This is a genomic window from Vibrio sp. 811 (genome assembly GCF_033339195.1).
In genome coordinates, this window is record NZ_JAWOUB010000012.1 from 1 (window position 1) to 115,343 (window position 115,343).

The following is a 115,343-nucleotide window of genomic DNA, read 5'->3' on the forward strand; positions in this document are numbered from 1 at the left end:
AGTTCTTTTAGTTGTTGATTTCATAACACTCTCCAATTTTGGGGGTAGAAAGTGTCAACCTTATTTAGGACGGCACATACATATAGAAAGAGGCTCATTAAAATGAGCCTCTTTTTTATCTGTAAAATTCTATCTATTCAGGTTTGTAGAAAGCTTGATGACGAAAACGCCTAACGCTTCAATTGACAAGAGTTATAAACAAATTGGTTCGTAGTGGGCTGCCGTTAAGTTGGCTTTGATTTTTTCACGTAGAGCGATGTGGGCTGGGTTGTTTACCTCTCGCTTATGGTAGACGAACTTGTAAGGGATAGAGCGTATCGAAATGGGGCAGGGCAAAATTTGAAGTTTGAGCGCTTTGCTCCACTTGTTTGCAAAAGATTGAGACACGATCCCTAAACTGTCTCTTTGGGCGACATACAGCGCCATGCCCGCTAGCGAAGATGTGATCAAGTCGACTTTTCTTTCTTGAATTGTTTCCTTTGCTAGTTGCTCGAACCCCGACATGTTGTTCCATTTTCCTGAAAATAAACAGTGAGTTTCCTCATAAAATTGCTCTTTTGTGAGCGTGCCGTGTACACGGGGATGGTTCTCACGACAGATAACCACGGCTTCTTCCTCATAGGCATCTTCAATAATAAACGCTGCATCTTTCGTGATCACCGTATCGATTACTAGATCGACTTTTTGTTGTCTTAACAGCTCAAATAATAGGAATTTTTCGGGTGGTGATTCATAAAAAATAGTGTTCTTTATCGGGTCCATAATGTGCAACAAAATTTCCGAACAACACACTTCAAAATGATTTTTATCAGATATCGCATTGTCAATAATATTAACCGCTTGCTGGAATTGCGGCAGTAATTGATAAGCGGTGGAGGTTAGTGCGATCCCTCGTCCTTTTTTAACGAATAATTGCTTATCTACGACTTGCTCTAAACGCTTTATTGCAGCGCTCACAGCAGGTTGTGTAAGCCCTAATTGTTCCGCGGCTTTTGTATAAGATTGAAACTCCGCAACAACAAGAAAAGTTTGGATCAAATTTAAGTCCATAACGCCACTCATAAATTTAATTTATAGGTTAACTAATTTTGACTGCATTTATCGTCTGAAATTAGTGCTTTATCTTATATCAACAATGGTATTGAAAAGCGAATACCATTTTTACGCACTAGCGAACTCTTGGAGATAATATGAAAAATGCGACCAAAACGAGCAGTAAAAAACTCGTACTTAACGCATGTACGTTAGCTTTGGGCGCTGCATCTGCAGTTGCACATGCAGCGGACAAACCCAACATTCTTGTCATCTTTGGTGATGATGTTGGTTACTGGAACCTTAGTACCTATAACCAAGGCATGATGGCGTACAACACGCCAAACATCGATAGCATTGCTAAAGAAGGTGCGAAGTTCACTAACTTCTACGCACAGCAAAGCTCGACAGCAGGCCGTTCTGCATTCATCACTGGTCAAATGCCAAAACGTACAGGTCTATCAAAAGTGGGCTTACCAGGCGCTCCGGAAGGTATCTCGGAAAAAGATCCGACGATTGCAACCGTGCTTAAACAAATGGGTTACGCAACCGGACAATTTGGTAAGAACCATTTAGGTGACCGAGACGAGCATCTTCCTACCAACCACGGTTTTGATGAATTCTTCGGCAACCTATACCACTTGAACGCAGAAGAAGAGCCAGAGAACGTGGATTACCCTAAAGATCCGGAGTTCAAGAAGAAATTTGGTCCTCGTGGCGTTATCCATTCTTACGCTGACGGTAAAATCGAAGATACCGGTCCACTTACGCGTAAGCGTATGGAAAATGTTGATGGTGAGTTTCTTGATGCCGCAGAAAGCTTCATAGAAAAACAAGTAAAAGCGGACAAGCCGTTCTTTACTTGGTTTAACACCACTCGCATGCACAACTTCACACATGTTCCAGAAGAATACCAAGGTAAAACAGGTGCCGGTTTCTACGCGGATGGTGTTAAGCAGCACGATGACCAAATCGGTCAGCTACTTAACAAGATCAAAGAGTTAGGTGTGGATGACAATACAATCATTGTTTACACCACTGACAACGGCCCTATGGTTGATTTGTGGCCGGATGCTGGGATGACACCGTTCCGCTCAGAGAAAAACACTGGCTGGGAAGGGAGTTTCCGTGTGCCAATGTTGATTAAATGGCCTGGAAAAATTGAGGCAGGTAAAACATTCAACGGCATGATGTCATTAGAGGACTTTTTCCCGACACTAGTTGCTGCGGCAGGTGATACCAAAGTTAAAGACGAATTACTAAAAGGCAAAAAAGTTGGCGATGTGGACTACAAAGTTCACCTAGACGGTTACAACCAATTGCCATACTTAACGGGTAAGTCAGACAAATCCGCACGAAATGAGTTCGTTTACTGGAGCGACGACGGCGATCTTGTGGCATTGCGCCAAGGAAAGTACAAGTTCCACTTTATGATTCAAGAGAATGAAACGGGTATGGATGTATGGCGTAAGCCGTTCACTAAACTTCGTGTGCCACTGATCTTTGACTTGAGCATTGATCCATTTGAACGAGGCGATCAAGGCATGGGTTATTCTCGTTGGATGTACGAGCGTTCATTCTTAATGATGCCAGCAATGGATACAGTGAAAGAGGTGATGGGTACATTCAAAGAGTTCCCTCCTCGTATGGAAGCAGGTTCGTTCGTACCTAAGTCTTCTAAGTAAATTAAGATTATATAGCGCTTTTTGGAGCGCTATATACCCAAATAGCTTCACTTTTGCTGTACAGCGCTCAGGAGGTTATTTGGGTATATGTAATAGTGAGAAACGTATGAGTAAGATTTCCCCTCGCCATTCTACTACTATGCCTATTGTTCCTCTTAAAACGGCGTCTAAAGCGCCGGTTCTGGGCGCGTATGACCGTCGATTCCATGTGATGGCAAAGCCAGGCGGAGCAAAGTGCAACATCGATTGTCAGTACTGCTTTTATCTGCATAAAGAAAATCTACTGCACCAAGAAAAGCAGCCAAAAATGGACGACGCAACACTGGAAGCGTTCGTGAAAAGCTATATCGAAAGTCAGGATGGCGAAGAAATTGTATTCTCATGGCAGGGCGGGGAGCCGACGCTGCTTGGGTTGGACTATTTCCGCAATGTCGTAGCTTTGCAAAAGAAACATCAGCCGAAAGGCGTTCGCATTGCAAACGACCTTCAGACCAACGGCATTTTGCTAAACGATGAGTGGTGTGCGTTTTTAAAAGAGCACAACTTCCTAGTTGGCTTGTCGATTGATGGGCCACGAGAGCTGCACGACAAATATCGCAAAACCCGCAGCGGTAAGCCAACGTTTGATCTCGTGATGAAAGCGGTAGATAAGCTCAAAGCGCATGGCGTGAAATTCAACGCGTTGGTCACGGTGAATCGTCACAATGCGAAATACCCGCTCGAAGTATATCGATTTTTAACCCAAGAATTGGGTGTGACTTATATTCAGTTTGCGCCGGTGGTAGAAGCCAACAACTTCCAAACAACTGCGCCGCAGTTTTGGAACGTACAGATGATCCCAACCAAAGGCAGTGATCTGGCTAAACCGGGGCATCCAATGTCGATTGTAACGGATTGGTCAGTCGATCCTGAAGACTGGGGACGCTTTTTAATGGCGACCTTTGAAGAGTGGGTGAATAACGATCTTGGCCGTGTGCTGGTTAATCTGTTTGAAACCGCGGTGGCGCAAGTAATGGGGAAACCGTCTCAGCTTTGCGTGACGGCGGAGTTTTGTGGCAAAGGGTTGGCGATTGAGCACAATGGCGACGTGTTCAGTTGCGACCACTATGTGTATCCAGAATACAAACTTGCCAACATTCATGAACACTCACTGAATGAAATGGCCTTCTCTACAAGACAATATACTTTTGGCATGGCAAAACGCGATTCATTGCCGACGTATTGTAAGCAATGCCCTTACTTGCCTTATTGTTGGGGTGAGTGCCCAAAAAACCGTTTGATCAAAACGCCGAATGGTGAGAGTGGTCTAAACTATTTGTGTTCGGGAATCAAAATGTTCTTTGATTATGCGTTACCGATGTTGGTTGGTCTTGCACAACTTCTCCAATCTCAAGAACCGCAAAGATAACATAGTGAATATAACCTTAAGTTATTTCATTTGTTCTTATACTTAACTATCGAAAAGACGGCTTAAACCATTGAAAAGGTATCCTATGAACCACGCACAACAAGCGATAAAAGAACTCATCGAACAAACAGAAAAAAGCGTTATTGGACAAAGCCACGTGGTTCGAGCTTTAGTCATCGGGTTATTAACAAATGGGCATATTCTGCTAGAAGGTTTACCGGGAACGGCAAAAACACGTTCCGTAAAATCGTTGGCGAACTTGTTAAACACCAGTTTTGGTCGAATCCAGTTTACGCCGGATCTTTTACCATCTGACGTGACGGGTACTGAGGTTTATCAAGAGCTGGATGGTAAGCCGCAACTCCACTTTCAACCTGGGCCCATTTTTAACAGCATTGTACTTGCTGATGAGGTCAACCGTGCACCTGCCAAAGTACAAGCGGCACTGCTTGAAGCCATGGCCGAAGGCACAATCACAGTAGGCGATAAAACTCACGTATTGCCAGACTTATTTATGGTGCTTGCAACGCAAAACCCAGTAGAGCAAGAGGGCACGTACCCACTGCCAGAAGCGCAAATGGACCGCTTTATCATGAAGGTTACCGTCGATTATCCAGAAGATGACGCAGAACGTGACATCATTCGTTTGGTGCGCAGTGAAGAATTGGGTGCGGAAACCAGCAGCGAAATTATTACGCCAAAACACATCGAGCCAGACGTGGTGCTAGAAGCGCGTCGTCAGTTACCAAACATCGTGGTATCAGACCTAGTGGAAAACTACATCGTTGCGTTAGTGATGGCGACTCGTAAGCCAGAGCGTTATGCCGATTCAAACTTAGCAAAATGGATTGAGATTGGCTCTAGTCCTCGTGCTTCTATCGCACTTGACAAATGCGCTCGTGCGTATGCGTGGATGCAAGGACGTGACCATGTGACTCCTGACGATGTGCGTGCCATGGTTCCGTCTGTATTGGGCCATCGTTTTTCTTTGACCTACGATGCACTGGCAGATGGGATCGATCATCAACGAGTCGTACAAGAGCTGCTAGATTGTGTAGAAATTGGGTAAGTGGGAGGCATTATGGCTAAGCCAACTCTTGCGCCAAAATCACAGGGGATGGATCCCCGTTTGTACTGCGATTATGCTCGTTTAGTACGTCTGCAAGCACAAGCAGAATCATTCAGTTTACTTCCTCATCTAAAAGCGGGTAGCGTACTCTCTGGTCGACACAATTCGTTGTTTCGCGGTCGTGGATTGAACTTCGAAGAGCTGCGCCATTACCAATTGGGTGACGATATTCGTAACCTTGATTGGAAAGTTACGATGCGTACAGGTAAGCCGCACGTGCGCAGCTATACAGAAGAAAAAGATCGCAACGTAATCGTGTGTGTCGACCAGAGAAGCACAATGTTTTTTGCTTCGACGCAAGTAATGAAATCAGTTGTCGCGGCAGAGATCGCAGCGATGTGTGGGTGGCGAGTATTAAAAGATGGCGACCGAGTCGGTTTTGTCATCGCATCCCCGCAGGCGTTGTTTCACAGCAAGGCACAGCGTTCGCAAAACGATCTTCTGGCGCAACTTAAACGTCTCGCTAAAGCCAATCAATCGCTCAATGTGGACTCCTGCAATTCCGAAAAAGTAACGTTCAGTAAATGGATTGAGCTTATTAAACGCATGAAGCTCAAGCAATCCACTTTGATTTTTATCAGCGACTGGAGCGACTGCGAGGAGCACCACCTTGATCACCTTAAACAGCTACAACAGCACAACGATGTTCTTGCAGTGATGGTCAGTGACCCATTAGAACAAGCGCTACCAGACGATTTGGCAAAATCGAAATGGGTGGTTGGTGACGGGCAGTATCAACTCAATTTAGACAGCAAAGCAAAGGTAGAAGCTGCGAGCGCAAAGCTTGAGGCTCGAACTAGCTTACAGCGTCAATCACTCTCTCAACTTATGGCGATGAAACACCTTCCGCACATCGAACTCGATACGACAGGTGAGCACATTAAACAATTCCAAAAACTGGTAGGAGGGCGTTAAATGAGTGATCTTCCTACACCTCCAAGTACCTACATACTCAGAGAGCTGCATGATGTGGCTGTACCACCCAGCGTGAGTTGGTACCCGCAAACTATTGGCTGGAAAATTTTAGCGGCGGTTGTGCTCATTGCATTGGTGTATGTCGTATATCGATTGGCTCGGCAATGGTGGCATAATCGTTACCGAAAAGAAGCTCTACTGGCGATTTCGCAAATCAAATCGAGCGACAAAGACATGCCAAAAGTATTGTTCTCTGTGCTTAAAGTAGTGCTGATTCATATTGATAGCCGCAACGCGAAATTGTTTGATACCGCCTTTCTGCGCAAGCTCGATGCGCTGTATCCGCAAACCGAAGATTCTCAAGCAAACTCGCTTGTGGTCTTTAACGATGAGCTTTCAAAGCGCTGGCTACAAAGTATTGTCGACCCAAGCGTTATGCTAACCAACGAAGATCGTGTAACGCTAATTGCTCGTGCGAAAAACTGGGTGAGTGAACACCGTGGTGATGCTCAAAAAAGCGCGGCAAAGAAATCACCACGATTGAAACGCAAATCACATCAGGGAGGTCAACATGAATGATCTTCTTGCATCGATAACTGGTTTGTCTGGTTTTGAATTTGCTCACCCAATGTGGTTTCTGGTTTTGCCCTTGCCGTTGGTGGTGTACTACTTGGTGCCTGCATATCGCACTAAGCAAATGGCGATCAAAGTGCCGTTTTTTAGTCAGCTGGTGGAAGCGATTGGCGAGACGCCATCAGAAGGTGCAAGCCAGTTGACCCCGAGTTGGTGGCAACGAGCAACGTTAATTCTCTCATGGCTTTTGGTGGTGTGTGCGATGGCAAAACCCACCGTGTTAGGCGAGCCTCAAGTTCGCGAGAGTTTAGGTCGCGATGTGATGGTGGTGGTGGATCTTTCGGGCTCCATGGCCGAGCCAGATTTCACCTCACGTACAGGCGAAAAAATTTCTCGTCTTGATGCGGCAAAAGAAGTGCTGTCGGAGTTTGTTCAGTCTCGTAAAGGTGACCGATTAGGCTTGGTGCTTTTTGGTGATGCTGCTTTCGTGCAAACGCCATTTACCGCAGACCAAAAAGTGTGGCTCGAACTGCTTAACCAAACCGATGTGGCAATGGCAGGGCAGAGTACCCATCTTGGCGATGCGATTGGCTTAGCGATTAAAGTTTTTGAGCAAAGCGATAAGTCGCGTGGTGCTTTAGAACAAGACCAAAACCGTGAAAAAGTCGCGATTGTATTAACCGATGGTAACGACACGGGCAGTTTTGTTGAACCGATTGATGCGGCGAAAGTTGCGAAAGCCAAAGGCGTGAGAGTGCACGTGATTGCGATGGGTGATCCGGAAACGATAGGTGAAACCGCGTTGGATATGGACACAATTCATCGCATTGCGAAAGAATCCGGCGGTGAAGCGTTTGAAGCACTCAACCGTGATGAACTATCGGCTGCCTACGACGAAATTGGCAAACTGGAACCTCAACTTTACGAAAGCACTACATACCGCCCAAAACAAAGCCTTCATCATTACTTGATGGCGTTAGTGGTCATCATGCATTTGCTCGCGTTCAGCGTCGCAACACTCAAAAGAAGGGCTGTTACACGATCATCATTAGGAGAGAGCGATGTTTGATTCTCTTAGTTGGACGCAATTCTTTACGCAGTTTCATTTTATTCGACCACTGTGGTTACTGGCTTTGGTCCCCATGTTTTTCTTGGTGTGGTTACGCTGGCGAGAAGAAAGCGAGCCAAGCTGGAAGGATATTCTGCCCGAACATTTACGCAATGCTTTGACGATAGGTGAGCGAGGCTGGCGTAAGCAACTGCCGCTTAAGCTCTTGATGCTGATTGTGTTCATCGCCATTGTGATTTGTGCAGGCCCAACGTGGCAACGAGAACCTTCTCCCTTTGGCGAAGATAAAGCCTCTATGCTTGTGGTGCTTGATAACAGCGACTCGATGCTGCAAAAAGATCTCCCACCAAGCCGCCTTGAGCGTTCCAAACAGAAAGTACGCGATTTGCTAGCCGTGCGAAAAGGCGGAAAAACGGGTTTAGTCGTGTTCGCGGGCAGTGCTCATGTCGCAATGCCTATAACTCAAGACAGCAAAGTATTTGACCCATTTTTGGCGGCCATTACGCCAGAAATTATGCCCGTGCAAGGTAAGCTTGCCGAAAAAGCCTTGCCGTTAATTGATCAACAATTGCAAGGTCAACCAGGCTCCACCGTTCTGTTGGTGAGTGATGGCGTTAATCCAGCCACGATTGAGCAATACCAAGCGTATTTCTCGGGCAAACCTTATCAACTGTTAATTCTTGCGGCAGGGAATGCTGACATTGTGAGTAACAACCCAATGGATTTGGATTCTCTACAAAAACTGGCTAGTCAGACCAACGGTCGATTGGTGGAAGTGACTGTCGATAATAGTGATATCGAGCAACTGAACCGATACGTTGAGCGCAATATGCAGCTTAATGGCGAATCTTCAATGCCTTGGAAAGACATGGGTTATCAACTTCTGTTTCCAATCGCGTTGATCATGATGCTGTGGTTTAGAAAAGGGTGGTTAGTGCAGTGGTGCGTGATTGTAATGATGAGCGGTACACTGTTGATGCCGGCCAGTGCAATGGCGGAGAACATTTCTGTTAAAGCCGAGCAGCCACAAGTTGTGCAAAAAGTGACGGCTTTCGACAAGGTGGCGCAATGGTGGTGGGATTTGTGGCTGACGCCAGACCAACAAGGACAGCGTTTGTTCAACCAACAAGCGTATTTAGAAGCTGCAAAACACTTTGTCGATCCATTACGCAAAGGCACGGCGTACTACTACGCTAGCGAGTTTGAGCTCGCGCACAGCGCGTTTTTGGAAATGCAAAACGACCCGTCCGAAGAGGTTCGAGATTACGGTCTTTATAATGCGGCGAGTGCATTGGCGCGTCAGCGTGAATATTTGGCTGCACGTGACTTGTTAAAATCCCTAGCCAACAAGCCAACGTTGAGCGAGAGGCTAAGACCGGATGTTGAGCATAACTTGAAAGTGATTGGTGGTATTGTAGAGGACATCAACCGGATGAGTGAGAGTCAGGCAGGAACGGAGCAAGAAGCATCAACCGAGCTAGGCGATAACCCTCAAACCGCAGAAGGGGCGGATGAAAAAACGTCAGCGGAGTTGATGATTAAAGAGACGTTAAGTGCAGACGACATCTTAGGTAGCCAAGAATTAGCCGACAAATGGTTAAAGCGAGTCGAAGCGGATCCTAAATACTTCTTAAATGCGAAGTTTCAGATTCAATTGCGTTCAATAGAAACCGGAGAATCAACCTCTACTGCGAACGAAAATACAGAGGAGGCGGTGCAATGATGAAAAGCCACCGTTTTACGCACTTTGCTTTACCCTTGTGGTTAGTTATCTGTTTCGGTTTCCTCCTGAGCAGTAGTGTGTTGGCTCAAGATATTCGTGACGTTCAACGAAAGCATGGTGTTGAGTTACAAGCGTGGGTTGGTCAACAACCAACGGCTGGAGAGAAGCGTAAAACACCAAGTTTTAGCGTCAATGAGCAAGTTATTTTAACCATCGAAGTGGCAACGCCGCGTTGGTTTACGGGTGGTACGAGAATTGGCAATATTGAAATACCCAATGTTATCGCCAAACAACGTAATCAACTAGCAACCAACTTTACTGAGCAAAAAGAGGGACAAACTTGGTCGCGTCAACGCTGGGAAGTGACTTTGTATCCACAAGCATCTGGTGATTTTGTGATTCCACCTGTCGCTGTGGGCGTTCAGGTGTCTGCGCCGGACGGCGAGAAGGTGTCAGGCACACTTTACACGCAGCCGATTAAGTTCAAAACTGTCTTGCCATCGGGCCTGCTGAGTGGTGAGACACCTTGGTTTTCTGCAACAGATGTAGAGGTAAAGCAAGAGTGGGATACCTCCACTGAGTCACTCACAGTTGGGGATGCAATCACGCGTAAAATCACCATTTCGGCTCAAGATTCACTATCTGTATTGCTACCAGACTTGTTGAAAGGAGAATCAACAACCCGTTATCAAGCGTATCCTCAACCCCACCGTTTGACAGATACGCAAACACGTGGTGATTACCAGTCAACACGAACAGAAGAGAGCGTGTACGTGATTCAACAAGGTGGTGAATTAACCCTGCCTGATTATGAGTTTCGTTGGTGGAACAGTAAGACTCAGCAAGTGGAAACGGTGATGTTAGAGGGCAAAACTTTTGCCGCGAAGCACACGTTGAAGTCCTTCATCAGAACGTACTTTGCATGGATTGTTTCCACGCTTGTGTTGCTGGGTTTTGTGATTATTTCATTGGTAGCCATTAAACGTTACTACCGCAACAGACCGACACCAGCATGGTTGACGTTCCACCGTTTGTTAAAGGCTAAACGTTGGTCTGAAGCAAGGACCATATTGTACAAACAATTGCGTTTAAATACGGCCGAGCTAGAAATGACCAAAGCCGATACGAGTGAATCGTGGCAAAAAAGTGCGTCGCGAATGCAAAATGGTGAAAATAGCGCTCATTTACTGAAGTCGATGTGGCGCAAAATCCAGACCAAACAAAAACGCTTTAAATTCCGTATTCCGCGAGCGTTACCAGAACTGGACAAAGTCATTGGAAGAGATGGCAATGAATAAAACGGGGCGCTAATATAGCGCCTCGTTTTTATTAGAGAATAGAGTTCAAATGAGCCAAGAGTTTATGCGCCGCGCATTGGAAGTGTCCAAAAATGCGCTTCCTGAATGTCAACCCAACCCGCCGGTTGGCTGCGTGTTAGTGAAAGACAATCAAATCGTTTCTGAAGGTCATACTCAAGCGATTGGTGGCAATCACGCGGAAGTGGAAGCGCTGAATGCGTATCAAGGCTCGTTAGAATCGGTGACGGCATACGTTACGCTGGAACCGTGTTCGTTTGTTGGTCGCACGCCAGCTTGCGCGGTGACATTAGTCAAATCCGGCATAAGCAAAGTCGTCGTAGCCATATTGGACCCCGACCCACGCAACAGTGGTCGAGGTATCGAGATTCTAAAACAAGCAGGTATAGAGGTAGAAACTGGTTTATGCGGCGAGGAAGTCAGCGAGTTTCTTACCCCTTACCTAGGCAAAGCCTAAGTCAAGCTTTACGTTGCACTACGGTGCCAGTTTATGTAGTGAATGAAGTGCGTCAAAATTGAGTTAAAACTCATTAAAACAAGCGATACCGCCCATTTATTGCACTTCGCTACGTGAAGGATCATGCTGTTAGATTAAAATAGAGAAAGTGACTTTTGAAAAATTTAATAGCATGAAACCGACCGACCTTAATCTTATCCCCATTTTCACTGCCATCTATGAAGAGCGTAACTTGTCTCGGGCGGCGGCGCGTTTAAACATCACCCAGCCTGCGGTGAGTAAAGCGCTAGCAAGGCTACGTGATATCTACGATGATCCATTGTTTCATCGTTGCGTTAAAGGTGTCGAGCCTACCTCGTTTGCGATGGATATTTATCCTGCTCTTCTAGCTTCAGTACAAAATTTCACTTCGACATTATCGGCCTCTAGTGAGTTTGACCCTAAAGTGTCGAATAGAGTGTTTTCTATTGCCTGTGTGTCCGTTGCAAGCTTTGAGTTGCTATCTCAAGTCATGAAACAAATCCGTGTGTCGGCACCAAATGTTGCATTAGAAGTACATCCGCTTTTTACGGAAGATTTTGAAAGTGATCTGCGGTTACAACGATACGATTTGATCATTGATATCACACCAAGAGCAAGAACGGTGTTAAAACTGGAAACTGTACTTACGGAGCGTTTGGTGGTGGTATGTAGCGAAGCGCATCCCCGCCTCAATGACGAGATTACGGCTGAACAATTTTTTGAAGAAGAACACGTAGTAGTTTCGCAGTGGCAGAGTCGTAAGAGCCTGTTAAACGCCGATGACATTGTCGACTTGGACAAGAGAAAGATTAAGTATCGAGCCTCAGGCGTACTAGAAATGCTCCCAATTATTTGTGGTAGTGAATACATTGGTTTAATGCCAGAGTCGATGATCAACTTGTTCAATAACACCTATCATGTTAAATCTTTATCAATGCCATTTGATGAACAAATGTATGAGCTTTGCACAATCTGGCATCCTAGTCGCACAAACGACAGCGCCCATCAGTGGTTGCGTTCACAGATTAAGCAAGCAGGAAAAGTCATCAACCAATAGGAAGTGCAATGAAAAAGACAATACGTGCCATCCTTAACGGAAAAAAAGCTGGGAATCCAGAGTTAAGAGATGCAATCATGAAAATGAGAGACAAAGGCATCGACGTACAGGTGCGTGTGACGTGGGAATCTCAAGACATGCCACGGCTAGTAAAAGAAGCGGTTGCTGAAGGCATTGAACGTATTGTTGTCGCTGGTGGCGATGGGACCGTCAATGAGGCGGCTTCTGCGATTATTCAAATTGACAAAGAAAAACGCCCTGAGTTAGCCATTATTCCCCTTGGTACCGCCAATGACTTTGCTACCGCTATTCAAGTACCTAATTCCATTAAGGCGTCTTTATCTCTTGCTGTTGAGGGGCAGTCCGCTTTGGTCGATTGCGTCAAAGCGAACGATCGCTGCTTTATTAACGTGGCAACAGCAGGGTTTGGCGCAGAAGTTACAGCAGAAACGCCTGTTGAACTCAAAAACTTTCTTGGCGGCGGAGCTTACACGCTAACTGGTGTTGTAAAAGCACTTGGCTTTAAACCATATGACGGAACAATAACGATTGAAGGTGGTGCGTATCAGGGAGAAATGTTGCTCGGTGCGTTTTGTAATGGGCGCCTTGCTGGAGGTGGGCAAGAGTTAGCTCCAAAAGCGATGATTAATGATGGGCTGATGGATCTAACATTGGTGCGCCCATTTTTACCTCATGAGCTGCCTAAAGTAATCGACGAGATCAATAACCCGAGTGAGAAAGGAGAGTTTGTGAAGTACACAAGAGCAAGCTGGTTAGAGATAGACTTCCCGAATCCATTGCCTCTTAATTTAGATGGAGAACCTTTTCATTCGAGAACCATTAGATTTGATGTTCAGCCTAAGAGTATACGGTTAGTCGTACCGCAAGATTGCCCTTGCTTGACTAGCTAAACGAGCGTTTTCCATGATTATTGCGTAACACAGCCACTAAAATGTGGCTGTGTTATTTGTGTTGAGGTATCAGTCAGCTTCTTAACGTTTTTGAATTGTCTCAACGTCTATCTGCGTAGTTGTCCAATCTGCGTCAACCTCTCCTCGAATCATTACGGTATCTTTTGGTGTCACTTCTTGACCCATCCAATCTTCGTTATCGATCTCTACTTCGATCTCACCAGTGTTGTCTTTGAACAAGTAAGTCTCGTTACCAAATGATTGAACAATATGCCCGGTTAGCACTACAGCGCTGTCGTCGGTTGCGTTGCGCGCCTCTTTCACCGTATTGATTGCACTGACTTCTGGACCATTAAACGCGGCGAAAGCCGAGCTTGAAAGTAGGGCAAGCATGGATGTTAAAAATACTCTTTTCATTATCATCTCCTTATATTAGAAGTAATAAGTTGTGCCTACGTTAAAGGATGCAGTGTTTGCGTAGCTGTCTAGTTGGTATTTAGCGTTTGCGCCAATGGTGAGCTTTGGCAACACTTGGTATTCCGCGCCCACAGAGAACATTGCGCCTAACTCGTTGCTTTTCTCCGAGCTATGGAAAAGCGTGTTGCTTATTTCCACATCGTCATTCGCGACAAGCTCATATTCTTGATGTTGAGCAACCTTGGCATCGTATTGCGTGTAAGTTAAACCCGCTTTGAATTTTGTTGTCCATTTATCACTTAATGCATAGCTAAACACTGGTGCTAGCGAGACTTGTTTGGCTGTGATAGAGGAATCCCAATCCATTTCATGATTGTAATCTTTGCCATCAATTGTCTTGATACCAAGGTCCTTAGAACGGCCGTCATCAAGGTCAAACTGGCTGTAACCTAGCTCAATTGCCCAATTGTCATTAAATGCGTAACCGATAAATCCTGAGAAAATACCATCCTCAAGTTCTGGGTTAAGTGTTACATTTTCAGCTGAAAAGTGAGGTTCCAAGTCATGTTCAGTGGTGCCTAGTCCATATTCCAGACCTACATAAGGAGCCGCAGATACCGAAACTGAGCAGGTAACGAGTAATGCAAGAATGGTTTTGTTCATTTTATTTTGCCTCTTCAAATCAACTTAATGAGTAGAAGCGCATTGTGTGTGATGAAGCGTGAAGTGATCGTGAAGAAACAAAAATATTTCAGAAAAAGAGCAAGGTGCGGTAAAAAAGAAATTGTTTTAATGAATATGCGCCAAGCTCTTTATATAAAGAGAGTTAACTTGCGGCGACGTAACACACCGCAAATGGCACATTAAGGCGAGTAAACTCTTTAATCCAACGCCATTGGTTGTCTTGGAGTTTATCTCCTGGGCCTTTTACTTCAATCCATTCGAACTCGTTTCCTTTGAAAGCAATCAGATCAGGCATCCCATTGCGGTAAAGCTTTAGGTCACTCAATTGTATTTTAAATAGCGCCACCAACATGCTAGTTGGGATTGTATCGAGTGCCGTTTCGAGTAGCTCTTTACTTATTAAGCTCCAATGCACAAATGGATTGCTGATACCAAACTTCTCATCGTACCTAGTTAACAACGTATGAGTATTGCCCGTTTCCAACTCATCAAACGTCGCATCTATCAAAGCTTGGCGCTTGGTAACAAAATCAGAATGGTACAAATCCAGAGGACGATGTTGATAGGCATTGATGAATGCGCCTTCGATGGGAGCGAAAATCGCATCCCAAAAAGTGAGACCAAGTAATGCATTAAGCAGTGCATTTTCGGCGTAAAATACAGTCCAGCCTAAGGACTCAAAATACGCTTTGCTGGCGAGTTCGACTCTCTGTTGAGATAAATCCAGTTCAAGGCGGTATTCCGTACAGGTTGGCTTCGTCACTCTTGGCACTTTCTCGCCTTGTTGTCGTTTTAACCGTTGCTCAAGTTTTTGTGCAACTTCGAGCTCAGACACATCGATCGGTGAGTTAAGCATATCTGTGACAATGTCACCAAATAAATCATCATGGTTTAATTTGTCATAGATACGTGCGCGTCGTTCTCGGCTCGGTGTGAGTTGAGTTTGGCCAAATAGAGATAGGGCGGTCTCTAGATCATTAAGCCGTTCGTAATCACGTGCTATGTCATTCAACATGTGCTCGCGTTTACGATCTACGTAACGGTGTTTAACGGGCTGAGGCATTGCCTCAATTAATAAGTCGAGATTGGCTTTGTCTTTTCGGTCAAATTGCCAGTACAGGTTGGCCAACTGGCTCAGTTCAATTAAACGGTCTATTTGCTCACGTGAATCAAAGAAACGGCGCACTTTACTCAATTGATATTGCTCGAACTGATGCAAACCTAAGTCATCAAGCACAAACTGACTTAAGTCTTGATGGGTGTTGGCAAAAAACAGAGTGAGCAACACGTCGATCATATGAGCTGAATTGAGTTTGACGATCGTAAACTCAAGCTTCTCTGTACGATCAAATTCCGCATTACTCAAACGTTCGACAAGGGCGTCTTTCTTGAGTGATTTCGGCAGTTCGGGATAAAGCGCAGAGATTTCTGGTTTGGTCAGTAAATTGGCCGCTAACTCTTGATGAGAAAGGGGTGGGGAAAGGGCTACAAACTCATGTTGACTCAATTCTGCCAGTGCTTCATTGATAGAAGGTATTTCTTGATAACTCAGCTTATCACTTCGAAACCAACATCCCTTTCGGCTATATAAACGCACCAAAAGGCACTGGGCGTGTTTGCTCAAAGAATCAAACGAGCAAAGCCATGCGTGTTCTTCCTTGGTTAGTAAATCGCTGTACCAAGTTACTGCGTGATGAGTCAGCTTAAAGAAGTTCTCTAGATAGTAGTCTGGTGCTAGTTCGATAGGGCTTTCCATAAACGACCGATAACAAAAAAGGCTTAACCCATAGGTTAAGCCTTTTTGCTATCAAATCAATTCGCAATTATGCGTTTTTTAGTTGTGCTACTTTCGCTTCAGACAATGGCTTAGTGATGAACGCTAGTACGATACATACTGCCATCATTGCTGAAGAAATTGTGTAAGCCAAGGTGTAGCCGTCGCCATTTGTCATCGAGAAACCAACAACCGCTGCGCCGATTGCACCACCGATACCCCATGCTGTGTAAAGCACGCCGTAGTTAGTGCCGTAGTTTTTCAGACCGTAGAACTCAGCCGTTAGAGTAGGAAATACCGCTAGAAGCGTGCCGTAACCTACCGCTGCGATTGCTGTACCGATGATCAGTGTAAACTCAGAGTCGAACGTCGCGAACAGCACCATGTTTACGCCTTGTAGAACGAACGCGAGTAGAAGCGTACGAACACCGCCGATTTTATCTGCAAGCATACCCGCGGCAACACGACCGCCAGAGTTGAATACAGCAAGAATAGACGCTAGGTAAACCGCGTTTGGCAAGTTTGCTTGAACGCTTGCGATTGTCGTGATGTTACCGATGATCATTAGACCAACAGAAGCTGCAAACGCGTACATGATCCATAGAGAGTAGAACTGTGGCGTTTTCAACATTGCTTTCCAAGTTAAGTCATCTGACTTTTTCACCGCTTTAGGTGCTTGGCCTTCTTTTACTTTAGGCTCCGCAGGTGTGTAGTCTGCTGGTGGGTTGTTGATGGTTGCTGCAAGAGGAACCGCAATCGCTAGGATACCAACACCAAGAATCATAAAGCTAGTTTGAATGCCCATGCTGTCTATTAGCGCAGAAGTTACTGGCGCAAGGTAAATAGCCGCTAGACCAAAACCTGCCGCAATAATGCCGTTAACCATACCTTTCTTCGAAGCGTGGAACCACTTCATCGCAGAAGGTGATAGGCATGCGTAACCAAAGCCGATACCTGCACCTGTGATCACACCGAAGGTAATGTTCAACATTAGTGGAGAGTTCACAAAGCCAGACGCGATCATGCCCAGACCTGTAAGAACAGTACCTAGGATAAGGATCATTCGAGGGCCCATGCGGTCTTGAAGAATACCTGCAATAAGAAGACAGATAGAGAAAGTGATGGTTGCAGTTGCGTAAGGTGCAGAAGCTTCTGCAGCACTCCAGCCTGATTCAGTTACCAGTGCCTTGTTGAATACACTCCAAGCATACAGGATGCCAAGACAAAGGTTGATACAGAACCCTGCTAACAGGATGCGCATAGCTTTATCAATCTTGCTCATTTTTATTCTCAGTTTTTCCTCTTATTGGCAATGCCGCAAAGAAGGTTGGTTTAAAGATGTTTTTTCTCAAAATTAGTTTGCGTTTTTCAACGTTTAACGCAATGAGCGCGGATTATAACCAATAAATATGTGATTGGAATCTCTTTTTACGGTTACTGATAAAATAATTTGCAACATTAAAAGTGGATGTGAATTCATGGTTTTGTATGTAGTAAGAACGTTGTAAAAAAGTGATATTTTTTGTTTGCTAATAACGAATGATGAGTCAAGACAGAGAGGTTTTACGCTGTTGAGTGCACAGTTCACATTTCAAATAAAAAATTTCAAAATGTTTCCATGTTAACCATCTGTAACAAAAATGGCGAATTTATCATCTAACTGTCGTAAGTATCAGATGCAAAGGGTTTCTTAATTTTTAATTGTTAACCTTTTGTAATAATTGAAGCTGATTAGCTTTTATGTTCATTAAGTGAGCAAAAAAGTAACTTGTAATTGCTGATTTTAGGCGCAGAATATAGTGAAAAATGAGTTTTCATTTATGAAGGGATGCTTTTTAGATTTGTTGTGAGGTGACTTATGAAACTGTTCCTATTACTCATGGCTTCGGTATCCGCTGGTATCGCATCAGCAGACCACATCCATTCATTTATGTTGGGCTTATCTATTGCTTCTTTAGCGGTAGGTAGCTGTTATTTCTTCACATTTCGCAGCTCGCGCTTTCCACAGCTTGCTTTACTCCTACTCATTTGCGGTATGCTTTCTAAGTTGACGATAACCGTAGTCGGTGTGATGTGGGGAATGTCCGCGGAATTAATCACGTCTCCAATCGTATTCGCACTTTCATATTTATTCTTTTCGCTTGCCGTTACCTACTTATGGTTTAGCTACAGAGAGAGCATCACTAAGATTCCTGACCGATTTAAGTCAGCGTAAATCAACACATTAGAATAAAAAAAACGCCAGCACATTTGCTGGCGTTTTTAATTAAACGTAATTTTGTTCGGATATTGCTTTTAGTTTGATCGTGGCAATACCGTTAGGCACTTATTGGAACAAGCACCATAGTACCAATAATCACCGTGATAAGGCCTGCTAGAACTGGAACGGATGTGCGTTTTACAACCTCAAACGGGCTGATGTTTGCCATACCTGATGTCGCAACGATTACGCCAGATACTGGTGAGATAGTACGGCCTAGGTTTGATGCTTGAAGCATCGGGATAATTAGGAAAGCAGGGTTTAATCCCATTTTCGCAGCCAAAGATGGTGCTAACTCCACGAACGCATAAAAAGGCGCGTTACCCGAACCCGTTGCAATTGCTGCTGCAACTGTCAATGCAGTTAGAATAAGCATTAAAGCAACGCCGCCTGCACCAGCATTATCTGCTAGATGAAGTAGGTTATCGATAGCTCCGATAGACATCAGACCTTGTGCAAAAACCCCTGCGGCAACCAAAAGCATCACAACGCCTTTGAACGCGTCAGCCATGCCTGCGTAACAAGAATCTAAATCTTCTAGTGATTTCTTACCATCGAACTTATTTACAACATAATGGATCAGAGCTCCAAGGAAAATCGAACCAACCACAATAGTGTAGATGTCTAGACTAAGTCCTGGAATGGTACGACCGTTGAATAGGAAAACGCCGATGATAGGTAGAAAAGGAAGAGCTGCATAAAACGCTGGTGCGTCAGCTTTGATCTCTGATACATCAATTTTTTCCATTGGTGTATTTTCTTTCTTATCTAAGTATTTGTTCCAGAAGAACGCTGCCGCTGCCATGACGATGATTGCGCAAATAGAAACAGGCAACACAGTTTGTACCGCAAACACATCAAGCTCTAAACCAGACTTTTCTGCTGCGATAACAACATCACCAGAAGTAGGAGAAAGGATGATTGCCGCTGGAGAGGCACACACTGCAACGGCTGCTGGACGAGAAATGCCCATCGCGACCATCATAGGGAATAATGTCGCCATTAATAGTACGCCAAGGCCTGTTGCAGAACTTACCGCAAGAGACATTAAACACGCCACAATGTAAGCCGCTACCAAAAGGACGTAAGGAGACTTGATGACAGAAAGCGGTTTAGAGAACTGTTTCACTACCACGTTGTTCGCGCCGATATGAGTCATGTATGACGCAAAACCACAAAGCAGCATGATTTGCATACCAAGACCGCCACCGCGGTATTGAAGCATGTATTTCACGTATTCAAGCGCATCTGTCACCATGTTACCAGTTGAGGTGATTTTTGACGGCAGCACGTCGTGCCCCAAAACGCCAGTCATAAGAAGTAAAGCAATACCAGCGGTCAGTAACACGCCCGCAGCTTTATAGCCTTTGACAATAAAGTAACCCACCGCAATGGTAACCACTAAGCCAATTAAGAGCTCTAACATAGGGATCTCCGAATGTTATGTAAAAAAGAAAGAAACTGTTTCAGTTTATGACAAGGAATTTACAGAATTCTTAGCTGTGGCACGAGACAAATATGGGGCTTGCATGATCTGAGACAAATAATAATTTAATAAATAATTTCGTTAGATTGTATTGTTGGAATTTGGTTTTCTAAGTGTTATGTGCTGGTTTGAAGCTATTTATAGGAAGGAAAATATGACTAGGAAAGTGAATGAATAAAGAGTGAATTGATTCACAATAGGAAAAAGACTTTACTCAGTAAGCAATTATTGGAAAACACTCTTCACAACAAAAAAGCTTCGCCGAAGCGAAGCTAAGTAATCGTAAGAATGAGGATAAACTATGCGTATCGACGAACCATAAGGTTCCAACTACGCTGCTGCCGTTCGAACTCTGCTTTAATTTGCTGGTACTTCATTTTCGTTACAGAACATTCGTATTTTTTTACCACACTGGCAGTTTTGGCACCGAGTACTTCTTTGCGCATCTCGTAGTATTCCTGCATGTGATGAACTAGAGTATCAAACTCGTGCTGCAGCTGATCGAGGATTGTTTGCGTGTTCGGTTTCGATTCTAGCTTTTCTCTTGCTTTCTTCAAAAGTTGACTCGCACGGGCTTTTTCAATTCTAAATGTAGGCGTTGTGCGCAACTTAGATGTGAGTCCTAGCCAAGAACATGACTTTATCAACCACTTCGTTGGGTCGTAATGCCACCAATACACGCCATTGCGATAGTCATTCTCGAAAATATGATGGAAATTATGGTAACCCTCTCCAAATGTGAAAAAGGCGAGTACACCATTATCGCGAGCAGTGTTTTTGTCTGTGAAAGTTTGCTTACCCCAAATATGTGCGAGGGAGTTAATGAAAAAAGTCGTATGGTGACTCATAAAGAGTCGAGCCGCACCAACGACCAATAACATCCCCCAGATATCACCGTAGATCAGTCCGAGCATGACTGGGAAACCAATATTAGTCAGTAGGGCAAGTGGAACATAATACTTATGCTGCCACATGACGATTTTGTCGCGCTTTAGGTCACGGCAGTTTGTATATTCGTTTTCCTTTGATTTATTGTAATCACGTAACATCCACCCAATGTGAGAATACCAAAAACCCCGCTTGGCTGAGTACGGATCTTTATCGTTATTGTCGACATGTTTGTGATGCACACGATGATCAGAAGACCAATGTAATGCACTATTTTGCAAAGAAAATGCTCCTCCAATCGCAAAAATGGCGCGCAAAATAGGATGAGCTTCGTACGTTTTGTGGCTCCAGAGACGATGATAGCCTGCTGTAATAGAAAGGTTAGTAAAACTAAATGCAATCACTCCCCAAATTAGATGTTCCCAACCTAGTCCAAAATGATATGCATACCAAGGCATTACAATAAAAGTCAGAACAAAACTGGCAGAAAATATTAATGTATTCAACCAGATAACAGGTGGTTTGTTTTGAGTCACAGGTGTATCCCTAACTTTGAGCTAACAACTGTTCGCCAGAATATCAGCGTACACATGTAAGTCAAATTAAAGTTAGACAAATGTGACTATTCCTTTGGGTGTAGATTAAGGAACTTGATGGGATATTTTGCTTTTAATTGAATAATGAGTAGTATTAAAAAACGAGCTCTGGCTTAAGGTGTATAAAATCTGCCAAGAAACAAGTGTTATAAAGGTGGAATATACCGAGACTCTATAAAGAAGCAAAAATGTAAGAAAATAGGAATACGTAATGGATTTACGATTAGCGGAATATAAGGACTACGAGCGCATTGCGCATCTTCATGCGGATAGCTGGAAGCGTCATTACCGTGGCATTCTTAGTGATAACTATCTTGAGAAAGAAGCGATTGACGACAAACTACTGATTTGGCAAACCCGTTTGACCAACCCACCATTCAATCAGCACATTGTCTTGGCGGAGGAGGGAGGTTTGCTACTTGGCTTTGTTTGTGTGTTCGGCAACCATGATTTCGAGCGTGGAACCTTTATTGACGCATTGCATGTTGATGACAGTTACCGTGGTCGTGGTATTGGTAAGCAGCTATTACTTGCTGTCGCAGAATGGCAACAGCAGTACTTTAAAGACACAGGTCTTTATTTAGAAGTTGTGTCGCAAAACATTTCTGCGATTGAATTCTATCGCCACATTGGTGGACAAGAGGATCAAGAGCGAACTTGGCGCGCACCTGATGGCAAAGAGGTGTTAGAAAAAGTATTCCGTTGGAAGAACGCCCAGTCATTAGTTAGTGGGATTGAGGAAAACGTGATTTACTCCTAACCTAGCGTTCTCAAACATTAGATAAGAGCAGTCTCAACACTGCTCTTTTTTGTTTATGCACCCTAACGTTATGTTTTATTAAAAGCTTTCTAGAAGTTAACCCCCATGGCTTTTAGTTCGAGCTCACATTGCTGAGCATTTTCAAACTGAATAGCAGCCATGCCAACTGCTCGGGCACCTTCAACATTGTAAGGCATGTCATCAAGAAATACTGTCTCTTCGGGGTTAAGCTGATACTTTGAAAGTAGAGTTTGGTAGATCTCCGCTTGTGGTTTTAGTAATTGAACTTCAGAAGAGATGATTGCTCCATCAAACAGTGGCCAAAACTCATAGGTAGTACGAAGATGTTCCACAATTTCGTTGATGTTGTCTGTGAGCGCATATACGCCATATCCGGCTCTTTTTACTCGTTTTAACAGCTCTATACTGCCGTAAAGTAATATTTGAGTGTGTTTTACATAATAAAAGAAGCGGTCCATTTCTTCCGTCGTTACTTGGTGTTCATGTTGATAACGCTGTTTTGCTTCCCTTTCGGAGATCGTCCCTTTATTTAAATCTTTCCAGATTTGTGATGAAAATAGCATCTGAGCCATTTTCTCTGACTCTACGGACCCACCAAATGTTAAGCGAACGATTTCTACTGGAGACCAGCGTACCAATACATTACCTACATCAAAAATGACATTTTTTATCTGGAAAGAATTCATGACACACCCCGAGCCAATTGTTTGTCACCGCGCTATATGCGGTGAGTGCTATTTTTAAATCGTTGGAAAGCCGTGCCAAAGGCGCGACTTAAGTTTCTAGAACAAAATGAGATTAACATCCAATTGGATACAGAGCGATTATCGCAAAATTACACTAAACTATATGCAACTTTGTTTATTTGGTTGTAAATCAAGTGCAGCTGTCTTAAAAGATTGAAACTAAAGATAAGTATTGCGAGCTGTTTACGTCATTTCGCGCTGCTTATAAATGATGATTAATATATAATTAGTTAATAATAAAATGATAAAAGTGAATCAAAATCACATTGTTGTGCGTCAGGCGGAGTAAGCAAAACAGATTATATGGACTCGATACGTAAGGTTTATCAATATGCAGAACCAAACCTAACTCTCGTTGGCTGGATGGGGTTTCTTGGCTTTCCGCTGTACTACTTTGTCTGGGAGTTTGCCTTTCCACAGGCTTATGAAAATTTACCTCTTAGATTGTTTTGCTCGTTATTGTTTTTCGGCATCATTTTTAGAAACCGCTTATCATCGACTTGGAGAGATTATGTTCCTATTTACTACCAAGTGACGATAACGCTGTGCTTACCGTTTTTCTTTTTTTATATGTTACTGATGAATGACTGGTCCAATGTATGGGTTATGTCGTTTATGTCTGCAATTTTCTTACACATTTTACTGGTTCATGTTACTAGGGTCATGTTTGCTCAAACCTTTGCTGGGATAGGCTTGGCCACATTCTTCGCTTGGGTTGCAAAAGGGTTCCATCTGGACCTGACCATGGATTGGACTCATGTGCCAATCTTTCTGTTTATTTATGTCTTCGGTAATCTGTTCTATTTTCGTAACCAAGTTGAACATGAAGCGAAAGTCTCGCTGGCAAAATCATTCGGGGCAGGGATTGCACATGAAATGCGTAACCCGTTGAGTGGGCTTTGCACTTCAATAGATGTTATCCAGTCGATCTTGCCCAACATGAAAGAGGCAGGAAAAGAGCAGTACGTCATGAGTGTAGAGGATGTCACCTTATTACGTGAAGTGAGTCAGGATGCAATGAACATTATCCAATCGGGTAATGAAACCATCGATTTATTGCTAACTTCGATTGATGAAAATCGAGTTTCTCGTTCTAGCTTCAAAAAATATTCAGTTCACTCGGTCGTTGAACAGGCAATTGAAAGCTTCAGTTATAAACGTGCCACTGATCGATTTGCCATATCGCTGGATGCGAGAAGTGAGTTTGAGTTTCTAGGTAGTGATACGTTACTTAAATACGTTATGTATAACCTCTTCAAGAATGCCTTCCATCACCGTAAATCTGAAGATTTTCACATACATGTATCCATGATAAGTTCAGAACGCTTTAATCAAATTGTTGTAACCGATAATGGTGCTGGCATTGCTCCTGATGTTCTACGCAATATCTTTCAAGACTTTTACACCACTGGCAAATCAGGAAGTTATGGTTTGGGTCTACCGTTTTGTAAAAAAGTCATGCGTTCATTTGGGGGGAACATTGAGTGTCAATCTCAGTTAGGGGAGTGGTCTCAATTTACATTAACTTTCCCACTAACGACATCTGATACCGTTACTGAAATCAAAAACGATCTGACTAAACTCAAAACCATTCTAACGGTGACTAGCCAAGATATCTTGGTGTCTAAAGTAACAGATATTAGCCGTTTTATGGGCTTTGACTCGACGATTTTAGATGCCAACCAAGTACTCAAAAAGAAAGAGTACGAGTTCGAATTCGATCTGATTTTTATCGATCTTGAGAGCTTAGATCCAAGAGCAAACCAATTGGATAGATTAGAATCTCTCTTGTCTTTCACTGAAGCACGCATCGTTTATCTTTTTGAGCATCATCCGACTCAGAGAGCACGCAAGGCTGCATATGAACCTATTTGGATCGAAACGCAAGCCTGGTTATTGAATACTAAACCAACGGTTGAGCGCCTCTTATATGATTCAAGCTATGTATCGACACCAACGGCCTCGGTGACGTTAGATAATTCAAATAAGCGCACAATTATGGTCGTGGATGATAATGAATCTTTGCGTAAATTCACGGCAATGTTACTTGAAAAGCAAGGCTTTGAAGTGATTCAGAAAGAAGACGGGCAGCAGGCTCTGGATACACTAGAGCAAGAAGATGTTGATCTCATTCTGATGGATATCGAAATGCCAATTATGGATGGTGTAGAAGCGTCTAGGCGAATTCGAAGCTCGGATAAAAACTATGCGTCGGTACCTATTATTGCACATACAGGGGATAGTTCACCTGTCACGTTGGACAAAATTGGGTCTTCGGGTATGTCTGACTTCATCGTAAAACCGGCGGATAAAAATCGCTTGTTCGATAAAATCGCAAACTGGATCTAATCATTCGCGACTTGTTTTCTTGAGGCGAGTTGCTCACAACGAATAACACGAATAAAGAGCTCAGCAAAACTGTTGAGCTCTTTAGTTTTATCTACACACTAACTTACACAAACTCTAAGTCAGGGTGTGCGAATGCTTGTTGGCAGACAGTGAGTACATGATCAACTTCAGCAGCTGTCATGTCGGCATTGACTGAAAAACGGATGATGTTTTTGTTCCTTCCAGTTGCAGGGCGGCAAAACACTGCGCCGTAAACATTTCGCTCTTCGAGAAAATCGCGGACTCGCTCAGTGTTTCTCTCGTTGCCGCATTCTAATGAGATAATTTGTGATTCACTGCGAATAGTAAATCCAATGCGTTTTAAACCAACGGCTAAAGACTTGGCTCTTTCAAACAGAATATCTCGCTTATCATCTGATTTTCTTATGACGTCTAGTGTTTTCTCTAGCCGAATGATCTCTTGCGGTAATACGGTAGAACTAAATATTGCAGGGTACGCCACAAACGGAAGCGTCTTCGCCAGTTTTTCTGGGCCTAAAATCGCGCCAGCACGATAAGCAAATGTCTTGGCAAGACTAACGGTAATAAAATCGACCTTATGAGTTAAGCCAAGACCCTGCAGTATCCCCGCACCTTGTGGACCGTGTGTACCTAAAGAGTGTGATTCATCTACAACCAGGCCGCAGTCAAACTCCTGTGCTATTTCGTAGATATCACGTAGAGGAGCGATGGTCCCGATAGTGCTGTAAACCGAATCCACAACAATGATCCCTGAACCGTGACGTGAAATCTGCTTTCTTAGGTGACTGGTGTTGTTATGCATGAACGGATGAATTTGTGCTCCGGCAATACGTGCGCCTTCCCACAAAGACATATGTGCAAAGAAATCAATGTACACAGGTATGTTCGGTGCACAAATAGTCTGCAATAAACCGACATTCGCAGCCCAACCAGATTGAGAAAGTAGACAACTAGGCATACCAACGAAACTGGCTAGTTGCGTTTCAAATACAGGTTTCGATTCATCGTCTTGTAAGAAAATCGCGGACATCACGACGTTGTCATCGTGCTGGGAAATCGCATCACGATGCGCGTTTTGAATCTCCTTATTATGAGACAGTGCAAGGTAATCATTGCTTTGCAGGACAACGGCATTACACGGTGGGCGTTTACCAAGAACAAGGTGTTTTTTGTTCTCATTCGGTTCGATTAGATCTTGAATATAAAAATCTAGGCGTTCCTCGATAAAGGAGGGAAGTGGTTTGCTTTGTATAGTTTCACTCATAATAAATCTCTTCTTCATATGGAAAAACGCCAGCGCTGACACTTATTCATATTGCGGATTTTGGGGAGAGTGTCACTAACCAGGTTGCATAAGTTTGCAGACCCTTGCAAACTCGACATTTGAGGGTTGGATGGTGGCTGTAACTCTATAGGGGCCCGGGGTCTAAACTAGTTTGTGCTTAAAGTTTATACGGCGATTTTGCGGTGTTTTTTCGTGCTTCATATCTGGGATTTTGGATGAGGAATATAAAGTTTGAAAAGTGAAAAAAATGGGCGCATTAGATAACAAAAAAGGCGCGAAAATCGCGCCTTGAAACATGAGTAGATAAGAGACAAGCTTATCGCTTATTACGTAAATAGCGCTTACGACGCTCTTCTTTACGCTTCGCTTTTTCTTCTTCTTTACGGGCGGTCTCAATCTCGACTTCAATCAGCTCTTGAGTGATCATTTCTGGGCGTTCTAATGTAATTTGGCCCAAAGTGCCTTGACGAAGTTCGTGCAATAAGATCTCTGATACTTTGTGCAAATCAACACGTCCACCTGCACGTAGTGCACCGCGGCGACGACCAATTTCTTCCATGATCTCGATATCTGATTCTGGAAGCTCTTCAATTTGATAACGCTCTTTAAGCTTGTCTGCATAATGAGCTGCTAGGTATTCAATGGTATAGAATGCGACTTCGTCATATTCCATCGCTGTATCTTTTACCGCGCCGGTAGCCGCAAGGCGGAAGCCACTGTGTGGATTTTCCACTTTTGGCCATAAAATTCCTGGAGTATCAGATAATACGATGCCATTTTGCAGGTTGATACGTTGTTGACGACGTGTAACCGCGGGTTGGTTACCTGTTACAGCGATTGTTCGACCTGCGAGGGTGTTAATGATCGTCGACTTTCCAACGTTTGGGATGCCCATGATCATGGTGCGAATGTTTTTACCAATTTCTTCTCGGTGTGGGGCAAGTTTGCGGCAAAGCTCCATGATTCGATGCACTTCTTGTGGTTCAGAAGTCGTGATCGCCATTGCTTTTACATGTTGCTCTTGCTCCAAGTGCTCAATCCACAGTTGAGTTAATTCTGGATCGGCCAAATCACGTTTGTTCAAAACTTTAACGACAGGTTTGTCACCACGGATTTGAGAAATCAAAGGGTTTTCACTACTGAAAGGAATACGAGCATCCAGTACTTCGATGATCACATCCACTTGAGGGATTGCTTCTTCGATCTCTTTACGTGCTTTGTGCATGTGGCCAGGAAACCACTGGATTGAGTTATTAACCATTTGAATTTAATACCTTAATTTTTCTAATGCTCCAGCGGTTGTAAAAGTAGCAATGTGAGTCTTGAGTAATACAATACTAGAACGCATTTTCTAAAACTGTGTTTACTTCAAGCTGCTCGAAACCGCGGAGTTGAGCTTTCTTTCATGTTAATACGCCAGTTTATCATGGAATGATGATGAATCATTCAAGATGAAAGTAAAAAGCTATGGCGTGCAAACCTAAAAGCACACATCCCTTATGTATACCGACTCGCAGTGAATATCCGTCTGGGTGAGAGACCGAACGCAAACGCTGTGTAGTCAAAGGTGGATTGTGTTGTCAGATTGTTCTGACGGATTTTGGTTTTTTGATTTTATATCAAAGCTTTATTTTTATTTCGCTATTGAGCGAAGTTTGACTTTTATCTGACAAAAACTAGTCTGAGCTTCCATTCAGAGGAAGCAGTCATGCTCAGTATTCTTAGAAGTATTACGGTATCGTCCGTCGCCTTAATTTTTTTAGCGAGTTCTTTTTGCTCAACTGCCAAACAGAGTCCTAAACCGAAGGTCATCGTTGGTGTTATTGCGCAAGACGAAGCTAAAGACTCGTTTGACGGTAGCGTTGGTCCTTCGTACGGAATTAGTCTTGAGTATTTGTCTAACATTACTAAAGCTTTGGATTATGAGTTAGAACTTCGGACTTACAAGCATATTCCGTCTTTACTTGCGGATGTCGAAAGCAAGAAGATTGATGGTGCGGTTGGATTTAGTAAAACAGCAGCAAGAGAAAAGCATTTCTTGTTTTCGATGCCTTTCTTTTCGAGCACTATCGCTGTTTGGTATCGGAATGCCACTTACCGAGATAGTGATGCGCGTGATCTTAAATGGGTGTGTGTTGAGGGCAGTGTGTATTGTGACAACCTCACTGAACGCGGTATCGATAAGATACATTACGTTAAAACACGTTTAGAGGCGTTTAATGAAGTTAAGCGAGGTAAAGCGAACGCGCTGATTTACACTTATGTTGGTATTACCCAATATTTGGATTTGAATGACATTGTAAAAGGGGTTGTCGATATTCCCAGTTGGTTGAAAAACGAAGAGGTGAGTTTTATCGCTTCGTTGGACAAACAGAGTCTGATCGATGACATCAACAAAATCCTTCAGTGGGAGCAAAATGGAAAAAACATTCGCTCCGTCGCCTCGAAAAATCCTTACCATATCAGTGATAAGTTATTGGTAGATTACCGACGTAATCATCAAAACAAACTAGTGATAACTTACAGCAGCAGTGACGAAGCTTATCCGTTTCTCTACCGAGATTCGCAAACGGGCGAGTTAGATGGCTTCTTTCCAGATTTTGTCGACTTATTGCAGTCTCGTACTGGCTTGAGCTTTAAGTATGTGAAGCCGACGTCGAGCCTTTCTAACGGATTAACGGCATTTGATGCCGATATAGTCCCCATCTCTTATGTGGGTGAGCTACCTAAGTCAGATTGGTTGTTCACTAAACCATTCATGCACAGTAATTACGTGGCTATCCAAACGGAGCAGAGCAAGCGCGATAAATCTGCACTGAAAGAAGCGGGTATTCTGCTCACTTTGAAAAAGCAAGGGTTAGTTCATTTGGGCACTTGGCAACAAGGCCAAGTTGATCATTATGATGATTTGAAAAAGCTGCTTACCGATTTGAAATCGGGCGTTTTGGATGTGGCTTACATTCCTGACGACATCGTTCACAACATGATTGCACAAGATCAAGTCGATGGCTTGGTGATCAATGCGGAGGAGGTTTTGACGTTCTCTAATGCATTTGCGGTTGCAAACCACAATACACAACTTCAACACATGTTGAACAGCATCATCGAAACCATTGATTCTAACGAGATCGAAAAACTGCTGCGTTCTCACCGAAGCTTCAAACTGACTTATGGCTATGACGCGGAGCAGATCGCTACATTTGTTGTTGCTGGTTCATTCATATTCTGTCTCATGTTAATTGCGGCGTATTTCATCTTATCTCACATGCGACTTAAAGTGAGGTTAGCCGAATTTAATGCTGACAATGAGGAAGCGGAAAAGCAATGGCTGATGGACATCATCAAAGAGATCAATAGCTTGGTTTTTATCCATAGTGAAAATAACCATATGGAGATGAGCAATTGTGCCAACTACAACAGTAAACAGTGCCAACAATGTAAGTTGAAAAGTGATTCTGCGCACGCTCCTCTGGTGAATAATTTTGATGAACTAACCACTGTTATTGCTGGAAAGCGTATTTCAGAAGAGGTTGCCTCGTCGGGCTGTGAACTTGATATTAAACATGTATATCGAGAACGCAAAGTCATCGCTTCTCCTAGCGGTAAGAACAAGTTTGTACTGACTGTTATTCAAGATATTACCCAGCAAAAAGAACGTGAGCAGGCGTTAATCGATGCGCAAAAAGAAGCGCAAACCGCGGTACGTGCGCGCGAAAACTTTTTGGCAACCATGAGTCACGAATTAAGAACGCCATTGTCGGCAGCACACGGCATCCTCGATTTGCTAAATCGCCAAGTGACGGCAGATTCAAATCGCGAGTTAATTGCCCAAGCCATACGCTCGCTCAATCATTTGAATACGCTAGTAGACGAAGTACTGGATTATTCAAAGTTAGAGGCAGGGCACTTAACCGTCGCCCCAGTTAAGACCGACTTGCTTAAAACCTTGTGCGATGTGTTTCGAAGCTTTGAACCACGAGCGCTTGCGAAAGGTTTGGATTACAAAGTGACAATCAAACCATTTTCGAATGCTTTCATTGAAATCGACGCGCTGCGATTGGTGCAAATTACCACCAATCTGCTCTCCAATGCGGTGAAATTCACTGCCGAAGGAGAGGTTGGAATCAGTGTCATTCTTCATGAAAAGCAGCTTATTTTGAAAGTGGCGGATTCAGGTATCGGCATGACGGATGACCAACTCGAAGGCATTCTCAATCCTTTTGTTCAAGCGGATGACACTATTACGCGTAAATATGGCGGTACTGGATTGGGGCTGAGCATTGTTGACCGATTGATCGACTGCATGGGCGGCGTGCTCTACATCGATTCACAATTTGGCTTGGGCACGACGATTACTGTCAGACTGCCAATTGAGCATTGCGACTCTGAGCCAGACGTTTGTTTGAACTGGACGTATAGCGAGAGCTTACCACTTAATGTTCGCCAGTGGTGTGACGCGTGGAAAATGCGTCCAGCGACGTTAAAAACAATGGTGGCGAACCTTCACCCTATACACGACAGCGATGCCAGTTTTAATGGCCTAATGCTGCGTGACGAACAAAGGGTACTTGGCAGTCTTACGCTAAGAGAGCTTCAATATCCAGATACATTGTTCAATTTGCTCAGCCAAACGCAGCAAGAAACCAAGCTTAGTGACGCAAATCAAGAAGTGGTTTCTTGGGTTCTCGGCACGGTACTGGTCGCAGAAGATAATCCCATTAACCAAAGTGTGATAGCAATGCAGCTTCATGAACTTGGAATCGAACCTGTCATTGTGAATAACGGCCGCGAAGCATGGGAATACATCAACCAAGATGAAAACGTTGTGTTGCTGCTGACCGATTTTCATATGCCAGAAATGGATGGCTATGAGCTTGTTAGGCACGTGAAAAACTCCGAATTTAAAGCAATTCCAATCATCGGTGTGACAGCAGAAGATGCTCGTCTTGCCATTGAACGTACACAGGATATCGGCATTGATGATGTGCTCTACAAGCCCTATGACCTTAATCAATTAAAAACCGTTTTGATTCCATTTATTGGCGAAAAAGAGAGGGGTAGGCTGCCCGGCTGGATTAAACGGTTCAAAGCACAGGACGCAAAAGAGATTGCGCGCGTGTTTAGTCAATCAATGTCTACAGATATAAAAAACTTAAACGCCGCATCGACTGAGCGAGACAAAAAACGGGTCATTCATGGCATCAAAGGAGCGGTTGGGGCGATAGGGGTAAGCATGCTGACTGAGCTTTGTATTGAGGCAGAACGAGTTAGTGCTGCGGAGTTTGACAGGCGAACAGCGGAGCTAATTTTACGAATCGAGCAGGAGATCGAAAACATAAACTATTGGGTAGAGACAAATGAATACACAACTTAATGTGATGGTGATTGATGACCATCCGCTACAAACCACAATACTTTCGCAAATATTGGATCGCTATTGCGCGCAAGTCATCCCCTTTAACTGTGTGGATGCTGCTATTCAGAGTGTGCAGGAACAACATTTTGACGTAATTTTTTGTGATATCCAAATGCCCGGAAAAGACGGCATCGATATGATGGAAATGCTCGATAAAGTCCAGTACCAGGGGCAAGTTGTACTGGTCAGTGCAATGGAATTGACCATTATTTCTGCGGTAAGAGCCATGTGCGAGGGATTTAGTTTTGAAGTATTAGGGAAGCTGCCTAAGCCATACGATGAAAATGAAGTCGTTGATTTGTTAGATAAAATAAAAGATGAAAAAGCGAAACAAGTCAGCTTTGCGCAACCTATTGAAGTGGAAGATCAAGAATTCCTGTTTGCTCTGGCTGAAGGGCGCGTGAAAAATTATTACCAGCCTTTAGTCGATGTGCAAAGTGGGGAAGTGCTTGGGTATGAAGCGCTCGCGCGTTGGAATCATCCTATTTATGGTGTGTTACCCCCTCATTATTTTTTGCCAATTGTAGAGCGTTGCCGCCTTTCTGGAGAGTTGTTTCAAGCTGTATTGAGTAATGTTATCTATGACATGAAACACCGCGGATTGACGCAAAACGTATCCATCAATGTAGACCATGAAAACTTAGAAGATACGGCGTTCTCTCATTACTTTTTACAGCAATGTTTAGAGAGCGAGATTGACCCATCACAAATCACCATTGAAATTACAGAGCGAGATACATTTCAGACTAGCGCGTCCCTGTACAAGAATTTACTCAAGTTGAGGATGAACGGTGTCACTGTCTCAATAGATGATTTTGGCACGGGGTCATCGACGTTTGAAAAACTGGCTCAACTGCCATTCAACGAGTTAAAAATCGATCGTTCGTTTGTACAAGGTGTCGAATGCGACATCAAAAAACGCAACATCGTTGTTGCTATTTGCGCGTTAGCGAAAAGTTTAAATATACGACTGGTCGCGGAAGGTATTGAAGACGAAGTCACACTGCAAGCGATACGTGAGTATGGGATTGATCTTTGCCAAGGCTTCTACATTGATAAACCCATGCCACTAGAAGCCATAACCATACTAAATGAAAGATATGAATAAATTGAATTACTTGATCTTTGACGATCATCCTCTCGTTTGTGTTGCAATCAAGTCATTGTTGGAAGAGTTAGGGAAAACAAATGGGGTATTTACTGCAACATCAGCGAAGATGGCATTACAAATATTGAAAAAGGAAGAAATTCAACTGTTGATCTTAGATGTGAACTTGGCAGATTGCGATGGGTTTGATTTCTACAAACGTATCAAATCCCATGGTTATGAAGGCAAAGTCATTTTCTTCTCCGCTGAAACTAGCCAAATGTACAGCCAAATGGCTTTTCGTTCTGGCGCTGATGGCTATGTGTGTAAATCGGAAAATCACGACATTCTTAAAGACGCGATAGAAGCGGTAGAGAAGGGGTATACCTTCTTCAAATTTAAGCAAGTTGTTAATAGCGTTCGAGAAATGCCACAACTTTCAAGCAGAGAAAGCGCAGTAATGAAGTATTTATTACAAGGAAAGTCCAATAGAGAAATCGCTTCAGTGCTATCAATAAGTGATAAAACAGTCAGCACATACAAACGCCGTCTATTGGATAAATTTAACGTAAAGAACATTGTTGAGCTAACAAGAGTGGCGGGGGCGTAAGACCGCATCATGACACTTAAAAGTATCGCGTTGTCTCTTTTCATCGCAACATTACTATTCGTCACTTCTGTCACAATGATTGGTGCGGTGTTAATTTCTTATGAAGTAAAGCAGTTCAACACTTACGCGAATAATTTAGCCAAAATAAAACAAAAAGTAATTCTCATGGGGCTATTGACGGAAGCGCAGCTCGAGCAATACAAAGGCATGAGCGTGAGTGAAGTAGAAGCGCAAACAGAGCTGAGCTTTCAAGATGCGATTTACTCCCTGTCACGTTATGAAAAACTCAATTACGTTGAAGCTGTTGCACGGAAATCGCTTCATCAGGCTGAAGCGTATTTATCAAATGCGTTCAATCGACAAAATGCCGTTATGTATTTTCGTTCTTATACTGGAAACAAACTCATCTTAGAGAGACCGATTGAAGCGCTAGAGGGAGTGAAAGCCACGTTTGATGTTGATTGGTGTAAAAGTAACTATTCTTGTGTGTTAGCCGCGTGGAAAGAGCAACTAACGGACCGGGTATTGTTTTCCCTACCATTTAAAACGACATACTCCGATGACATGGCGATAAGCATCATGAGTCCGGTTTACTTTCAAGGTGAGTTAGTGGGAGAGTTCTCGGAACAATTATACCTCTCGCCGCTTTATAATGATGGGAAAGCGGTGGATGTTCAAATAGCGAATGGGAACAAACAAATGGTGATTTATTTCGCTGGCTACCCCTTTCCATCATTCGCGTACACCCAATCATATGTCGCAGACAACAACAATCTTATCGTTTACATGTACCCATTCAGTAAAATTGTATTGGATTACGTGTTCTTGTTTATCATCTTCTTTTTCGTAACCTTAGCGTATTACAACAAAGCTTATGAATCTAAAGAGAGCAAACTTCGCCTCGCGAAAGCACTGACGAACGTGACGAAAGATGATTTAACGGGATTGTTTAACCGCAGAGTTTTTCAAGATAGCGAGTTCAAACGTCGTTTGGAAACCGCGCCATATTCCGTCATTGCAATAGATGGCGATAGGATCAAGCGAATCAATGACCATTACGGTCACCATGTAGGGACGAAGTTATTGGAATTATTGCTGATGCCATGTCTAAAGTGTTTCGAAATAGTGATTATCTAGTTCGAACTGGTGGTGATGAGTTTGTTGCGATTCTGCCGGGTTGCAGTATCAGTCAATCTTCAATATTGGCGAAGAAGCTTCGTAGTGTCGTTAAAGATAACCGACTAAAGACCTTGGATATCGAAGTTAGTGTGAGTACTGGTATCGCGGCGAATGAATTACACGAAACGCTTCAGGACGTTATTGTACGTGCAGATGAAGATCTCTATGAGATGAAAAAACACAGACAAAAGTCCCATTAAGCAGCGCTAGTATTGACTCAATGTTAAGTTACGGAACATAACCATGACATAACTGTTTGATTAATTTGACCAAACAGAATGAGTGGTCTTTTATATTAGAGCAGTCAACAAATAGTGATTGCTCTATTTATTCTCGACCTTACATTTGGTGTCGCACGTGAACAAAGATCTCGACTTAAACTTACTTAAAATACTTGTCTTACTGGATAAGCACCGTCAGCTCAAGCCCGTTGCGAAAGCGATGGGGAAGAGCGAAGCGTCAATTAGCAAATACCTTGCCCGATTGCGACTCCAGCTAAACGATGAATTGTTTATTCGGCATCCTCACCACATGGAACCGACGGACTATTTAAAACGTCAATTACCTAAAATTTCCGACGCACTCGAGAAGCTTGAAACTTGTCTAATTAGAGATGAGTTTGAACCGGAAAATTACGAAAAAGACATCACCATTTGTTTGCCGCAAACCGCTCAATACTCATTTGGGCATTTACTTGCAATGGATTTAATGGCGCTGTTTCCCAAGGCGCACATTTCGATAGCAACGATTACAGAGTATACGATAGAAGAGATAATCCTAGGCAAAGTGGATGCGCAGTTACATTACTTCAACGAGGATGTTCCGAAATCTGTTTATCAGAAGTTCATCGGCTATGCGCCTGCTGTGTTAGTTGTCCCTGAAGAGCTGGGAATTACCACCCTAGAAGAAGCAGCCAAACTTCCCTTTATCATGTTAGAGATTATCGGTTGGAAAGAGAAAGAGCAGCTCGTTAAGCGTGCAATGGAAAGCCACGGTATGGTCATCAACCGTATTGCGGCTCTAGACAACGTAAGCAGCGTATTGAAGCTAATTAAGCAAAAAAGCGCCGCAACCGTGCTACTTGAATATCAGGCGCCAATTGATGGATATAAATTTATAAGAGTGCCAGAGCATTTTTACCCAGATGGCTGGCCAAAAGTGGTTGTACAGGTGAAGCAAAGCTTAAGACATGATGCAATGCACCAGCTGTTAATCGGTGCTATTGCAAAATACATGAGCGCTTAGCGGCAAAACTCAATGTTTTCTGACTGAGGAATAGTATGCAGAAGTTCAATCAACGTGTCCGCATGGTACTTTTTCAGAATACGCGTTTTGTAGGTGCTGATTGTTTTAGCGCTGAGTGAAAGTTGTTCAGAAATCTTCTTATTAGAGTAGCCTTGTACAAGATAATGGAACACCATGGCTTCGCGATTTGAAAGTGTTACGTTACCCGACGATGGTGTGTGAGTCGACTTAAACATTGAGTAACCGCGTGAAACACTCACAATTGCGTCAATAATGGTCTCTCTTGTTTCATGTTTGCTTAAGAAGCCATTTGCGCCCATTTCGTACGCTGCTTTAGAAAGACTCGAGTAGTCACGTGAAGAAACAAATAACAGTCGGCCACGATATCCCGTCGCTAAAATGTTTTTGGCTAAACGCATACCATCGCGGTCGCCAAGTACTACGTCTAAAATAATCAAATCAATCTTTTGGCCTCGGACAAGATCCATCACTTCCGCACTGTCAGTGGTTTGAATCACTTCAGCTGCGTTGATTACAGATTCAACTAGAGAAGCAAGTGCTTCGCTATACAATGGTTGAGCGTCGATAATAAGAACATTATTCAAAGTGAACCTCACCTAATACATCAACTAGTGTGCTGTCAGGCGACAGCGCAATTGGATGAATAGGATTGTAGGAAAAACCTTGCTAAGAGGAAGGAAAATGACTCTTTCCAAAAGTGAAAATCAGTGTCTTGATTATGGGAATAGCGATGTCAGGTATTGAAATACCTAGTGATAGGATGATTGCTTGAAACTTACGTTGACAGAAAACTAACAAACTGAAAGTGTTCTTTCAGTGTTCTATGCCTTCAGATTTTCTTGTAATGTTTCTAGCGCTTCGATTTAAACCCGTGTGTTAGCAAGCGCAGTTTTATACCAAGCCACTTGGAGAGAGCTTGTTCTACACTAGGCATGAGCACGCTAGCCAACTTTGTACTGATATCTGTTGGATAGGTTTGGCTATTGACGCTGAACATCACTTCAAATTATTTCTAAACTTTTCATTGACTCTGCCGCTAAAAGTGGAGGTGTTAATTCGCACTTTGGCCACTCATAATGTCGTGTTCAAAAATGAGACAATTTTACATGGTTTGGTATGGAAATGTGCGTTAGCCGTCCTTTTGATGGTTTACAAATTTTGTTGTAACGACTAAAAAGGACTTTTGGATTTTTAGCCAGAGAATGGCTTCTCATGGCGTTTGCATCAAACTTTTTCTGATGCGTATTTTTGGTTGGATAATTGGCTTTATGAGTAACGTAACCAGCACCATTTTGACAGAAAGTGGTACCAATGAGCTTGAAATCATCGAGTTTCATTTAGAAAAAACATTGCCAGATGGCAGCACAAAAACTTGTTATTACGGCATTAACGTTGCGAAAGTACGAGAAGTGATTCGCGTGCCAGAAACAACCGATTATCCAAACGCACAACCTCATATGATTGGTGTGTTCTCATCCAGAGATGTACTGACGCCTTTAGTGGATTTAGCTGGTTGGTTAGGTGTGCCAACACGACAAGATCTGGAGCGCAAGTTTGTAATCGTTACGGATTTCAACAAAATGACCAATGGCTTCTTAATTGACAGCATTTCGCGTATTCATCGTATCTCTTGGAATGATGTGGAATCACCAAGTCAGTTTTTGGAAGCGGGCGAACAAGATTGTGTAGTAGCCGTTGTCCGTAAAGAAGGCAACCTGATCATGATTCTCGACTTTGAAAAAATCATCGCAGACATCAACCCAGAACTGAGTATGGAAAAATACGATGTGAAAGGGGACAAGTCGGTGGATCTCAACCAGAGAATGGTTGGTAAGCGTAATGCTAAAACGATCATGGTGGTGGATGACTCAGCCTTTATTCGCTCTTTGATCCAAGATACATTAGCTTCTTCAGGTTACAATGTGATCACATGTAAAGACGGTGGTGAGGCGCATGAGAAGTTGATGAGCTTGATCGAGGTCGCGAAAGAAGAAAACTTGCCAGTTAAAGAGCTATTAGATGCGGTGGTTACGGACGTAGAAATGCCTCGAATGGATGGTATGCACTTAGTGAAGAGACTACGCGATACCGAAGCGTTTCATGAAATGCCGATCATTATGTTCTCGTCATTGATGAGTGAGGATAACCGAGCGAAAGCACTATCTCTTGGCGCAAATGATACGATTACCAAGCCAGAGATTGGCCGCATGGTGAATATGATGGATAAATACGTGTTTAACTTTGCGTAAAAAACCGATCAGATGAAACAAATAAGGCTGCCGATTGGCAGCCTTATTTTTATTGAGGGCAGGGAAGAATCTCTAAGGTGTAACTCTCGTTTGGAGTCTGCGGCGGCCCATATAAAATTCCGCATTGAGTTAGGCTACTATTTTTACCATCTCTTGCTGAAATGACGACTTTAATGTTGTTAGTCTGAACAATTTTCCAGTCACTATCACCGTGCTGATTCTCAAGTTCCGAGACTAATAGAGCTAAGCTTGTTTCATCTGCATCTGGGTAACCGTACCTAAATGTACAGCTAAGAGAGCCATTTAACTCACAGCTTGAGAAAGGCAGACTTTCTGGGCCCTTACCTGAACCTGCGTCAGTGTGTTTATTTGATATATATGGATAATGTTCCAACCCTGCAATCGCCATTTTCCCATAACCTACGCCTAATGCTGATGCAATAGCGCCTTTCATTCCTTCCAAACGAGCTTCACGTGCATCGCTTTGAAGGTTTAAAAAGCGTGGCGCGGCAGTGACAGCAAGAATACCGAGCACGACAATAACTACGACTAACTCTATTAGAGTAAATCCCGTTTGTTTTTTCATATTATTTTCACAGCAAGTTAAAGGTAGAAAAACACTGACCGTACACTTGTTTATTGTGTAAATAAGTACGGTAATGATAAATCGATCAGTAGTATAAAGAGGTGAGTTGTAAAGTGCTATACCGACGCCGCACTAATTGACTGAATCCATTAAATGCAATGGAGAATTCACGGGTCTAATTCTGCTAGATTTTAAGAGGTCATTAATTCCGCTGAAGAAATGCTGCGTGAACAGGCGAGCATGAATCCTCTTCGATGTAAGCAAACATGTACATCAGCGGAATGAAATACAAAATGCAAATGAGGGCGAACCGCACAAATGGATTGTCTTTTTATTCACTTTGATGAATGCTACGCGGAATTCATATCGCAGTATGCCTGAGGTATTCATCATGCGAATGTGCTTTGGTTTTGTGTTTGTTTTTCAAATATAAGAATAATCTAAATGGAATTCGATTCGATAAACTTCCTTGCAATAGGTTTGATATTTCTTGGCTCTTATGTCCAGACCGCAATCGGTTTTGGCTTGGCTATTGTTGCCGCACCTTTACTGATTCTTTGGGCGCCAGAATATGTTCCTGCGCCAATCTGTTTAGTCGCGTTATTTATTTCGTTGATGAATGCGATGAAGCACCGCAGTAGTGTTGAAATCGGCGGCTTAAAGATGGCGTTGATTGGGCGAGTGCCGGGATCAATTGCTGGTGGCTTGCTACTCTTTTTTGTATCTACACAAACTCTCACGCTTTGGATTGGTTTGTTGGTGCTGTTTGCAGTCTTGGTGAGTGTTTTACCGTTTCGGGTTGAGCCTACGCCTTCGCGTATGACATGTGCTGGTTTCTTTTCTGGGTTGTTTGGTACCAGTTCTGCGATTGGAGGCCCTCCGATGGCGTTATTGTTGCAGCATCAAGAAGCAAATCAGTTACGCGGCAACTTATCGGCTTTTTTTGTTTTCAGTTCGATTATTTCACTAATAGTACAAATCCCAGTGGGCTTCTTCACATTGCATCATTTGGTCATTACTATTCCTCTATTACCTGCTGCGGCGCTTGGTTACTGGCTAGCAATGAAAACTACCCAGTCGTTACCAAAAGAAAAGATTCGGTTTGGGGCACTTATGTTGTGTTTTGTGAGTGGCTTTACCGCCGTCGTACAAGCGTTGAGCCAATAATGCCATCTGCATCATAAAGTCACTGCGGGATTGCATTCCTTTTTATGTATGGCGGACTTGTTTACTTACGCCAAATTGGTCGTTTAGATGGGCGATAGTTTTATGAATAACACTCGTTATGGCACTTTTATGGCAGCATTCTCCTTTGTGATCTGGGGATTGCTACCAATTTATTATCGTTATTTACCAAATGCTTCTATGGATGAGTTGCTAGCATGGCGAATCATTGGGTCTGTACCTGTCGGGTTTCTAATTGTACTTGGGATAACCCGTCGAGGGCTGAATTGGAAAGAAATCTGGCTTGATAAAAAATCCTTGTGGTACACGTTTGTGGCGAGCAGTTTGATGTGTATTTCTTGGAGTGCGTTCACTTGGGCTTTGACCCATCATCGGGTCATCGATGCCAGCTTAGGCTTCTTTATTGGACCATTAGTATCTGTTGCGCTGGGCGTATTTATTCTTGGGGATAGGCTCTCAAAAGGCAAACTTATTGCAATAGTGTTGGCAACAATTGGTGTTATGTATCAAGTGATTCACTATGGTCAGCTACCCGTTATCGCACTAACGATGGGGTTGTTCTTTGCTTTGTATGGGCTGTACAAGAAGAAGATAAATTATGACTGGAGTACAACCTTGTTTGTTGAGGCGTTGTTACTGACTCCAGTTGCACTCGCATATTTGCTCTATAAACAATGGGCAACTGGTGAACTGGCTTCGGGCACAGATACCACAACATTGCTTTTGTATTTTGGCAGTGCACCTATCACACTTTTACCACTCGTATTTTATTCTATCGCAATACGTATAACTAATTTATCAACCGTCGGTCTAATGCAATACATCGAACCAAGCTTGCAGTTTGTGTTGGCAGTTATGTTTTTTGGCGAGTTGTTTGACGAAGTGAAAGCGGTGACCTTTGCATTTATTTGGGCAGGGCTGTTGTTCACAATTTTTGAAAGTATTATCAAAGGGCATCGGCGCAAAAAGCTGGTCAAACACCCCTTATAGTGGTTTCAATATTCTCACATATTAGCTTCTTTATTCTTATGCCCTCCATTCGAGGGCATTTTTAATGTCATGAAGCATTGGCTTTCGTTTTTTTCCGAGTAGAAATCATAACTTGAGATTATTTGACGCATTATCATAATGATACCGCTATAGTTATAGCCAAGTGACACGCTTATATAAGTGAAAACCAGATCAAGAAGGACGACATATGATCACAGCTCTGTATGCCAACATTCTCGCAATACTCATTATTTGGTTGGCTGTTCAAGTAATTAAGCAACGTCGCTTAAATCAAATTGCTTATGCCGATGGTGGGGTAGAGGCTCTACAAATTGCTCGTAGTGCCCAGAGCAATGCGACAGAATATATCCCCATCACCCTGATTTTAATGGCACTTTTAGAATTCAATAGTGCTTACCCAACATGGATACATCTCACCGGTATTATTTTTGTAATTGGTCGAGTTATTCATGCTAAAGGCATATTGAAAAAAGACTTGAAAAAGCGCATTAGAGGGATGCAGGTGACATTTCTGGTGATACTTTCATTGGTTGTGTTAAATATGATTTACCTGCCATACGATAAGTTATGGTAAGTCTGCGACGTTACATTCCACCACCTTGGGTACTCGTTCTGATTGGATTAGTACTGAATATTGGCGCGATCATCGTTACTAGCTTAGTCCTTGATAAGTTGGGTAAACAGCACTCGCAGCTCGCAGAGCAAACAGCAGAAAACTTGTATTCCATCCAACTCGCATGGAACAGTGTGGAAACCCTAGAAAGGAAAAGAGAAGCTTTACTGCTGCATGTGCACATAAGTCAGAGCGTAGCGATACCTTTAGAGCTAGAAGAGGTATTAGCAGGGCATTTATCTTCTTGGGTTCTCAACGAGTCGGATGAAATAAAAATTGATCAACTTCCTCAACTAATGTCAAAGATAAATCAGGCACAAGCTTCGTATAGAGACCGCATCGATAATTACTACATTGAGAATGTAGAGCTCAATGAGGTAATGGCAAAGCAGGATGAAAAGATCGCTTGGTACAAGAATATCGGACTCTTCTTGCAAGTATTCGGACTTGCGTTAATCCTTGCACGCGACTTAGCTAGGAAGCAATAAAAGCAAGAGCTAAAGATCAGGTTTATTGCGAAATGCCAATGGTAGTTTGCAAATTGCAATTTATTCTGTGAGCAAACAGTAGCTATTGGTTAAGTTTTAATGAAAGTGATTAAATAACAACCTGTTTTTGTGCGCTTAAAAGTTGGCACGCCTCATGCTTTAGTATGAGTGACCCTTTCTAAGCCGAGGGTCACCTAGCCAACTGACGTTGTTAGTGAACCATCTTGTTCACAAATATATACAGCCAATCACGACTCCTTGTGGTTGGCTTTTTTTTTATGCAGTCTAGAACTGTGCTTTAATCCAGATCATGCGATGGTCGGAAGATACATCCTTACCATCACCATACTTACCGATACGTGCATCGTTAAATAGTTTACGGCCTTCTTCATAAGACGCTGACCAGTACACACCAGAGTCTATTACATTCAAATTTGCTGAAGGCAAGGCATAGTCTACCCCTAAGCCAAACGTTGAAGTGATGCGATTCGGATATGGGTGAGTTGAACTGCGGTCAACAGCGTGTTCAGCTGCACCAAAGCTTGTTGGGTAAAGCTCACCATTCATCACGGTTTGGTTAACCAATGGATCGTTGTGCAGCTCTTGCATTACAGAGCTAATACCGTCACCAGCCATTGGATCAAGGTTTTGATCACCCATCATTACGAATTTAGCGCCGTTCGTTAAGCCACCTGTTTTACCCGCATCGTCGTAAAAATAGTCTTTGCCTTGAATGTAATGATGCCAAAACTCCACTTCTGCTGCGTTTTGCGCTTTGTTTTTACCGGTGTCGAATACTGGTGGAGTAGGATGAGACATCAACAAGTGTACAACTTCCTCGCCATTGCGAGTTGGAATGATGATTGGCGCGTCGACGTGATTTTTCGAAGATAGACGCACTTGATCCCATTCTTCCGCTGAGTACCATTCATCACCACACTTCATGCCGCCTGGAATCTTTTGCGAACCGTCACAGATAGTAATGGTTGGAATTTTCGCACCTTCCATATCTTTCCATTTAAATGCTTGGAATGTACGTGTGTTTGCCGTGTCAATTTTATACTTAGACATAAGGGCAAATGCATATTGACCATGGTACATGCCAAAGCCCCATGCATCACCTGGCATTTGACCTGCGGTTCCGTTGTTGTCGAGATCAAACTCACTCAACAACCCTGTATTGGTTGAATAAGATTCAGCATAAGGGTATTCAATAGGCTCAAGGTTTGCTTCACCGCCCGCGCCATCGATACTTTGCGCGACAGACAAGTAGTTCTTCTGGAATCCTTCAATGGCTGCTTTGTTTTCACCTGTTCCGTCGTTGTTGTATTCCGCCATCATAAGAACATCAGGACGATTCTTTTGAATGATTGCTGCAACGTTACGAATTTGAATGACTTTTTCCGCAGTGGTTTTGTCTTCTGCTGCGATTGAACCGTCTAAATAAGAGGTGACCAACGCAGTTTGCTGCGTTGGTTCAATTTGCATTTCATCTACCAAAGTTTCGAAGGTAGCGCGGTCAAAAGAGAGGTTGTAAGTCGCTATTTTTACTTCTTTAGGCTGAACATTGACGTATTCAGTATCGTCATTACATCCAGATAGTAGAGCGGCGCCAACAAGGACAGCGATAGAGGTTTTGATTGCTTTCATGGGTACGTCATACCTTATAATTAATTCGGCTGAATATTAAAGTCATCAGTCATTGTTTTAAGCGATATTAGTCACACAAACGTTTTCATATTTACATGTTCAATTAGTTTTTGTGTGATTTGTGCAATAAATGCAACACTTTCAACACCAGAAGGTTATATGTAAATTGTTAAAAAACGGTGTCGTTATTGATGCGAAATAGAGAGTCCGCCACCGTTAAAAAGAAAAGCGTAGAATTTAAGCGTGCATGAGATGTTTGAGTTGTATGCTTATCGCCGTGTTTTATTTTTTATGTTTAGATTTCCGTATATAATAAGCAGTCAATCAGAAGTGAGGACGACCTCACCGCTCTATCTTTTCTCGGGGACGACCCCATCTCGTTGGGAAATGTGACATGGCTTGGGGAATTCTCTTCATTGCGGGCTTGTGTGAAATCGCATGGGCTGTCGGTCTTAAATATTCACAAGGGTTTACCAAATTCGGTGCTTCGGCATTCACTATTGTCTTTATGTTATTGAGCTTTTGGTTGCTTGGCATTGCGTTAAGAACCTTGCCTTTAGGCATTGCTTATGGAGTATGGGTAGGGATTGGCGCAATAGGCACGGCAGTCGTGAGTATTTATCTGTTCAATGAGCCAGCAACACTTATCAAAGCCTTAAGCTTGCTAATGATTGTCGCTGGTATCGCAGGGTTAAAAATATCAGCTTAACGTTAGGCTAAACACAAAACAGCCAGAGTCACTCTGGCTGTTTTTCTAAATGTCGTGTTTACGGTTCTGGCGAGGTATATCAAGCGTTGCGCTTAATAAAAGGTAACCGTAAGTGATGACCAAACGCATTAATTAATGCGCCTGTAACAATCAGACCGCCACCGACGTACGTCCAAATGATCGGAACCTCGCCAAAGAAAATGATGCCCAACAACACAGAAAATACGATCTGGATATACGAATAAGCGGAGGCTTTACCCGCTTGTTGAGTTTGCATCGCTTTGGTTAACCCCAATTGCCCAATTTGGGTAAAGACACCAACTAGAACCAACATGAAAGTCAGATATAGATCGGGCATTACAAAATCGTCGCCAATCAGTAAGAGTGAAGCGGGGAGAGCAACCAACGGGAAATAGAAAATGATCACTGAGCTGTCTTCTGTCTGACTCAGTTTTCTGACAATGACGTAGGCAATTGAGCTACCAAATGCGCCTAAGATCGCAATCATGACGCTAAACATTGGTAAAGCGCTATCTGAGCCTTGCCCAGTTTCTGGGCTTACCATGATATAGATGCCGAGTAAGCACAACGCAATACAAAGGAAAGTTGACGGCTGGATGCGCTCTTTCAAGAAAAATACGGCGAGTAGTGCAGTAAATACCGGATGAATATATTGGAATATCGTCGCTTCTGCCAAAGGTAAGGTGGTCACTGAATAATATACACACATCAGAGCCATCGTACCCACAGCACCGCGTGCAAATAGTAATGGCTTATTATTGCCCCATACAGAAATTCGTTTTCGCTTTACATCGAAATAACTAATGATAAGTGAAACGAGCGCTCTTGCTGCAACGATTTCAAAAACGGGGATACCGTAGTTGCCGACGTGCTTTACTGTAGCCGACATCAGAGCAAAGCCGAACGCGGAAAGCACCATAAAGCGCACACCGATGGGAATCATAGTGTTGAATGAATTGGACATTTTACTGCTCATTTGTTGCGACAGATCTCACTTTAGCATACTTAGTTAGCGATTAAATCCTCTCAACTCAAACACTTCTGTCGACAAGATGAATAAACAGTAGAATACGTAGCAATTAATCTGCCTCTCTTCAGCGTAACAATAAAAACTCGATATTTAAGGAGCTTACATGATCCCGATAAAAGCAACGCATGTTTCAGGCGTTGTCATTTCAAAAATTGATGGCATAGAAAAAATGCTGTTACTCAAACGCGTAAAAGGTGGCTATTGGTGCCATGTTGCAGGTGGTATCGAAGCGGGTGAAGCCGGGTGGCAAACCATTTTAAGAGAGTTAAAAGAAGAGACACTAATTGACCAAGTTGAGTTACATACAGCAGACTTCCTAGAGCAGTTCTACGAAGCAAAAAATAACCGTATCATGGTTATCCCATGTTTTGTGCTATTTTGTCCGCCTAACCAATCAGTTGTTCTTAACGAAGAGCATACAGAGTATCGCTGGTGTACGCTTGAAGAAGCTAAGCAGCTGGCTCCGTTTGCCAATCAGCATCACCTATATGAACATGTATGGAAACATTATGTAGATGTGGCATCACTAACGCCATTTACGCTGATCGATCAAAAGGGCTAAATGAACGGCAACGGCTTTGATTAGTTTTTATAGAGAGGTTTGTTCTCATAAAATGAAGCGTTAGGATTTGCGCTGAGCGTTCACAATAAAAAGGAATAACATCTATGGATGAAGTCACATGCCAAGAGACGTATCAAGGAAATCACTTACAGAAGCGTTTTTCCGTCTCGCAAAGGGTCTCAATTGAGCCCCTCAACACGAAACACGCGTCCGCTTTACTAGAGGTTGTGAACACTCACCGAGAGAGCCTTGAGGGCTATCTACCTTGGACGGATTCTGTCACGAATCATAGAGAGGCCGTGAACTACATTTCCCAGCGAGTGAACAGTAACGCGCTGGATTCCCACTGGTGTGCAATTTATTTTGATGAGCAGCTTACGGGTGTTATTGGCATTAAAGGTGTGGATTCACATACGCGTGTTACTGAAATTGGCTACTGGCTTGCCAACAATGGGCGAGGCCATCGTGTGATTGATCAAGTGCTCGCAGTATTGATCCCTTTTTTGAAGCAGAAAGGGCACGCACAATTCATTCAGTTCCATTGTATGGAAGATAACATCGCTAGCATCAATATTGCTGAGCGTGCAGGCGCCACATTAAAAGAATACGTTGATCATGAGTTCGATATGCTTGACCGCTCTCAACGACTAGGCATTTATGAACTACGTTTGATGTAGTATCCACCCCAGAAATATTTTAATCAGAGTTCGAACTCTAACTTCACGAGCGCTACAATAGTAACATTGTTGCGCTCGTGTTAACTTGGGGCGTCATTGGCAGAAACTAGGCTAGGAGAAGCATCATGAACGCAATCACAGAGGTTGAAGTAGATAACTTGTTACAGCAAAGCCTCGAACGCTTAAAAGCGGCATATGCAGCCGAGCCTTATCCTAGTTTGGATGAACGTAAACAGCGCCTCGTTTTGTTAAAAAAATCGCTGCTTGAGAACAAACAAGCTTTGGTTGAAGCGTTAAGTGACGATTTTGGCTATCGCTCAGAATTTGATACCGCCATGACCGACGTTTTGCCAACGGTCTCGCATATTAATTATACCCTCAAACGACTAAAAAAATGGTGCAAACCCAGCAAGCGCGAATCCGGCTTATTGCTCGCACCTTCTAAAGTCACCGTTCAGTATCAACCGTTAGGTGTCGTCGGGATCATTTCACCGTGGAACTTTCCTGTGATTTTGAGCCTTGCGCCTTTAGTGACAGCATTGGCTGCTGGCAACCGCGTGATGATGAAGCTCAGCGAATTTACGCCAAAAACCAATAAAGTCATCGTCGATATTTGCCGTGGGTTGTCTGAGTATGTCGAAGTTTTTGAGGGTGAAGCAGACGTCGCACAAGCATTCAGCCAACTGCCATTCGATCACCTTTTGTTCACGGGTTCTACGAGTGTTGGTCGCGCAGTGGCAAAAGCGGCAGCGGAAAACCTTACCCCGGTGACGTTAGAGTTGGGTGGAAAGTCCCCGGTGATCATTGCAAAAGATGCAGACATGAAGAAAGCCGTTGATGCTGTCTTGTTTGGTAAATGCATTAATGCAGGCCAGATTTGTGTCGCGCCTGACTACGCGTTTGTACCGCAAGAACGTGTCGAAGAGTTCATTTCGCTATTCTTAAAACGTTTTGAAAAGCTCTATTTAAAATCCAACAAGAATCAAAAGCTGACCCATATTGTCAACCAACGACAATATGATCGTTTGACTGCGCTACTTGAGGATGCAAAAGCGCAAGGTGCTAACCTTCACACTGTTGAGGCGTCGCCCCAAGAGGAACGACTTCTGTATCCTCATTTGGTCACGGATGTGTCGCCGAATATGCGAATCATGCAAGAGGAGATCTTCGGGCCATTTCTACCTGTTAAGCCCTACAATGCCGTTGATGAAGCGATTGACTACATTAATCAGCACCAAAGACCACTTGCGCTGTATGTTATGTCGGACGACAAATCGACCATCAAACATATTGTACGCAACACCCACAGTGGTGGCGTCGGCGTTAATGATACGGTTTTACATGTTGGCGCTGAAGATGCGCCTTTTGGTGGCGTTGGTGAATCGGGTATTGGGCATTATCACGGAGAGGAAGGATTCAGAACTTTTAGTCATGCGAAAACCATTCTTTACACACCGAAATGGTTGCCAAGAACGAGCGTATTAATGCGCCGTAGGGCTATGGCGATAAAAGCGATCCAAAAGATCTTTGTTCGATAATAATTATGATTTGATTGATAAAAAAACCGCCCGAATAGGCGGTTTTTTGTTTCTATATGCTCTGAAACGCTGGGCAGCAAAGTTCGAGAAACTTCCTTCGCGTGCTACCAACACAATAAATAAAGGCTCTTGTTGAAAGAGCCTTGTTCAGGAAATGTCGAGAGATTTTGGCAAGTTTAATGCAGAACTTCACTGCTGAATCTTAGATATCTACAGTCGTTCATCAGTTCTTTAAACGCCTTTCTGTCCAGCTTAATCAGAGTTTCATGATCGCCAGCTTCAAGGTAGACATGTTCCAAGTTTGCCAGTCTTTCATCGCAAACTGTCGACATGTGGTAAGGGCTACCAATCGGTGGAATAGCGCCGTGTTCACAATCGGTGAAGAGTCGGTAAACCATACGCTCTTTCACCAAGTGGAAGGTGGCATTAAATTCGTCGTTTAATCGCGACAAACTGATTTTGTTGTTGGCAGGTAAGACCGCCATCATATGACGCCCTTCATGATCCTCTAGAATCACACCTTTTGCGATATTCATTAAAGGCACACCTGCTGCAACACCACTTTGTAGCGAGCTATGACTGTGGCTGTGATTCACGGTTTGAAAGTGAATGTTATGCTCAGTCAAATATTCATCTAATCGGGTTGCAATCGTCATATAGCCTCCACGTGTATGAGACCCATAAAAAGTATAGGTTAGTCGGGCGACAATCGCGCATTTTACTCGGCGACACTGACGCTCTTTACGCTCCTGTTCTACGCTTATTGCAAGCCAGCGAGAAAGCATGGTTAACAATAATAAATAGGGGGGCAACATGAGCAAGCCAATCATCGCTGATAACAAGCCGATCAAAGTAGAGTTGAAAGCTGGGCAAGAATATTACTTCTGCCGATGTGGGCGTTCTAAAAATCAACCTTACTGCGATGGGTCTCATTCGGGAACCGGCTTAAAGCCAATGAGCTTTAGTGCGGAAAAAGACGAAGATGCCTATCTCTGCCAATGTAAGCATACCGCCAATGCTCCTTTTTGTGATGGTACACACAAGCGATTTACCGCAGAGCAAGTCGGTAAAGAGGGACCGGAACAAAAGCGAGAGAAAAGAGACAAACCAACGGCGTCTGCTACTCAAGAAGAACCAACCCTCGAGTTTATCCACCAATTAGCGAGAGAGGGACTCTCTAAACTCGGTCATCATGGTCCGATGGCTGCAATGGGGGTTCCTAGGCATTTGCTACCACATTGGGATGCTATACAAATCATGGTGGCGCAAATGGCGACACAACCGTTGTTGGAAGACGTTCCTGTGTCTACCGAGTTGATTGTGGGACCAAACGCGCGTAAGCCGCTCAGACTCGCCATTCCTTTGTTGGTGTCGGACATGAGTTTTGGCGCACTTTCTGAAGAGGCGAAAATTGCACTAGCAAAAGGTGCAGAGTTGGCAGGGACTGGGATTTGCTCTGGTGAGGGTGGCATGTTACCGGAAGAGCAAGCCGCCAATTCACGGTATTTCTATGAGCTTGCTAGTGCTCAATTTGGCTACGACGAATCTAAGCTTCTTAATGTTCAGGCGTTTCACTTCAAAGGCGGGCAAGGAGCAAAAACGGGCACGGGTGGTCATCTGCCTGCAAATAAAAATGTAGGTAAGATCTCTCAGGTGAGAGGCATCCCCGAGGGACAACCAGCGATATCACCACCAACGTTCAAAGATCTTCACACTACTCACGATTTCAGAAAGTTTGCTGACAGAGTTCGTGGCATCACAGGCGGTATTCCAATTGGATTTAAACTCAGTGCCAACCATATTGAGCAAGACATTCAGTTTGCGCTTGATGCTGGGGCTGATTACATCATCTTAGACGGTCGCGGTGGTGGCACGGGTGCGGCGCCAACTATGTTCCGTGATCATATTAGTGTGCCCACCATCCCTGCATTAGCTCGTGCACGTAAGTACTTAGATGAAAAAGGTGTAAGTGACAGCGTCACATTAATCATCACTGGTGGGTTGCGAGTTCCTACGGATTTTGTCAAAGCGTTGGCACTTGGAGCAGACGGAGTAGCGATAGCAAACAGTGCGATGCAATCGATCGGTTGTGTCGCGGCTCGCATCTGCAACACCAATAATTGCCCGGCAGGCATTGCGACACAAAATGCCGATTTGAGGCAGCGTCTCGACGTTGAAAAGTCATCCCAGCAACTGAAAAATTTCTTCGAATCCTCGGTCGAGCTCATGAAAGTCATGGCGAGGGCGTGTGGTCATCACGCTCTGAATGAATTTAGTCATCATGATTTAGCGACCTGGGATCACAACATGGCGAGGCTGTCTGGGATTAAGTATTCAGGTATGGACTTAAACTGATCTCTATCCATATTTTCTGCATATAGGTACATGTTTGATAACAATTATTTATTCGCTGAAATGTTTGAAATTTTGACTTGGCGTTAACTAAAAAAACAGTGTATGAACTACGCTGTTTGAGGTGGATATTCGATTTATTGAATAACAAAGAGTGGTTACCACAACCACGACACGAAGGAGCATTATATGAGCAAAGCAAACGGCGGTTCGGTAGGTAAATGTCCAGTTATGCATGGTGGGCAAACATCTACAGATAAGTCGGTGATGGATTGGTGGCCGAATGCCTTGAACTTAGACATCCTGCATCAACACGACTCCAAAACCAACCCATTTGGTCAGGACTTTAATTACAAAGAAGAACTGAAAAAGCTAGATGTCGAAGCACTTAAAAAAGATTTAAAAGATTTAATGACTGATAGCCAAGACTGGTGGCCTGCCGACTGGGGACACTACGGTGGTTTAATGATCCGAATGGCATGGCATGCAGCGGGCAGTTATCGTATTGCGGATGGCCGTGGCGGTGCTGCTACAGGCAACCAACGCTTTGCTCCTCTCAACTCTTGGCCAGATAACGCTAACCTCGATAAGGCTCGACGCCTTTTATGGCCAATCAAGAAAAAATATGGCAACAAACTAAGTTGGGCAGACCTGATTGTCCTTGCCGGTAACATGGCGTACGAATCCATGGGCTTTAAGACCTTTGGCTTTGCGTTTGGACGAGAGGACATCTGGCACCCAGAAAAAGACACTTACTGGGGGTCTGAGCAAGAATGGTTAGCCACAAGTGACGCTGATAACAGCCGCTACTCTGGTGAGCGAGATTTAGAAAACCCGCTTGCTGCGGTAATGATGGGTCTTATCTATGTGAACCCTGAAGGGGTAGACGGTAACCCAGATCCTCTCAAAACAGCACATGACATGCGAGTGACCTTTGCGCGAATGGCAATGAACGATGAAGAAACCGTCGCGCTCACAGCTGGTGGTCACACGGTGGGTAAGTGTCATGGTAATGGTGATGCCGCAAACCTTGGCCCAGAGCCCGAAGCAGCAGACGTTCATGAGCAAGGTCTTGGCTGGATTAATCACAAAACACGTGGCATTGGCCGTGACGCGGTAACGAGTGGTATTGAAGGTGCTTGGACAACACACCCTACACAATGGGATTACGGATACTTCCACCTACTATTTAAGTATGACTGGGAACTGAAAAAGAGCCCAGCCGGCGCGTGGCAATGGGAGCCCATCGACATTGAAGAACAAGACAAGCCTGTCGATGTTGAAGACGGTTCTAAGCGCTACAATCCAATCATGACCGACGCCGATATGGCGCTCAAAATGGACCCTGAATATCGTAAGATTGCAGAAAAGTTCCAAAATGACCCTGCGTACTTTGATGACGTTTTTGCTCGTGCCTGGTTTAAGTTGACACACCGCGATCTAGGACCAAAATCATGTTATTTCGGCCCTGATGTGCCAAGCGAAGATCTTATTTGGCAAGACCCAACGCCCGCAGGTAAGACAGACTACGATGTTGATTTAGTAAAAACAAAAATCGAAGCAAGTGGCCTATCCATTAGTGAGTTAGTAAGTACGGCGTGGGATAGTGCGCGTACTTACCGTGGCTCTGACCGCCGAGGCGGTGCAAATGGCGCGAGAATTCGCTTGGCTCCGCAAAAAGATTGGCAAGGGAACGAACCTGAACGTCTAAGACGTGTTCTTGCGGTGTTAGAAAAAATAGCAGCAGAAGAGGGCTGTAGTGTTGCAGATGCTATCGTGCTTGCTGGTAACGTAGGTATTGAACTGGCTGCGCGTGCCGCAGGTCATGATGTTTCCGTACCATTCGCGCCAGGCCGAGGTGATGCCACCCAAGAGATGACGGATGTGGAATCGTTCGAAGTACTTGAGCCTGTTGCTGACGGTTTCCGAAATTGGTTGAAGAAAGACTACGCGGTTAAGCCAGAAGAGCTTTTATTAGATCGTGCTCAGCTTATGGGGCTAACGGCGCCAGAAATGACGGTACTTATCGGTGGTATGCGCGTTCTAGGCAGTAACTACGGCGGTGGAAAAGAGGGCGTATTTACTGACCGAGTAGGCACTTTGTCGAATGATTTCTTCGTGAACCTTACTGACATGGCATATACGTGGAAACCAGTGAGTGCTAATCAATATGAAATCCGTGATCGTAAAACCGACGCTGTGAAGTGGACGGCTACTCGAGTGGATCTTGTCTTTGGTTCAAACTCGATCCTGCGTTCGTATGCGGAAGTGTATGCGCAAGATGATAATCAGGAAAAATTCATCCATGACTTCATCGCCGCATGGACGAAAGTCATGAACGCGGATCGTTTTGACTTGCAATAAGTGAAACGATGCCCGTCGGTAAATGGGTTGATGAATAAGTAAGAGAGGCGGGCGAAAAGCTCGCCTTTTTCTTTACCTATCTTTTTACTTTGATTGAAAGTTAAGCTCATTTGAACCATAATAACTGGACCATATGAACCATAGGAGCTTGATATGGCAACTGCAGCATTAAAAAGCTTCAAACCGAAACAACCTCATAAAGCCAATTTCTGGTTTATGTTGGGTATTGAAGACGCTGAAACAGGTCGCACTGATGCGGTTCACAAAGGCTTTGAGCCAAAGGTGTATCGCAATATTGTTGAGCGTGTGAAGCTTTCTCAGAGTGAGTTTCAAAACGTCACATTGATACCTGTTAGCACGATCAAGCGTCGTCTAAAAAACGATGAGCGCTTCAATACGCAAGAAAGTGATGCAATCTATCGATTAGCGATGTTATTGAAACTCGCGACAGAACTGTTTGACGACGAAGAGCGCGCGTTAAAATGGATGAGAGAGAATGTGTACGGCTTAGGTGGAAAACGTCCACTTGATATGGTCTCGACCACGGTGGATTTTGAAATCGTAAAAGATTTGATCGGCCGTTTAGAGCACGGGGTATTCTCGTAATATGAAGCTCTATCGTCTCACACAAAAGAAATTTGCTGACACGCCATTCAGCCCCGTTGGCGCAAAGTTGTTTGGAGGGCGATGGAACTCAAAAGGAACCGAAGCCCTCTACTTCTCTGAATCGGAATCCCTTTGCTCGTTGGAAGTATTTGTTCACGTAAACAACGATCCTGCTATCACCAAACTTTACGATTTATATCGTATTGAAATGCCAGAATACCTCATCGCCACCTTAGATGAAGAAGATCTCCCTGTGACGTGGCGGGCAATACCGGCGAGCGAGTCTACGCAGTACATTGGTGATCAGTTTCTCAATGATCCTCATCCAGAGTTTGCCGCGCTGCAAGTGCCTTCAACGATTTCACCTCGTGATAAAAACTACGTGGTGAATCCAAATCATCCCAAAATGAAAGAGATCATCAAGAAAGCCGAAAAGCTCGATTTCGCGTTTGATCCGCGCATTTTCAAATAGACGCCTAGCTTTGTCTTGCTTTAAAGCATTCAGCGCTTACCTGAGATAAGCGCTGAAGCATAAAAGTTTATTTCCTTGGTTATTGTCGGTCGTAAGTGAACTGTTGCGCTTCATTTGTAGTGTTGAGGTAATGCCCAAGCACCAACTCAGCACCTTTGTAAGATAAATGGCTGTCATCCGTATACATCGCATTGTTTGCTCCAACTCTCATTCGACATACGCCATTTCTGCAAATGGCATCGGTCAAGTCGACAAACTCAACGTGCTCAAATTGCTCAAAGTAGTTCACTAACTTCGCCACGTTTTGAGGGTGATGTTGTTTGGGAGAAAAGTCGCAGGCAGACTCTTCTGTCTCGCCAAACAAACGCGCTTTCCAAAGGCATTCTCCTACCGCAAACGGTGCAGAAGGGGTTGGACCGAAAACGACCACTTCCTTTCCTTTCAGTTCATTCAATAATTTGGTTAATGATGCTTCATAATCGGCTTGTGAAAGCTCTTTATTGAAATTAGAAGAGATAACAACGCGACGAATGGAAGGGGTACTTAGAATGGTATCGACAGCCTCATTGAAGAACTGTCGGCAAGAAATTGAGCCAGCAGCTTCTAGGATGTCGACATAACCGACCGCACAGGAATCTTGAGTAAGTTGCACCACGCCAGTTGGTGTTACTTCAGATAGACGCTTCACGTAAACCATGCTGTGACTATTGCCTAACACAGCGATGGCGGGCTGCGGCGCAGACGAGCACACATCGTTAACGCTGGTGTTGCCGTTGCAATCTAAACCATAACCGTTGTTAACGCGCATGGCCTCGAAAAATGCGCTTCTTTCTGGAAAACCACCGTTTTGATGACCGATAACGCCGAGTGTTAGCAAGGGCAACGTCAACAACACAATAACCGCGGACACAGTGCGCATGCTCATGGCTTTTCGGCTACGGAACGGCTTTTCAATAAAGCGCCAAGTGAAGTAAGACAGTACAAAAAGAGCGATCACGTAAAGCGGGATATTGATGTCTTGTGTTGTGTCCAACACGTAGCGGTAAAAGACAAATAATGGAATGTGCCACAAGTATAAGCTGTAGCTGATTAAGCCGACGAACACGACCCACTTTAGGCTCAGTAATCTACCGCAGACATTGCCTTTAGAGGCAAACAAAATCACCAACGCGCTACCGATGACCGGCACCAGCAGCGTAATGCCCGCGCCATCTTGCGATTTTTCAAATAAAAGCGCGGAAGCCAATATCAAAACGATGCCAATGGTTGCTAGAGTATCGTTAGATTGAACTTGGACTTTTCTCATCACTAATGCGAGTAATGAACCGGTTGCTAGCTCCCAAGCGCGAGAGAAGATCATGTAAAAAGCGAAATCAGGATCGTTGCTCGCGTAGACAATAGTCATCAAACTCAGCACAAATACCGTGATAAAAAAAGTCAGGTAAAACGCGTTTTTACCACGAGCGAGTAGCATGAGTAGCAAAGGAATGACAATGTAGTATTGTTCTTCAACGCCCAAGCTCCATGTGTGGAACAGCGGGTTGGCTTGATCTTCTAAACCGAAGTAATTGTGGCCTTTCAAATACAGAAGAATGTTGGATGAAGAGAGAATGGAAGACACTGCAAATTGACCAACGTCTTTGTGTGCTTGCGGCAAAAATAGCCACCAAGACATCAAATAGCTGACGGCGATCACCACCAGTAAGAGGGGGAGTATGCGACGAATGCGTCGCTCATAAAAATCACCAAGGCTGAACTTCTGGTTTTCTAAGTCGTTAATCACGATGGTGGTGATCAAATAGCCGCTGATCACAAAAAACACGTCGACGCCAATAAAGCCACCAGCGAATTGCTCAACTCCTGCATGAAACAAAATCACCAACGTGACAGCAATCGCCCTTAATCCGTCTACTTCTGCTCTGTAAGTCATATCGTGTTGCTCCAACATTCCGTTTAATGAAGTAGAGCAAAATATGAACCAGAAATAATGTTTATTTAAATCAGTGTCTTAAAGTGGTTGTCAAAATGAAAATGCTAGGTGGGTTAACGAATTCCCAAATTGAATTTCAATATGGAAAACCCATAAAGAATGATCTTAAGAAGCGCTAAATCAAAGAACGTAAAGCGCGAGGCACTTAGACTTCATTGAAAATGATTACGCTAAAGAAACGATGACAGAGAATACGATTCAGGAAAAAATTGCCAGCTTTACTTGTATCGAAGAGGCTTTGAATTACTTCGACATCGAGTTTGATAGCCGATTTATCGAAAACAATCGAACCGAGTTGGTTAAGAGGTTTCACGGCTACTTAATCCTCACTAAACCGGATGATTGGTTTTCAGGTCGTCGTGCTTTAAAGAATGCTTACTGTAAAGTACAACGCAGTTTGCTCAGTAAAAAGACGCGCTCTGCGTGTCGAGGTTGTACATCTTGTCAAAGACGTTAATTCTGATGGCTTGCCTAAAAAGAACCCTGCATCTTGGCGTTACAGGGGGAAGAGCAAGGTTCTTTTGGTTTCGCTATTGGTTTGTCGCGAGTTGCGAATCAGCTTTACGTAGATGAATTAACCCGCGTGGTACGCAGGGTAGTCCACTAAGCCTTTTTCACCGCCGCCGAACAATGTGGCAGGGTCATGTTCTGCCAGTGGATAGCCATGCTTGATGCGGCTTGGTAAGTCGGGGTTTGCAACAAACGGACGGCCAAAGCCAATCATGTCAGCTAAACCACTTTCGATCGCGTGTTGTGCCTTTTCATCGTTGTAACGACCGGCATAAATCAGTGTACCTTTGTACGCCTCACGAACTGCGGTTTTAAAGTTGTGCGGAGTGTCTGGCGCGTCGTCCCAATCCACTTCTGCAATGTGAATGTAAACCACATTGAGTTTATCAAGCAGCGCTGCAGCGGCGGTGTAGGTTTCGACTGGCGTACTATCAACGGTGCCATTTAACGAAGTGAATGGTGCAAGACGAACACCAACACGCTCAGCGCCAATAGCTTGCGTCATCGCTTCTATCACTTCACCAAGAAAACGCAGACGGTTTTCACTAGAGCCACCGTATTCATCGGTGCGGTTATTCGCTTCAGAATCGATAAACTGGTTAACCAAGTAGCCATTCGCTGCATGAAGTTCGATACCATCGAATCCGGCTTCTATCGCGTTTAGTGCGGCTTGGCGGTACTCTTCAATAACGTTCTTGATGTCTCGTTTGGTCATTTCACGTGGCTCAACCACGTCGACAAAGCCCGGTTCGTCTGTGCCGTTATCGACAAATACTTTCACGTTTTCTGCTTTTAGCGCAGAAGAAGAAATAGGCTGCTCACCGCCAATGTTATCAGGGTGAGTCACGCGACCAACGTGCCACAATTGCGCGAAGATAGTGCCGCCATTCTCGTGCACCGCATTAGTTACCTTTTTCCAGCCAGCAATTTGCTCTGGGCTGTAAATGCCTGGTGTCCATGCATAGCCTTGACCCATTGGCGAAATTTGTGTGCCTTCAGCAACGATTAGGCCCGCTTCAGCACGTTGAGCATAGTAGGTCGCCATCATATCGTTAGCGATATTACCTGGTTGAGAAGCACGAGAGCGCGTCATCGGAGGCATAACGATACGGTTTTTTAATGAGAGAGAGCCAAGTTGAATGGGTTGAAATAATGCGTCTGTCATAGGAAACCTCGTTATTTTTGAGTTTGGATGAGTTCGATTTGGTAACCATCGGGATCTTTAATGAAGGCGATGTGAGTTTCTCCGCCTTTCATTGGACCTGGCTCGCGAGTAACGTTGCCACCAAGCGCTTTGATTTTTTCGCAAGCGGCGTAAATATCTTCAGACCCCAGTGCCATGTGTCCGAATGCGTTACCCAAGTCGTAACTGTCGGTATCCCAGTTATAAGTTAGCTCGATGGTCGCGCCATCTGGTTGATCAGGGTTACCAACAAACACCAGTGAGTAACGGTATTCTTGGTTTTCAAAACGATCCAAAACACTCATTCCCAGAACCTTTGTATAAAATTCGATCGATTTGTCTAGGTCAGCAACACGGATCATCGTGTGGAGAAACTTCATAAGTCGCCTTTTTATAACGTTGCGTAATCACTATGCAAACCATATCGCCACTCTAAATAAACTGGAAATTATCGTTAATTATTAAAATGATTATTTAGTGTTATGAAAAGCGAGGTTGCTGGCCCTGCAACATGCAAACAAAGATTACTCGCCGTTTCTTTTTAATTGTTGGCATATGCTAATTACTCTTTTGAGAAACCGAGTAACTATCATGTCTACAAACAGCTATTGTCATTACACTCACGAATCTCATCATCAATGTGCGGTTTGTTCTTCAATTAATGTGAATCCGAACTCTTTGGCCGTGAACTACCAATACCTAGCCGATGGTTCTGTTGTCGGAGAGTTTCACGTTTTACCGCGTCATCAAGGTTACACAGACCTGTTGCATGGTGGTATTGCCAGTTCGCTTCTCGATGGTGCAATGACGCATTGTTTGTTATCTAGAGACATTCAAGCCCTTACGGCGCAGTTGGATGTGCGCTACCATGCACCTATTCAGTTAGATGATCGAGTCACGATTACTGCACACTGTGAAGGTGAACGACGCGGTATATATCAACTGGTGGCTCAATTGCGGGTCAATAGCGAAGTTAGAGTGACGGCTAAAGGGAAGTTTATTCGTCCTAAAAAGGCATAAATAAAAACGTGTTCTACGGAGAGACAATGAAGAAATTTGATGAGCTGTATGCAATTGCGACGAGAAAATCTCAATATGACCAAACCAATACTTGGTTTAAAGGCGTAGAGACTTATCTGGAGGCCATTGGCAAAGAAGTTGATGAAGTCCGCGAAGAGATTCGTGAGGATCGCCTTTGTCATTTGGAAGACGAGTTAGGCGATGTGTTGTGGAACTATCTTAACGTATTAAAAGCGTTGGAAAGAGAAAAGGGGATAGATCCTGAGAAAGTACTCGAAAGAGCCTGCAACAAATACGATCAGCGTGTATCTGCGATTGAGTCGGGACGCAGTTGGGATGAAATAAAACAGCAGCAGAAACAAGCCTTGAACGCAGAGCATGAAGTCGCGCAGTTAGAAGATGTAAAGAGCCAATAACTGCGCTTGGTATTGAAAGGATAGATTAATAGGGAATACCTAGTCAGCCCTTGGAGCTGTTGACCAACAGTAGGTCACAAGGTGGTTGGTCAAGTAACGTGTCTACAGTGCTGCCAGACCAAAATTGGGATGACATGCTTCGTTTACATGCCCCCATAATCAAAATCGCCGCTTGTGATTGCTTAACTGCTTTTGGTAACGCCGTTTCAGGGTTTCCTTCCGGTAATAGTAATGGAACTCGCGTTAACTTTTGCGCACTAATAAAATCTGTAATGCCTGCTTTTTGATTGCTTAATATCTCTGCACGATAGCGAGAGAGGTATGGCGCGACGTATCGGCAGTAAACGAGCGTCATTTTCCCGCTTAAGGTTTGTTCTAATTTTGAGCCTCGCGAGACGATGGCTTTATCTACTATCGACTTTTCATCCCCTCGATGAAGTGGGTCGATTGCACAAAGCATGTTGGCGTGAGAAGGCCATGACCGCTCACTCAGTAGCAACAAGTCGCAATCTTGTTGTGCTAGTTCTGTTAGCATCGTTTGAATCTCGTGTTTGTTAAAGTGTCCCACGAGCAGTAAGTCAGTGTGGTCAACAAGTCGTTTCGCAACTTGCTCAACCCAATGGCTCCCTTTGAAATGTTCGTAAGAGAGCGTTGGTGTTTCAAGCTCTTCTTCTTCACAAAGTTCGACAATTAATGCGTTGAACTTTAAGGTCCAAGCTTCAAACTCAGCTTGTCTTTTTTCTATATGGTCAGAGTTGAAACTGAGAAAATGAGCGAATGCGTGATCTTCACTTCGGCGATGGTCTTCCACTAAAACTACAATAGGCTGAGCCAGCGCTGTCGAAAATTGAATCACTTTACGAAGCACCTTACGACTTGGTAAGGCGGCCTGCTGAGTCAGAAAAAATACAGGTGCCATTGATTACTCCATTATCAAACAAGGCGAATGAGCCTGACACACATTCAAGTCTATACCATGAACTGATGCAGAGGCGTTTTGTTTCTGCGAGCGAAATATAAATTCCGCAATTAAGTCAACTATCGCCTAGAATTTTAACATCAAGAATTCATGACTTCGGATAGCACATATCGTCAATGCGGCGAATGTGGTAGTGAAAGCTATAGGTAAAAGTAATGATAGATTCCAACCAATTGCAAATTAACCGCAAAGTGCCACATTTGCTTGCTGAGATCATTAAAGCGATAGAATCGACCGAAGACTTGAGCTTTTTGAAAGACTATCAAGAAGCACAGATTGCGAACATTTTGGAGTCGGTCAACATTGCTTACCGTAAACGTGTCATAGAAGCAGTGCCGCCTGAGAAGTATTGGACGGTATTAAATTTGCTCCGATACGACACTGCCAAGCACATTCATCAATCACTCAATAAAGACTTACAACATGAACGCTTGACGTACATAACGGATTCAGAACTGATCATCTTTGCGGACTTTCTACCGACCGAGTTTGTAGATGAATACCTTATTGATCAAAGTGAAGAGTCTGTCGCGCATATCCAACAAGCATTGTCGTATGAAGACAACAAAGTTGGACGTTATGCCGAGCCTCACTTTCTGGTCGCAAACCCTAAAAACAGCGTAGGAGGCATCAAAACCGAGCTGCTAAAACGCGGGCAAAGTCCTGTGCGGTTGATTATTGTGCGTGATGCAAGTGGTGTGATTGGTACGATAGAGCCGCAAACCCTGTTGCTGCACGAAAATCATATCAAACTTACCGACTTGACCGTAGTTACGCCAATTCTAGAAGATATTCAAACGATTCAAAGCGTCAGCAAACAAGTCTCGATTGATGGTGGAGCACATTGGTTTCCTATCATGGCTGGTGGCAAAATTATGGGCGTCTTGTCGATGGCGACCATCGCGATTACGTTGCGCGAACTCAGCCTACAAGCTGTAGTGGCAGAAAACGTACGAAGCGAAGAAGATTTGTTTACACCATTAAGCGTGGCGACAAGGCTAAGAGCACTTTGGTTGGTGATTAACTTGCTGACCGCTTTCGTAGCCTCCGCCATCATTGGGCTTTTTGATAATGTGGTCGAGCAAGTCGTTGCGCTTGCTATCTTAATGCCCGTTGTGGCGAGTATGGGCGGCATCGCAGGTAGCCAAACCTTAGCGGTGGCCATTCGGGGTATCGCATTGAACCACTTGCACCAAAGTAACTTGAAGCTATTGGTGAATAAGGAATTAAAAATCGCCACCATTAATGGTTTAATTATGGGATTGGTGATCGCGGGTGTCGTTTACATGGTGTTTGACTCTTTGCCATTGGCGCTTATTATTTGCTGTGCCATTTTCCTCAATAGTTTGGCGGCCGCGGCATCGGGTACGTTGATACCATTCACGTTGAAAAAGTTTAACATTGACCCCGCCGTGGCTGGCTCGGTAGTATTGACGACCGTTACCGATGTCGTCGGTTTCTTTGCGTTCTTAGGCTTAGGTGCCATTTTCTTGATATAGATATCCAATTGACGTGTTAACCAGCAGAACCAATCGCACCATTTCCTAACCCAATATTTTGGGTACGTTTGGTTCGCTCAAAATTCCTCCGTTTTCCATAACCGATGAACACGTCGTTTCGGTTCTTACTTTGTATATCTCTTCACTGCCCAGTTCTATTCCCCCAAATTTCCCACTACCGATCTCGCTTAACGCTGGCGTGCCAAATGCCAATTTCAAACGCCAGATGATGCCCATTTTCTTGGCTGTATACGCATTACTTCACTCAAACAAAAAATAAGGAAACAATTTTGAATAAACTCATCGTATTCACTGGTGGTCCCGGTGCAGGGAAAACTTCGGTAATCGAACAGCTAAAAACACAAGGCTTTATCTGCGCGCCAGAAACCGGTCGTCACGTGATACAAACGCAGGTTGCCAATCACGGTTCAGCATTACCTTGGAATGACAAACAAGCTTTTCGAGACGAAATGATGAAGGCAGAAGTGAGCAATTACCGAGCTTTCAATGTCCACCAAGGGAATGTGTTTTTTGATCGCAGTATTGCGGACGTATATGGCTACAGTAAGTTGGAACAACTGCCAATCTCGCATGAGCTCATCACGCATTGCCAGACGCTTCGTTATCATTCTCAAGTGTTCATTTTTCCACCTTGGGCATCGATATTCAGCAACGACGAAGAGCGAAAGCAAGATTTTTCTGAAGCGGTGGCTACGTATCAACAGATGGTCAACGCTTATCACAAATTTGGTTATCAATTGATCGAAGTGCCCAAAATGTCAGTCGAAGACAGAGTAGCGTTTATTCGCGGCTCAGTCATCGAACGAGGCTGAAAGATGATTGACGCAAACAAATGCGTAAGGCGATTGTGAGCACGACAACAATATGCGTAAAGGGAGTTATTTATACTGGATAAAATTCAATAACTTAATTGAGCATTATGTCTTTTAAATATCTTACCTTATTGCTCGCAACGATGAGTATGAACAGCTTTGCTGATGTAGGCCTGCCTTCGGGGGATGATTGGTTAAACCATGTGACGAATGGCCTAGCCCCATATTGGATGATGGAAAGCGCGCATGGGCAACCTGCGGGGAATTTTCCGACTTTTCGTTGTGATAACGGTGTCATTCTCGACCCACAAAAGCCGTGTGAAGAATTAAACAAAGGGTGGATTAGCCCGCACTTCGATCGCGAGTACACCCGCATGAAATCGCGCCAAACTTACGCTTATGGCGTACTTTTTCATCTTACGGGTGACAAGCAAGCATTAGAGCTGGCAAAGAAAGGGGCTTATTACCTGATTGATCATCAACAAGATGAGAAAAACGGCGGGTTTGTGAGCTTTACGCGTAGTGGGAAACCGGGGATGGAGTGGCAACAACGAACTTCTCAAGACCAAGCTTACGCCTTAGTGGGTTTGGCGATGTACTACTACTTGACTCAAGATCCAAAGGTCGAACAAGCGCTTATCGACCAGCAAGCGTTTATATTTAAACAATACCGACGAAGCGATGATCGCGGTCTGGCTTGGGTTTTGAAAGACGGTGATGGGGAAAGTGCGAAGCAGCAAGAGCTAGTCGCTCAACTTGACCAAATTAATGGCTACCTGTTGTTAACGGCGCCACTTTTACCAGAACCAGCGCAAGCCAAGTGGAAACAAGATCTGGAGTGGCTGACGCAAGTGATGCTGGATAACTACCACTCCGACAAAGAGCAGCGCTTTTATGGCGCGATACACCACAAAGCGGTAATGATTCCAGATGCGAAACACAATGATTTTGGACACACCATCAAGGCGTATTGGATGACGTATCTGACAGGTCAGTTGTTGGAAAATTCAAAGTGGACAGAGTTTGGTTTCAAAGGAATGAAACACACGCTTAAGCAAGCGCAATACCAGCAAAACTTTGAGCAAGTCAAAGCGCTTTTCTCACCAGAATGGCAGAGTAAATGGACGCAAGAGAGCATTCCTGCTTGGCAATCAAGACCATACAAGCACTATAGCTCGTCTTGGGAATGGGCAGAGCTCGATCAAGCGGCAATGACAGTTTCTCTTGTCGATGGTTCGATGAAAGAAACGCTTCAATACACGTTACCCACTTTTATGGACGTATGGGTGGATCATCAATATGGAGGCGTCGGTCTAAGCCCTAAATCAACCAAAGCGTTCCATTGGGGAAATGGTTACCACCAGTTTGAACATGCGTTGGTCGGGTATTTGTACGCGCAACAAATGGCAAAACAGCCCGCCAAGCTTTACTACGCGCGACTAGCCGAGAGTAAAATGCCACTTAATCCATATTACTTTAGAGCAGACGTAAAATCGTTGTCGTCACAAAGTGATGGAGTCACCATCGCGACATTCACCAATATTCGACCTTAGGTTGGTCGATGGTGATGTGTTGGTTAAAGTCCGCGTAAAAGCCAAAGCAAAATTGTAGCAGTAATATCAATAAAGACTAACCAACTGGTTAGCCTTTATTTTTAATAATCTTACATGTAATGGTGACAACACATATAGTTAACGAATGTTTATTTGTAATGACCGCTGAGTGTTTCTAACAAATATCCAACTATAAATTAACTTTCATTGATTAGGGTATATCTCACAATTAGGACAACTTAGAGCTTGGAACTTTATGCAATTAGGTTCATAGTGATGGTTTTGAGAGAATCATTATGTATATTTATTTCTATACTAACGCACGAGAGAGATACGCCGTTATCAATCAACTACATTAATTACATGTATCCAGCTGACAAACTATTTAGCTCTTGTGTCGAACTAAGAAGCAAATTAGATAATGAGAAAATTCCCGTTAATACCATAAAAGATACTTCTCTTGCGGGACCATTACGTAAGCTTCCAAATGATATTACAGGTGAGAAAAGGTTACAAAAGCTTAAGGAACAGATAGATCGCAACATGGCGGTTAAGTCTGGTATGTTAACAGTTCGAATGCACTGGAAAAACAAAGCTGTTATTCCTTCACGTAAATTTTCGTCTCTAGCTCCAATACAGTCGTCAACTCTAGCTTCTACTGCAGTGAAAGCAAATAGTGGAAGAGCCGTGGCCTTAGGGATGGTATTACAGAAAGGCAGAGCTATGCTTCTTTTTGATATTATCCGACAAAACGTTAGAGTACTAGCTAATCGAGTACACAATGCAAATCTAGAATCATCTGGCTGCATTTTGATTGTTAATGTGAAGTATTTGAAAGTTGAAAGGGAATATGGGAAAGCTCCTCAACTATCTAGAGTTTCATTAGCAAGTATAATTTCTCAAGAAGACAAGTATAACTTTGATTCGAGTGCTTATGTTCGTGGTCAAATTGCCAATATGTGTGAAGCTAGTGCTAAAGCTCCTATCAATACAAAGTTTCAAATTGTAAGCGGTCAGTATGACGATTCATACTCGACAGCAGTCTTGTTTATCAAATGCACATGGGAATAACATGAGAATTGTTAACGTTTTATTAGTAGTGCTCCTTGTTACGGCATGTAACGATACTACGTCAAAGTTTGAGGCAACTAAAACGACAGAAAGCCTCCTAACTCAGGCCCGAGAAGCTCCAGAGCAGTTGTACAGCGAAGCAAATAAATTTTATGAACAAGGTGATGTGCAAGGAGCAAAGTCTTTATTGATCAAAGCTATCGAAGTGGATGATGTTCATAGTAAAGAGCTTTTAGGGGTAATCCTTCTGAAAGAGCCAAAAGTCATGGATGTTAAGCGGGGCTTTTCTTTAATCTCAGAGGCTGCTGATGATGGGTTGGCTAGTGCACAATTTTATTTAGGATCATGTTTGTATGATGATGGCTGTGGTTTACTTGAAAATAAGGTGCTTTCAGCCTATTACTTGACGCAAGCGTTAAATAATGGTGAAGGTGGTGCACAAATGCTACTTGGATTTCTAGATGAAGAAATAGGTGACACTGCGATTGATGAAAAAACATATGCGGTAGAGCTAAATCGCTATATAGAACAACTCAATTAATATTGCGGCTTAATGTTTTATAGGGTTTTAATCGAACCTCAAACAGAGAGTGCTGGACTTCTACAAAGCAGTAGAAGCCACAGCGAATCTGCAACAATAATCGAGTGTGTAATAGAAAATAAAAAGCCGTCAGAACCACTGGTTTTGACGGCTTTTTATTCTATGACAGGTAGAGGCTTCAATTTTCAGCGCGATAGATCCATGAAAACTTAAGTGAGATTCCAATCACGTCGCATGATCTCGCTAGTGTCATTGGAAATAAATGAATTGTTTCTGATACATAGAACGTATTAGCATGGTTGCACTGGGCCCATATGAGTAAACTTATTGAATATACAATTTGAGAGAGAGGGTTTAGTTTTAAAAAATAACAGTTAGTTGGAATCTAGGTTAAATGAAAATAAAACTATTTAAAAAGCTACAAGTTGTATTTCTTGTGGTGTCAGCATCTTTAATGGTGGGGTGTTCGTCTATAGATGCGCATGCTGGTGGCGGATACGGAAAGCCGTTTTCAGGCACCGCGTTATCAGTCGCACGACAACCTTGCTATTTAAGAGCTGATATTACTTCTATCGCGTTATACCCACTATCATTGATTGACATTCCTTTGTCGTTAGCAACGGACGTTGTGTTTCTTCCTGTTGATTTAGTCATGGTAGTTACGCCAACAACGAGTTATGGCGGTGTTGTTTCTCTAGGTTGTCCAAGCGGAAGCATGATCTAAAACGCTTATTTTATTCAAATAAATGGAAGGAAATGAAAGTGGAATTAAAAAATAACTATTCAGAATCAGAAATAAACCAGCCACCATCGGTACTTCTTGTTACGTCTCTGTTGTGTCTGGCGTCCGTTTGTTGGGCTGCATTGCTGTTGGCCATTGAATATATTGTTGGGATAGAAATGAGTGGTACAGGCTTTCTTAGCACGTTAATCCCAGCCATGAGTGTTGGTTATTACTTCGGCTACAAGACTGGAGATGTAATGCCATCAAAAACAAGATGGTATGCTGTTTTACTGTGGACTTTAGCAAGTTTGGTAGTGTTCTCTCTTATCTTAATGTCGTTAGATATTTCTCCGTTTTATTTATTATCTGAGCTCGGTGGGGTAAGTATTTTTATTGCTATCATAATGCTAATAACGATTGGCATCGCCTACTTAATTTTAAAAAGTGGTGAGAAAATGGCGATTAGAGTATTACTCAAAACCAAGGAAAGTCAGTAGATAAAATACAACAAACGATTCAATTAGGATCATGACAAGACGCCAGCCATAATGTGCTGGCGTTTTAGTTTCCTGTTTGTAGGATTTTTTGTTTAAAAGGCAAACCCATTTATTGTGTTGTCGTTTGAGTTAATGGTTTATGCCTTGTGCGCAAGATAGCTTAGCAGGTTTATGTATCGAGAAACGTGTGTATAATTCGCCACGAATTACGATTTATAGATATGAAAGGTAAGTATGGCAGTCCTCGAAATTCTCTCCATTCCAGACCCAAGGCTTAAAGTAAAAGCAGAAAAAGTCACTGATGTATCGACAGTACAAACGCTGATAGACGATATGCTAGAAACACTTTACGCAACGGGCAATGGTATCGGTTTAGCTTCAACCCAAGTAGGCAGAAAAGAGGCGGTTGTTGTCATCGATATCTCTGACGAACGCAATGATCCTTTAATCTTGGTTAACCCAGAAGTGGTGAGCGGAGAAAACAAAGCACTTGGTCAAGAGGGATGTCTCTCTGTTCCTGAGTACTACGCAGATGTAGAGCGTTACACGTCAGTTGTTGTTTCTGCACTAGACCGTGATGGCAACCCGATTACAATCGAGAGCGATGAGTTCTTGGCGATTGTGATGCAGCACGAAATTGATCACCTATCTGGTAACTTGTTCATTGATTACCTTTCACCGCTGAAGCAAAAAATGGCGATGAAAAAAGTGAAGAAGTACGTAAAAGCGAAAGCTAAGTAATATGAGAGGAAGTAACCCTCCATGTCGAGTTACTTCCTTTTAAATCAAGAATAGGAAGGTAGTGAGAGCGGTTTATCTCTGTTTTTGGGGGACATAACGCTTTACGACCTTCATAAGCTTCTGAAATGAAGAACAGTCCATATGTGACTCATGAGGGCAGGTGGCAACATGGTTTAGGCTGTCTCGCACCGCTTTCAAACGTTTTATTTGCTCATCAATCTCAAGTGCCTTTTTCGTTAGTAAGTCACGATCGATATATGGCTTTGAAACTTCTGATTGATTCAACATTTCTGCCATTTCGTTAAGCGATATTCCAGCGATACGCCCCAAACTAATTAAATTGAGTGTATTGAGTACCTCTGGTGAATATTGGCGTCTCAATCCATTCCTTCCTATCGAGCGAATTAACCCCAGCTGTTCGTAGTACCTGAGCGTTGAAGTCGGCAATCCTGATTTTCTAACCACTTCTGCAATATCCATATTATTCCCCATTGACTTCAAGTTGGCTTTAAGTTGTAGCATGCAACTAAGACCTTAACAAATCAAAAACTTGAGGAGAGAAAAATGCTGCTTTTAATGGGATTGCAAGCGGCGCTAATAGGGATTGGTGCCACTTTGATAATGGATTTATGGGCATGGTTACAAAGGAGAGTGTTTGGTATTCCTTCATTAAACTATGCGTTGGTTGCGCGCTGGGTTTTGTACATGCCCCAAGGAAAGTTTATGCATGTGCCAATTATGGCGTCAGAGGCGATGCCGGGAGAAAAGTCACTTGGCTGGTTTTTGCATTATGCCATCGGCGTTACTTTCGCTTTGGCTCACGTTACTGCTTTTGGTCATCATTGGTTGGTAGAGCCCAGTCTAATGCCCAGCTTAATTACAGGCGTGGTAACGTTGATCTTCCCATTTTTGGTCATTCAACCTTGTCTAGGATTTGGTTTTGCTGCGAGTAAAACCCCAACACCTTGGAAAGCCCGTTTTCTTAGCACATTGGCGCATTTGGGTTATGGTTTGGGGTTATTCATAGCCGGGTTTGCAATCAAAGTTACGAGCCAGTATTTTGCATAGAGAACATGAGCATCATGCAAACGAGTGGTTTTTATCTATGATGCTCAACTCTTGGTTGTTTTTTGCGCTTTGCTCATAGTTGGCCGATATGTCTAAAGTCTGTTGCATTTATCCAAGATGTAAAGTCGGCGGACATTTAACATTGTCTTAACGTCAGAATGGCAAGCGGTTTACCAAGAAAAACTAAAATTATTTGGTTTGACATAAAGAATATTAAGGGTTTCAGATGGCTTCAAAAGTGGCAGGGATATCAATACTGAGTTTATTGGCAGCGCCAGTTGCGATGGGAGAAACAGCCAGTGCTTATGATTTATGTTTGCTAGACAAAATAAAGCAAAGCAAAGGTGAAGAAACCATAAAGAGCATTCGCGCGCAGTGTGAGCTTGACACAGTAACCAGCACAGTGCCCGCTGATCCAGAAATTGAAGAGCCTGAAGAACTTCAGGAAAGTTTGGTCGACAAGCGTTTGGAATCAGAACGAGAAAACGCGTTCGAACCGTTTAGTCTGGTCGCGCATCGCGTTAACTATATTCTTCCGTTTACATACAGTGATCGTGTAAATAAACGCGCGTATGCCGACACCAAATACGGCGATGAACTGCGTAAGGAAGAGGCGGAGTTCCAAATCAGTTTTAAAGTACCAATGAACTATGATGACTTGCTGTTTGATGGCGATGGTCTGTTTTTTGGAATGACTCTTAAATCATTTTGGCAGGTATACACGGGTGCAGCATCTCGTCCATTCCGTGAAACCAATTATCGTCCAGAGCTTTTTTACTACACCCCAACTGACTGGAAACCACTTGATGGTTCGACTTGGTTAGGTTTTGGTATTGAACATGAGTCTAACGGTCAGAGACAGGAGCTATCGCGCAGTTGGAACCGTGTCTATGCCAACTTAACCTTTGCAAAAGACAATTTTGCGGTTTCTATCCAGCCTTGGTGGCGTATACCTGAAGATGAAAAGACATCGCCTAATGATCCCAAAGGTGATGATAACCCGGATATCGAAGACTATATGGGACACTTTGAGCTATCGAGTGCTTACAAGTGGAATGGTTACGAGTTTACCTTTTTAGGTCGCCAGAACTTTCAAACACATAAGGGTTTTGCAGAACTGGGTGTGTCATTTCCGATTTGGGGCAAAGTTCAGGGGTACGCACAATACTCAGTGGGTTATGGTAAGAGCTTGATCGACTATGATCATAATCAGCAGCGGATTGGTGTTGGTATTGCAATCAACGGTGTTTTGTAGTTTTTCGTAGATGGATAGAAATTAACACTGGCAATTGAAATTTCAATATTTAGAATGCGAGGCTGAAATTGATTTCTAACCTAGAGTGATTTTATGCTTCGTGATTACACCTTCGATTGTCTTGTAACTATGCCTCGCCATGAGCTGGAAGAGTTTAGTGCTCGTATGATCAGTAAAATGGTGCCAGAAGACGTGATGAATGAGCTGTTCACTTTTGATCAAGAAGAAGTGGATAGTGAAGACCGCATGTTGTCTGCACGTCTTGATGCAATGCTACGCATGACAGCAATCGCACTGAGTGAAATTCAACAAGCGTTTGATGACTCAGACAACGCAAAGCAAAATAGCGAGCGAATGACGCGATTGGTGCTTTGGCATTTCTACGCGATCTCATTCCGTTTGGAAGAGGCCATCACGCTAGAAACACACTGTGCGCTAGTGGAAAAACTAATCGAAAATGCACCTTCGGATGTTTTTGCGTGGGTAAAAACATTGACGGAGCTGCTACACACTTACGCTGAAATCAACGCGAAAGAGAATCCTCAAGACTAAACGCCTGCCGTTTATCGTTCAGTAAATTAGAAACAAGGCGAGCCATTTGGTTCGCCTTGTTTTTTCGCGTCAGATAAACCTTCGGGTTTGAAATACCAAACAAGCCTAGACTCAGATTTGTTCGTTCACTAGCGAACGGCGTGATTCCTTCTTACACTAAATCAAGGTGTTTGTTGCTAAACAAGCAAATGCATGACTAAGTCGTGTATTCTTTTCCACTAAAATGCGGATAACTTATGTCGAAGAACCTTCTGGTTTTTAAATTGGAACCGACTATTGAGCGTGTACGCTTTCCAGCTGAGCTTCATCTATCTAAAGGAAGTGAACGATGGATCCGTTAACGCAAGGTTTATTGGGTGCAACTTTGCCACTGGCCGTGAGCAACAAGCGAAACCTTGCAGTTGTTGGCGTGTTGGGTGTGGTCTCTGGGATGGCTCCGGATTTAGATGTACTCATCCGTTCTTCAACTGATCCTTTGCTGTATTTGGAATACCATCGCCAATTTACTCACTCGCTCTTGTTTATCCCGTTTGGTAGTTTCATTTGTGCTTTGTTGTTGTATCCGTTGTTCGCAAAGAAGCGAGGACTAAGCTTCCGGCAGAGTTGGCTTTACTGTGCGCTTGGTTATAGTACCCATGCGTTATTAGACGCATGCACCAGTTATGGAACACAGCTTCTATGGCCGATAAGCAACACGCGTTATGCTTGGAACACTATTTCGGTAATCGACCCCGCTTTCACACTCCCTATTTTAACATTGCTTTTGTTTGCTGCACTGAAGCGAAGCCCAAGCTATGCCCGAATTGCATTTTTATGGTGTCTGGCTTACCTAAGCCTTGGAACGATACAACGAGATAGAGCAGAAGCAGCTGGTTGGGAAATCGTCAAAGAGCGACAACACAAGGCTATACAGTTAAAAGCCAAACCAAGCTTTAGCAACCTTTTGGTTTGGAAGCTGATTTATGAAACGGAAGATAACTACTATGTAGATGCGGTAAGGGTAGGGCGTTCAATAAAAATTTACCCCGGCGAATCTACTCCAAAGTTAAATATAAAAGAGCAATTTCCGTGGCTAAACCCGCACTCGCAACAAGCAAAAGACATCGAACGTTTCCGTTGGTTTTCAAACGGTTTTGTAGCGAAGGATCCGAATAATGAAATGCGAATTGTTGATATGCGTTATTCCATCGTACCAAACCAAATTAATGCGTTATGGGGCATCAATCTATCCCCAAAAGCCAGCGCAGACGCGCACGTTGAATACACTGCTCATCGAGGAAGTACTGCAGAAGATCGCCAAGTTTTTTTCAACATGCTTACGGATTTTGAGTGATGGTTTTACTTTGGATGTCGATGCGGTTTCGTAATAACTATTACGCAGACTGAAAGTCCTTTACTAGGGTCGGCTTGCTAGCGAAGAAAATTTTGCCAAACAGGGACTTGTACTTCCAGCCAAGAGACAAAAGTCGTTTAGCTAAGTTCTTGTTTTCAATGATTGCAACCTCAACACCTTGGTAGTGGTATGGATTGCTTTTGATGTAGTCGATAAATGCAGTAAGCACGCCTTGCCCGCGAACGGAGGGTGCAAAGTTGACTGCTACAATAGAAAAGCGTTGGCTACCTGCTGGGCAACGGACTAAACAGTGCCCAAGAGGATGAGTAATAGTCTCAGAAAATTCAGGAAAAGGGCGAGACTCAAGCTCTTGAGAAAGCGCATCGTATCGCTGACATAGATAAGAAAATAGTTGTTTCGCTTCGCTGTTCATATCGGTGCCGCTTTTGTGTTGCTTGGTTTGAAGGCATTGATGTCTCAAACATTGTAACCATAGATAGCAACACAAAACGCGGTAAACTTTTTCAGTAATGATTTCCTATTTTTGAAACCTGAATTGTTACAAATGAAGTTGATTGGGTTTTATATGGTAGTTGTGAACGAGTGTTTCTAGTTGAAGAGAGAATACGCTGGTTACTGGATTCTTACTGGAATTCCTTTGTTAAAAGGCGAGCTGCTTGGTTTAATGCCGCTCGTTTAACTGCGAGTGGCATCTTTTGTATTTCGTCACCTTGTACAGCGACGATGGGACATGATGTGGGATCTTCTATCCTAGCTCTTCATGGTCTAAATTATCTCATTAACCACTCAGAGCTAGATTCTTAGTCTCGCCAAGGCTCGCTGGACTGACACAAAAACATCGTTAAACTCCTGTTATTAAATTATTTGGTCCGCCTTTGCTTACTTTTGAACGCTTAACTAGGCGTTACTCCAAGTGCTTAAATTGCAATGCCACAAATCGCTGATACAACTCACAGCTTTGCATTAATGATTGGTGGTTACCAACATCGACTAACTCGCCATTGTCGAGCACCGCAATTTTATCCGCATGTTGGATAGTCGAAAGACGATGAGCAATAATCAGCGTTGTGCGTCCTTTCATTAGAGCTTCAAGTGCTTGTTGAACGTGATGTTCACTTTCACTATCAAGGGCGCTGGTAGCTTCGTCTAGCAGTAAGATTTTTGGATCTTTTAGAATCGCGCGAGCAATCGCAATACGCTGCTTTTGTCCGCCCGATAGCCTAACGCCGCGCTCCCCTAAAAAGCTGTGATAGCCTTCGGGAAGCTTCTCAATAAACTCATGGGCATGGGCTTTTTTCGCGGCTTCGATAACTTGTTCATCCGTCGCTTCAGGATTACCGTAGCGAATATTATGGAAAACATCATGGCTAAACAGCGCTGGTTGTTGTGGTACGAGCGCCATTTGACGTCGAAGCTCGTTTGGATCGAACTGTCGAATATCTTCACCACCAAACAACACTTGCCCTTTTTGCGGATCATAAAAGCGTTGCAGCAGTTCGAATAGTGTTGTTTTACCGGCACCAGAAGGGCCGACCAACGCCAACACTTTTCCTTGTTCAGCAGTTAGATTTAACTCTTTGATAGCTGGTTGATTTGGGCGAGAAGGGTAGTTGAAACTCACCGAATTAAAGTTAACCTCTGCACGCATGTCGGAACGGACAGGCAAATAGTTGTTCGGCGCTTTAATATCGCTGTCTACTTGAAGGATTTCAGTCAGCCGTTCGGTAGCACCTGCGGCTCTTTGCAATTCACCCATGACTTCGGAAATGGTTGCAGTCGATGAGGCAACCATAATGGCATAAAACACAAATGCGGCTAGGTCACCCGCAGACATTTTTCCGTGAATCACATCGCTGCCGCCTACCCAAAGCATGCCTGAAATCGCGCTGAACACAATCACAATAACGCCTGATATCAGGATCGCGCGCTGTTTTACTCTCTGTCTGCCTACTTCATAAGCTTTTTCCACCTCGACAGCAAAAGCCGCTCGTTCAAGCGACTCTGAGCTAAAACTTTGCACGGTTTTAATATGCTCTATCGCTTCTCCAGCGTAGCTTCCGACATCGGCCATTGAGTCCTGACTTTGGCGAGAGAGCGCACGCACGCGTCGTCCATAAAACAAAATCGGAACCAGAACCAAAGGCACAGAAGCAAGCACAATCAGCGTGAGCTTAACGTTAGTGGCAAACAACATTATGATGGCCCCAAAGCACATCAAAGCGCTACGCATCGCCATCGAGAACGATGAACCAATAATGCTTTGCAGCAATGTGGTATCGGTAGTCAAGCGCGACATAATGTCGCCACTACTGTTGGTCTCAAAATAGCTCGGATGCAGCGTAATCACATGGTTAAACACCGCAAGGCGAATATCCGCACTAACGCGCTCACCTACGGAAGAGACAAGGTAAAAGCGAAAGAAAGTCCCAATGGCAATACACAATGTGACACCGACAATAAACTGAATCGCATTGGTAAGCTCTTGCAATGATTGCTGAGCAAAGCCTTGGTCGATAAGAATGCGCACGCCGTAGCCGACGGATAGCGTTAGGCTGGCTGTTGCGATTAGGGCAACTAAGGCAGCAGCAACACGCCATTTATAAGGTGAAACAAAGGTGTTGAGTTTAAGAAGAATGCTGAGATTTTTGTTATTTTTTCTGCTCATGAGTGACTCACAAAGCGTTTTAGGTACCTGGCATAGTAAGCCAGTTTGGTTGGTGAGACCAGCGAACTACCGCTTTCGGATTAGGAAGTTGAGGAGTTTGATAGAGTAAACATTACTCTATCTGTTTACTTTTAAGTAATCACTTAAGTCACATTGACTACTTACGGAATCCCCATGGGATTGAAATTCAAACTTTCTGATGGGGTTGGTGGCTTCGCAGTTTAAATTAGACATATTTACTCTTTCCTTCATACCGATGACATGATGCCTGAAAACTCCTTTCCAAATAACAACCTTTTGATTGGCAACGGTTGTGGTCACTTCTACACTGCATATTGTTTGAAATAGACCGTCGAAAATACTTAGAACTTTATTCCTTTTTCTGAAAACAGGATCAAACTTGAATTCCCCATTTGTATTCGTGGTGAAGCTACGTTCGAAAGAACGATTTTCTGACCGAATGGTAAGTACTACATTTGCATTCTTTATGGGGGTATCGTTCTTCGTAATACGTCCTTTTATGCTTGGTGTAAACTCTTGAGCTTCCTTACCAAAAAATAAAAAGCCAACAGCAAAAACAGAAATCAGTACGAGTATGAGTAAAGCTGCAAACTGTTCTAAGAACAGAAAAACATTGTTGATCATAGCTTACAAATCAGTAGTCAGTGAATACACCTCGAATTGTTGCGTATTGTCTCGAGTGACTATAGCGAGTATCTAAATCGGTGAGACATAATTCACGATTTTTTTAGAAGTTTTGGAGGATAGAGTGACCCAGGCGATCTTTGTTTTGAATAAGAAGCACTGCGATATTGACAGATATAACCAATATCGCATGTATATCGAAAATCACTTAAACGTCGAAGAGACTAGAATCAGCTTTTAGTTCGGAGGGTGTTACGCACGGCTTTTGGCGAGTAGCAGGTCGACTTTTCCTTTGGCTGTTTTACTGACCGTTTGCATCAACTGAAAACTTGGTTTTTCGACGCCTGAGTTTTCTATCCCTTCGACCATTAAGAGCCAAAGCTTGGCTGTCATTTGCGCATCGGCTAGTGCACGGTGGAAAACGCCGTCGTTGTCGATATTTTTATAGCGAACAAGTTCACCTAGCTTATGTGATGGGGCTTCTTGAATGAGCCGTCTTGCCACTAGTAAGGAGCAAGCAAACTCACCCGAATAACCACAGTTGATTCGTTCAAACTCTGCATCTAAAAATCGTTTATCGAAGGACGCGTTGTGAGCGATAAGGTTCTCGCCAGCAATGAACTCACTAAATGACGCCATTACCTCTTCGCAGCTTGGTGCCGATCGCAACATATTGTTGGTAATGCCAGTGTAGTTCTCAATGAAAGAACTCACTCTGAAACCGGGATTCATGAGTTGCTGAAAACTATCGACAACCTCGCCATTGACTAACTTTACTGCACCAATTTCTATTGCGCGATCACCTAAAGTAGGAGAGAGACCCGTGGTTTCAAAGTCGAGTACGACCACAGAGTTTGCTTGAGGCATAAAATTTTCCAGCTGAGTAATATTGCGCAAGAGTATTATCGAAAGCGACAGAAAAAGAAAGGCGAACACAATGGTGAATATCTGTCTATCTTTACTCCACAAAGTCAGTGTTCGTCGTCCACTGTTTATGGACAGGTACGTTCTGGCTTACCCATCGCGGCTTGTGCGGTAGCCTTATATTTCAAATGTTTTTCGGCTTTTCGATTCATTTCAGTTAAGCATTAACTTTCGATGCAACATACTGATTATAAATTGATTTTATAAATCAACTTCGGCATCATTCACGACTTGATTTTGAGGATGAATATCATCACGGCAAAAAATTAGAACAACTTATAATGCGAGGCTAGGGAACGATGGAACCAATGAAAAATCACTATTTAGAGATACCTGAAGAAAGAAAATTGCGTATTTTTCGTGAAGAAGACGAACGTTTCTACAGTTTTTGGGAAAAAATGCTTGATGAAAAACAATCTTTTTATCAGCAACCTCTCAAAAGAATGAGTAGCGACGCTTGGTATTCGCTTGATGCATTCTTCACTGCTTCAAAATACGGACAACATCAGGCCTCGCCAGCTTATATAAAAAGAGCGCTTGAGTTACTGAATAACGTATACTTACTGGCCAATCATTCAGACCAAGTTGTTGAGTTCTCTGTTGGGCACCGACACTTTTCGGAAGTGGGTAACCGTTCTGTTGCAGGAGGAACAATGGATGCATGGTTGGATGAAATCTGTCTAGCGATGGCCGCGAGAGATTGGCGCTGCGTAGAGCTGATGACCATCATGGATGAGTCGTTAGTGCGTTTAAAAGATCCTTTCGATGTTGCTCTAGTCGAGTTCGTTAACGGTGTATTTGGTAATTCATCAGCGTTGCCTGAGCTATTGCAAACTGTGATGGAGAAATCCTCCCCGCAATATTTAGAATCAACCAGGGTGCCATATGTACATTCTTTGTTTATTCCATTTGTGAATGTGTTTGTTGCCATTATCGATGGCGATGAGTCACATTATCAAGAAGCACTGAGAGATGCGTTAGAGGCGCATTACCAGTTCTATATGAATGAAGATGTTCGCTATTTGCCAAAAGGAAATGTTTCTCTGAAACTGATTGGTCTTGCTGCATTGGCATACGATAAGTATGGCTGGACAATTCCAGAAACCGCATATTTGCCAAAGTGGCTCGTTTACGGTGAGCATGATCTCTGTTCTAAATAAATCATTAATGGAACACCTTATGTAGTGTCTGCGGCAATGCAGTTTGATGAAAGGTTGTCACAAATGCCAGTTCTGTTTGAGCGAACAAAACAGATCTACAAGATCATTGAAGAGTTCCCATCTTTAGTGGTAAGACCAACTCAGCCTCAAGCAAACATGTTGCACCTTATCCTGCCATTTAGCTGCGAAGAGTTGAAAGAACTCCAACACACGTTTGCCACAGAAAAGGGCATTTGGTTTGGTAACCCGCAAGTCACGGCACATCCAAATCAATCGATTGTTGAATGGTATATTGGTGACTACCTGCTCAATCTTGGTGATGACGAATTAAGGTCGTTTTTCAATCAGTTACTCGGTAAGAAGGCATAAACTTATCAATATGCGAGCTTACTAACACGCCATACGCGACACTTCATGTATTCTTAATTGAAGCGAAGAAGAGGATTTATCAATGTCAAAAAGCTCCAAACTTCACAATGAAGACAAACTGGTTAAGAAGGCACTAGAGATTGGTGGGAAGATGGCGAAGCTACAAGGCTTTGACCTTCCTCAGTCACCACAACCTCTAAGAGTAAAAGCGATTTACCTATTCTTGGTTGATGCCAAACAGATCACCCCATTACCGGAAAGCAAGCTAGACGGCGCAAGCATCAAACACCGACTGGCAGTCTGGATACACAGTGCATTGCCAGACAACGACCCTCTAAAGTAGAAAACCTCATAAGTCATATAGGTCATTAATTAACAAGGCGAGCCAAATGGTTCGCCTTGTTTGATCTTGGCGAGTGCACCGAGGTCTTTTGGCGTGGCGGTATCATTGATTTACAAAACAAAATCAAAAGGACTAAAGATAAATCCCGAGAAGCGCTACAATGCAGGTGTTGCGAGAGTGCAACCAAGATTACTCATTTACAGAAGCCTTGAAGTAACCATACATGTCTAAAGATTTCGAATTCACTACAGAATACATACTCGACAAACCTTTCTTTGCTGAGTGTTATGATCAAACTAGCCAGCCAACGAAGTTCCCACAAGCGTACCTAAAAGGGATGCTGTTTCTTATCTTTGGTGTGGTTTTATTGGAGTTTGAACTGCTACCTAACGGTTATGTCGGTTGGTTCTTTATCGTATTGAGTGTGATTGAAGCGTGCAGCGTTTACTTCAAAAGAACTTGGTGGCTGTGGCGTCAAACCATCAGCTCAAGTCGCGGCAGTAAAGTGGTGTTTGAAGTGAATGCAGATGGCGTACGCTACAAAAGCGGTAAAGTTGACCGCAGCCTCGCTTGGAATGATATCGACCAACTCGAACAAACTGATTTGGGCTTTATCCTTCACCTTGGTAAACAACGCCAATACATCAGCAAATCTTGCTTAAACGAAGAAGTGATCGCGTTTATGGTAGAGCAGCTCGCGGCATCAAAAGCGAGCTAACGAAAAAAGCGAGCTAACGAAAAAAGCGAGTCCGTGGGTTTGCTTTTTTGATCTTAGGGTTTGATGCTTATGGGGTAGCTCTGATTCAGACTCAAATCTGAACCACTACACTCGGTGTTTCTGGTTGCGTCTTTCCCGTATATGGACTCCTTAAGTGTGCTGCGGAGTTAGTGTGTAAACTGAACCAAAAAAGTGACAATGAGATAGTTTATTGTGAGCCTAAAGTGATGACGCCAACTTCTAGAGCATTTTTGCTCGATTACTATGTTCGGCAAAGGTTTGACATTCGTTAGTTTGTTGGATTTTCCCTAATAAAGTTCATCATTTTCAAATTCGTATTGATAAATGGCGACCCGATTTGGTTAGAAAGCTTCATCTAAAAAGTGCTTAATAAGAATCCCATTTAGCGGCATTATGTCAATGTCACCAGTTAACTTATGAGGTGATGAGCTCACCTCTAACTAAGCAATCACGTTACTATGCCATTGCAATGGTCAGGTTAACTTTGCCATTACGTGTCCTTATTTAGTAATATTTTTTCAGAAAATCCTTTCAAATCACACCTACTAATAATTTCAAGATCGAGGCCATTCTCAACAAATTTATTTTTAAAAAAGTAACGATATTCGTCCGAATTAATCTCACAACTTAAATCAAGAAGATTATCTGAAATAAATTCATAGGGTTTCACGTCAGAAAAGCGAGCCTCTAGTAAGTAGTATTTTTTGCCATCTACAAAAATGTACATACCAATGTAGCTAGAGGATTCGTGAAGGGCAGTTTCTTTAAACGTCTGATAGTGGTATGTAGGTTCGAAATGAAAATAACCATTTTCTGACGTAATTGTCTCGGTGATATAACGGTTTTTAGAAAAAGCCGTGTGTAGATAAACTACCTCGCTAGTAAACGCTTTCCCGTCTAAGTATAAGCGACCAGTGATCTCTGAGCTAAGTATGTATTGAAACTTTTTTGATTTGAAGAAATTAAACATATCTGCGTTACAACCTGTTGAGAGCAATAATATTGTGGCACTCATAAGGGAAACCAGTATTTTAGTCATTTGTTTACCAATATTGTACGTAGGTCAACCCATATCCACGCGTGAGACGATACTATGTCCTAATGCTCTCAAGTGCTAGCCTAGGACCGCCCCAATTCTCAAAAATAAGTCATGTCAAAGCTTATATCTAGGCATACTTTAAAAAATAATGTAAATGACATGTCTATTACTTTCATGGGTTAAACATAAGTAGACTCCCTCTGGCAAAAAATACCGAGCTATTCGTTAAAGTACTTATCCACGTCCATTTCGTAAGCTTGCATACTCATTGTCTCATTCTGAATTCTTATCATGAAGATCAGTTAACAATAGCCACCGCGCAGATGGTTGTTTTTTTATAACCGATAAAACATGGCGCCATCTCAACTTTTTCAGCACCATTGCTATATCACAGCGAAAATACCTCGAGTTCACTATAAAGCTCATCGATGTGCCTGGGCAGGTTGGAGTGGTGTCAAAGATGAGCTTCCGAAAGCGAATGTTACTCTCGACTGGTTCCATGTAGTGCATTTATTTACACGAGCTGTTGATGACGCTCGAAAACAATGGCACGCAAAAAGCTCTTCGCTGCGCGGTGTTAAAGAATGCTGAGAGTCCGATGACAGATAAACAAGTACAAGCTTTAGTTGAACTAGGCAGTATGAACTGGAGAAAGCGAAAGTTTGGCGAGTAAAAGAAAAGTTACGTTGGATAAGAGAAGCAAAAACGACTCAGGCCGCTCGTTTGCGCCTTACTAGGTTTCGCCAAGTTTACACTCAATGAAACAGGAATTTCAGACGCTCTAGAGCCAGTAAGAAAAGTCCTAACAACCTTAGAAAAGCACTCAGAGAGAATACTTCAACGTTGGATCTCGACCTATGCTAATACTGAGAATCTTGACTGACCAAAGCACTGAATACTGTGGTCGTGTTGAACAGCATGATTACCAACTCTACCTAGCTATCAATGAAATCTATCAACTCGAACAAACTGATTTGGGCTTTATCCTTCACCTTGGTAAACAACGCCAATACATCAGCAAATCTTGCTTAAATGAAGAAGCGATCGCGTTTATGGTAGAGCGGCACGCGGCATCAAAAGCGAGCTAACCAACTCACATCAAGCTGGAATGAGCGATCGAAAAAGTAGGTGATATATGATCGAACATTGTAACAAGTATATGGTCGATTCTGAATCAATTAGGTTTGATGTAGAAAGCTAATAAGGTTTAGAGGTTTCTCTTTCGGACATACTGCTTCGGTGTCATGCGCGCAATCTGCTTACACTCTCTAGTCATGTGTGCTTGATCGGAAAAACCTTGCTCCAGCGCCAACTCCGATAAAGTAAGATCGGGTTGCGCTCGGAGTTGCTCTAAAGTGTGCTTAACTCGTTTAATGCGTTGGTAATGTTTAGGAGTAATCCCCAACCATTTCTGAAAATTGCGCTCTCTCTGGCGCTGACTGATGGTCCCTGTAGGTTGGTCAATAATGTGGCCGACATACTGCGGTTCATATTCGTCAATCAGTGTTTGAACCCAGCGATATAACGTAGAAATCCTTGCATATGGCGAACGCGCTGTTTGCAGAGACTCAAATGTTGCTAGCGCAGAAGAAGCCAAAGGGTGGTCGTCTTGAATCCGCAATAGCTGTTCTAGACGTTTACCAAATAGTTGATAACTAACAGCAGGATGAAAGCGTACGCCAGTCATCACCGCACCTGGCGGTAGGCAGACCTGATGTGCCAGAATGCTTATAGGTAGTAGGACAACCCCTGGCGTTTGCCACTCACCATCCATTTGTACTTCATTCTGTAAAATGAATACCACACCTGTACCAGCATCACTGAGTAATTGTTTACGTACGGTTTGCGTCGTATCAGGTTTGACGGATGCTGACCAAATGGCTTGAACATAGCCAGCTAAAGCCTTTTGAGGTTTTAAAATATCAAATTCTAAGTTCAAATGAATCATCCTATTTAACCTCAACTTAAATGAGAAAGTGATACACATGTACTTTTCATCCTATTAAGTTGAGGTATAAGCAGTGGCTTACAAGTAAGAACCGTCAAATAGAATTATCGAGGTTTATAGACTCCAACCTTTGGCCTAAATGCCTTAACTATTCGGTTCCAACTATTGATCGCGTTGATTGCAATTGTTAGGTTGACCATAGCTTCTTCTCCGAAGGTATTCAAGGTCAGCTGATAGGTATCATCATCTACTGGTAGGCCAGCAGTTAGTAATTCAGCCCAACCTAGTGCAACGTGTTCTGCATCGCTGTAGAATGGCATATCTTTCCATGCACTAAGCCCCCATATGCGTTCCGGCTTTTCACCTAACTTAAGCGCATCTTTACTATGCATGTCGATACAAAATGCACATTGATTGATTTGCGATATGCGTAACTTAACCAGTTCCCATATGATCATGTTCATAGTTTCTGATTGGCTAAATTGTTCATGGAAGTAAGCTTCCTGAGCGTATAGGATTTCTATTGCTTTTGGCGCTACTTCAATATAGTTGAGTCGTTTTTTCATGGTCATTCTCCTCTGTTTTTTACATAGTAAAAAACGCTCTTAGCAAAAGATTGAAGATTTTCGACATACACTCAATAAAGTTAGATAAAAGAGTGAATGACGAAAGCGAAAAGTGTACCTATTGGAAACCAAGAAAACTTATGCCAATTAACAAAGTATTGCTCCAAATAATGCGACTTAAGGTTGGCGTCTATTTTTACTCCAGCACCTTCCGTAAACGAGCAAAAGGTGCTGAGTTACCTATATACACACCAGCCGCAACGATAAAGACGCCTAAAACATTTTCCCATTGAGCCTGCTCACCAGAAATGAACGAAATCAGTAGAGTGAATACCGGCATAATATTAAATAATGGAGACATCTTATCTGGACCAAGAACGATAGCGCCTTTCATCCAAAAGTAATAAGCAATCAAAGTTCCAAACAGGCTCATGTAAGCTATTAATGCTAGGTCTTTAAATGTTATGGCATTTAAGCTACGGCTAAAGTCGCCGTGGTACATCGCTATAGCGACCATTTGAATGGCACCAATACTTAACACCCAACGTAACTGCTGAGTTACTGGGATATGAGATGTTAAACGCTTCGCTAGAATTGTGTATAAACACCCGCTAATTAAAGCAAATAACATGTATAGATCACCAATATTACTATTGCTGCTAATAGAATGAATATTTCCCCCTGTAATGACGATTACCACTCCACAAAAACTGATTAGTGCACCTAAAATAGTTTTAACCGAAATGGAAGTCTTGAGAATAAAGCCCGACAACAAGATAGTGACAAGTGGTAGGTTTGCCTGAACAACCGCTGCGTTAACTGGGGTAGTAAATCTCATTGCAGAGAAAATAGAGAAGTTTTGGATAGTTACACCCACGGTTGCTATAACAAACAACGACAACATACTTTTTCGTGTGAGTTTGGCTCCATATGGAGAGCGTTTAGTACCTCTTATCAGTAAGAGTATTAAAGCTGCAACGGAAAATCGTAACGTCGCTGAATCCAAAGGAGAGACATCGCTATTAATAGCCTTTATTACGTTAAAGTTACTAGACCAAAAAAAGATAGCGACAACAACACCGCACCAAATTGATAAATGCTTAGACATAGATCTTCCTGATAAAAATTAACTTGACGCGATAATGCTATATATTTCATATTTGATTTTTAATAGCCAAATTTAAGAGGGTTAATCCCAAATATGGAACGTCACTCTTTGGATGACCTTTTGTTATTCGTTTCTGTTGCTCGCTATCAAAGCCTAACACAAGCATCTGAGCGTCTTAATGTCCCGTTAGCCACGCTAAGCCGGAAGTTAAAAAGGCTGGAAATAAACTTAAATTGCAGACTATTTAACCGCAGTGCACACCACTTTGCGTTAACAACTGATGGCGAAAAATATTATCAACTCTGTGAGCCGTTACTTCTTAGCTTAAATAATGTGACATCGAGAATTGCGACTGAGCGTCAGTCTTTAAGCGGAACGATCAAAATATCAGCGCCAATTAACATGACACAGATGTGGTTAAAGCGGTGCGTTTATGAATTTGCAGAGCAACATCCGAAGATATGTATCGATTTAGATGTACAGAATGAAAAAATCAATCTTGTATCTAACCGTGTCGATGTTAGTTTTCGTCTTGGTGATCTTATTGAACAAGACTGGATTGCTCAGAAATTATGGTCGATTCCATTTGCGCTTTGTGCATCACGAAGCTATTTAGAACAACACCAACCGATTACCCATCCAGAACAACTTGTTCATCATCGCCTAATTACGGTAAACAACGACTGCCAATGGAAATTAGTTAATCAAATCACCAATGAAACATTTGATCATCCGCTAAAGTTTCAATTCACTTCAAATGATGTACTGCTAGTTAGAGACGCCGTCATCCATGGTTTAGGAATTGCGTGGATTCCAACCTATTACTTTCATGAGCTAAATCATGATCAACATAACCTGCTGCCTTTGTTGCCAGAATGGCAATGCTCGGGTAAAGAAGTATTCATTATGTATCGAGACCGCGATAAAAGGCCTGCAAGAGTTGATGCATTTATTGAACATGTCTTAAATTGGAAAAATCGCATTCAAATGTTTGCTTGAAAGAGGTTTATCACATTGTGCTGTGCCGGTAACCTCAATTGAAGCTTCATGACTCTGCTTCAATTGAGTTCATTTATTTAACCTCTAAAAGAATCATGAATACATAGGCAGTTAATGGGATTCGAGTTTACAAGTGATTCGGTCAGCTAAAATTCAAGCTAAGTAGAAAGTATTTGCAGTTGTATTTGCCTCTGAAAATCGTTTAGAGCTTTCTCATCCGCGAGGTTCTATAAGAAATTATTAAGGATATATTTGTGTGTGATTTCGTGAAAAAAATTATTGTAGGTTTACTTTTCAGTGCTTCGTCTTTTGCTTCCTTAAGTCAATATGTTCCAGCAATGAATGATAAGAACGGTTATGTAGAACCATTTCAGATGTTTGATAATGTCTATTATGTAGGAGACAAGTGGGTCTCATCATATGCCATTGCTACAGACGACGGACTCGTTATCATTGATACGCTTGACTTCCCTTACTCTGAGTGGATACCTATCAACCTAGAGAAGCTAGGGCTAAAAGATAAGCCAATAACGCACATATTGGTAACTCATGGGCATTCTGACCACGTTGGGGGCGCCCAGTTACTTCAAGAGAAGTATGGTTCCAAAGTCGTGATGACCAAAAGCGCTCATGAACTATCTATACAGCAATCAAACAAAAGCGAAGGTGAGAACAAGTTCCTTCCTCCAAATTTAGACATAGAGATAAAAAGCGATAGCTCTATGGCTATTGGTGGACATGAGTTTAAGTTCTATCTCACACCTGGCCACACGGAAGGTGATTATTCCTTAGACTTCACTGTTGAAGATAATGGCGAACAATATCGTGCTTTTATCGTTGGTGGGCATAGCGTAAGTAGCAATGATCCAGAAGTTATTGGCCAGTTCCTGACTAGCATGGAGAAAATTCGAAAAATTTCACTACAGGCACCTATTGTGAACGTTAACCTTTCGAACCATCCACATAAAAATTTCCTTTTTGAAAATAGGAAGAAGCTCGGTACAAGCGGTAACCCGTTTATCAGTGAGGCAAACTTCTTCATGTTCCTTAAGCAACAAGAAGATTTAGCTAAGGGAAAACTAGAAGAACTATAATACCGTGGTATGCGAGCAGCCTTCGTTATTAGGTTAGAGGTTTGCTCTTGAGTTATAGCTAAGGCTTTAATAAGTTGCTCAATCAAGATTCGACACTTGTGGCAGCTATATTGTTTGTCGGTTCTAGTGACAAAGGCGCCGCGCGTAAACATTCGTATTGTGTGCCTTAAACATTTGCAAGGCGTTACGTGCTTTCTGGAAAAGTCTCAAAATAGCGTACAATTAGCGTTTTGACACAGCGGAAATCATCATGGCCAAAACTGTTCAGCAGCAAATCGGAAACATTGCTCTAGTCGTTGAAAATTACGACGATGCTATCGAGTTCTATACTCAAAAACTTCAATTCACTCTGGTTGAAGATACCAACCTAGGTGGTGGTAAACGCTGGGTTCAAGTTTCTCCTCCAAACTCCAATGGTACAAACCTACTTTTAGCTCAAGCGAGTACACCGGAGCAAACGCATGCAGTAGGAAATCAAACAGGTGGTCGTGTTTTCCTGTTTCTGCAAACTAATGATTTTTGGCGTGACTACGAGTTGATGAAGAAAAATGGTGTTGTATTTAATGAAGAGCCTCGTGTGGAAGAATACGGGACAGTGGTGGTGTTCCAAGATCTCTATGGTAATAAGTGGGACTTACTGCAACTGAACTGAGAAACTACACAGCACCTGCATAACATAGTGTTCATGAGGAGTTTCCAACAAGCTTTTAAGGCTCTGAGATATTAGTGCTAATTCAAAGGTTCTCAGAAGTCACTGTATTTCTAAATCACTTTTGTGCAAACAATAACTAGCCATCATTCCTTCTCGATGTATCAACAAGTGTTAGGGCGGCACACCAAAAACAAAAAGGCGAACCAAACGGTTCGCCTTTGTCGATTTAGAGACTACAAAAATTAATCTTCGTAGTTATCGATGCTTGGGCATGAACAGATTAGGTTACGGTCGCCGTATACGTTATCTACGCGGTTTACCGTTGGCCAGTACTTCCAAGATTTGGTCGCTTTAGACGGGAAGCAGCCAATCTCGCGAGAGTAAGGGCGGTCCCAATCTTCAGCTGAAAGATCAACTTGTGTGTGTGGCGCGTTAACAAGTGGGTTGTTATCCAGTGGCCATTCACCGTTTTTCACTTTCTCCATTTCTTCGCGGATAGCGATCATCGCATCACAGAAGCGGTCCAGCTCTTCTAGATCTTCCGATTCCGTTGGCTCAACCATTAGCGTGCCCGCTACAGGGAACGACATAGTTGGTGCGTGGAAACCGTAGTCCATTAGACGCTTCGCGATGTCTTCTTCGCTGATACCTGTTTCTTCTTTCAGCGGACGAATGTCGATAATACATTCGTGCGCTACGCGGCCATTTTTGCCACGGTAAAGAACAGGGTAGTGTTGGCGAAGTGTTTCCATCACGTAGTTTGCGTTCAGAATTGCTACTTTTGTAGCATCTGTTAGGCCAGCTTCGCCCATCATTGCGATGTAAGCCCAAGAGATAGGCAGGATAGAAGCGCTACCCATATCTGCTGCTGATACTGCGAAATCTGCGCCTTCTACACCGTCTTCAATATGCCCTGGTAAGAAAGGAGCTAGGTGAGATTTCACACCGATAGGACCCATACCCGGACCGCCACCACCGTGCGGGATGCAGAAGGTTTTGTGTAGGTTTAGGTGAGAAACGTCTGAACCGATGAAGCCTGGTGATGTTAGACCAACCTGCGCGTTCATGTTAGCGCCGTCTAGGTAAACCTGACCACCAGCGGCATGAACCATTTCACACACTTCTTTCACTTTCTCTTCGTAAACGCCGTGCGTAGAAGGGTAAGTGATCATAATGCTTGATAGGTTGTCTTTGTGTTTCTCGATTTTCGCTGCTAGGTCGTCGATGTCGATGTTGCCTTCTTCATCACACTTAACCACAACCACTTTCATTGACACCATAGATGCTGTCGCAGGGTTAGTACCGTGCGCAGAGCTTGGGATCAAACATACGTTGCGGTGACCTTCGCCACGGCTTTCGTGGTAGCGTTGAATCGCGATAAGACCTGCGTACTCACCCGATGCACCAGAGTTTGGTTGTAGTGAGAATGCGTCATAGCCAGTGATTTCACATAGCTTTTCTTTAAGGTCTTTTGCGAGTGCAGCGTAACCAGCTGCTTGTTCTGCTGGTGCGAACGGGTGGATCGAACCAAACTCAGGCCAAGTTACTGGAATCATCTCTGCTGCTGCGTTCAGCTTCATCGTACAGCTGCCCAGTGGGATCATGCCGTGCGTGAGTGAGAAGTCTTTGTTCTCTAGCTGTTTTAGGTAACGCATCATCTGTGTTTCGCTGTGGTGCGTGTTAAACACAGGGTGTGTTAGATATTCTGTTGTGCGGCGCAATGCTTCTGGAATGGCTGCAAACTCGTTGCCTGCGATTTCAGTTGATAGTGCTGCGACTTCTTCTTTCACACCGAATACTGCGAATAGGGCTTCTACATCTGCCACGGTTGTGGTTTCGTCGAAGCTCACACCTAGCTGAGTACCCAACTTACGTAGGTTGATGTCTGCGGCTAGTGCTTTCGCGTATAGGTCTTCAGTTTGTGCACCTGTGTTGATAGTGATGGTGTCGAAGAAGCTGTTGTGAGCAAGCTCGAAGCCGCCTTTAGTTAGGCCAGCGGCTAGGATGGCTGTCATGTGGTGCGTACGACGAGCAATCGTGCGTAGACCTTCTGCGCCGTGGTAAACCGCGTAGAAAGACGCCATGTTCGCTAGCAGTGCTTGAGCAGTACAGATGTTTGATGTCGCTTTTTCACGACGGATGTGCTGTTCACGCGTTTGCATTGCCATACGAAGTGCTTGGTTACCGTTGGTATCGATAGAAACACCGATAACGCGACCAGGCATTGTACGCTTGTGCTTATCACGCGTTGCCATGAAAGCAGCGTGTGGACCGCCGTAACCCATCGGCACGCCAAAACGTTGTGCTGAACCGATTGCTACGTCTGCGCCCATTTCACCTGCAGGTTTAAGTAGGGTAGAAGCAAGAAGGTCCGTTGCTACAGTCACTAGTGTTTTGTTTGCTTGCGCTTTAGCGATGATGTCCGTTAGGTCACGAACTTCACCTGTTGTACTTGGGTATTGAACTAGTGCGCCGAACACGTCTTGCTCTGGTAGTGATTCTAAAGAACCAACCAAGACTTCAAAGCCGATGAATTTCGCACGAGTTTTTACCACTTCGATGGTTTGTGGGTGAACGTCGTCAGCAACGAAGAATACGTTGCTCTTGCTTTTACCCGCACGCTTACAAAGTGTCATCGCTTCTGCGGCTGCCGTTGCTTCATCAAGCAATGACGCGTTCGCGATTTCCATACCAGTAAGATCCATCACCATTTGTTGGTAGTTTAGAAGTGCTTCTAAACGACCTTGTGAGATCTCTGGTTGGTAAGGGGTGTAAGCAGTGTACCAGCCCGGGTTTTCCATCACGTTGCGTAGAATCACGTTCGGCGTGAAGGTGTTGTAGTAACCCTGACCAATGAATGTACGTTTAACTTGGTTCTGATCGGCGAACTTACGCATTGCTGCCAGCATGTCTGCTTCGCTTTTCGCTTCTGCCAAGCTCATTGGTTGCTCTAAGCGAATTTGTGCTGGTACGGTTTCGTCGATAAGCGAATCTAGGCTAACTGCGTTGATCGCTTCCAACATTTTCTGTTGGTCAGATTTGTTTGGTCCATTGTGGCGAGCAACGAACTCGTTTTGTGTGCTGAGGCTTTGAAGTAATTCAGTCATTGTCCTTTACCTACTCCTTGGTTCGGGTAACGGATTTGCGTTACTGATAAATTAAATTATACGTCCGAACCTAGAAAAAAAGCTGTTCTCTAAACAGGCTAGGGAACAGCTTTCGTCACATCCTAATTACTCTTCTTCGATAGAGTTTAGGTATTCGTCTGCGTCTTTCAGGTTATCTAGTTCAGATACATCAGACATCTTCACTTTTACGATCCAGCCACCTTCGTACGGCTCTTCGTTAATTAGCTCTGGGCTGTCTTCTAGTTCTTCATTGATTTCTACGATTTCACCAGTGATTGGTGCGTAGATGTCTGACGCTGCTTTTACAGATTCAACGAGAGAGAAGCTTTCACCTGCTTCAACTTCGTCTTCTACGTCTGGTAGGTCAACGAATACCACGTCACCTAGCATTTCTTGTGCATGCTCAGAAATACCAATTGTTACTGTGCCGTCACCGTTGTCACGTACCCACTCGTGGCTATCTGCAAACTTCAGTGTTTTGTCCATTGCTTAATCTCCGCATAACTTGTCAGGAATTATTATGATTTCAAAAAAATCGTTTACTGGTATAGAGGAAAGCGACTGCAAAGTTCTTTTACTTCTTTGCGAACGCGTTTTTCAACTTCTGCGTCACCTTCAGGGTTGTTCACTAAACCGTCCAGTACGTCACCAATCCAATTACCGATGAGTTTGAATTCTTCAGCGCCAAAGCCGCGGCTTGTACCCGCAGGCGTTCCTAAACGGATGCCCGATGTAATCATAGGCTTCTCTGTATCGAATGGGATGCCATTTTTGTTACATGTGATCCCAGCACGCTCTAGAGCTTCTTCTGCTTTATTGCCTTTCAACCCTTTCGGACGAAGGTCAACCAGCATTAGGTGCGTGTCTGTGCCACCAGTTACGATGTCGCAACCGCGAGTTTGCAATACTTCCGCTAGGACTTTTGCGTTATTGATCACCGAATCAATATAAGTTTTAAATTCAGGGCCAAGCGCTTCACCAAATGCGACCGCTTTGGCTGCGATAACGTGCATCAGTGGGCCACCTTGTAGGCCAGGGAATACGGCTGAGTTGATTTTCTTAATGATGTCTTCGTGGTTAGTAAGAATCATACCGCCGCGAGGGCCACGCAATGTTTTGTGTGTTGTAGTCGTAACAACGTGTGCGTGTGGCAGTGGGCTAGGGTGTGCGCCTGTTGCGATAAGACCAGCGATGTGCGCCATGTCGACCATAAGAATTGCATTTACTTCGTCTGCGATTTCACGGAATTTTGCAAAGTCGATAGTACGTGGAATGGCGCTACCACCTGCGATGATCATTTTAGGTTGGTGCTCAAGTGCTAGCTCACGAACATCTTCGTAGTTGATTTCTAGTGTTTCGCGATCAACACCGTATTGAACTGCATTAAACCATTTACCGGAAAGTGCAGGGCGTGCACCGTGAGTCAGGTGACCACCTGCGTCTAAAGACATACCAAGAATGGTGTCACCAGGTTGAAGCAGTGCCAGTTTTACTGCGCCGTTTGCTTGTGCGCCTGAGTGTGGTTGAACGTTTGCGTATTCACAATTGAAAAGTTTTTTTGCGCGTTCGATAGCAATGGCTTCCACTGTATCTACGTGCTCACAACCACCATAGTAACGACGACCTGGGTAACCTTCAGCGTATTTGTTTGTTAGGCATGTGCCTTGAGCTTGCATTACCGCTTTAGAAACAATGTTCTCAGAAGCGATAAGTTCGATTTGTTCGTTTTGGCGAGCGGATTCCGCTTGAATTCCAGCAAAGACAGCATCATCTGTCGCAGAGAGGTTGGTAGAGAAAAAGTTTTCCAAGCTGTGGTTAGGGTAACTCTTATTCATGGTAGTTGACCTTCCAAATCTGAAAATGAACCCGCAATAGATGAGTTATGATTTGCGGTTGTGGTTCATTTGTCCTCAAAAACAGCTGAACTGCGTAGCAGAACAGAGTGAACATCCGGCCCTAAATTTGGGCAAAAACTCCGTTGGATTGCGTGTTTCCTTTACCAATCTCTTACGGAAATATGCATCTCTACATCTAACAAGTTGGTAACATAGCGCCTGTGACGGGAACAATCAACCAAAAATTTCCTATAGGAAACAAGATTTCAAAATTTGTTAACAAGAGCACGGTTTAATTCACTTGGTGGACTTCTATCCACTATGTGCTTCATGCACAATGCGAGTAAGACAAAAAATATGGATATCTATAGAGGGATTTATGGCAGAAAGTATTTACGATGAATACCCATCGATGACGTTGGCAAAAGAGCAACATGACCAAAATATCGAGCCGTTAAAACTGGGCCAGCGTATTAAGGATATCCGCTCGAAACTCGGTATCACATTAGAAGAGGCCAGTCAGCGAACCGGGCTTGCTCGATCTACACTGAGCAAAATAGAAAATGAGCAGATCTCCCCGACGTTTCAAGCGATGCAAAAATTGGCACTTGGCTTACAAATTGACATGCCACAACTATTTGAGCCACCTAGAAAAAAGGTAGCGACAGGGCGTAGGGATGTTACCAAGAAGAATGAAGGTAAACCACACCCAACACAAACTTATGAACATGAACTGCTCGCGACACAACTTTCCAATAAGAAAATGATGCCGTTTAAGAGCCAAATTCGAGCTCGTAGTTTTGATGAATATAAAGACTGGGTTCGTCATGATGGCGAAGAATTTCTGCTTATCTTATCTGGTGAGGTCATGTTCTATTCTGAGTTTTACGAACCTGTTGTTTTAAGCGAGGGAGACAGCGTTTATTACGATGCAAATATGGGACATATGTTGACCAGTGTTAGCGAGGAAGATGCGCTCATTTTGTGGGTGACAGCCAAATAGTGATAAATACTTGTAAATTTCCTATAGTGAAAGCAAACGATTGCTGTTGGTGGTCGTTATGATGAAAAGGCGCTTTTTTGATGAGAACTTGCTCATTAAAGCGCTTTTTTTGTACGATTTGTTGTGATTAAAATGTTAAGAGTCACACTTTTGCAAGTCGATCTACGTCTTGTTCGTGCAAAATAGAATGAGCCATGTTTATTATTGGAAACACATCGAATGCCGATAGCATTCTCGGGTCTATCTAAATGGAGACGAAAATGACTCAAGAACTACTGAAAACACCACTGCACGCACTTCACGTTGAAGTTGGTGCCAAAATGGTCCCGTTCGCGGGTTACGATATGCCTGTTCAGTATCCTCTAGGCGTAAAGAAGGAACACTTACATACTCGTGATGCGGCAGGTCTGTTTGATGTTTCTCACATGGGACAGCTTCGCCTAATTGGTGACGGTGCAGCTGCGTTCCTAGAAACATTAGTCCCAGTGGATATTGTGGATCTTGAGTCTGGTAAACAGCGTTACGCTTTTTTCACTAATGAAGAGGGCGGCATCATGGACGACTTGATGGTGGCTAACCTAGGCGATCATCTGTTTGTGGTTGTGAACGCAGCATGTAAAGCGCAAGATATCGCACACCTACAAGCGCATTTACCATCTGGTGTTGAGCTAGAAACTATCGAAGACCGAGCTCTACTTGCAATCCAAGGCCCTAAAGCGGCGGCTGTATTGGCGCGTTTTGCACCAGAAGTTTCTGAAATGCTGTTCATGGATATTTGTAAAGTCGATGTTTTAGGCGCCGAGTGCATTGTTTCTCGTAGTGGTTATACAGGCGAAGACGGTTACGAAATCTCGGTTCCTGCTGACAAAGCGGAAGAGCTAGCACGTAAACTGACTGCGGAAGATGAAGTTGAATGGATTGGCCTTGGTGCTCGTGATTCACTTCGTCTTGAGTGTGGCCTTTGTCTATACGGTCATGACCTAGACACAACAACAACACCTGTTGAAGCGAGCTTGCTATGGGGTATCCAAAAAGTTCGTCGTATTGGTGGTGAACGTGAAGGTGGTTTCCCTGGCGCAGACATTATTCTTAAGCAGATTGAGACTAAAGATGTGGCGCGTAAGCGTGTGGGTCTAGTAGGTCAAACCAAAGCGCCAGTGCGTGAAGGTGTTGAACTGTTTGATGCTGACGGCGTTAAAATTGGCGTTGTAACCAGCGGTACGGCGGGTCCGAATGCAGGTAAGCCAGTCTCAATGGGTTATGTTCGTGCGGATTTGGCGGCGATTGGTACTGAAGTGTTCGCTGAAGTGCGTGGTAAAATGCTACCAATGACAGTTGAAAAAATGCCGTTCGTACCACAACGTTACTACCGTGGTTAAAACGAATTGAAACAAAAATGCCGAGCTTTGTAGCTCGGCATTTTTTATGTCTTCTTTTCGCTTGTTTACTTTTAGTTTACTGCTTCATCAATAGTACAGCACATATCAATAACGATATCTTCAAGCTTTTCCGGATGAATCATCTCTTCTTTTGGGATCCCAAATTGAGAGGCCATAATGGTATTAAACAATTCCCAATGCTTGATCAGCAGTTTTTCGCGATTATCTGCAATATCCGGCCATGTTTCTTGCATCATTGGCGCGAGACTGACAGCACCATGTGCGAAGATCAACATTTGCCACTTTGATTCCCACTGATCAAATTGTGCATTAGGGTTTTCGCTGTTGTACTGCTCGAAAATTCCGGTAAATATTGCAGCGAACTCATCTTTTGACTTTAAGAAATACTGCAGCAGAGCACCGTCATCGCCTTGTCGAATGGCATCGGCGATCATCTGTACTGGATGAGGATTGACGAGAGCAAATGCTAGCATGCGAACCATAAACAGATAAATTTTTCTATTCGAAGGTGTGTTCTCCGGCATTTCATTGATGAGTTCAGCCATATAGCACTGCATGAACTCGTCCATTGCATCGCTAACCGCTTGCCAGATTTTCTCTTTGCTGCCGAAGTGGTGACGGATCAAACTATGTGAAACACCAGCCTTTTCACTGATATTGCGCAGCGAGACACGCTCGTAACCAAGTTCACAAAACATATCTGCTGCCACTTTAAGGATCAGACACTTAGTTTGTTCTGCTGCTTCAGCACTTCTACGCCCCTGCTTTCTTTCATTCATAGTTCGAATTTTCCCGAATATTAATCACGCGCTTACTTTTACCAGAAACCGAACGCTTTGACTAATTAATTTGCTATCCACCTGGAAAATATGTTGATCAATTTCAAATTCTGCTTATACTGCACGGCTGTGTAATATATAAAACCTACGGAGAAAGCGGGTGCGAAAACAATATTTAAAGCGCACTTTAGTTGGCGCAGTGGTGACATTAAGTCTTTCTGGGATGCTAACTGGGTGTAATAAAGCCATTTCTGAGCCGTCTGAACCTTTAATCAAACCTGTAAAATTACTGGCGGTGAAAGACCTAGAACTTGAAGACTCGCACGCCTTTTTAGCGCGTATTGATGCAACACATCGTGCGCAGCTTTCTTTTCAAGTTGGTGGAGAGGTTGATGAATTACGTGTACGCATGGGTCAAAAAGTCCAAAAAGGTGAAGTGCTCGCAACGTTAGACCCTAAAGATCTTCAGCTTGCGTTAGATGCCGCTCAAGCGCAGTACGCGTTAGCGAAAACACAATGGGACCGCGCGAAAAACCTTTACGGAAAAAAACTCATTAGTACTGATGAGTACGATCAGAAAGAAACTCAATATAAAGCGGCATTGGCGAACTACGAACAAGCTAAAACCGATTTGAGCTATACCAAAATTCACGCGCCGTTTGATGGCATTGTGTCATATACCTATGTCAACCCGTTTCAAGTAGTCGCAGAGAAGCAGGAGATCTTGAATCTCATTGATAACACGACGTTGGATGTATCTTTCACCTTGCCAGTAAGTTATGCGGAATCTGTATCACTTGAGTCACTGCAAAACTCCGATATGTGGGTGACGATGGATAGCGAGCCAGGAAAACGTATCCCTGGGCAATTTAAAGAAATTTCGACGCAGCCAAACATCGATACCAATAGTTATGAGGCGATCGTGACCATCACTCGACCAGAAGATCGCAATTTGCTGACAGGTATGACAGGGCAGGTACACATTGCTAAACAACATGTATCGGACGCGATGACGTTACCTCAGTCTGCTTGGGTCAACAAAAATGGGACGCAAGGTGAAGTTTGGGTAATGGACAGAAGCACGCAGCAGGTTAATAAAGTCACTGTGTCACTTGATGCAGCAGGTGGTGTGAAAGCCGGGCTTGATAACAATGATTACGTTGTTATTGCTGGTGTTGAGAGGCTGGTTGAAGGACAAGTGGTGAAAGCTTGGGTTCGTGAGGGAGGCATTTAATGAAACGTTCTCTACTTACGATCTCTGCGATTGCACTTGCAGTTTTAACAGGGTGCAAAAATGAAAACCAAGCTATCGTCGAGCAGCCACTTTTTGTGTCGACTATCTCGGTGGATGCACCAGTACAAAGTCAACATCGCGCGTTCAAAGGCATAGTAGTGCCTGCAGAGCAAACGCCAATGGCATTTCGCCGCGCTGGGGAAGTTCAGCACGTATTGGTTAAAGCGGGTGACGTTGTTAAGCAGGGGCAAATGATCGCAAAGCTAGATGATAGCAAAGAGAAGCAAGCCGTGAATGACGCAGAAGCACAATACACACTTGCAATTCGTCAGCTTAAACGCGGTGAAGACTTGCATGCACGTCAAATGATTTCAAAAGCGGAACTTGATGAGCTAACCGCCAATAAAGAGCTAGCTGAGGCTACTTTCTATAACGCGACCAATCAATTGAATTACACCCGTTTATTCGCCCCGTTCGCCGGTAAAGTATCCGATGTTTTCAAAGAACGTTTTGAGCGTGTGGCAATTGGTGAACCCGTGTTAAACCTATACCAAAACGATTTGGTTTACGTGCGCATTGAGCTTTCTGACAATGTTTTAGCGATGGTAGACCCAAACTCAGACAGCATGAGCTACAAGCCTAGAGCAACCTTCTCCGGAATCGATGGCAGATTTGCTTTGGACTATTTAGAGCACACAAGTGAACCCAACGCTGAAACTCAAACCTACGAAATGTACTTGACGATGCCACAGCCAAAAACAGAGATATTGCCGGGAACCAGCGTAAGCGTTTTGGTCGATATGGTGAAGGCGGGCATTACCTCTATTGATGGTTACAGTGTTCCTGTCACGGCGCTTCAAGCAGGCAGTGAAGGGAATGAGTTCTTTGTGTGGAAAAAAGAAGGTGACATTGTCACACGAGTGCCTGTCATGATTTCTCAAGTGAATGGCAATGGAGCCATTGTGTCGTCAGGTGTTAGCCAGGGCGATATTCTGATTAATTCAAATCTGCGTAAATTACGCGAAGGTAAACATGTGGATGTTGTGGAGAATAACCAATAATGAACATTGCTGAGTATTCAATAAAAAACAAAGTCATCAGCTGGTTGTTCATTATTATCCTTGCTGTTGGTGGTTTAACGTCATTTTTGGAGCTTGGACGATTAGAAGACCCGGCATTTACGATCAAAGATGCCATGATCATCTCAACATACCCTGGCGCGACGTCAAAAGAAGTTGAAGAAGAGCTGACGTATCCTCTAGAAAAAGAGATTCGAAAACTCCCTTATATCGACAAAATTACCTCTACGTCTTCTAATGGTATGTCTCAAATAACGGTGAGCATGGAAATGGACTATGGTCCTGATGAACTGCCGCAAATTTGGGATGAAATGCGCCGTAAAATTAATGATTTACGACCATCATTGCCTCAAGGTGTTCAGTCTTTACAGGTCATTGATGATTTCGGTGACGTTTATGGCGTGATGTTAATGCTCACTGGTGACGATTACGACTATGTAGAGCTGAAACGTTATGCGGATTACCTGACCCGTGAAATCGAGCTTGTTGATGGTGTTGGTAAGGTAGACATCACGGGCGATCAGCAAGAAATGCTATTCGTTGAGATCTCACTTGATCGCCTTGCTGCACTGAACTTAGACATGAATGTGGTTTCGAGCTTGTTGAACCAGCAAAACAATGTGGTTTCAGCAGGTGAAGTGATGGTCAATGGCGAAAGCCTTGTTATTCGCCCAAGCGGCACCTTAAACACTGTAGAAGCACTAGAAAATCTGATCATTCATGGCCGTGACACAGGAAATCTAATTCGTCTAAAAGACGTAGCAACGATTTCTCGCGGTATTCAAGAGAAGCCAAGCAACGTCGTACTCTTTAACGGTCAAAAAGCGATTAATATCGGTATCTCGTTTGCATCGGGTGTGAACGTGGTTGAGGTTGGTGAACGTTTGGATGCGGAGCTCGCGAGCCTTGAGTCTATCAAGCCTGCTGGCATCGATATGAACTACTTTTACAACCAAGCCAATGAGGTGGATGAATCTGTTAAAGCGTTTGTAATTAGTCTAGCGGAGGCAGTGGCGATCGTAATCATTGTGTTGCTGTTTACTATGGGTTTACGCAGTGGTGTCATCATTGGAGTTGTGTTGTTATTGACGGTATTTGGTACCTTCATTTTGATGAATTACAACAACATCGAACTGCATCGTATTTCTCTTGGCGCGTTAATTATTGCCTTGGGTATGCTGGTTGATAACGCGATTGTTGTCGTGGAAGGCATATTGGTTGGCCTAAAGAAAGGGCGTACCAAAGTTCAAGCGGCTGTCGATATTGTAAAGCAAACACAATGGCCTTTGCTGGGCGCAACTGTTATTGCAATTACGGCTTTTGCACCTATCGGCTTGTCGCAAGATGCGACAGGTGAGTTCATGGGCTCTCTATTCTGGGTGCTGTGTTTCTCACTATTTTTAAGCTGGATTACCGCTATTACACTGACGCCTTTCCTTGCCGATCTTTTGTTGAAAGAGGAAAACAAAGAGCAAGGTACTAGCGAAGATGATCCTTATAAAGGCTGGTTGTTTGTCGTATTTGGGGCATCGCTGAAATTTGCATTGCGATTCCGCTGGCTTACCGTTGCTGGCATGGTGGCGCTATTAGTGGGTGCTGTCGTGGCATTTGGTAATGTAAAACAGCAGTTCTTCCCACCATCGAATACGCCGATGTTCTACGTGGATATGTGGATGCCAGAGGGTAGTGACATCCGTGAAACGATCAAAAAAGCTGAAGAGGTCGAAAGCTACATTCGTCAGCAAGATGATATTGACTTTGTTTCTGCTTCGATTGGGCAGGGCCTACAGCGTTTTGCTTTAACCTATCAACCAGAAAAAAGTTACGAAGCGTACGCTCAGTTCCAAGTTCGCGCGACTGATCGTGAGAAAATGTTTGGTTTGCTGCATAAGTTAGATGCGAATCTGGCGAAAACATTTGATGCGCCTACGTTCCAGTTTAAATTGATGGAATTTGGTCCATCACCAGCGTCTAAGATCGAAGCGCGTATTACTGGCCCTGAACCACAAGTTTTACGTGACTTGGCGGTGCAAGTTGAAGACATCCTTCATACCGACCCTGGTGCTCGAAACATTCGTCACGATTGGCGAGAGCGCACCAAGGAACTTGTACCCGCTTTCAATGAGTCTAAAGCTCGTCGCTTAGGTATTTCGAAAGAAGATCTTTCAAGCACACTGCAAATGGCGTTTGGTGGTAGCACCTTAGGTTACTTGCGTGATGGTACACATACGTTGCCAATTATGACACGTCTTCCTGAAGAAGAACGCGTAGATTTTGAATCACTACAAAACGTGACCATTTGGAGTCCTTCGTTGCAAACGTATATTCCGGTTGATCAAGTGATTGATGGCGTTCAACTGGATTGGAGTGAGCCGCTAATTCAGCGTCGTGACCGTAAGCGTACGTTAACCGTTCTCGCGGACCATGATGTGTTGAGTGACGACACGGCAGCAAGCTTATTTGCTCGTGTACAGCCTAAAGTGATGGCATTGCATGTTCCAGAAGGATACGAAATCACATGGGGTGGTGAGTACGAATCATCCAAAGATGCACAAGAAGGCCTATTCGGTTCATTGCCGATGGGTTACTTGTTGATGTTCATCATTACTATTTTATTGTTTAACTCAATCAAAAAGCCGTTGGTAATTTGGTTCACCGTTCCGTTAGCGATCATTGGCGTTGCTTTTGGTTTGCTTACCACGAACATGCCGTTCAGTTTTACAGCATTCCTTGGTTTGTTAAGCCTAAGTGGCATGATTTTGAAAAACGGTATTGTGTTGCTTGACCAAATTAACCTTGAGTTGGAGTCAGGTAAAGATCCTTACCTCGCGATTGTTGATAGTGCGATAAGCCGCGTTCGTCCGGTAAGTATGGCTGCGCTAACAACTATCTTGGGGATGATTCCACTGGTCTTCGACGCCTTCTTTGGCTCGATGGCAATAACGATTATGGCAGGTCTTGGTTTTGCTACTGTACTGACACTGATAGTGGTACCAGTGATGTTTGCAATTCTGTTTAGGGTAAAACCGACCACTGCATAGGGACTCCTGGCTATTTGCCAGCTTCCTGCCTAGCCCTGAAGGTTTTCTTCGGGGCTTTTTTGATCTTACTAATATATACCAAACCATTCATTTGCTTGATTTTAATGATTTTCTTACGATTACAATGCAAATCATGCGTATACTGATGTAACGACACATCAAAGATTGAGATTACATGAATAAGCGCATATTAAACGGACTCTTCTTCGTTGGTTCTTTCACCTTGGTTGGCTGCACCGCGACGGATAGCATGCCGACAGAAACCAAACAACCTGCCCCTAAAATCAACAGTGTTAGTGCTGAAGTCATTTCCAGTTGGATTGATAGTAAGGTTTTAGCCCCTGAAGGGTTGTCGCTCGAGCAAGACAATCTACGTTATCTATCGGGTAGCGCCGACCTAAACAGCGACGGAAAGACAGAACACATAGTGTTGCTTCAAGATCGCTATTTCTGTGGTAGTGGTGGCTGCTCTGCATATATGTTTGATAATGAGGGAAACGTTATTAATCGAATGTCGGTAACTCGCACGCCTATTGTACTAGCCAACAGTTACAGTAATGGTTGGCAGGACTTTATCGTTTGGAGTAATGGCTCATATCGACTCATGAGTTACAACGGTGAGTCTTATCCAAGTAACCCGTCACTAGAGCCAAAGGTGGATCGAGACGCTAACCAGCAGGCGGCAATCGCAAATGTAATGGCGACAGAGCTTTATCAGCAAGACGGCTATGACATTCTGCCCGCAGAATCAAAAACCTTGTGGACGCCAGCTAACGTTTACCACTTTACCTTCAAGCACTACGGTGACCCGCATAGCGCTTATCAAGCAACGGTGGATATGAGCAGTGGGGAAGTAGACATTGTAGCCGTTCCGGCTGTGGAATAAAAAACACCTCCCTTAACCGGAATTAAAGGGAGGTGCTAAATGCCAACTTCGAGGGTGGCATTGTTAACCGGAGTCGCTCTAATTAAGCTGCGACTTCTTGTTTCGCTTCTGCTTTGCTTTTTAAGAATGCGTAAGTAAAGCCAGTTACCGCTGTACCTGCTGCAATAGCCACTAAATACATTAATACTGGTGAAATTGCGTTAGGAATTAGCAACACGAATAGACCGCCGTGTGGTGCCATTAATTTCGCACCGAATAGCATCGATAGGGCACCAGTAAGCGCGCCACCTGCCATACAAGATGGAATCACGCGCATTGGATCTTTCGCAGCAAATGGAATTGCGCCTTCAGAGATGAAACACAGGCCCAAGACAAATGATGCTTTACCAGCCTCACGTTCATTTTGTTCAAATTTGTTCTTCGCAATGAAGGTCGCTAAACCCATACCTAGCGCAGGAACCATACCTGCGGCCATGATTGCCGCCATTGGTGCGTAAGTTTGTGAAGCCAAAAGGCCAACACCAAATGCGTAAGCGGCTTTGTTTACCGGGCCTCCTAGGTCGAAACACATCATTGCGCCAAGGATAATACCCAGTAGTACTGCACTGTCAGATCCCATGTTGTTTAGGAAGTCAGTCAGGCCGTTCATGATGCCTGAAACTGGGCCGCCTACGATGTAGATCATGACAAGTCCGGTGAACAATGTTGCCACAAATGGAATGATCAGAATCGGTTTAAGCGCCTCCATCGATTGTGGCAGTTTCACCTTATCTGCGAGGAGTTTCGCTGCGTAACCGGCAATGAAGCCAGCTGCGATACCACCTAGGAAACCAGCACCCGTTGAACTTGCTAGCATACCACCAACAAGACCAGGAGCCAGACCAGGACGGTCAGCGATTGAAAACGCAATATAGCCAGCAAGTACAGGAATCATCAATGCGAATGCAGAGCCACCACCAATGTTCATCAAGGCTGCCGCTAGTGTGCCTTCTTCTTTAAATGCTTCAATACCGAACACGAAAGATAGTGCGATGATCAAACCACCTGCAACGACAACAGGAAGCATGTGCGAAACACCCGTCATCAGGTGTTTGTAAGCGCCTTTTTTCTCTTCGGTGGAAGATGAAGAGTTAGCTGAACCAGAATGTTGATACACAGTGGCTTGCTCGAATGCTTTGTCCATCTCTTCGGCTGTTTTCTTCAGAGCTGGACCTGTTTTCGTGCGGTACATCTTTTTGCCGTTAAAGCGATCAAGTGGCACTTCAATATCCGCAGCAATGATCACCAGATCGGCGTCTGCAATTTCTTGCTCAGTCAGTTGGTTTTTAGCGCCAACTGAACCACGAGTTTCCACCTTGATTTGATGGCCACGACGCTTGCCTTCTTCTTCTAAAGCTTCTGCAGCCATAAAGGTATGCGCAACGCCAGTAGGGCATGCCGTGATTGCAACAATCTTCTTTGATGCTGATGTTGCTTCAGCAGCGATAGGGGCTGCAAGTGTGGTTGCTTTTTCAAGTAAAGTGGCGTTTTCAACCGCTTGCTGGAGAAACACAGTTGCGTCTTTTGCTATTTCGCTAATTTCCGCTTGGTAAACCTTTTTTCCTACAAAACGAGAAGTGTCGACGCTAGTATTTGCCGCAATGACAATGACTTCGGCTTGTTCAACGTCAGCTTCCGTCAATAGTGTTGGTTCAACCACACTTGATTGACATTCTATTTTGGCATTCCAGTTTAATTTTGCGGCGGCTTGTTCTAGTAATCCTGCCGCAAGGATGCTATTTGCTACACCGCTCGGACAGGCAGTAATAATGGCAATATTCATACGATAACCTTCTGTTCCTTAGTTTTGTTCTAAGTTTGTAATAGGGTAAAGCGCGCTAACTTCAGTTTGTCGCTTGATATTTTCCAGTTCTTCCTGACTGGTTAGCCCTACGCCAACTTGACTAACTGCCAAAGCAGAAAGTGCCGTAGCGAAGCGCAATAAATCGTTTTTCGGCATCAGTTGCATGTGGCCCCAACACAAGCCAGCGACCAGCGTATCGCCTGCGCCAACGGTGCTCACGACATGCATTCGAGGCGGTTTTGCACTAAGCCATTCGCCTTGGTTGAGCCACATAACACCGTCAGGTCCCATAGAAACCACGATGTTTTCTATGCCTTTGTCGCTCAGTGTTTGCGCTGCAGCTTGGCACTGTTCAGGTGTTGCTAGATGTTCGCCAACAAAATCACCAAGTTCTTCATCGTTAGGTTTAATTAACCATGGGTGAGCATCAATACCTGACTTCAATGCGGCTTTGCTACTGTCGAACAACACCTTTTTGCCTTGTTGATGCAGTGCTTCTATCCATGCAGCGCATTGTTCGGCGGTTACGCCTCCAGGTAAGCTACCTGCAAGTACAAAGTAATCATGCGTCTCCGCTAGACGAAATAGTGTCTCCTCAAAGCGAGTAATTTCGTCAGCCGTTACTTGAACACCAGGGAAGTTAATGTCACTAACGTTGCCATTGGCCTCAACTAGCTTAACGTTGATACGAGTGGCACCTTGTACTTCTACAAACTCATTCTTAACGCCGATGTCATTGAAAAGCTGATGAAATAGCTCTGGGTTATCTTTACCAAGAAAGCCGGTAACCGTGACATCTGCGCCTAAATCGCTCAACACTTTTGCTACGTTGACACCTTTACCTGCAGCGTGGAGATTGCTTTGCTGTACTAAGCTCACGGAACCAACGTTTAGTTCATTTACTGAACCTGTTAAATCCAATGCCGGGTTGAGCGTAATAGTGACAACCTTATTTGTTTTGTTTGTCATATCGGATCCTTAACCTTCACCAAGGCCAGAAGCGATTGCATTTCCGATAGACTCCAAGGCTTGCGGGGCATCAGGGCCTTCTGCTGTAAATTGAAGTTGGTGACCGTGCTTAACGCCCAGCGCGATAACTTTCATTAGGCTCTTCGCGTTTACTGCTTTTCCATCTCCGTCTAGGTTGGCAACACGTATAGTGGATTCAAACTTTTTCGCTTCTGCGACTAACATTGCCCCCGGACGAGCATGTAGGCCGTGAGAGTTTTTGATTTTAAATACAGCGGTATTGCCTTCTTCTGAAGATGCGGCTGTGACTTCTTCACCTTTGAACAAAGCAAGAATCTGTTCTACTGATGCATCTAAAAGCTTGCCGTGTTCATTGTTAAACACGATATTAGAAAGCGTTTTTAGGATAGGTTGGTGAGCATTGTTACATGCTGCGAACGCGAAAAGTGCACGCACTTTTTGACCTTCATATTCGCAGTCGTTTGCCGTCGAGACAAATGACACACCTGTGCGAGTGACATGTTTGTCACTGCCAATTAACCACAGGCCATTACCTAAGTGAGTTGGTTGTTTGGTAACGAGATCGGCAACGAATTCGTTATCAGCACATCCCGTATTTTTCAACAGACCACCTGCAACAGCACTCATCTGTAGCATGTCGCTCGCAGGGAACATCAGTTGAATTAAAGAAGCGTCAAAGTCTGCTTCAAGCTGAACATCACCGTGCAGTAGGGCGATGATTTCGTCTTCATTTTTTGCATTACGCAGACGCTCTTCTACGCCATCTGCGCCTAGCACTTTGGTGAGCTGTTTAAGAATGCCAAGGTGTTCATCAGATTTAGCTGCGATACCGATAGCGACGAACACAGTATTGCCATCACCCCAGTCGACACCTTGTGGGAAGTGATGCACAGCAACACCCGTTGTTTTCACCATTGCACGAGTGTCGGTTGTACCGTGCGGGATGGCGATACCGTTCCCCAAAAACGTAGAGTTTTGGTTTTCACGGTTTAGCATGCCTTCAACGTAACCGCGTTCAACTAGGCCTTTATCAGTCAGGCTATGAGCAATACTCTTTATTGCTTCAAACTTATCTGTCGCTGATTGCGAGAGGGTAATGTCGTTCTTATTTAGCTTAAGCATGGTGCTTCTCCAGCCTTAAGGTATCAATTTAAAAATGTATTCTGTGTGAGAAGTTGAACGCCGCTTCTTCTGAGCGCTTATCACTCCTCAAACCTTTTATCTTTCAAGCTAAATCGATTCGGCTTGTTGGTAAATTTTTTAAAAGACTCAGAAAAACTGTTTTAAAAACTGACGTTAACAAACGAGCCTTTGCCGCTGTCCTATAGCCTAGCTCACAAATTGGTTTGTTGCGTGTTCGGGTGATTTACGTCAATTTTTAAGTTTTGCTGAATCCTTTCAGCTTTTATACTGAATCGGTTCAGCTTATAATTCAACTTATCGAAAGATCGTTGATGTATTAATATGATCGCGCGCACAGAATAAGGTTTAGAATATGACACTGGATGAAATAGCCAAATTAGCGGGTGTTTCTAAGACAACTGCAAGCTATGTGATTAATGGAAAAGCGCAGAAATACCGCATCAGCGAGAAGACTCAGAAAAAGGTGATGGCCGTTGTAGATGAGTACAATTATAAGCCAGATCATGCGGCGTCTTCCTTGCGGGCAGGTAATTCACGCTCATTTGGGCTTATCATCCCAGACTTAGAGAACACCAGTTATGCGCGTCTTGCAAAGCTGATAGAGCAAAACTCTCGGAAAGCGGGGTACCAAATTTTGATTGGCTGCTCTGATGATGATCCTGATACAGAGCAAAAGGTGGCGGAAGCATTAGTCAGTCGTCGTATTGATGCGTTGTTTGTGGCAAGTGGTATGCCCACTGCAAACGAGTATTATCTTAAGTTGCAAAATTCTGGTACGCCAGTTATCGCGCTAGACCGTCCAATGGATGATGAGCACTTTTGTTGTGTCATCAGCGAAGATTTTGATGCCGCACTTGAACTCACTCAGTCAGTACTGTCAGAGGATATTAAGTCCATTGGCTTAATCGGTGCATTGCAAGATCTTCAAGTCTCAAAAGAGCGTGAGCTCGGTTTTCTATCTGCTTCTCAACAAGGTGGTAAAACGGCAACAGTGGGTTATGGACAACACTTCTCCCGGGAAGAAGGCAAGAAAGTCTTAGAGAGTTGGTTAACAGAGAACGCATTGCCAGATGCCATTGTTACAACGTCATACACACTGTTAGAAGGTGTGTTGGATGTAATGCTAGAAAAACCAGAACTGATGGGAAAGGTGCGTTTAGCGACATTTGGTGATAATCGACTGCTGGACTTCTTGCCTGTGAAAATCAACTCTTTGCCTCAACAGTTTGAGTTGATCGCGGACAGCGCAATGGAGTTAGCACTCAACGCTTCCGCTAAGCGTTACAAGCCTGGCGTAGAACTTATCCCGCGTAAAATTGTGAAACGTCACTAAGTAACTAAATAGGTTGCTCAAAGCTTTACTTCAGCCGTCAGCGCCACAAATGCGTGGTCGCTGGCGTTTTTATCTCTGTCATAAATCGGGTTGATCAGATGTTGGTTAGACACCTGATAGTCAACAACCTCGGCAACCGATATATCTGATAAGGTGTCAAACTCTTGTGAGAGCAAGATATAGTCGAGTACATTCCCAGTGGAAAAATGATAGTGCGTGGCTGGGCGTTCATCCTTCAGGGTGTCACTTTGCAATAACCAACCATCTTTGAGTTGTAATTCAGTGACGCTGTCACCAGTATTGGATACCAATGCGCTGTTAACGCTGATAGGAGTGATAGGTTGATTCATATCGCCCATTAACACTGTCGGCATTGGTTCTTTTCGATACCTCTTTTGCATCGCGTCTCTTAACATCGATGCTTCCCAGCCTCTTTGCTGGGTGGATAACCAGCGCCCAATAATCGTGCTGGACGTTTCTGGTTGTTCTGAGTCGGCCGGGCGTTGAGATTTCAGGTGCGTTACGTAAACGGCGATATGACCAAGTACAGGATGTATTACTTGGGCATAGATGGGTTTGCGACTGAACTCTGGAGCAACACTTACTCCAAAAGGCTCAAGCGTTGCTAAGTCAAACTCTACCGCTTGTACTTTTTCTATTGGAAACCGAGAGGCGATTGCCACAACAGGGCTTGAGTAAATGTACTCATCCTCAACATGTGGGGTGTCAACGGTCTCAAAGTAGGGGTAGCCGATGGTTGAAAAAAATTCCTGGGTCTTCTCGATACTGAACACTTCTTGTAAGCCAATCACGTCGCCTTCCAGTTTTTCAACTTGACGTTGCGTCCACGAAAGTTTGTCTCGCCATTGCTCTAACGAGTATATGTTCTCGAAATCATAGTAGGCGTTAGGCGGTGCGACAAAATTAAACAAGTTCGCAGTGACAAAGGTAATTCTACTTGGTTGAGACAAAGTATTCGCTCTTTTCAACAATAACTTAGAGAGTATATACCTTCAGGTTGCGTAATTGCAGCTTCGTTTGAGCTACGCATCGGTATACAAGCTAACGAGCGACAAGTTAAATGGGTTAAGAGGTGCTCAAATGCCAAGGCGAATCGGTGATTGAACATCGCCAGAGGTTTCTATTTTTAAGCATTGCGTTTAAACTTCAGGGCATCAAATAGTAAGAGTAAGTAACATGACCCAAGATTACGACCACGAAGAGTATTTAGAAGGCGAAGAGATTGAGATCGAAGCGATTGGCATCGATGTTGATGCGCATCCAATCGAACTGTACAAGCTTTTTAAAATCGCAAACTTGGTCAGCGGTGGCGGCGAAGCAAAACATATCATCGAGGAAGGCTACGTCGCGGTGAATGGTGAACTAGAAACACGTAAGCGCCGCAAGATGTATGATGGTGACTTTTTTGAGTTTAACCAGGAATATTATGTTGTGGTTTGCGATGCGCCAGTAACCGAACCTGAAACGGCAGAGCAAAAAGCAGAAAAGAAAGCGAAAAAAGAAGCACAGTCTTCTCGTAAAGATAAGTCTCGTCAAAGTAAGTCACCCAAAGCCTCTGGGCCTAAATCAACAGGCCGTAAAGCGGCACATAAAGAGCGTAAAGCGCAGAAAGAAGCGTTGTCTCAGTCTGCTAAGAAAGGCAAAAAAGAAGACAAACCGCAAGCCACTCGTGATCCGAAGAGCGGACGTAACTCTATTGATTTTTTCTAGGGAAATGAACGCTTAACTAAATAAGTGACATCTGAGTAAAACTAAAAAGCGCCGAGCATATTATATCGGCGCTTTTTTGGTTTCACTGTGCTGTAAGTGGGTAGTGTTAATGCACTGTCGTCTCGATGTTTAGGCTATCTGTCCAGTGATGAATGGCACAAGGCTTTCCTAAGTAAAAGCCTTGGTAATAATCCAAATTAAGTTGATACATAGCTTGTAGTTGCACGTCTTCTTCAACCCCTTCTATAATGACTTTTGCTCCCATATGATCCGCTAGATCAACGGCGCTATGTATGGAAAAGGTTTCTCCGGCGCAGTAGTCTAGCAAATAGGAACGATCGATTTTGATGATGTCAGGGCAGAGCTGCTGAACACGTGCGATATCAGAATGTTGGGCGCCAAAATCATCGATAGCAAAGATAAAACCATTCGCTTTCATTAACTGTACGGCTTTGATTAATAAATCCGTATTTCCGCATGACTCTTCGACTACTTCAAAAACTACGTCTGATGGGCTCATACCAAGTTCGGAAAGGCGTTTGTAAAGCAGGCCGTTATCTTTAAAGCCCATGTCTTTGGTTAGCGTGAGTAGCGTTTGAGGCATGACGTTAAGAAACAGTTTGATCGGTGTCCCTGCGAAATAGCGTGCAAAATTTCGAATGTGCATTGCTCTGGATAAAAACTCTACACATAAGCGAAAGTAGGGATCAAGAGCATTATTGGCCAGAAACACGTCAGGACGAATTAGGGAACCATCAATGCCACGAATACGCAGTAAGGCTTCCATACCAATAATACGTTGGCGTCTATCAAAAATTGGCTGATAAACACTGTGAAAAGTGAATTGATTGAGAACTACGTAATATTCACCAAGATTATCTTGTTTTATGTATCGCTCGTAGTCGGATTGATTCTTTAACTCCATGAAAAACGCCGAAAATTTAGCATCTTGCCAATGTAACAGGGTGCAATTCTGATTTGAAGAATCAAATGTGCCTAATTACATATGCGGTTGAGTTAATTTGAAATGGCTTCCGATTTTGCTTCAATATGGCGAAAAATAAGTGACAGACCAAAACAAATTAAGAAGTAAGCGAGGCCGACAATCAACCAAATTTCAAATATATACCCTGATGAATTTGCCATCTCTGTCCCAACAAACGTCATTTCTTGTATCGAAATCAGTGAAACAATAGAGGTGTCTTTCACCAAAGAGATGGTTTGACCGGCAAGTGCAGGTGTTATTGATTTAAGCACCTGTGGCGCGATAACAAATCGGTATTTCACCCACCGAGACAAGCCCAATGAGTCAGCCGCCTCCCACTGACCTTGGTCGATACTTTGTAAACCACCGCGCACAACTTCTGCAATGTAGGCAGAAGAGAGTAAGCCGACACATAACACGCCAGAGGCAAGGTTTTCCCAAAGGTTCGAAGGCCCAAACAGAAAGCGCTGTAGCGCATTTGGTTCGCCGTTGTAGTTTCGTAGAAGATCTTCCAAACCGAGCAACGGGATCAATTGGTTAGAAATGAAAAAGTAGAAAATAAAAACAAACACCAACGGAGGGATGTTTCTCACTAACTGGATAAACGCATTGGCAGGTGTGCGCAACCAAACGGAACGAGAGAAGCGTGCTAAGCCTAACAAAGTGCCAAACACTAATGCGAAGCTGATGCCCCAAATACTGAGCCTTAACGTCGAAATCAAACCTTGGAAGAAGTAGGGCAAACCACCATCTGCTCTAGGCGTGAAAAGTAATTCAAGCGCCTCTTTCCACTGCCACAAATAATGCACACCAACAGCGGACCGATGGTACAGCCAAACACCACCGATACCGCACATAACAAGTAGTACCCAGTCTAGTGTGTTTAATTGCGGTAAAAGGTAGCCTGTGCTGGATTTCGCGGGTGCTGTGCGAGTGGTAGTGTGTTCGCCCAAAAATTTGACTCCGATAAGTTATGGAAAAGTAAAATGGATGATTGGAGAGTATAGGCTCGCGGCGTCCACGAGCCATTTAGATTACTGGCCTTGCGCGACTTGATCTTGCCAATCTAATGTCGAGAACCAGTATTCATAACGTTGTTTTAACCATCCATCTTGGGTTCTTGCTTCAATCCATTTATTGAAAAAGGCCTTTTTATCCTCTTCCCCCAAGCGAACTGCAAAGGCTTCGTTACCTTGTGATAGTCGCTCAGAGAATGGAAGGAATAGTTTGTCGCTGTGTTTCACTGTCTCATGTTCTGGTTTTGGGCTAGAAGCAATGACCGCGTGGGCGTTACCATTCAGCACCTCTTGGAACGCTTGCGCGTCGTCATCAAATTGCAGGATCTTCGCTTTCGGGAAGGTTTCTCTGGCTACTTGAACGGTGAATGCGCCGCGACGAGCCGCAATTTTTACGCGTCGTGAGTCAAAATCCGAAAATTCGCTAAAACCAGAGGCGAGTTCTTTGTTTGCTGCTACTTGAACGCCTGAGTGCGAGTAGGGCGCAGTAAACAAGACGCTTTTGGAACGTTCAGGCGTAACAGACATGCCACCAATGATCACGTCGAACTTTTTCGCCAGTAGTGCGGGAATAATGCCATCCCACGCAGTCGGTACGAATTCCACTTTCAAACCTGAATCTTGTGCTAAGCGTTTGGCAACATCGATTTCAAAACCGATTAACTCACCTTGCTTGTTACGCATTGCCCAAGGTACAAATGTTGACATACCAACGCGCAAAGTTCCTCGTTCTTTGATTTGATCTACATTGGGTGTGGCGACATCTTCTTTCGCGATTGTAGGCATAGCTATGGCTAGCCCTAATAATGCAGTAATGGTCGCTTTGAATAACTTCATGTTATCTCCTTATAATTTGCGCCAACTGGCTCCGAGTTTGTGTTCTAGCCATGCAGACAAGCCAGAAAGTGACAGAGTGAGAGCAAGATAAATTGCTGCCACGGTAAACCAAATTTCGAACGGCATCGCCGTCTCTGAGACGATGTTGCGTGCCTGTGTTGTTAAATCAAAAATCGCCATCACGCTTACAATGGAAGAGTTTTTGATCAAAGAAACCACTTCATTGGTCAATGGCTGTAATGTGCGCTGTAAAACCTGGGGCAAAATTACGTCTTTGTAAGTGTAAAACGGTGATAACCCGAGTGTTTGTGCTGCTTCGAATTGCCCTTTAGGAATACTGTTTAAACCTGCGCGGAATATTTCTGCAGTGTAAGCACCTTGGAAAAGGGACAATGCCAAAACGGCGGTACTGAATCGGTCCAAACCAATCACGGGGCCAAACACGAAGTAGAGCAAATAGATTTGCACCAACAACGGCGTGTTGCGTATTACCTCGACATAAGTGGTGCCAATAACATTGCCGACTTTCGAATCGCTAAGCCTTAGTAACGCGGTGACCAACCCCAACACTAAGGTGAAGAATAGACTAATACCCGAGATGTTTAGCGTGACCAATAACCCATCGATAAGTTCTGCTGGCCACCATTCCCCATCTTCATAAAAAGCGATGTAATCAGGTACGCGTTCCCACTGCCATTGATAGCCCATAGCAGCGGCACCAGAGTCCAACACCCACACAATCGCGATGAAGAGGAGCATCATTTGCAGCAAAGCTTGAAGGACGGGTTTGATTACGCGAACTATCATCAGTAACTTAAAATTTGGTTCAAAAATGCTTGGGTTCGTGGATGCTGTGGTGTTTCAAATAAGGCGATCGGTGAGTTCATTTCCACGATTTGGCCTTCATCCATAAATACCACGCGGTTCGCTACTTTTTTGGCAAATCCCATTTCGTGCGTGACGCAAATCATCGTCATTCCACTTTGAGCCAGTTCAACCATGACATCCAACACTTCGTTGATCATTTCCGGGTCAAGCGCCGAAGTCGGTTCGTCAAAAAGGAGTAAGTCCGGTTCCATACATAAGGAACGGGCAATCGCGACGCGCTGCTGCTGACCGCCGGAAAGCTGGATGGGGTATTTGCTCGCTTGTTCTTCAATATTGACGCGCTTGAGGTAATGCCGTGCGCGTTTTTCAGCTTCTTGTTTTGACAATTTGAGTGTGCGAATCGGCGCTAAGGTAAGGTTTTCCAGTACAGTTAAATGAGGAAAAAGGTGGAAGTGCTGGAACACCATGCCGATTTTGCCGGGCTTAAGGGATTTTGCATGAGAAGGCTGGTCGAACACATGAAGTTGGCCTTCTTGAATCGATTCAAGATGATTGATGCAACGAATGAGCGTTGATTTTCCGGAACCTGAAGGGCCACACACCACGACGATCTCGCCAGAATGCACGGAGAAGTTGATGTCTTTTAGAGCGTGGTAATCGCCATACCACTTGTTTACGTCGCTAAACTCAACGACGGGAGTATTCTCTTTCAAAGGGGCACGCTATAACGGAAAAATATCCTTTTACAATAGCAAGTTGTGCGCATAATTTCATTAAGAATAAGCTAATGTTTAGGCGATGATTTTAAGACTCTATTCAGATCGATTACAAGATACATCCATGTTTCTTTAATGTTGGTGCAGTCTAGAGTATGACTAACTCAGTTCAACGAGATACGGATAACGAACAACAATCGCAACAACAGACATAACCATTAGTGTCTGTGCAGAATAGTAGGTCACCATGACAACTTGTCGTGAAAATATTGACCGTCCTCCAAAGCGTTCGAAAGCCAATACGATGCCAGAGATAATAAAGATAAAGCTTCCGAGCACTGCAAAAGAGGAGGATTGTGTTTTCCCACTCAAATAATACTCGATCGAAGCCCAGCACATAGTCATCAGTACCAATATATAACTAGCAACTGGCCGTTTTTCTTTACCGAGATCCGGTCGGAACAACCAGTAGACGCATATACCGAGTCCGAACAAGGCAATTGGGAGCCAAGGTGTAAAATGCCACGCTGACATGATGGCAAAACCATAACTATAGGAGAGATGGGCAGAGCAAAAGAGCACTAATCCTGTAATGAACTTGTCTCTAGGGAGCATTAATAACACGTCACCAAGCAACGAGAGCGATAAGCCAATCAAAATCCAATGCGCATATGGCATTGGGTAAGCCGGGGACTGAATTAAAATACCAAGCATACAGAGCACTGGTAATGGTTTAGAAACGTAAAAGAGCCATTTAGAGCCTTTACGGATACTGATGATATGTATGAATGCTAATACGACAACAACTAGCCACATAAAGTGTTTTCTCGAACAGACAAAATTATGTAGTACATCACTACAACAAATCAAAACTTAATTAACGAGTTAACTCGTTCTTTGATCTCAATTATTTTTATTTGTGTAAAGCTGGACAGTTGTCTCTTTACTAACCAACACGGCCGATTTTTTGTCTGGAGGGAATCGTTGTTTTTAGAAGCCTCCTCGTTTTGAACGTGATGTGGCTTACAAAATAGCATAAAAAAACGGTATTGTGACTGTTAAGTCACAATACCGTTAAACCCTAGGAAGGGCAGTGAAGAATTGTTGCAGTTATGAGACAGCTAACTCTAAGATTTCTCGGCTACGTTCAAGTGTGATCGCCTGGTTTTCACCTAAAACAGTCATGCCGTGTTTGTTTAGTTGATCAATGATGGCATCGATAGCTTGTTCACGGCTCTCACCATAGTTTTCGAGCTTAGTTGCGACATCAAGTTGATGATAAAACGCTTCGATAGATTCGATTGTGCGCTCTGCTAAATCCTCACCTGCTTCAAGACCAAATACGTTGCGACCCATTTGTTCTAACTTAGGGCGCTTAAACTGCATTTGGTTACGAAGTAACGACGGTTGGACAATTGCAAGAGAACGCGCATGATCAACGCCCCATAGAGCCGTTAATTCATGGCCGATCATATGTGTCGCCCAGTCTTGTGGAACGCCACTACCAATTAACCCATTCAATGCTTGGTTAGCAGACCACATTAAGTTTGCGCGCCACATATCGTCGTCTCGTTCCGCAAACTGTTCTCCGAGTGTTTTTAAAGTTTTCAGCAGTGTTTCTGCGTAACCATCTTGAACCATTGCACCGGTAGGAAGCGTCAAGTATTGCTCACATACGTGCACCCATGCGTCAACAATGCCGTTGATAAGCTGGCGTTCTGGCAGTGTTTTCATTACATCTGGGTCTAACACGGCAAATTTTGGCTGCACTGCTGGAGACATGAACGGAAGTTTGTCTTGAGTTTCTTTTTTAGTGATAACTGCGCCCATGTTTGACTCTGAGCCTGTTGCTGGCAATGTCAAAATTGCAGCTAGAGGCGTCGCTTCAGTGACTTGGTGCTTACCAATCATGATATCCCAACCATCACCATCATACTTTGATGCCGCTGCTACGTATTTGGAGCCATCGATGACTGAACCACCACCTACCGCTAAAATAAAGTCAACGCCATGCTCTTTTACCATTGCGACTGCTTTATCGAGTGTTTCTTTGGTTGGGTTTGGTTCAACACCTGAAAACTCTAGCCATTCATGTGCCTCAAGAGCTTCTGCTACTTGGTCGTACACGCCATTTTTTTTGATGGAGCCACCACCGTATACCACTAAAACTTTTTGGTCGGATGGGATAGCTTCTTTGATTGCAGCGATTTGTTTTTGACCAAAGAAAATCTTGGTTGGGTTTACATAAGAAAAGTTCATTATTAGCCCTCTTGCTTCCAGTGAAGGAGATTGAATACATGCATATTAGTCCTGATTAACGATCGTTAACAGGTCGATTTCTGCAAATAATTTGCCTATTTCTACAAAATTAATGCTCTTGAGCTAGAAAGTTAATGTCGAGAGGAAGTATAGTGCTCGAAACGATAATAGAGACCAAACTCGTTGGTCATTGATGGAGCGCTCTAATGCACACTCTCGCAGATATCATGCAGCAATATGTTGAAAAGCAGGGGCTGCATGACCTAGAAGGTATGAAGAAAACAGCGATAGATGGCGTATGGTTTTATCGCAGTAGCAAAGGGAATCATCGCCAGCCGTTTGTCTATCAGTCCGGCATCATCGTATTGGGTCAAGGGCATAAGAATATTCATATTGGTGATACACCAGTGCAATATGGGCCCGAAGATTACCTTGTTGTCGGGGTTCCCATGCCACTAGAGTGCGAAGCGTTTGCGACAAACAATGAGCCTTTACTTGGCATTTCGATAGATATTTCGCCAACGCTTCTTCATAAACTCGTTAAAAAATTAGAGGCTGAGAAATTCAGTAATAAGTGTCTGGATGCAACCCGTTGCGGCCTTAAGTCGGTACGTATGAATGAAGGTATGTTGGATGCGTGCAAGCGGTTAATGAAAGCAATGTGTAACGAGCTTGATGTCATCATGCTTGGCGAGCTGCTTCTTGAGGAAATTGTGTATCGTACTTTGGTGAGCAAAGAGGGGTATGTTTTATTTGACCTAGCACATCAAGAAGGTTCTTACGCGAGGGTCGCTAAAGCACTAAATCGTGTACATCAAGCGTATCATGAACAGTTGAACGTACAAGCATTGGCTGAAGAAGCCAACATGAGTGTGTCTGCTTTCCATCAAGCATTTCGCAATGTCACGCTTGAATCTCCGCTGCAATATATTAAGAAAGTTCGACTTAACAAAGCGCGCGAATTGATCCAGTTAGAGGGGCGACGT

The 115,343-nt window shown here is 43.7% G+C and carries 106 protein-coding genes and 3 pseudogenes (1 of these 109 running past the window's edge); 66 read left to right on the forward strand and 43 right to left on the reverse strand.

The annotated features are described in order from the left end of the window. Nucleotides 1-192: 192 nt before the first annotated feature. A complete protein-coding gene (locus R7Q46_RS16710) occupies nucleotides 193-1,050 on the reverse strand; it encodes a LysR family transcriptional regulator (protein ID WP_025767859.1) in 858 nt (285 codons plus the stop codon). Nucleotides 1,051-1,190: 140 nt separating this feature from the next. On the opposite strand from R7Q46_RS16710, the gene R7Q46_RS16715 reads away from it, so the two are divergent. The 11 genes from R7Q46_RS16715 to yegS all read left to right on the forward strand — a co-directional run bounded on the left by R7Q46_RS16715 (nucleotide 1,191) and on the right by yegS (nucleotide 13,296). Further along, nucleotides 1,191-2,717: an arylsulfatase gene (locus R7Q46_RS16715; protein ID WP_238843634.1), complete on the forward strand. Its 1,527-nt coding sequence runs from the start codon at nucleotides 1,191-1,193 to the stop codon at nucleotides 2,715-2,717. 106 nt (nucleotides 2,718-2,823) lie between these two features. After that, nucleotides 2,824-4,125, forward strand: coding sequence for an anaerobic sulfatase maturase (locus R7Q46_RS16720; protein ID WP_318077627.1), 1,302 nt, complete (start codon nucleotides 2,824-2,826; stop codon nucleotides 4,123-4,125). An 85-nt stretch (nucleotides 4,126-4,210) separates the two neighbouring features. After that, the gene (locus R7Q46_RS16725; protein WP_318077628.1) at nucleotides 4,211-5,194 is read left to right on the forward strand and encodes a MoxR family ATPase; all 984 of its coding nucleotides are present in this window, start codon (nucleotides 4,211-4,213) and stop codon (nucleotides 5,192-5,194) included. A gap of 12 nt (nucleotides 5,195-5,206) precedes the next feature. Further along, complete coding sequence (locus R7Q46_RS16730) at nucleotides 5,207-6,169, forward strand: DUF58 domain-containing protein (protein ID WP_053349173.1); 963 nt, start codon at nucleotides 5,207-5,209, stop codon at nucleotides 6,167-6,169. Beyond that, the gene (locus tag R7Q46_RS16735; RefSeq protein ID WP_025767856.1) at nucleotides 6,170-6,748 is read left to right on the forward strand and encodes a DUF4381 domain-containing protein; all 579 of its coding nucleotides are present in this window, start codon (nucleotides 6,170-6,172) and stop codon (nucleotides 6,746-6,748) included. Next, the gene (locus R7Q46_RS16740; RefSeq protein WP_025767855.1) at nucleotides 6,741-7,811 is read left to right on the forward strand and encodes a vWA domain-containing protein; all 1,071 of its coding nucleotides are present in this window, start codon (nucleotides 6,741-6,743) and stop codon (nucleotides 7,809-7,811) included. The genes R7Q46_RS16735 and R7Q46_RS16740 overlap by 8 nt, the downstream gene beginning before the upstream one ends. Further along, nucleotides 7,804-9,534 carry a vWA domain-containing protein gene (locus R7Q46_RS16745; protein WP_318077629.1) on the forward strand — a complete coding sequence of 577 codons (1,731 nt, stop codon included), beginning with the start codon at nucleotides 7,804-7,806 and terminating at the stop codon, nucleotides 9,532-9,534. The genes R7Q46_RS16740 and R7Q46_RS16745 overlap by 8 nt, the downstream gene beginning before the upstream one ends. Then, nucleotides 9,531-10,832 carry a BatD family protein gene (locus R7Q46_RS16750; protein WP_318077630.1) on the forward strand — a complete coding sequence of 434 codons (1,302 nt, stop codon included), beginning with the start codon at nucleotides 9,531-9,533 and terminating at the stop codon, nucleotides 10,830-10,832. Before R7Q46_RS16745 ends, R7Q46_RS16750 begins: the two co-directional genes overlap by 4 nt. Nucleotides 10,833-10,881: 49 nt before the next feature. Beyond that, on the forward strand, nucleotides 10,882-11,307 hold the full coding sequence (locus tag R7Q46_RS16755) for a bifunctional diaminohydroxyphosphoribosylaminopyrimidine deaminase/5-amino-6-(5-phosphoribosylamino)uracil reductase RibD (RefSeq protein ID WP_005376542.1): 426 nt from the start codon (nucleotides 10,882-10,884) through the stop codon (nucleotides 11,305-11,307). A 172-nt stretch (nucleotides 11,308-11,479) separates the two neighbouring features. Next, the gene (locus tag R7Q46_RS16760) at nucleotides 11,480-12,385 is read left to right on the forward strand and encodes a LysR family transcriptional regulator (RefSeq protein WP_318077631.1); all 906 of its coding nucleotides are present in this window, start codon (nucleotides 11,480-11,482) and stop codon (nucleotides 12,383-12,385) included. 8 nt (nucleotides 12,386-12,393) lie between these two features. Continuing rightward, entirely contained in the window at nucleotides 12,394-13,296 is a 903-nt protein-coding gene (gene yegS / locus R7Q46_RS16765; protein ID WP_262689103.1) for a lipid kinase YegS, read from the forward strand. Between the two features lie 81 nt (nucleotides 13,297-13,377). On the opposite strand, the gene R7Q46_RS16770 is transcribed toward yegS, so the two are convergent. From R7Q46_RS16770 to R7Q46_RS16785, 4 genes are all read right to left on the reverse strand, one after another. Continuing rightward, nucleotides 13,378-13,713: a YgiW/YdeI family stress tolerance OB fold protein gene (locus R7Q46_RS16770; RefSeq protein ID WP_086047454.1), complete on the reverse strand. Its 336-nt coding sequence runs from the start codon at nucleotides 13,711-13,713 to the stop codon at nucleotides 13,378-13,380. Nucleotides 13,714-13,728: 15 nt separating this feature from the next. After that, on the reverse strand, nucleotides 13,729-14,376 hold the full coding sequence (locus R7Q46_RS16775; protein ID WP_318077632.1) for an AcfA family outer membrane beta-barrel protein: 648 nt from the start codon (nucleotides 14,374-14,376) through the stop codon (nucleotides 13,729-13,731). A gap of 163 nt (nucleotides 14,377-14,539) precedes the next feature. Beyond that, nucleotides 14,540-16,153: a VRR-NUC domain-containing protein gene (locus R7Q46_RS16780; RefSeq protein ID WP_318077634.1), complete on the reverse strand. Its 1,614-nt coding sequence runs from the start codon at nucleotides 16,151-16,153 to the stop codon at nucleotides 14,540-14,542. 67 nt (nucleotides 16,154-16,220) lie between these two features. Further along, nucleotides 16,221-17,453, reverse strand: coding sequence for an OFA family MFS transporter (locus R7Q46_RS16785; protein ID WP_213866385.1), 1,233 nt, complete (start codon nucleotides 17,451-17,453; stop codon nucleotides 16,221-16,223). Between the two features lie 576 nt (nucleotides 17,454-18,029). On the opposite strand from R7Q46_RS16785, the gene R7Q46_RS16790 reads away from it, so the two are divergent. Further along, nucleotides 18,030-18,386, forward strand: a complete 357-nt coding sequence (locus R7Q46_RS16790; protein ID WP_318077635.1) for an NADH:ubiquinone oxidoreductase — start codon at nucleotides 18,030-18,032, stop codon at nucleotides 18,384-18,386. A 103-nt stretch (nucleotides 18,387-18,489) separates the two neighbouring features. Here R7Q46_RS16790 and dcuC read toward each other — a convergent pair whose 3' ends face one another. Then, nucleotides 18,490-19,857, reverse strand: a complete 1,368-nt coding sequence (gene dcuC / locus R7Q46_RS16795; RefSeq protein WP_318077636.1) for an anaerobic C4-dicarboxylate transporter DcuC — start codon at nucleotides 19,855-19,857, stop codon at nucleotides 18,490-18,492. Nucleotides 19,858-20,216: 359 nt separating this feature from the next. Continuing rightward, a complete protein-coding gene (locus tag R7Q46_RS16800) occupies nucleotides 20,217-21,341 on the reverse strand; it encodes an acyl-CoA desaturase (RefSeq protein ID WP_017821552.1) in 1,125 nt (374 codons plus the stop codon). A 271-nt stretch (nucleotides 21,342-21,612) separates the two neighbouring features. Between R7Q46_RS16800 and R7Q46_RS16805 the strand changes: the two genes are divergently transcribed. Next, nucleotides 21,613-22,161, forward strand: a complete 549-nt coding sequence (locus R7Q46_RS16805) for a GNAT family N-acetyltransferase (RefSeq protein WP_005376525.1) — start codon at nucleotides 21,613-21,615, stop codon at nucleotides 22,159-22,161. A gap of 89 nt (nucleotides 22,162-22,250) precedes the next feature. On the opposite strand, the gene R7Q46_RS16810 is transcribed toward R7Q46_RS16805, so the two are convergent. Continuing rightward, entirely contained in the window at nucleotides 22,251-22,868 is a 618-nt protein-coding gene (locus R7Q46_RS16810; protein ID WP_213866384.1) for an HAD family hydrolase, read from the reverse strand. A gap of 363 nt (nucleotides 22,869-23,231) precedes the next feature. Between R7Q46_RS16810 and R7Q46_RS16815 the strand changes: the two genes are divergently transcribed. After that, nucleotides 23,232-25,277, forward strand: coding sequence for a hybrid sensor histidine kinase/response regulator (locus R7Q46_RS16815; RefSeq protein WP_005388225.1), 2,046 nt, complete (start codon nucleotides 23,232-23,234; stop codon nucleotides 25,275-25,277). 103 nt (nucleotides 25,278-25,380) lie between these two features. Here R7Q46_RS16815 and cqsA read toward each other — a convergent pair whose 3' ends face one another. Both cqsA and ylqF read right to left on the reverse strand, forming a co-directional pair. Beyond that, entirely contained in the window at nucleotides 25,381-26,562 is a 1,182-nt protein-coding gene (gene cqsA, locus R7Q46_RS16820; protein WP_213898375.1) for an alpha-hydroxyketone-type quorum-sensing autoinducer synthase, read from the reverse strand. Nucleotides 26,563-26,899: 337 nt separating this feature from the next. Then, nucleotides 26,900-27,844 (reverse strand): ribosome biogenesis GTPase YlqF, encoded by a 945-nt coding sequence (ylqF, locus tag R7Q46_RS16825; RefSeq protein ID WP_005376521.1) that lies wholly within the window; start codon nucleotides 27,842-27,844, stop codon nucleotides 26,900-26,902. A 447-nt stretch (nucleotides 27,845-28,291) separates the two neighbouring features. Between ylqF and R7Q46_RS16830 the strand changes: the two genes are divergently transcribed. From R7Q46_RS16830 to R7Q46_RS16850, 5 genes and pseudogenes are all read left to right on the forward strand, one after another. Continuing rightward, a complete protein-coding gene (locus tag R7Q46_RS16830; RefSeq protein ID WP_318077638.1) occupies nucleotides 28,292-31,957 on the forward strand; it encodes an ATP-binding protein in 3,666 nt (1,221 codons plus the stop codon). Further along, the gene (locus R7Q46_RS16835; protein WP_318077640.1) at nucleotides 31,941-33,107 is read left to right on the forward strand and encodes an EAL domain-containing response regulator; all 1,167 of its coding nucleotides are present in this window, start codon (nucleotides 31,941-31,943) and stop codon (nucleotides 33,105-33,107) included. The genes R7Q46_RS16830 and R7Q46_RS16835 overlap by 17 nt, the downstream gene beginning before the upstream one ends. Further along, entirely contained in the window at nucleotides 33,100-33,696 is a 597-nt protein-coding gene (locus R7Q46_RS16840) for a response regulator transcription factor (protein ID WP_017635347.1), read from the forward strand. Before R7Q46_RS16835 ends, R7Q46_RS16840 begins: the two co-directional genes overlap by 8 nt. 9 nt (nucleotides 33,697-33,705) lie before the next feature. Beyond that, nucleotides 33,706-35,075, forward strand: a pseudogene (locus tag R7Q46_RS16845) (GGDEF domain-containing protein). A gap of 157 nt (nucleotides 35,076-35,232) precedes the next feature. Then, nucleotides 35,233-36,120 (forward strand): LysR family transcriptional regulator, encoded by an 888-nt coding sequence (locus R7Q46_RS16850; RefSeq protein ID WP_025767842.1) that lies wholly within the window; start codon nucleotides 35,233-35,235, stop codon nucleotides 36,118-36,120. On the opposite strand, the gene R7Q46_RS16855 is transcribed toward R7Q46_RS16850, so the two are convergent. Next, entirely contained in the window at nucleotides 36,117-36,725 is a 609-nt protein-coding gene (locus R7Q46_RS16855) for a response regulator transcription factor (protein ID WP_017821556.1), read from the reverse strand. The two genes, R7Q46_RS16850 and R7Q46_RS16855, sit on opposite strands and share 4 nt — an antisense overlap. A gap of 684 nt (nucleotides 36,726-37,409) precedes the next feature. On the opposite strand from R7Q46_RS16855, the gene R7Q46_RS16860 reads away from it, so the two are divergent. Further along, a complete protein-coding gene (locus R7Q46_RS16860; protein ID WP_025998672.1) occupies nucleotides 37,410-38,390 on the forward strand; it encodes a chemotaxis protein in 981 nt (326 codons plus the stop codon). Nucleotides 38,391-38,439: 49 nt separating this feature from the next. Here R7Q46_RS16860 and R7Q46_RS16865 read toward each other — a convergent pair whose 3' ends face one another. Next, nucleotides 38,440-38,976, reverse strand: coding sequence for a prepilin-type N-terminal cleavage/methylation domain-containing protein (locus R7Q46_RS16865; RefSeq protein WP_136977162.1), 537 nt, complete (start codon nucleotides 38,974-38,976; stop codon nucleotides 38,440-38,442). 444 nt (nucleotides 38,977-39,420) lie between these two features. Between R7Q46_RS16865 and R7Q46_RS16870 the strand changes: the two genes are divergently transcribed. From R7Q46_RS16870 to R7Q46_RS16885, 4 genes are all read left to right on the forward strand, one after another. After that, nucleotides 39,421-40,143 carry a sulfite exporter TauE/SafE family protein gene (locus R7Q46_RS16870; protein ID WP_005390054.1) on the forward strand — a complete coding sequence of 241 codons (723 nt, stop codon included), beginning with the start codon at nucleotides 39,421-39,423 and terminating at the stop codon, nucleotides 40,141-40,143. Between the two features lie 102 nt (nucleotides 40,144-40,245). Further along, a complete protein-coding gene (gene rarD, locus R7Q46_RS16875) occupies nucleotides 40,246-41,151 on the forward strand; it encodes an EamA family transporter RarD (RefSeq protein ID WP_064369681.1) in 906 nt (301 codons plus the stop codon). A gap of 208 nt (nucleotides 41,152-41,359) precedes the next feature. Continuing rightward, nucleotides 41,360-41,746: an MAPEG family protein gene (locus R7Q46_RS16880; RefSeq protein WP_005376510.1), complete on the forward strand. Its 387-nt coding sequence runs from the start codon at nucleotides 41,360-41,362 to the stop codon at nucleotides 41,744-41,746. Then, nucleotides 41,740-42,273: a hypothetical protein gene (locus R7Q46_RS16885; RefSeq protein WP_033906497.1), complete on the forward strand. Its 534-nt coding sequence runs from the start codon at nucleotides 41,740-41,742 to the stop codon at nucleotides 42,271-42,273. The genes R7Q46_RS16880 and R7Q46_RS16885 overlap by 7 nt, the downstream gene beginning before the upstream one ends. A gap of 285 nt (nucleotides 42,274-42,558) precedes the next feature. Here the strand turns inward: R7Q46_RS16885 and R7Q46_RS16890 are convergent, their stop codons facing one another. Continuing rightward, nucleotides 42,559-43,923, reverse strand: coding sequence for an endonuclease/exonuclease/phosphatase family protein (locus R7Q46_RS16890; protein WP_318077642.1), 1,365 nt, complete (start codon nucleotides 43,921-43,923; stop codon nucleotides 42,559-42,561). Between the two features lie 394 nt (nucleotides 43,924-44,317). Here R7Q46_RS16890 and R7Q46_RS16895 point away from each other — a divergent pair, with 394 nt between their 5' ends. Further along, nucleotides 44,318-44,632 carry a DMT family transporter gene (locus R7Q46_RS16895; protein WP_005376506.1) on the forward strand — a complete coding sequence of 105 codons (315 nt, stop codon included), beginning with the start codon at nucleotides 44,318-44,320 and terminating at the stop codon, nucleotides 44,630-44,632. A 79-nt stretch (nucleotides 44,633-44,711) separates the two neighbouring features. Here R7Q46_RS16895 and R7Q46_RS16900 read toward each other — a convergent pair whose 3' ends face one another. Continuing rightward, nucleotides 44,712-45,617, reverse strand: a complete 906-nt coding sequence (locus R7Q46_RS16900) for a DMT family transporter (protein ID WP_005376505.1) — start codon at nucleotides 45,615-45,617, stop codon at nucleotides 44,712-44,714. Between the two features lie 169 nt (nucleotides 45,618-45,786). On the opposite strand from R7Q46_RS16900, the gene R7Q46_RS16905 reads away from it, so the two are divergent. The 3 genes from R7Q46_RS16905 to R7Q46_RS16915 all read left to right on the forward strand — a co-directional run bounded on the left by R7Q46_RS16905 (nucleotide 45,787) and on the right by R7Q46_RS16915 (nucleotide 48,460). Beyond that, nucleotides 45,787-46,245: an NUDIX hydrolase gene (locus R7Q46_RS16905; RefSeq protein WP_005376504.1), complete on the forward strand. Its 459-nt coding sequence runs from the start codon at nucleotides 45,787-45,789 to the stop codon at nucleotides 46,243-46,245. 104 nt (nucleotides 46,246-46,349) lie between these two features. Continuing rightward, nucleotides 46,350-46,922, forward strand: coding sequence for a GNAT family N-acetyltransferase (locus tag R7Q46_RS16910; protein WP_047101443.1), 573 nt, complete (start codon nucleotides 46,350-46,352; stop codon nucleotides 46,920-46,922). 125 nt (nucleotides 46,923-47,047) lie between these two features. After that, nucleotides 47,048-48,460, forward strand: coding sequence for a coniferyl aldehyde dehydrogenase (locus tag R7Q46_RS16915; protein ID WP_151515627.1), 1,413 nt, complete (start codon nucleotides 47,048-47,050; stop codon nucleotides 48,458-48,460). A 176-nt stretch (nucleotides 48,461-48,636) separates the two neighbouring features. On the opposite strand, the gene R7Q46_RS16920 is transcribed toward R7Q46_RS16915, so the two are convergent. Beyond that, entirely contained in the window at nucleotides 48,637-49,116 is a 480-nt protein-coding gene (locus R7Q46_RS16920; RefSeq protein ID WP_005376501.1) for an aminoacyl-tRNA deacylase, read from the reverse strand. Between the two features lie 157 nt (nucleotides 49,117-49,273). Between R7Q46_RS16920 and R7Q46_RS16925 the strand changes: the two genes are divergently transcribed. From R7Q46_RS16925 to R7Q46_RS16940, 4 genes are all read left to right on the forward strand, one after another. Continuing rightward, nucleotides 49,274-50,815 (forward strand): glutamate synthase-related protein, encoded by a 1,542-nt coding sequence (locus R7Q46_RS16925; RefSeq protein WP_158155964.1) that lies wholly within the window; start codon nucleotides 49,274-49,276, stop codon nucleotides 50,813-50,815. 186 nt (nucleotides 50,816-51,001) lie between these two features. After that, on the forward strand, nucleotides 51,002-53,176 hold the full coding sequence (gene katG, locus R7Q46_RS16930; protein ID WP_158159342.1) for a catalase/peroxidase HPI: 2,175 nt from the start codon (nucleotides 51,002-51,004) through the stop codon (nucleotides 53,174-53,176). 153 nt (nucleotides 53,177-53,329) lie between these two features. Further along, on the forward strand, nucleotides 53,330-53,782 hold the full coding sequence (locus R7Q46_RS16935) for an antitoxin Xre/MbcA/ParS toxin-binding domain-containing protein (RefSeq protein WP_017820987.1): 453 nt from the start codon (nucleotides 53,330-53,332) through the stop codon (nucleotides 53,780-53,782). A gap of 1 nt (nucleotide 53,783) precedes the next feature. After that, the gene (locus R7Q46_RS16940) at nucleotides 53,784-54,254 is read left to right on the forward strand and encodes an RES family NAD+ phosphorylase (RefSeq protein ID WP_005376497.1); all 471 of its coding nucleotides are present in this window, start codon (nucleotides 53,784-53,786) and stop codon (nucleotides 54,252-54,254) included. A gap of 79 nt (nucleotides 54,255-54,333) precedes the next feature. On the opposite strand, the gene R7Q46_RS16945 is transcribed toward R7Q46_RS16940, so the two are convergent. Next, nucleotides 54,334-56,184 carry an acyltransferase family protein gene (locus R7Q46_RS16945; RefSeq protein ID WP_318077643.1) on the reverse strand — a complete coding sequence of 617 codons (1,851 nt, stop codon included), beginning with the start codon at nucleotides 56,182-56,184 and terminating at the stop codon, nucleotides 54,334-54,336. A 241-nt stretch (nucleotides 56,185-56,425) separates the two neighbouring features. Between R7Q46_RS16945 and R7Q46_RS16950 the strand changes: the two genes are divergently transcribed. Further along, nucleotides 56,426-56,701 carry a nitrogenase-stabilizing/protective protein NifW gene (locus R7Q46_RS16950; protein WP_033906505.1) on the forward strand — a complete coding sequence of 92 codons (276 nt, stop codon included), beginning with the start codon at nucleotides 56,426-56,428 and terminating at the stop codon, nucleotides 56,699-56,701. A 117-nt stretch (nucleotides 56,702-56,818) separates the two neighbouring features. Here R7Q46_RS16950 and R7Q46_RS16955 read toward each other — a convergent pair whose 3' ends face one another. After that, nucleotides 56,819-57,919 carry an alkene reductase gene (locus R7Q46_RS16955; protein WP_318077644.1) on the reverse strand — a complete coding sequence of 367 codons (1,101 nt, stop codon included), beginning with the start codon at nucleotides 57,917-57,919 and terminating at the stop codon, nucleotides 56,819-56,821. A gap of 11 nt (nucleotides 57,920-57,930) precedes the next feature. Further along, on the reverse strand, nucleotides 57,931-58,317 hold the full coding sequence (gloA, locus tag R7Q46_RS16960) for a lactoylglutathione lyase (RefSeq protein ID WP_005376490.1): 387 nt from the start codon (nucleotides 58,315-58,317) through the stop codon (nucleotides 57,931-57,933). A 211-nt stretch (nucleotides 58,318-58,528) separates the two neighbouring features. Here gloA and R7Q46_RS16965 point away from each other — a divergent pair, with 211 nt between their 5' ends. Further along, entirely contained in the window at nucleotides 58,529-58,957 is a 429-nt protein-coding gene (locus R7Q46_RS16965) for a PaaI family thioesterase (protein WP_017820983.1), read from the forward strand. Between the two features lie 26 nt (nucleotides 58,958-58,983). After that, entirely contained in the window at nucleotides 58,984-59,373 is a 390-nt protein-coding gene (locus R7Q46_RS16970) for a MazG nucleotide pyrophosphohydrolase domain-containing protein (protein ID WP_054574607.1), read from the forward strand. A 43-nt stretch (nucleotides 59,374-59,416) separates the two neighbouring features. Here the strand turns inward: R7Q46_RS16970 and R7Q46_RS16975 are convergent, their stop codons facing one another. Then, nucleotides 59,417-60,292: a universal stress protein gene (locus R7Q46_RS16975; RefSeq protein ID WP_025767825.1), complete on the reverse strand. Its 876-nt coding sequence runs from the start codon at nucleotides 60,290-60,292 to the stop codon at nucleotides 59,417-59,419. A 215-nt stretch (nucleotides 60,293-60,507) separates the two neighbouring features. On the opposite strand from R7Q46_RS16975, the gene R7Q46_RS16980 reads away from it, so the two are divergent. The 8 genes from R7Q46_RS16980 to def all read left to right on the forward strand — a co-directional run bounded on the left by R7Q46_RS16980 (nucleotide 60,508) and on the right by def (nucleotide 67,811). Next, nucleotides 60,508-61,851: a magnesium transporter gene (locus R7Q46_RS16980; RefSeq protein WP_274648019.1), complete on the forward strand. Its 1,344-nt coding sequence runs from the start codon at nucleotides 60,508-60,510 to the stop codon at nucleotides 61,849-61,851. Nucleotides 61,852-62,141: 290 nt separating this feature from the next. Then, nucleotides 62,142-62,684: an AAA family ATPase gene (locus R7Q46_RS16985; RefSeq protein WP_181881315.1), complete on the forward strand. Its 543-nt coding sequence runs from the start codon at nucleotides 62,142-62,144 to the stop codon at nucleotides 62,682-62,684. A gap of 107 nt (nucleotides 62,685-62,791) precedes the next feature. After that, complete coding sequence (locus R7Q46_RS16990) at nucleotides 62,792-64,237, forward strand: AGE family epimerase/isomerase (RefSeq protein ID WP_318077645.1); 1,446 nt, start codon at nucleotides 62,792-62,794, stop codon at nucleotides 64,235-64,237. A gap of 246 nt (nucleotides 64,238-64,483) precedes the next feature. After that, the gene (locus R7Q46_RS16995; RefSeq protein ID WP_318077646.1) at nucleotides 64,484-65,308 is read left to right on the forward strand and encodes a hypothetical protein; all 825 of its coding nucleotides are present in this window, start codon (nucleotides 64,484-64,486) and stop codon (nucleotides 65,306-65,308) included. 1 nt (nucleotide 65,309) lies between these two features. Then, nucleotides 65,310-65,849 carry a tetratricopeptide repeat protein gene (locus R7Q46_RS17000; protein ID WP_213895737.1) on the forward strand — a complete coding sequence of 180 codons (540 nt, stop codon included), beginning with the start codon at nucleotides 65,310-65,312 and terminating at the stop codon, nucleotides 65,847-65,849. A gap of 394 nt (nucleotides 65,850-66,243) precedes the next feature. After that, entirely contained in the window at nucleotides 66,244-66,573 is a 330-nt protein-coding gene (locus R7Q46_RS17005) for a YceK/YidQ family lipoprotein (protein ID WP_017820979.1), read from the forward strand. A gap of 32 nt (nucleotides 66,574-66,605) precedes the next feature. Further along, nucleotides 66,606-67,070: an ABZJ_00895 family protein gene (locus R7Q46_RS17010; RefSeq protein ID WP_318077647.1), complete on the forward strand. Its 465-nt coding sequence runs from the start codon at nucleotides 66,606-66,608 to the stop codon at nucleotides 67,068-67,070. Between the two features lie 234 nt (nucleotides 67,071-67,304). Then, complete coding sequence (gene def / locus R7Q46_RS17015; protein WP_017635324.1) at nucleotides 67,305-67,811, forward strand: peptide deformylase; 507 nt, start codon at nucleotides 67,305-67,307, stop codon at nucleotides 67,809-67,811. Between the two features lie 72 nt (nucleotides 67,812-67,883). Here the strand turns inward: def and R7Q46_RS17020 are convergent, their stop codons facing one another. Beyond that, nucleotides 67,884-68,291 carry a helix-turn-helix domain-containing protein gene (locus R7Q46_RS17020; RefSeq protein WP_031778925.1) on the reverse strand — a complete coding sequence of 136 codons (408 nt, stop codon included), beginning with the start codon at nucleotides 68,289-68,291 and terminating at the stop codon, nucleotides 67,884-67,886. Nucleotides 68,292-68,375: 84 nt separating this feature from the next. Here R7Q46_RS17020 and R7Q46_RS17025 point away from each other — a divergent pair, with 84 nt between their 5' ends. The 4 genes from R7Q46_RS17025 (at nucleotide 68,376) to R7Q46_RS17040 (ending at nucleotide 72,019) form a co-directional block, all read left to right on the forward strand. Further along, complete coding sequence (locus R7Q46_RS17025; protein ID WP_262647581.1) at nucleotides 68,376-68,879, forward strand: DUF2938 domain-containing protein; 504 nt, start codon at nucleotides 68,376-68,378, stop codon at nucleotides 68,877-68,879. Nucleotides 68,880-69,105: 226 nt separating this feature from the next. Continuing rightward, a complete protein-coding gene (locus R7Q46_RS17030) occupies nucleotides 69,106-70,134 on the forward strand; it encodes a phospholipase A (protein WP_318077648.1) in 1,029 nt (342 codons plus the stop codon). A gap of 93 nt (nucleotides 70,135-70,227) precedes the next feature. Next, entirely contained in the window at nucleotides 70,228-70,686 is a 459-nt protein-coding gene (locus tag R7Q46_RS17035) for a hypothetical protein (protein WP_005388759.1), read from the forward strand. Nucleotides 70,687-71,014: 328 nt separating this feature from the next. Then, nucleotides 71,015-72,019, forward strand: a complete 1,005-nt coding sequence (locus R7Q46_RS17040) for a metal-dependent hydrolase (RefSeq protein ID WP_258451865.1) — start codon at nucleotides 71,015-71,017, stop codon at nucleotides 72,017-72,019. A 40-nt stretch (nucleotides 72,020-72,059) separates the two neighbouring features. Here the strand turns inward: R7Q46_RS17040 and R7Q46_RS17045 are convergent, their stop codons facing one another. From R7Q46_RS17045 to R7Q46_RS17060, 4 genes are all read right to left on the reverse strand, one after another. After that, a complete protein-coding gene (locus R7Q46_RS17045) occupies nucleotides 72,060-72,452 on the reverse strand; it encodes a hypothetical protein (RefSeq protein WP_005376463.1) in 393 nt (130 codons plus the stop codon). Nucleotides 72,453-72,944: 492 nt separating this feature from the next. After that, nucleotides 72,945-74,705: an ABC transporter ATP-binding protein/permease gene (locus R7Q46_RS17050; RefSeq protein ID WP_318077649.1), complete on the reverse strand. Its 1,761-nt coding sequence runs from the start codon at nucleotides 74,703-74,705 to the stop codon at nucleotides 72,945-72,947. A 117-nt stretch (nucleotides 74,706-74,822) separates the two neighbouring features. Beyond that, on the reverse strand, nucleotides 74,823-75,350 hold the full coding sequence (locus R7Q46_RS17055) for a DUF6795 domain-containing protein (protein WP_033906518.1): 528 nt from the start codon (nucleotides 75,348-75,350) through the stop codon (nucleotides 74,823-74,825). A 252-nt stretch (nucleotides 75,351-75,602) separates the two neighbouring features. Beyond that, entirely contained in the window at nucleotides 75,603-76,217 is a 615-nt protein-coding gene (locus R7Q46_RS17060) for a PolC-type DNA polymerase III (RefSeq protein WP_258479217.1), read from the reverse strand. A gap of 356 nt (nucleotides 76,218-76,573) precedes the next feature. Between R7Q46_RS17060 and R7Q46_RS17065 the strand changes: the two genes are divergently transcribed. The 4 genes and pseudogenes from R7Q46_RS17065 to R7Q46_RS17080 all read left to right on the forward strand — a co-directional run bounded on the left by R7Q46_RS17065 (nucleotide 76,574) and on the right by R7Q46_RS17080 (nucleotide 78,864). Next, nucleotides 76,574-77,434: an immunity 49 family protein gene (locus tag R7Q46_RS17065; protein WP_262647583.1), complete on the forward strand. Its 861-nt coding sequence runs from the start codon at nucleotides 76,574-76,576 to the stop codon at nucleotides 77,432-77,434. 12 nt (nucleotides 77,435-77,446) lie between these two features. Continuing rightward, nucleotides 77,447-77,803, forward strand: a pseudogene (locus R7Q46_RS17070) (threonine aldolase); the annotation flags it as partial. Nucleotides 77,804-77,885: 82 nt separating this feature from the next. Further along, entirely contained in the window at nucleotides 77,886-78,146 is a 261-nt protein-coding gene (locus tag R7Q46_RS17075; protein ID WP_005376453.1) for a DUF5062 family protein, read from the forward strand. Nucleotides 78,147-78,369: 223 nt separating this feature from the next. Continuing rightward, nucleotides 78,370-78,864 (forward strand): YcxB family protein, encoded by a 495-nt coding sequence (locus R7Q46_RS17080; protein WP_258479214.1) that lies wholly within the window; start codon nucleotides 78,370-78,372, stop codon nucleotides 78,862-78,864. A gap of 511 nt (nucleotides 78,865-79,375) precedes the next feature. Here the strand turns inward: R7Q46_RS17080 and R7Q46_RS17085 are convergent. Next, nucleotides 79,376-79,924 carry a DUF6795 domain-containing protein gene (locus tag R7Q46_RS17085; protein WP_250155347.1) on the reverse strand — a complete coding sequence of 183 codons (549 nt, stop codon included), beginning with the start codon at nucleotides 79,922-79,924 and terminating at the stop codon, nucleotides 79,376-79,378. Nucleotides 79,925-80,275: 351 nt separating this feature from the next. Here R7Q46_RS17085 and R7Q46_RS30815 point away from each other — a divergent pair, with 351 nt between their 5' ends. The 3 genes and pseudogenes from R7Q46_RS30815 to R7Q46_RS17100 all read left to right on the forward strand — a co-directional run. Further along, entirely contained in the window at nucleotides 80,276-80,515 is a 240-nt protein-coding gene (locus tag R7Q46_RS30815) for a transposase (protein ID WP_372434545.1), read from the forward strand. Beyond that, nucleotides 80,454-80,597, forward strand: a complete 144-nt coding sequence (locus R7Q46_RS17090; protein ID WP_262592156.1) for a hypothetical protein — start codon at nucleotides 80,454-80,456, stop codon at nucleotides 80,595-80,597. The genes R7Q46_RS30815 and R7Q46_RS17090 overlap by 62 nt, the downstream gene beginning before the upstream one ends. Nucleotides 80,598-80,859: 262 nt before the next feature. Beyond that, nucleotides 80,860-81,012: pseudogene (locus tag R7Q46_RS17100) on the forward strand (YcxB family protein); the annotation flags it as partial. A gap of 119 nt (nucleotides 81,013-81,131) precedes the next feature. Here the strand turns inward: R7Q46_RS17100 and R7Q46_RS17105 are convergent. The 3 genes from R7Q46_RS17105 to R7Q46_RS17115 form a co-directional block, all read right to left on the reverse strand. Next, entirely contained in the window at nucleotides 81,132-81,872 is a 741-nt protein-coding gene (locus tag R7Q46_RS17105) for a helix-turn-helix domain-containing protein (protein ID WP_262647584.1), read from the reverse strand. A 104-nt stretch (nucleotides 81,873-81,976) separates the two neighbouring features. Continuing rightward, on the reverse strand, nucleotides 81,977-82,438 hold the full coding sequence (locus R7Q46_RS17110) for a carboxymuconolactone decarboxylase family protein (protein ID WP_262647585.1): 462 nt from the start codon (nucleotides 82,436-82,438) through the stop codon (nucleotides 81,977-81,979). 196 nt (nucleotides 82,439-82,634) lie between these two features. Next, nucleotides 82,635-83,546 (reverse strand): DMT family transporter, encoded by a 912-nt coding sequence (locus tag R7Q46_RS17115; protein ID WP_167416047.1) that lies wholly within the window; start codon nucleotides 83,544-83,546, stop codon nucleotides 82,635-82,637. A 93-nt stretch (nucleotides 83,547-83,639) separates the two neighbouring features. Here R7Q46_RS17115 and R7Q46_RS17120 point away from each other — a divergent pair, with 93 nt between their 5' ends. From R7Q46_RS17120 to R7Q46_RS17130, 3 genes are all read left to right on the forward strand, one after another. Then, on the forward strand, nucleotides 83,640-84,545 hold the full coding sequence (locus tag R7Q46_RS17120; RefSeq protein WP_167416046.1) for a LysR family transcriptional regulator: 906 nt from the start codon (nucleotides 83,640-83,642) through the stop codon (nucleotides 84,543-84,545). Between the two features lie 266 nt (nucleotides 84,546-84,811). Then, nucleotides 84,812-85,639, forward strand: coding sequence for an MBL fold metallo-hydrolase (locus R7Q46_RS17125; protein WP_225452537.1), 828 nt, complete (start codon nucleotides 84,812-84,814; stop codon nucleotides 85,637-85,639). Nucleotides 85,640-85,889: 250 nt separating this feature from the next. After that, entirely contained in the window at nucleotides 85,890-86,291 is a 402-nt protein-coding gene (locus tag R7Q46_RS17130; RefSeq protein WP_005388788.1) for a VOC family protein, read from the forward strand. Nucleotides 86,292-86,533: 242 nt separating this feature from the next. On the opposite strand, the gene gcvP is transcribed toward R7Q46_RS17130, so the two are convergent. From gcvP to R7Q46_RS17145, 3 genes are all read right to left on the reverse strand, one after another. Continuing rightward, complete coding sequence (gene gcvP / locus R7Q46_RS17135) at nucleotides 86,534-89,398, reverse strand: aminomethyl-transferring glycine dehydrogenase (RefSeq protein ID WP_017820968.1); 2,865 nt, start codon at nucleotides 89,396-89,398, stop codon at nucleotides 86,534-86,536. A 126-nt stretch (nucleotides 89,399-89,524) separates the two neighbouring features. Beyond that, complete coding sequence (gene gcvH, locus R7Q46_RS17140; RefSeq protein ID WP_005376432.1) at nucleotides 89,525-89,905, reverse strand: glycine cleavage system protein GcvH; 381 nt, start codon at nucleotides 89,903-89,905, stop codon at nucleotides 89,525-89,527. A 53-nt stretch (nucleotides 89,906-89,958) separates the two neighbouring features. Beyond that, a complete protein-coding gene (locus R7Q46_RS17145) occupies nucleotides 89,959-91,254 on the reverse strand; it encodes a serine hydroxymethyltransferase (RefSeq protein ID WP_005376430.1) in 1,296 nt (431 codons plus the stop codon). Nucleotides 91,255-91,633: 379 nt separating this feature from the next. On the opposite strand from R7Q46_RS17145, the gene R7Q46_RS17150 reads away from it, so the two are divergent. Further along, nucleotides 91,634-92,257 (forward strand): helix-turn-helix domain-containing protein, encoded by a 624-nt coding sequence (locus R7Q46_RS17150; RefSeq protein ID WP_005376429.1) that lies wholly within the window; start codon nucleotides 91,634-91,636, stop codon nucleotides 92,255-92,257. Between the two features lie 260 nt (nucleotides 92,258-92,517). Then, nucleotides 92,518-93,636 (forward strand): glycine cleavage system aminomethyltransferase GcvT, encoded by a 1,119-nt coding sequence (gcvT, locus tag R7Q46_RS17155; protein ID WP_047103535.1) that lies wholly within the window; start codon nucleotides 92,518-92,520, stop codon nucleotides 93,634-93,636. A 71-nt stretch (nucleotides 93,637-93,707) separates the two neighbouring features. On the opposite strand, the gene vdeR is transcribed toward gcvT, so the two are convergent. Then, entirely contained in the window at nucleotides 93,708-94,436 is a 729-nt protein-coding gene (gene vdeR, locus R7Q46_RS17160) for an efflux transporter transcriptional repressor VdeR (RefSeq protein ID WP_005376423.1), read from the reverse strand. A 160-nt stretch (nucleotides 94,437-94,596) separates the two neighbouring features. Between vdeR and R7Q46_RS17165 the strand changes: the two genes are divergently transcribed. The 4 genes from R7Q46_RS17165 (at nucleotide 94,597) to R7Q46_RS17180 (ending at nucleotide 100,676) form a co-directional block, all read left to right on the forward strand. After that, nucleotides 94,597-95,670 (forward strand): efflux RND transporter periplasmic adaptor subunit, encoded by a 1,074-nt coding sequence (locus tag R7Q46_RS17165; RefSeq protein ID WP_017820965.1) that lies wholly within the window; start codon nucleotides 94,597-94,599, stop codon nucleotides 95,668-95,670. Next, nucleotides 95,670-96,731 (forward strand): efflux RND transporter periplasmic adaptor subunit, encoded by a 1,062-nt coding sequence (locus R7Q46_RS17170; RefSeq protein ID WP_005376420.1) that lies wholly within the window; start codon nucleotides 95,670-95,672, stop codon nucleotides 96,729-96,731. The genes R7Q46_RS17165 and R7Q46_RS17170 overlap by 1 nt, the downstream gene beginning before the upstream one ends. Beyond that, nucleotides 96,731-99,790 (forward strand): efflux RND transporter permease subunit, encoded by a 3,060-nt coding sequence (locus R7Q46_RS17175; protein WP_318077650.1) that lies wholly within the window; start codon nucleotides 96,731-96,733, stop codon nucleotides 99,788-99,790. Before R7Q46_RS17170 ends, R7Q46_RS17175 begins: the two co-directional genes overlap by 1 nt. Nucleotides 99,791-99,965: 175 nt before the next feature. Beyond that, entirely contained in the window at nucleotides 99,966-100,676 is a 711-nt protein-coding gene (locus R7Q46_RS17180; RefSeq protein WP_062730997.1) for a hypothetical protein, read from the forward strand. 82 nt (nucleotides 100,677-100,758) lie between these two features. Here the strand turns inward: R7Q46_RS17180 and fruA are convergent, their stop codons facing one another. Genes fruA through fruB form a run of 3 tightly spaced genes read right to left on the reverse strand, consistent with a single transcriptional unit; the run spans nucleotide 100,759 to nucleotide 104,631 of the window. Further along, nucleotides 100,759-102,498 carry a PTS fructose transporter subunit IIBC gene (gene fruA / locus R7Q46_RS17185; protein ID WP_318077651.1) on the reverse strand — a complete coding sequence of 580 codons (1,740 nt, stop codon included), beginning with the start codon at nucleotides 102,496-102,498 and terminating at the stop codon, nucleotides 100,759-100,761. Nucleotides 102,499-102,516: 18 nt separating this feature from the next. Then, nucleotides 102,517-103,488, reverse strand: a complete 972-nt coding sequence (pfkB, locus tag R7Q46_RS17190; RefSeq protein WP_318077652.1) for a 1-phosphofructokinase — start codon at nucleotides 103,486-103,488, stop codon at nucleotides 102,517-102,519. A 9-nt stretch (nucleotides 103,489-103,497) separates the two neighbouring features. Further along, a complete protein-coding gene (fruB, locus tag R7Q46_RS17195; protein ID WP_047103539.1) occupies nucleotides 103,498-104,631 on the reverse strand; it encodes a fused PTS fructose transporter subunit IIA/HPr protein in 1,134 nt (377 codons plus the stop codon). Nucleotides 104,632-105,004: 373 nt separating this feature from the next. Here fruB and cra point away from each other — a divergent pair, with 373 nt between their 5' ends. Continuing rightward, on the forward strand, nucleotides 105,005-105,985 hold the full coding sequence (gene cra, locus R7Q46_RS17200; protein WP_042520802.1) for a catabolite repressor/activator: 981 nt from the start codon (nucleotides 105,005-105,007) through the stop codon (nucleotides 105,983-105,985). Between the two features lie 17 nt (nucleotides 105,986-106,002). On the opposite strand, the gene R7Q46_RS17205 is transcribed toward cra, so the two are convergent. Then, nucleotides 106,003-106,956, reverse strand: a complete 954-nt coding sequence (locus R7Q46_RS17205; protein ID WP_318077653.1) for an endonuclease/exonuclease/phosphatase family protein — start codon at nucleotides 106,954-106,956, stop codon at nucleotides 106,003-106,005. 226 nt (nucleotides 106,957-107,182) lie between these two features. Here R7Q46_RS17205 and R7Q46_RS17210 point away from each other — a divergent pair, with 226 nt between their 5' ends. Continuing rightward, complete coding sequence (locus tag R7Q46_RS17210) at nucleotides 107,183-107,716, forward strand: RNA-binding S4 domain-containing protein (protein ID WP_005376400.1); 534 nt, start codon at nucleotides 107,183-107,185, stop codon at nucleotides 107,714-107,716. A 106-nt stretch (nucleotides 107,717-107,822) separates the two neighbouring features. Here R7Q46_RS17210 and R7Q46_RS17215 read toward each other — a convergent pair whose 3' ends face one another. The 7 genes from R7Q46_RS17215 to R7Q46_RS17245 all read right to left on the reverse strand — a co-directional run bounded on the left by R7Q46_RS17215 (nucleotide 107,823) and on the right by R7Q46_RS17245 (nucleotide 114,357). Next, nucleotides 107,823-108,641, reverse strand: a complete 819-nt coding sequence (locus R7Q46_RS17215) for an EAL domain-containing protein (protein WP_005376399.1) — start codon at nucleotides 108,639-108,641, stop codon at nucleotides 107,823-107,825. A 92-nt stretch (nucleotides 108,642-108,733) separates the two neighbouring features. Continuing rightward, nucleotides 108,734-109,654, reverse strand: a complete 921-nt coding sequence (locus tag R7Q46_RS17220) for an amino acid ABC transporter permease (RefSeq protein WP_017820957.1) — start codon at nucleotides 109,652-109,654, stop codon at nucleotides 108,734-108,736. Between the two features lie 81 nt (nucleotides 109,655-109,735). Further along, complete coding sequence (locus tag R7Q46_RS17225) at nucleotides 109,736-110,554, reverse strand: transporter substrate-binding domain-containing protein (protein ID WP_206954118.1); 819 nt, start codon at nucleotides 110,552-110,554, stop codon at nucleotides 109,736-109,738. A gap of 9 nt (nucleotides 110,555-110,563) precedes the next feature. Next, nucleotides 110,564-111,361 (reverse strand): amino acid ABC transporter permease, encoded by a 798-nt coding sequence (locus R7Q46_RS17230; RefSeq protein WP_318077654.1) that lies wholly within the window; start codon nucleotides 111,359-111,361, stop codon nucleotides 110,564-110,566. Continuing rightward, on the reverse strand, nucleotides 111,361-112,095 hold the full coding sequence (locus R7Q46_RS17235; RefSeq protein WP_151515608.1) for an amino acid ABC transporter ATP-binding protein: 735 nt from the start codon (nucleotides 112,093-112,095) through the stop codon (nucleotides 111,361-111,363). The genes R7Q46_RS17230 and R7Q46_RS17235 overlap by 1 nt, the downstream gene beginning before the upstream one ends. A 162-nt stretch (nucleotides 112,096-112,257) precedes the next feature. Next, nucleotides 112,258-112,914: a lysoplasmalogenase gene (locus R7Q46_RS17240; protein ID WP_005376394.1), complete on the reverse strand. Its 657-nt coding sequence runs from the start codon at nucleotides 112,912-112,914 to the stop codon at nucleotides 112,258-112,260. A gap of 294 nt (nucleotides 112,915-113,208) precedes the next feature. Further along, nucleotides 113,209-114,357 carry an iron-containing alcohol dehydrogenase gene (locus R7Q46_RS17245; protein ID WP_047103556.1) on the reverse strand — a complete coding sequence of 383 codons (1,149 nt, stop codon included), beginning with the start codon at nucleotides 114,355-114,357 and terminating at the stop codon, nucleotides 113,209-113,211. 206 nt (nucleotides 114,358-114,563) lie between these two features. On the opposite strand from R7Q46_RS17245, the gene R7Q46_RS17250 reads away from it, so the two are divergent. Continuing rightward, a protein-coding gene (locus R7Q46_RS17250) for an AraC family transcriptional regulator (protein ID WP_005386077.1) crosses the window boundary here: on the forward strand, nucleotides 114,564-115,343 show its 5' portion. It continues 102 nt past the right edge of the window; the window shows 780 of its 882 coding nt (coding positions 1-780); the start codon lies at nucleotides 114,564-114,566; its stop codon lies off the right edge, out of view.

Excerpts from the sequence above, each read along its gene's own strand:
- R7Q46_RS17045 (WP_005376463.1), bottom strand. The coding sequence starts at position 72,452 with ATGAACAGCGAAGCGAAACAACTATTTTCTTATCTATGTCAGCGATAC.
- R7Q46_RS17215 (WP_005376399.1), bottom strand. The coding sequence starts at position 108,641 with ATGGAGTTAAAGAATCAATCCGACTACGAGCGATACATAAAACAAGAT.
- R7Q46_RS16980 (WP_274648019.1), top strand. The coding sequence starts at position 60,508 with ATGATAGATTCCAACCAATTGCAAATTAACCGCAAAGTGCCACATTTG.
- R7Q46_RS16805 (WP_005376525.1), top strand. The coding sequence starts at position 21,613 with ATGGATTTACGATTAGCGGAATATAAGGACTACGAGCGCATTGCGCAT.
- R7Q46_RS16990 (WP_318077645.1), top strand. The coding sequence starts at position 62,792 with ATGTCTTTTAAATATCTTACCTTATTGCTCGCAACGATGAGTATGAAC.
- R7Q46_RS17105 (WP_262647584.1), bottom strand. The coding sequence starts at position 81,872 with ATGATTCATTTGAACTTAGAATTTGATATTTTAAAACCTCAAAAGGCT.
- dcuC (WP_318077636.1), bottom strand. The coding sequence starts at position 19,857 with ATGTTAGAGCTCTTAATTGGCTTAGTGGTTACCATTGCGGTGGGTTAC.
- R7Q46_RS16780 (WP_318077634.1), bottom strand. The coding sequence starts at position 16,153 with ATGGAAAGCCCTATCGAACTAGCACCAGACTACTATCTAGAGAACTTC.
- R7Q46_RS16745 (WP_318077629.1), top strand. The coding sequence starts at position 7,804 with ATGTTTGATTCTCTTAGTTGGACGCAATTCTTTACGCAGTTTCATTTT.
- R7Q46_RS17035 (WP_005388759.1), top strand. The coding sequence starts at position 70,228 with ATGCTTCGTGATTACACCTTCGATTGTCTTGTAACTATGCCTCGCCAT.
- cra (WP_042520802.1), top strand. The coding sequence starts at position 105,005 with ATGACACTGGATGAAATAGCCAAATTAGCGGGTGTTTCTAAGACAACT.
- R7Q46_RS17075 (WP_005376453.1), top strand. The coding sequence starts at position 77,886 with ATGTCAAAAAGCTCCAAACTTCACAATGAAGACAAACTGGTTAAGAAG.
- R7Q46_RS16870 (WP_005390054.1), top strand. The coding sequence starts at position 39,421 with ATGGAATTCGATTCGATAAACTTCCTTGCAATAGGTTTGATATTTCTT.
- R7Q46_RS17000 (WP_213895737.1), top strand. The coding sequence starts at position 65,310 with ATGAGAATTGTTAACGTTTTATTAGTAGTGCTCCTTGTTACGGCATGT.
- R7Q46_RS17210 (WP_005376400.1), top strand. The coding sequence starts at position 107,183 with ATGACCCAAGATTACGACCACGAAGAGTATTTAGAAGGCGAAGAGATT.
- katG (WP_158159342.1), top strand. The coding sequence starts at position 51,002 with ATGAGCAAAGCAAACGGCGGTTCGGTAGGTAAATGTCCAGTTATGCAT.
- R7Q46_RS17230 (WP_318077654.1), bottom strand. The coding sequence starts at position 111,361 with ATGATAGTTCGCGTAATCAAACCCGTCCTTCAAGCTTTGCTGCAAATG.
- R7Q46_RS16935 (WP_017820987.1), top strand. The coding sequence starts at position 53,330 with ATGGCAACTGCAGCATTAAAAAGCTTCAAACCGAAACAACCTCATAAA.
- R7Q46_RS16730 (WP_053349173.1), top strand. The coding sequence starts at position 5,207 with ATGGCTAAGCCAACTCTTGCGCCAAAATCACAGGGGATGGATCCCCGT.
- R7Q46_RS16900 (WP_005376505.1), bottom strand. The coding sequence starts at position 45,617 with ATGTCCAATTCATTCAACACTATGATTCCCATCGGTGTGCGCTTTATG.
- R7Q46_RS16810 (WP_213866384.1), bottom strand. The coding sequence starts at position 22,868 with ATGAATTCTTTCCAGATAAAAAATGTCATTTTTGATGTAGGTAATGTA.
- R7Q46_RS16710 (WP_025767859.1), bottom strand. The coding sequence starts at position 1,050 with ATGGACTTAAATTTGATCCAAACTTTTCTTGTTGTTGCGGAGTTTCAA.
- R7Q46_RS16890 (WP_318077642.1), bottom strand. The coding sequence starts at position 43,923 with ATGAAAGCAATCAAAACCTCTATCGCTGTCCTTGTTGGCGCCGCTCTA.
- R7Q46_RS16835 (WP_318077640.1), top strand. The coding sequence starts at position 31,941 with ATGAATACACAACTTAATGTGATGGTGATTGATGACCATCCGCTACAA.
- def (WP_017635324.1), top strand. The coding sequence starts at position 67,305 with ATGGCAGTCCTCGAAATTCTCTCCATTCCAGACCCAAGGCTTAAAGTA.
- R7Q46_RS16970 (WP_054574607.1), top strand. The coding sequence starts at position 58,984 with ATGAAGAAATTTGATGAGCTGTATGCAATTGCGACGAGAAAATCTCAA.
- R7Q46_RS16830 (WP_318077638.1), top strand. The coding sequence starts at position 28,292 with ATGCTCAGTATTCTTAGAAGTATTACGGTATCGTCCGTCGCCTTAATT.
- R7Q46_RS16925 (WP_158155964.1), top strand. The coding sequence starts at position 49,274 with ATGAGCAAGCCAATCATCGCTGATAACAAGCCGATCAAAGTAGAGTTG.
- ylqF (WP_005376521.1), bottom strand. The coding sequence starts at position 27,844 with ATGGTTAATAACTCAATCCAGTGGTTTCCTGGCCACATGCACAAAGCA.
- R7Q46_RS17180 (WP_062730997.1), top strand. The coding sequence starts at position 99,966 with ATGAATAAGCGCATATTAAACGGACTCTTCTTCGTTGGTTCTTTCACC.
- R7Q46_RS17240 (WP_005376394.1), bottom strand. The coding sequence starts at position 112,914 with ATGTGGCTAGTTGTTGTCGTATTAGCATTCATACATATCATCAGTATC.
- R7Q46_RS16975 (WP_025767825.1), bottom strand. The coding sequence starts at position 60,292 with ATGGCACCTGTATTTTTTCTGACTCAGCAGGCCGCCTTACCAAGTCGT.
- R7Q46_RS16860 (WP_025998672.1), top strand. The coding sequence starts at position 37,410 with ATGAGTAACGTAACCAGCACCATTTTGACAGAAAGTGGTACCAATGAG.
- gcvH (WP_005376432.1), bottom strand. The coding sequence starts at position 89,905 with ATGGACAAAACACTGAAGTTTGCAGATAGCCACGAGTGGGTACGTGAC.
- R7Q46_RS17005 (WP_017820979.1), top strand. The coding sequence starts at position 66,244 with ATGAAAATAAAACTATTTAAAAAGCTACAAGTTGTATTTCTTGTGGTG.
- R7Q46_RS16965 (WP_017820983.1), top strand. The coding sequence starts at position 58,529 with ATGTCTACAAACAGCTATTGTCATTACACTCACGAATCTCATCATCAA.
- R7Q46_RS16880 (WP_005376510.1), top strand. The coding sequence starts at position 41,360 with ATGATCACAGCTCTGTATGCCAACATTCTCGCAATACTCATTATTTGG.
- R7Q46_RS17010 (WP_318077647.1), top strand. The coding sequence starts at position 66,606 with ATGAAAGTGGAATTAAAAAATAACTATTCAGAATCAGAAATAAACCAG.
- R7Q46_RS17150 (WP_005376429.1), top strand. The coding sequence starts at position 91,634 with ATGGCAGAAAGTATTTACGATGAATACCCATCGATGACGTTGGCAAAA.
- R7Q46_RS17170 (WP_005376420.1), top strand. The coding sequence starts at position 95,670 with ATGAAACGTTCTCTACTTACGATCTCTGCGATTGCACTTGCAGTTTTA.
- R7Q46_RS17225 (WP_206954118.1), bottom strand. The coding sequence starts at position 110,554 with ATGAAGTTATTCAAAGCGACCATTACTGCATTATTAGGGCTAGCCATA.
- R7Q46_RS16910 (WP_047101443.1), top strand. The coding sequence starts at position 46,350 with ATGGATGAAGTCACATGCCAAGAGACGTATCAAGGAAATCACTTACAG.
- R7Q46_RS16920 (WP_005376501.1), bottom strand. The coding sequence starts at position 49,116 with ATGACGATTGCAACCCGATTAGATGAATATTTGACTGAGCATAACATT.
- R7Q46_RS16740 (WP_025767855.1), top strand. The coding sequence starts at position 6,741 with ATGAATGATCTTCTTGCATCGATAACTGGTTTGTCTGGTTTTGAATTT.
- R7Q46_RS16950 (WP_033906505.1), top strand. The coding sequence starts at position 56,426 with ATGACAGAGAATACGATTCAGGAAAAAATTGCCAGCTTTACTTGTATC.
- R7Q46_RS16790 (WP_318077635.1), top strand. The coding sequence starts at position 18,030 with ATGAAACTGTTCCTATTACTCATGGCTTCGGTATCCGCTGGTATCGCA.
- R7Q46_RS17175 (WP_318077650.1), top strand. The coding sequence starts at position 96,731 with ATGAACATTGCTGAGTATTCAATAAAAAACAAAGTCATCAGCTGGTTG.
- R7Q46_RS17050 (WP_318077649.1), bottom strand. The coding sequence starts at position 74,705 with ATGAGCAGAAAAAATAACAAAAATCTCAGCATTCTTCTTAAACTCAAC.
- R7Q46_RS16720 (WP_318077627.1), top strand. The coding sequence starts at position 2,824 with ATGAGTAAGATTTCCCCTCGCCATTCTACTACTATGCCTATTGTTCCT.
- fruB (WP_047103539.1), bottom strand. The coding sequence starts at position 104,631 with ATGCTTAAGCTAAATAAGAACGACATTACCCTCTCGCAATCAGCGACA.
- R7Q46_RS16735 (WP_025767856.1), top strand. The coding sequence starts at position 6,170 with ATGAGTGATCTTCCTACACCTCCAAGTACCTACATACTCAGAGAGCTG.
- R7Q46_RS16840 (WP_017635347.1), top strand. The coding sequence starts at position 33,100 with ATGAATAAATTGAATTACTTGATCTTTGACGATCATCCTCTCGTTTGT.
- R7Q46_RS16895 (WP_005376506.1), top strand. The coding sequence starts at position 44,318 with ATGGCTTGGGGAATTCTCTTCATTGCGGGCTTGTGTGAAATCGCATGG.
- fruA (WP_318077651.1), bottom strand. The coding sequence starts at position 102,498 with ATGAATATTGCCATTATTACTGCCTGTCCGAGCGGTGTAGCAAATAGC.
- R7Q46_RS16775 (WP_318077632.1), bottom strand. The coding sequence starts at position 14,376 with ATGAACAAAACCATTCTTGCATTACTCGTTACCTGCTCAGTTTCGGTA.
- gcvT (WP_047103535.1), top strand. The coding sequence starts at position 92,518 with ATGACTCAAGAACTACTGAAAACACCACTGCACGCACTTCACGTTGAA.
- pfkB (WP_318077652.1), bottom strand. The coding sequence starts at position 103,488 with ATGACAAACAAAACAAATAAGGTTGTCACTATTACGCTCAACCCGGCA.
- rarD (WP_064369681.1), top strand. The coding sequence starts at position 40,246 with ATGAATAACACTCGTTATGGCACTTTTATGGCAGCATTCTCCTTTGTG.
- R7Q46_RS16865 (WP_136977162.1), bottom strand. The coding sequence starts at position 38,976 with ATGAAAAAACAAACGGGATTTACTCTAATAGAGTTAGTCGTAGTTATT.
- yegS (WP_262689103.1), top strand. The coding sequence starts at position 12,394 with ATGAAAAAGACAATACGTGCCATCCTTAACGGAAAAAAAGCTGGGAAT.
- R7Q46_RS16955 (WP_318077644.1), bottom strand. The coding sequence starts at position 57,919 with ATGACAGACGCATTATTTCAACCCATTCAACTTGGCTCTCTCTCATTA.
- R7Q46_RS16725 (WP_318077628.1), top strand. The coding sequence starts at position 4,211 with ATGAACCACGCACAACAAGCGATAAAAGAACTCATCGAACAAACAGAA.
- gloA (WP_005376490.1), bottom strand. The coding sequence starts at position 58,317 with ATGAAGTTTCTCCACACGATGATCCGTGTTGCTGACCTAGACAAATCG.
- R7Q46_RS17085 (WP_250155347.1), bottom strand. The coding sequence starts at position 79,924 with ATGACTAAAATACTGGTTTCCCTTATGAGTGCCACAATATTATTGCTC.
- R7Q46_RS17060 (WP_258479217.1), bottom strand. The coding sequence starts at position 76,217 with ATGCCTCAAGCAAACTCTGTGGTCGTACTCGACTTTGAAACCACGGGT.
- R7Q46_RS17130 (WP_005388788.1), top strand. The coding sequence starts at position 85,890 with ATGGCCAAAACTGTTCAGCAGCAAATCGGAAACATTGCTCTAGTCGTT.
- R7Q46_RS30815 (WP_372434545.1), top strand. The coding sequence starts at position 80,276 with ATGGCGCCATCTCAACTTTTTCAGCACCATTGCTATATCACAGCGAAA.
- R7Q46_RS16915 (WP_151515627.1), top strand. The coding sequence starts at position 47,048 with ATGAACGCAATCACAGAGGTTGAAGTAGATAACTTGTTACAGCAAAGC.
- R7Q46_RS16905 (WP_005376504.1), top strand. The coding sequence starts at position 45,787 with ATGATCCCGATAAAAGCAACGCATGTTTCAGGCGTTGTCATTTCAAAA.
- R7Q46_RS17055 (WP_033906518.1), bottom strand. The coding sequence starts at position 75,350 with ATGATCAACAATGTTTTTCTGTTCTTAGAACAGTTTGCAGCTTTACTC.
- R7Q46_RS16885 (WP_033906497.1), top strand. The coding sequence starts at position 41,740 with ATGGTAAGTCTGCGACGTTACATTCCACCACCTTGGGTACTCGTTCTG.
- R7Q46_RS17120 (WP_167416046.1), top strand. The coding sequence starts at position 83,640 with ATGGAACGTCACTCTTTGGATGACCTTTTGTTATTCGTTTCTGTTGCT.
- R7Q46_RS16785 (WP_213866385.1), bottom strand. The coding sequence starts at position 17,453 with ATGAGCAAGATTGATAAAGCTATGCGCATCCTGTTAGCAGGGTTCTGT.
- R7Q46_RS16945 (WP_318077643.1), bottom strand. The coding sequence starts at position 56,184 with ATGACTTACAGAGCAGAAGTAGACGGATTAAGGGCGATTGCTGTCACG.
- R7Q46_RS16815 (WP_005388225.1), top strand. The coding sequence starts at position 23,232 with ATGGACTCGATACGTAAGGTTTATCAATATGCAGAACCAAACCTAACT.
- R7Q46_RS17090 (WP_262592156.1), top strand. The coding sequence starts at position 80,454 with ATGACGCTCGAAAACAATGGCACGCAAAAAGCTCTTCGCTGCGCGGTG.
- R7Q46_RS17040 (WP_258451865.1), top strand. The coding sequence starts at position 71,015 with ATGGATCCGTTAACGCAAGGTTTATTGGGTGCAACTTTGCCACTGGCC.
- R7Q46_RS17080 (WP_258479214.1), top strand. The coding sequence starts at position 78,370 with ATGTCTAAAGATTTCGAATTCACTACAGAATACATACTCGACAAACCT.
- gcvP (WP_017820968.1), bottom strand. The coding sequence starts at position 89,398 with ATGACTGAATTACTTCAAAGCCTCAGCACACAAAACGAGTTCGTTGCT.
- R7Q46_RS17115 (WP_167416047.1), bottom strand. The coding sequence starts at position 83,546 with ATGTCTAAGCATTTATCAATTTGGTGCGGTGTTGTTGTCGCTATCTTT.
- R7Q46_RS17025 (WP_262647581.1), top strand. The coding sequence starts at position 68,376 with ATGCTGCTTTTAATGGGATTGCAAGCGGCGCTAATAGGGATTGGTGCC.
- R7Q46_RS17020 (WP_031778925.1), bottom strand. The coding sequence starts at position 68,291 with ATGGATATTGCAGAAGTGGTTAGAAAATCAGGATTGCCGACTTCAACG.
- R7Q46_RS16760 (WP_318077631.1), top strand. The coding sequence starts at position 11,480 with ATGAAACCGACCGACCTTAATCTTATCCCCATTTTCACTGCCATCTAT.
- R7Q46_RS17110 (WP_262647585.1), bottom strand. The coding sequence starts at position 82,438 with ATGAAAAAACGACTCAACTATATTGAAGTAGCGCCAAAAGCAATAGAA.
- vdeR (WP_005376423.1), bottom strand. The coding sequence starts at position 94,436 with ATGAATGAAAGAAAGCAGGGGCGTAGAAGTGCTGAAGCAGCAGAACAA.
- R7Q46_RS17065 (WP_262647583.1), top strand. The coding sequence starts at position 76,574 with ATGGAACCAATGAAAAATCACTATTTAGAGATACCTGAAGAAAGAAAA.
- R7Q46_RS17145 (WP_005376430.1), bottom strand. The coding sequence starts at position 91,254 with ATGAATAAGAGTTACCCTAACCACAGCTTGGAAAACTTTTTCTCTACC.
- R7Q46_RS16770 (WP_086047454.1), bottom strand. The coding sequence starts at position 13,713 with ATGAAAAGAGTATTTTTAACATCCATGCTTGCCCTACTTTCAAGCTCG.
- R7Q46_RS16755 (WP_005376542.1), top strand. The coding sequence starts at position 10,882 with ATGAGCCAAGAGTTTATGCGCCGCGCATTGGAAGTGTCCAAAAATGCG.
- R7Q46_RS17030 (WP_318077648.1), top strand. The coding sequence starts at position 69,106 with ATGGCTTCAAAAGTGGCAGGGATATCAATACTGAGTTTATTGGCAGCG.
- R7Q46_RS17245 (WP_047103556.1), bottom strand. The coding sequence starts at position 114,357 with ATGAACTTTTCTTATGTAAACCCAACCAAGATTTTCTTTGGTCAAAAA.
- R7Q46_RS16715 (WP_238843634.1), top strand. The coding sequence starts at position 1,191 with ATGAAAAATGCGACCAAAACGAGCAGTAAAAAACTCGTACTTAACGCA.
- R7Q46_RS16750 (WP_318077630.1), top strand. The coding sequence starts at position 9,531 with ATGATGAAAAGCCACCGTTTTACGCACTTTGCTTTACCCTTGTGGTTA.
- cqsA (WP_213898375.1), bottom strand. The coding sequence starts at position 26,562 with ATGAGTGAAACTATACAAAGCAAACCACTTCCCTCCTTTATCGAGGAA.
- R7Q46_RS16940 (WP_005376497.1), top strand. The coding sequence starts at position 53,784 with ATGAAGCTCTATCGTCTCACACAAAAGAAATTTGCTGACACGCCATTC.